At 59.3% G+C, this 114,149-nt stretch carries 107 protein-coding genes and 1 pseudogene (2 of these 108 cut by a window edge); 59 read left to right on the plus strand and 49 right to left on the minus strand.

All coding sequences use genetic code 11. The annotated features are described in order from the left end of the window. A protein-coding gene (locus AC13RE_RS19080; RefSeq protein ID WP_488564084.1) for an SDR family oxidoreductase crosses the window boundary here: on the plus strand, window positions 1-584 show its 3' portion. Its footprint begins 193 nt before the window's first position; 584 of the gene's 777 nt are visible here — the last part of the coding sequence; the start codon falls outside the window, past its left edge; its stop codon occupies window positions 582-584. A 48-nt stretch (window positions 585-632) separates the two neighbouring features. Here AC13RE_RS19080 and AC13RE_RS19085 read toward each other — a convergent pair whose 3' ends face one another. Together AC13RE_RS19085 and serA are read right to left on the minus strand one after the other, a co-directional pair. Then, entirely contained in the window at window positions 633-1,187 is a 555-nt protein-coding gene (locus tag AC13RE_RS19085; protein ID WP_488564085.1) for a hypothetical protein, read from the minus strand. 118 nt (window positions 1,188-1,305) lie between these two features. Further along, a complete protein-coding gene (serA, locus tag AC13RE_RS19090; protein ID WP_488483829.1) occupies window positions 1,306-2,544 on the minus strand; it encodes a phosphoglycerate dehydrogenase in 1,239 nt (412 codons plus the stop codon). A gap of 232 nt (window positions 2,545-2,776) precedes the next feature. Here serA and AC13RE_RS19095 point away from each other — a divergent pair, with 232 nt between their 5' ends. Further along, window positions 2,777-3,031, plus strand: coding sequence for a ribbon-helix-helix domain-containing protein (locus AC13RE_RS19095; RefSeq protein ID WP_488564086.1), 255 nt, complete (start codon window positions 2,777-2,779; stop codon window positions 3,029-3,031). Between the two features lie 459 nt (window positions 3,032-3,490). Here AC13RE_RS19095 and AC13RE_RS19100 read toward each other — a convergent pair whose 3' ends face one another. Next, complete coding sequence (locus AC13RE_RS19100; protein ID WP_488564087.1) at window positions 3,491-4,237, minus strand: glucose 1-dehydrogenase; 747 nt, start codon at window positions 4,235-4,237, stop codon at window positions 3,491-3,493. A 147-nt stretch (window positions 4,238-4,384) separates the two neighbouring features. On the opposite strand from AC13RE_RS19100, the gene AC13RE_RS19105 reads away from it, so the two are divergent. Further along, on the plus strand, window positions 4,385-5,881 hold the full coding sequence (locus AC13RE_RS19105; protein WP_488564088.1) for an aldehyde dehydrogenase family protein: 1,497 nt from the start codon (window positions 4,385-4,387) through the stop codon (window positions 5,879-5,881). Between the two features lie 3 nt (window positions 5,882-5,884). Here the strand turns inward: AC13RE_RS19105 and AC13RE_RS19110 are convergent, their stop codons facing one another. The 3 genes from AC13RE_RS19110 to AC13RE_RS19120 form a co-directional block, all read right to left on the minus strand. Next, window positions 5,885-6,781, minus strand: coding sequence for a LysR family transcriptional regulator (locus AC13RE_RS19110; protein ID WP_488564089.1), 897 nt, complete (start codon window positions 6,779-6,781; stop codon window positions 5,885-5,887). Between the two features lie 151 nt (window positions 6,782-6,932). Further along, window positions 6,933-7,283, minus strand: coding sequence for a hypothetical protein (locus tag AC13RE_RS19115; RefSeq protein ID WP_488564202.1), 351 nt, complete (start codon window positions 7,281-7,283; stop codon window positions 6,933-6,935). A 185-nt stretch (window positions 7,284-7,468) separates the two neighbouring features. After that, entirely contained in the window at window positions 7,469-7,942 is a 474-nt protein-coding gene (locus AC13RE_RS19120) for an Lrp/AsnC family transcriptional regulator (protein WP_488564199.1), read from the minus strand. A gap of 146 nt (window positions 7,943-8,088) precedes the next feature. Between AC13RE_RS19120 and AC13RE_RS19125 the strand changes: the two genes are divergently transcribed. From AC13RE_RS19125 to AC13RE_RS19145, 5 genes and pseudogenes are all read left to right on the plus strand, one after another. Beyond that, a complete protein-coding gene (locus tag AC13RE_RS19125) occupies window positions 8,089-8,385 on the plus strand; it encodes a hypothetical protein (RefSeq protein WP_488564090.1) in 297 nt (98 codons plus the stop codon). Continuing rightward, on the plus strand, window positions 8,370-9,506 hold the full coding sequence (locus tag AC13RE_RS19130) for an acyl-CoA dehydrogenase family protein (RefSeq protein WP_488564091.1): 1,137 nt from the start codon (window positions 8,370-8,372) through the stop codon (window positions 9,504-9,506). Before AC13RE_RS19125 ends, AC13RE_RS19130 begins: the two co-directional genes overlap by 16 nt. A 150-nt stretch (window positions 9,507-9,656) precedes the next feature. Then, window positions 9,657-9,806: pseudogene (locus AC13RE_RS19135) on the plus strand (dihydrolipoyl dehydrogenase); the annotation flags it as partial. A 359-nt stretch (window positions 9,807-10,165) separates the two neighbouring features. Continuing rightward, window positions 10,166-10,573, plus strand: a complete 408-nt coding sequence (locus AC13RE_RS19140; RefSeq protein ID WP_488564092.1) for a hypothetical protein — start codon at window positions 10,166-10,168, stop codon at window positions 10,571-10,573. Between the two features lie 623 nt (window positions 10,574-11,196). Beyond that, entirely contained in the window at window positions 11,197-13,056 is a 1,860-nt protein-coding gene (locus AC13RE_RS19145; RefSeq protein ID WP_488564093.1) for an ABC transporter ATP-binding protein, read from the plus strand. Between the two features lie 141 nt (window positions 13,057-13,197). Here the strand turns inward: AC13RE_RS19145 and AC13RE_RS19150 are convergent, their stop codons facing one another. Then, window positions 13,198-14,370 carry an ROK family transcriptional regulator gene (locus AC13RE_RS19150; RefSeq protein ID WP_488564094.1) on the minus strand — a complete coding sequence of 391 codons (1,173 nt, stop codon included), beginning with the start codon at window positions 14,368-14,370 and terminating at the stop codon, window positions 13,198-13,200. Window positions 14,371-14,483: 113 nt separating this feature from the next. Then, window positions 14,484-14,705 carry a hypothetical protein gene (locus AC13RE_RS19155; RefSeq protein WP_488564095.1) on the minus strand — a complete coding sequence of 74 codons (222 nt, stop codon included), beginning with the start codon at window positions 14,703-14,705 and terminating at the stop codon, window positions 14,484-14,486. Window positions 14,706-14,746: 41 nt separating this feature from the next. Here AC13RE_RS19155 and AC13RE_RS19160 point away from each other — a divergent pair, with 41 nt between their 5' ends. Next, window positions 14,747-16,504, plus strand: a complete 1,758-nt coding sequence (locus AC13RE_RS19160) for a glucosidase family protein (RefSeq protein ID WP_488564096.1) — start codon at window positions 14,747-14,749, stop codon at window positions 16,502-16,504. 26 nt (window positions 16,505-16,530) lie between these two features. Here AC13RE_RS19160 and AC13RE_RS19165 read toward each other — a convergent pair whose 3' ends face one another. Then, window positions 16,531-17,154, minus strand: coding sequence for a GNAT family N-acetyltransferase (locus AC13RE_RS19165; protein WP_488564097.1), 624 nt, complete (start codon window positions 17,152-17,154; stop codon window positions 16,531-16,533). A 236-nt stretch (window positions 17,155-17,390) separates the two neighbouring features. Between AC13RE_RS19165 and AC13RE_RS19170 the strand changes: the two genes are divergently transcribed. The 3 genes from AC13RE_RS19170 to AC13RE_RS19180 all read left to right on the plus strand — a co-directional run bounded on the left by AC13RE_RS19170 (window position 17,391) and on the right by AC13RE_RS19180 (window position 20,581). Continuing rightward, window positions 17,391-18,725, plus strand: a complete 1,335-nt coding sequence (locus tag AC13RE_RS19170; protein WP_488564098.1) for an ABC transporter substrate-binding protein — start codon at window positions 17,391-17,393, stop codon at window positions 18,723-18,725. Window positions 18,726-18,854: 129 nt separating this feature from the next. Then, a complete protein-coding gene (locus tag AC13RE_RS19175) occupies window positions 18,855-19,751 on the plus strand; it encodes a carbohydrate ABC transporter permease (RefSeq protein WP_488564099.1) in 897 nt (298 codons plus the stop codon). After that, window positions 19,748-20,581 carry a carbohydrate ABC transporter permease gene (locus AC13RE_RS19180; protein WP_488564100.1) on the plus strand — a complete coding sequence of 278 codons (834 nt, stop codon included), beginning with the start codon at window positions 19,748-19,750 and terminating at the stop codon, window positions 20,579-20,581. The genes AC13RE_RS19175 and AC13RE_RS19180 overlap by 4 nt, the downstream gene beginning before the upstream one ends. Window positions 20,582-20,673: 92 nt before the next feature. Here the strand turns inward: AC13RE_RS19180 and AC13RE_RS19185 are convergent, their stop codons facing one another. The 6 genes from AC13RE_RS19185 to AC13RE_RS19210 all read right to left on the minus strand — a co-directional run bounded on the left by AC13RE_RS19185 (window position 20,674) and on the right by AC13RE_RS19210 (window position 27,393). Further along, entirely contained in the window at window positions 20,674-21,570 is an 897-nt protein-coding gene (locus AC13RE_RS19185) for a TIM barrel protein (RefSeq protein WP_488564101.1), read from the minus strand. An 80-nt stretch (window positions 21,571-21,650) separates the two neighbouring features. Further along, window positions 21,651-22,589, minus strand: a complete 939-nt coding sequence (locus tag AC13RE_RS19190) for an ABC transporter substrate-binding protein (protein ID WP_132720227.1) — start codon at window positions 22,587-22,589, stop codon at window positions 21,651-21,653. A gap of 68 nt (window positions 22,590-22,657) precedes the next feature. After that, entirely contained in the window at window positions 22,658-23,632 is a 975-nt protein-coding gene (locus AC13RE_RS19195) for an ABC transporter permease subunit (protein WP_015343233.1), read from the minus strand. Between the two features lie 34 nt (window positions 23,633-23,666). Further along, on the minus strand, window positions 23,667-25,217 hold the full coding sequence (locus AC13RE_RS19200) for a sugar ABC transporter ATP-binding protein (protein ID WP_488564102.1): 1,551 nt from the start codon (window positions 25,215-25,217) through the stop codon (window positions 23,667-23,669). Next, a complete protein-coding gene (locus AC13RE_RS19205) occupies window positions 25,214-26,623 on the minus strand; it encodes an FGGY-family carbohydrate kinase (RefSeq protein WP_488564103.1) in 1,410 nt (469 codons plus the stop codon). Before AC13RE_RS19205 ends, AC13RE_RS19200 begins: the two co-directional genes overlap by 4 nt. Next, window positions 26,620-27,393 carry a DeoR/GlpR family DNA-binding transcription regulator gene (locus AC13RE_RS19210; protein ID WP_132720223.1) on the minus strand — a complete coding sequence of 258 codons (774 nt, stop codon included), beginning with the start codon at window positions 27,391-27,393 and terminating at the stop codon, window positions 26,620-26,622. The genes AC13RE_RS19205 and AC13RE_RS19210 overlap by 4 nt, the downstream gene beginning before the upstream one ends. A gap of 170 nt (window positions 27,394-27,563) precedes the next feature. On the opposite strand from AC13RE_RS19210, the gene AC13RE_RS19215 reads away from it, so the two are divergent. Genes AC13RE_RS19215 through AC13RE_RS19225 form a run of 3 tightly spaced genes read left to right on the plus strand, consistent with a single transcriptional unit; the run spans window position 27,564 to window position 30,765 of the window. Continuing rightward, window positions 27,564-28,643 carry a class II aldolase/adducin family protein gene (locus AC13RE_RS19215; RefSeq protein ID WP_488564104.1) on the plus strand — a complete coding sequence of 360 codons (1,080 nt, stop codon included), beginning with the start codon at window positions 27,564-27,566 and terminating at the stop codon, window positions 28,641-28,643. Beyond that, window positions 28,640-29,923 carry an FGGY-family carbohydrate kinase gene (locus AC13RE_RS19220; protein WP_488564105.1) on the plus strand — a complete coding sequence of 428 codons (1,284 nt, stop codon included), beginning with the start codon at window positions 28,640-28,642 and terminating at the stop codon, window positions 29,921-29,923. Before AC13RE_RS19215 ends, AC13RE_RS19220 begins: the two co-directional genes overlap by 4 nt. Further along, window positions 29,920-30,765, plus strand: coding sequence for a TIGR01459 family HAD-type hydrolase (locus AC13RE_RS19225; protein ID WP_488564106.1), 846 nt, complete (start codon window positions 29,920-29,922; stop codon window positions 30,763-30,765). The genes AC13RE_RS19220 and AC13RE_RS19225 overlap by 4 nt, the downstream gene beginning before the upstream one ends. 23 nt (window positions 30,766-30,788) lie before the next feature. On the opposite strand, the gene AC13RE_RS19230 is transcribed toward AC13RE_RS19225, so the two are convergent. The 9 genes from AC13RE_RS19230 to AC13RE_RS19270 form a co-directional block, all read right to left on the minus strand. Further along, window positions 30,789-31,718 (minus strand): GNAT family N-acetyltransferase, encoded by a 930-nt coding sequence (locus tag AC13RE_RS19230; RefSeq protein ID WP_132720219.1) that lies wholly within the window; start codon window positions 31,716-31,718, stop codon window positions 30,789-30,791. 390 nt (window positions 31,719-32,108) lie between these two features. Then, complete coding sequence (locus AC13RE_RS19235) at window positions 32,109-33,434, minus strand: alpha-amylase family protein (RefSeq protein ID WP_488564107.1); 1,326 nt, start codon at window positions 33,432-33,434, stop codon at window positions 32,109-32,111. After that, window positions 33,415-33,840: a MarR family winged helix-turn-helix transcriptional regulator gene (locus AC13RE_RS19240; RefSeq protein ID WP_488564108.1), complete on the minus strand. Its 426-nt coding sequence runs from the start codon at window positions 33,838-33,840 to the stop codon at window positions 33,415-33,417. Before AC13RE_RS19240 ends, AC13RE_RS19235 begins: the two co-directional genes overlap by 20 nt. Before the next feature lie 297 nt (window positions 33,841-34,137). After that, entirely contained in the window at window positions 34,138-34,548 is a 411-nt protein-coding gene (locus AC13RE_RS19245; RefSeq protein WP_488564109.1) for a VOC family protein, read from the minus strand. 151 nt (window positions 34,549-34,699) lie between these two features. Then, on the minus strand, window positions 34,700-35,386 hold the full coding sequence (locus AC13RE_RS19250) for a Crp/Fnr family transcriptional regulator (protein WP_488564110.1): 687 nt from the start codon (window positions 35,384-35,386) through the stop codon (window positions 34,700-34,702). Between the two features lie 57 nt (window positions 35,387-35,443). Further along, complete coding sequence (locus tag AC13RE_RS19255) at window positions 35,444-36,235, minus strand: SDR family NAD(P)-dependent oxidoreductase (RefSeq protein WP_488564111.1); 792 nt, start codon at window positions 36,233-36,235, stop codon at window positions 35,444-35,446. Window positions 36,236-36,331: 96 nt separating this feature from the next. Continuing rightward, entirely contained in the window at window positions 36,332-36,628 is a 297-nt protein-coding gene (locus AC13RE_RS19260; RefSeq protein ID WP_488483797.1) for a hypothetical protein, read from the minus strand. 164 nt (window positions 36,629-36,792) lie between these two features. Beyond that, complete coding sequence (locus AC13RE_RS19265) at window positions 36,793-37,593, minus strand: bestrophin-like domain (RefSeq protein WP_488564112.1); 801 nt, start codon at window positions 37,591-37,593, stop codon at window positions 36,793-36,795. A 149-nt stretch (window positions 37,594-37,742) separates the two neighbouring features. Further along, window positions 37,743-39,749, minus strand: a complete 2,007-nt coding sequence (locus AC13RE_RS19270) for an ABC transporter ATP-binding protein/permease (RefSeq protein ID WP_488564113.1) — start codon at window positions 39,747-39,749, stop codon at window positions 37,743-37,745. A gap of 602 nt (window positions 39,750-40,351) precedes the next feature. Between AC13RE_RS19270 and AC13RE_RS19275 the strand changes: the two genes are divergently transcribed. Further along, a complete protein-coding gene (locus AC13RE_RS19275; RefSeq protein ID WP_112609014.1) occupies window positions 40,352-40,726 on the plus strand; it encodes a hypothetical protein in 375 nt (124 codons plus the stop codon). 195 nt (window positions 40,727-40,921) lie between these two features. Here AC13RE_RS19275 and AC13RE_RS19280 read toward each other — a convergent pair whose 3' ends face one another. After that, entirely contained in the window at window positions 40,922-41,083 is a 162-nt protein-coding gene (locus AC13RE_RS19280) for a DUF1328 domain-containing protein (protein WP_015343210.1), read from the minus strand. Window positions 41,084-41,153: 70 nt separating this feature from the next. Then, window positions 41,154-41,711: a hypothetical protein gene (locus AC13RE_RS19285; RefSeq protein ID WP_488564114.1), complete on the minus strand. Its 558-nt coding sequence runs from the start codon at window positions 41,709-41,711 to the stop codon at window positions 41,154-41,156. Window positions 41,712-42,545: 834 nt separating this feature from the next. On the opposite strand from AC13RE_RS19285, the gene AC13RE_RS19290 reads away from it, so the two are divergent. Genes AC13RE_RS19290 through AC13RE_RS19305 form a run of 4 tightly spaced genes read left to right on the plus strand, consistent with a single transcriptional unit; the run spans window position 42,546 to window position 43,796 of the window. After that, window positions 42,546-42,698, plus strand: a complete 153-nt coding sequence (locus AC13RE_RS19290; RefSeq protein WP_183711731.1) for a hypothetical protein — start codon at window positions 42,546-42,548, stop codon at window positions 42,696-42,698. Window positions 42,699-42,731: 33 nt separating this feature from the next. Next, a complete protein-coding gene (gene rpsU, locus AC13RE_RS19295) occupies window positions 42,732-42,968 on the plus strand; it encodes a 30S ribosomal protein S21 (RefSeq protein ID WP_488564115.1) in 237 nt (78 codons plus the stop codon). 42 nt (window positions 42,969-43,010) lie between these two features. After that, complete coding sequence (locus AC13RE_RS19300; RefSeq protein WP_015343205.1) at window positions 43,011-43,205, plus strand: hypothetical protein; 195 nt, start codon at window positions 43,011-43,013, stop codon at window positions 43,203-43,205. Between the two features lie 15 nt (window positions 43,206-43,220). Then, window positions 43,221-43,796 (plus strand): alpha-ketoglutarate-dependent dioxygenase AlkB, encoded by a 576-nt coding sequence (locus AC13RE_RS19305; protein WP_488564116.1) that lies wholly within the window; start codon window positions 43,221-43,223, stop codon window positions 43,794-43,796. A gap of 80 nt (window positions 43,797-43,876) precedes the next feature. On the opposite strand, the gene AC13RE_RS19310 is transcribed toward AC13RE_RS19305, so the two are convergent. Beyond that, on the minus strand, window positions 43,877-45,922 hold the full coding sequence (locus AC13RE_RS19310; RefSeq protein ID WP_112399968.1) for a flotillin family protein: 2,046 nt from the start codon (window positions 45,920-45,922) through the stop codon (window positions 43,877-43,879). A 435-nt stretch (window positions 45,923-46,357) separates the two neighbouring features. Here AC13RE_RS19310 and AC13RE_RS19315 point away from each other — a divergent pair, with 435 nt between their 5' ends. Then, window positions 46,358-47,254 (plus strand): GGDEF domain-containing protein, encoded by an 897-nt coding sequence (locus tag AC13RE_RS19315; protein ID WP_132720205.1) that lies wholly within the window; start codon window positions 46,358-46,360, stop codon window positions 47,252-47,254. 152 nt (window positions 47,255-47,406) lie between these two features. After that, complete coding sequence (locus AC13RE_RS19320; RefSeq protein WP_488564117.1) at window positions 47,407-48,348, plus strand: MYG1 family protein; 942 nt, start codon at window positions 47,407-47,409, stop codon at window positions 48,346-48,348. 93 nt (window positions 48,349-48,441) lie between these two features. On the opposite strand, the gene AC13RE_RS19325 is transcribed toward AC13RE_RS19320, so the two are convergent. The 9 genes from AC13RE_RS19325 to AC13RE_RS19365 all read right to left on the minus strand — a co-directional run bounded on the left by AC13RE_RS19325 (window position 48,442) and on the right by AC13RE_RS19365 (window position 57,619). After that, the gene (locus tag AC13RE_RS19325; RefSeq protein WP_488564118.1) at window positions 48,442-48,993 is read right to left on the minus strand and encodes a MarR family winged helix-turn-helix transcriptional regulator; all 552 of its coding nucleotides are present in this window, start codon (window positions 48,991-48,993) and stop codon (window positions 48,442-48,444) included. A 55-nt stretch (window positions 48,994-49,048) separates the two neighbouring features. Continuing rightward, on the minus strand, window positions 49,049-49,846 hold the full coding sequence (locus tag AC13RE_RS19330; RefSeq protein ID WP_488564200.1) for an ABC transporter ATP-binding protein: 798 nt from the start codon (window positions 49,844-49,846) through the stop codon (window positions 49,049-49,051). Beyond that, window positions 49,846-50,778, minus strand: a complete 933-nt coding sequence (locus AC13RE_RS19335) for an ABC transporter permease (protein WP_488564119.1) — start codon at window positions 50,776-50,778, stop codon at window positions 49,846-49,848. Before AC13RE_RS19335 ends, AC13RE_RS19330 begins: the two co-directional genes overlap by 1 nt. Further along, on the minus strand, window positions 50,775-51,755 hold the full coding sequence (locus AC13RE_RS19340; RefSeq protein WP_488564120.1) for an ABC transporter substrate-binding protein: 981 nt from the start codon (window positions 51,753-51,755) through the stop codon (window positions 50,775-50,777). The genes AC13RE_RS19335 and AC13RE_RS19340 overlap by 4 nt, the downstream gene beginning before the upstream one ends. Window positions 51,756-51,793: 38 nt before the next feature. Next, window positions 51,794-53,017, minus strand: a complete 1,224-nt coding sequence (locus tag AC13RE_RS19345) for an alpha-hydroxy acid oxidase (RefSeq protein WP_488564121.1) — start codon at window positions 53,015-53,017, stop codon at window positions 51,794-51,796. A gap of 36 nt (window positions 53,018-53,053) precedes the next feature. Further along, window positions 53,054-54,481, minus strand: a complete 1,428-nt coding sequence (locus AC13RE_RS19350; RefSeq protein ID WP_488564122.1) for an FAD-binding oxidoreductase — start codon at window positions 54,479-54,481, stop codon at window positions 53,054-53,056. Continuing rightward, window positions 54,478-55,509, minus strand: a complete 1,032-nt coding sequence (locus AC13RE_RS19355) for a prephenate dehydratase domain-containing protein (RefSeq protein WP_488564123.1) — start codon at window positions 55,507-55,509, stop codon at window positions 54,478-54,480. The genes AC13RE_RS19350 and AC13RE_RS19355 overlap by 4 nt, the downstream gene beginning before the upstream one ends. Before the next feature lie 94 nt (window positions 55,510-55,603). Beyond that, window positions 55,604-56,410: a class I SAM-dependent methyltransferase gene (locus tag AC13RE_RS19360; RefSeq protein WP_488564124.1), complete on the minus strand. Its 807-nt coding sequence runs from the start codon at window positions 56,408-56,410 to the stop codon at window positions 55,604-55,606. Between the two features lie 345 nt (window positions 56,411-56,755). Next, entirely contained in the window at window positions 56,756-57,619 is an 864-nt protein-coding gene (locus AC13RE_RS19365; RefSeq protein WP_132720195.1) for a DMT family transporter, read from the minus strand. A gap of 329 nt (window positions 57,620-57,948) precedes the next feature. Between AC13RE_RS19365 and AC13RE_RS19370 the strand changes: the two genes are divergently transcribed. From AC13RE_RS19370 to AC13RE_RS19380, 3 genes are all read left to right on the plus strand, one after another. Continuing rightward, a complete protein-coding gene (locus AC13RE_RS19370) occupies window positions 57,949-58,464 on the plus strand; it encodes an NUDIX hydrolase (RefSeq protein WP_132720194.1) in 516 nt (171 codons plus the stop codon). Window positions 58,465-58,859: 395 nt separating this feature from the next. Next, window positions 58,860-59,123, plus strand: coding sequence for a hypothetical protein (locus AC13RE_RS19375; RefSeq protein ID WP_132720193.1), 264 nt, complete (start codon window positions 58,860-58,862; stop codon window positions 59,121-59,123). A gap of 353 nt (window positions 59,124-59,476) precedes the next feature. After that, on the plus strand, window positions 59,477-60,880 hold the full coding sequence (locus AC13RE_RS19380; RefSeq protein ID WP_488564125.1) for an aminotransferase-like domain-containing protein: 1,404 nt from the start codon (window positions 59,477-59,479) through the stop codon (window positions 60,878-60,880). 70 nt (window positions 60,881-60,950) lie between these two features. Here the strand turns inward: AC13RE_RS19380 and AC13RE_RS19385 are convergent, their stop codons facing one another. Further along, window positions 60,951-61,973, minus strand: coding sequence for a LacI family DNA-binding transcriptional regulator (locus tag AC13RE_RS19385; protein ID WP_132720268.1), 1,023 nt, complete (start codon window positions 61,971-61,973; stop codon window positions 60,951-60,953). A gap of 251 nt (window positions 61,974-62,224) precedes the next feature. On the opposite strand from AC13RE_RS19385, the gene AC13RE_RS19390 reads away from it, so the two are divergent. From AC13RE_RS19390 to AC13RE_RS19420, 7 genes are all read left to right on the plus strand, one after another. After that, window positions 62,225-63,559, plus strand: coding sequence for an ABC transporter substrate-binding protein (locus AC13RE_RS19390; RefSeq protein ID WP_488564126.1), 1,335 nt, complete (start codon window positions 62,225-62,227; stop codon window positions 63,557-63,559). Between the two features lie 101 nt (window positions 63,560-63,660). Next, window positions 63,661-64,608, plus strand: coding sequence for a carbohydrate ABC transporter permease (locus AC13RE_RS19395; protein WP_132720190.1), 948 nt, complete (start codon window positions 63,661-63,663; stop codon window positions 64,606-64,608). Beyond that, a complete protein-coding gene (locus tag AC13RE_RS19400; RefSeq protein ID WP_112337709.1) occupies window positions 64,605-65,546 on the plus strand; it encodes a carbohydrate ABC transporter permease in 942 nt (313 codons plus the stop codon). Before AC13RE_RS19395 ends, AC13RE_RS19400 begins: the two co-directional genes overlap by 4 nt. Beyond that, window positions 65,543-65,731, plus strand: a complete 189-nt coding sequence (locus AC13RE_RS19405) for a hypothetical protein (RefSeq protein WP_132720189.1) — start codon at window positions 65,543-65,545, stop codon at window positions 65,729-65,731. Before AC13RE_RS19400 ends, AC13RE_RS19405 begins: the two co-directional genes overlap by 4 nt. Before the next feature lie 3 nt (window positions 65,732-65,734). Continuing rightward, a complete protein-coding gene (locus AC13RE_RS19410; RefSeq protein WP_488564127.1) occupies window positions 65,735-66,832 on the plus strand; it encodes an ABC transporter ATP-binding protein in 1,098 nt (365 codons plus the stop codon). Beyond that, window positions 66,825-67,820 carry an ABC transporter ATP-binding protein gene (locus AC13RE_RS19415; RefSeq protein ID WP_488564128.1) on the plus strand — a complete coding sequence of 332 codons (996 nt, stop codon included), beginning with the start codon at window positions 66,825-66,827 and terminating at the stop codon, window positions 67,818-67,820. Before AC13RE_RS19410 ends, AC13RE_RS19415 begins: the two co-directional genes overlap by 8 nt. Window positions 67,821-67,831: 11 nt before the next feature. Beyond that, window positions 67,832-69,523, plus strand: a complete 1,692-nt coding sequence (locus tag AC13RE_RS19420; RefSeq protein WP_488564129.1) for a dihydroxyacetone kinase subunit DhaK — start codon at window positions 67,832-67,834, stop codon at window positions 69,521-69,523. Window positions 69,524-69,664: 141 nt separating this feature from the next. On the opposite strand, the gene AC13RE_RS19425 is transcribed toward AC13RE_RS19420, so the two are convergent. Continuing rightward, a complete protein-coding gene (locus AC13RE_RS19425; protein ID WP_488564130.1) occupies window positions 69,665-71,272 on the minus strand; it encodes a XylR N-terminal domain-containing protein in 1,608 nt (535 codons plus the stop codon). A 328-nt stretch (window positions 71,273-71,600) separates the two neighbouring features. On the opposite strand from AC13RE_RS19425, the gene AC13RE_RS19430 reads away from it, so the two are divergent. The 10 genes from AC13RE_RS19430 to AC13RE_RS19475 all read left to right on the plus strand — a co-directional run bounded on the left by AC13RE_RS19430 (window position 71,601) and on the right by AC13RE_RS19475 (window position 80,939). After that, window positions 71,601-72,419, plus strand: a complete 819-nt coding sequence (locus AC13RE_RS19430; RefSeq protein ID WP_488564131.1) for an SDR family NAD(P)-dependent oxidoreductase — start codon at window positions 71,601-71,603, stop codon at window positions 72,417-72,419. Window positions 72,420-72,488: 69 nt separating this feature from the next. Next, complete coding sequence (locus AC13RE_RS19435) at window positions 72,489-73,790, plus strand: ABC transporter substrate-binding protein (protein WP_488564132.1); 1,302 nt, start codon at window positions 72,489-72,491, stop codon at window positions 73,788-73,790. 133 nt (window positions 73,791-73,923) lie between these two features. After that, window positions 73,924-74,652, plus strand: coding sequence for an ABC transporter ATP-binding protein (locus AC13RE_RS19440; protein WP_183874197.1), 729 nt, complete (start codon window positions 73,924-73,926; stop codon window positions 74,650-74,652). Beyond that, the gene (locus tag AC13RE_RS19445; RefSeq protein WP_488564133.1) at window positions 74,649-75,377 is read left to right on the plus strand and encodes an ABC transporter ATP-binding protein; all 729 of its coding nucleotides are present in this window, start codon (window positions 74,649-74,651) and stop codon (window positions 75,375-75,377) included. The genes AC13RE_RS19440 and AC13RE_RS19445 overlap by 4 nt, the downstream gene beginning before the upstream one ends. Next, window positions 75,364-76,221, plus strand: a complete 858-nt coding sequence (locus AC13RE_RS19450; RefSeq protein ID WP_112413316.1) for a branched-chain amino acid ABC transporter permease — start codon at window positions 75,364-75,366, stop codon at window positions 76,219-76,221. Before AC13RE_RS19445 ends, AC13RE_RS19450 begins: the two co-directional genes overlap by 14 nt. A gap of 4 nt (window positions 76,222-76,225) precedes the next feature. Beyond that, complete coding sequence (locus tag AC13RE_RS19455) at window positions 76,226-77,263, plus strand: branched-chain amino acid ABC transporter permease (RefSeq protein WP_488564134.1); 1,038 nt, start codon at window positions 76,226-76,228, stop codon at window positions 77,261-77,263. Beyond that, complete coding sequence (locus AC13RE_RS19460) at window positions 77,260-78,273, plus strand: zinc-dependent alcohol dehydrogenase (protein ID WP_488564135.1); 1,014 nt, start codon at window positions 77,260-77,262, stop codon at window positions 78,271-78,273. Before AC13RE_RS19455 ends, AC13RE_RS19460 begins: the two co-directional genes overlap by 4 nt. Before the next feature lie 23 nt (window positions 78,274-78,296). Further along, window positions 78,297-79,076, plus strand: coding sequence for an alpha/beta fold hydrolase (locus tag AC13RE_RS19465; RefSeq protein ID WP_488564136.1), 780 nt, complete (start codon window positions 78,297-78,299; stop codon window positions 79,074-79,076). Between the two features lie 43 nt (window positions 79,077-79,119). Further along, window positions 79,120-80,346, plus strand: coding sequence for an acyl-CoA dehydrogenase family protein (locus AC13RE_RS19470; RefSeq protein WP_488564137.1), 1,227 nt, complete (start codon window positions 79,120-79,122; stop codon window positions 80,344-80,346). Then, window positions 80,343-80,939, plus strand: coding sequence for a flavin reductase family protein (locus AC13RE_RS19475; protein WP_488564138.1), 597 nt, complete (start codon window positions 80,343-80,345; stop codon window positions 80,937-80,939). Before AC13RE_RS19470 ends, AC13RE_RS19475 begins: the two co-directional genes overlap by 4 nt. A gap of 16 nt (window positions 80,940-80,955) precedes the next feature. Here AC13RE_RS19475 and AC13RE_RS19480 read toward each other — a convergent pair whose 3' ends face one another. Further along, on the minus strand, window positions 80,956-81,906 hold the full coding sequence (locus AC13RE_RS19480) for a LysR family transcriptional regulator (protein WP_488564139.1): 951 nt from the start codon (window positions 81,904-81,906) through the stop codon (window positions 80,956-80,958). A gap of 79 nt (window positions 81,907-81,985) precedes the next feature. Between AC13RE_RS19480 and AC13RE_RS19485 the strand changes: the two genes are divergently transcribed. From AC13RE_RS19485 to AC13RE_RS19525, 9 genes are all read left to right on the plus strand, one after another. Continuing rightward, the gene (locus tag AC13RE_RS19485; protein WP_488564140.1) at window positions 81,986-82,867 is read left to right on the plus strand and encodes a dioxygenase family protein; all 882 of its coding nucleotides are present in this window, start codon (window positions 81,986-81,988) and stop codon (window positions 82,865-82,867) included. Then, window positions 82,864-83,925: a maleylacetate reductase gene (locus AC13RE_RS19490; protein ID WP_488564141.1), complete on the plus strand. Its 1,062-nt coding sequence runs from the start codon at window positions 82,864-82,866 to the stop codon at window positions 83,923-83,925. The genes AC13RE_RS19485 and AC13RE_RS19490 overlap by 4 nt, the downstream gene beginning before the upstream one ends. 35 nt (window positions 83,926-83,960) lie before the next feature. Next, entirely contained in the window at window positions 83,961-85,244 is a 1,284-nt protein-coding gene (locus AC13RE_RS19495) for an ABC transporter substrate-binding protein (RefSeq protein ID WP_488564142.1), read from the plus strand. A gap of 63 nt (window positions 85,245-85,307) precedes the next feature. Next, window positions 85,308-86,027 (plus strand): ABC transporter ATP-binding protein, encoded by a 720-nt coding sequence (locus AC13RE_RS19500; protein WP_488564143.1) that lies wholly within the window; start codon window positions 85,308-85,310, stop codon window positions 86,025-86,027. After that, window positions 86,027-86,737 carry an ABC transporter ATP-binding protein gene (locus AC13RE_RS19505; RefSeq protein WP_488564144.1) on the plus strand — a complete coding sequence of 237 codons (711 nt, stop codon included), beginning with the start codon at window positions 86,027-86,029 and terminating at the stop codon, window positions 86,735-86,737. Before AC13RE_RS19500 ends, AC13RE_RS19505 begins: the two co-directional genes overlap by 1 nt. After that, window positions 86,734-87,597, plus strand: coding sequence for a branched-chain amino acid ABC transporter permease (locus tag AC13RE_RS19510; protein WP_488564145.1), 864 nt, complete (start codon window positions 86,734-86,736; stop codon window positions 87,595-87,597). Before AC13RE_RS19505 ends, AC13RE_RS19510 begins: the two co-directional genes overlap by 4 nt. A 1-nt stretch (window position 87,598) precedes the next feature. Continuing rightward, a complete protein-coding gene (locus AC13RE_RS19515; protein ID WP_488564146.1) occupies window positions 87,599-88,711 on the plus strand; it encodes a branched-chain amino acid ABC transporter permease in 1,113 nt (370 codons plus the stop codon). After that, a complete protein-coding gene (locus AC13RE_RS19520) occupies window positions 88,704-90,458 on the plus strand; it encodes an FAD-dependent oxidoreductase (RefSeq protein WP_488564147.1) in 1,755 nt (584 codons plus the stop codon). The genes AC13RE_RS19515 and AC13RE_RS19520 overlap by 8 nt, the downstream gene beginning before the upstream one ends. A 9-nt stretch (window positions 90,459-90,467) precedes the next feature. Further along, entirely contained in the window at window positions 90,468-91,355 is an 888-nt protein-coding gene (locus AC13RE_RS19525; protein ID WP_488564148.1) for an intradiol ring-cleavage dioxygenase, read from the plus strand. 87 nt (window positions 91,356-91,442) lie between these two features. Here AC13RE_RS19525 and AC13RE_RS19530 read toward each other — a convergent pair whose 3' ends face one another. Beyond that, on the minus strand, window positions 91,443-92,432 hold the full coding sequence (locus AC13RE_RS19530; RefSeq protein ID WP_488564149.1) for a LysR family transcriptional regulator: 990 nt from the start codon (window positions 92,430-92,432) through the stop codon (window positions 91,443-91,445). A 170-nt stretch (window positions 92,433-92,602) separates the two neighbouring features. On the opposite strand from AC13RE_RS19530, the gene AC13RE_RS19535 reads away from it, so the two are divergent. From AC13RE_RS19535 to AC13RE_RS19545, 3 genes are all read left to right on the plus strand, one after another. After that, complete coding sequence (locus tag AC13RE_RS19535) at window positions 92,603-93,559, plus strand: VOC family protein (RefSeq protein ID WP_132720164.1); 957 nt, start codon at window positions 92,603-92,605, stop codon at window positions 93,557-93,559. A 14-nt stretch (window positions 93,560-93,573) separates the two neighbouring features. Then, entirely contained in the window at window positions 93,574-94,215 is a 642-nt protein-coding gene (locus AC13RE_RS19540; protein ID WP_488564150.1) for an alpha/beta hydrolase, read from the plus strand. 246 nt (window positions 94,216-94,461) lie between these two features. Next, complete coding sequence (locus AC13RE_RS19545; RefSeq protein WP_488564151.1) at window positions 94,462-95,457, plus strand: GntR family transcriptional regulator; 996 nt, start codon at window positions 94,462-94,464, stop codon at window positions 95,455-95,457. A 12-nt stretch (window positions 95,458-95,469) separates the two neighbouring features. Here AC13RE_RS19545 and AC13RE_RS19550 read toward each other — a convergent pair whose 3' ends face one another. The 3 genes from AC13RE_RS19550 to AC13RE_RS19560 form a co-directional block, all read right to left on the minus strand. Continuing rightward, complete coding sequence (locus tag AC13RE_RS19550; RefSeq protein WP_132720161.1) at window positions 95,470-96,999, minus strand: altronate dehydratase family protein; 1,530 nt, start codon at window positions 96,997-96,999, stop codon at window positions 95,470-95,472. Between the two features lie 100 nt (window positions 97,000-97,099). Next, on the minus strand, window positions 97,100-97,831 hold the full coding sequence (locus AC13RE_RS19555) for a response regulator transcription factor (RefSeq protein ID WP_112413301.1): 732 nt from the start codon (window positions 97,829-97,831) through the stop codon (window positions 97,100-97,102). Then, window positions 97,828-99,066, minus strand: coding sequence for a GAF domain-containing sensor histidine kinase (locus AC13RE_RS19560; RefSeq protein WP_488564152.1), 1,239 nt, complete (start codon window positions 99,064-99,066; stop codon window positions 97,828-97,830). Before AC13RE_RS19560 ends, AC13RE_RS19555 begins: the two co-directional genes overlap by 4 nt. Window positions 99,067-99,364: 298 nt before the next feature. On the opposite strand from AC13RE_RS19560, the gene AC13RE_RS19565 reads away from it, so the two are divergent. The 5 genes from AC13RE_RS19565 (at window position 99,365) to AC13RE_RS19585 (ending at window position 104,793) form a co-directional block, all read left to right on the plus strand. Then, window positions 99,365-100,381, plus strand: a complete 1,017-nt coding sequence (locus AC13RE_RS19565) for a substrate-binding domain-containing protein (protein WP_488564153.1) — start codon at window positions 99,365-99,367, stop codon at window positions 100,379-100,381. 81 nt (window positions 100,382-100,462) lie between these two features. Continuing rightward, complete coding sequence (locus AC13RE_RS19570; RefSeq protein ID WP_488564154.1) at window positions 100,463-101,953, plus strand: ATP-binding cassette domain-containing protein; 1,491 nt, start codon at window positions 100,463-100,465, stop codon at window positions 101,951-101,953. Continuing rightward, window positions 101,950-102,894, plus strand: a complete 945-nt coding sequence (locus tag AC13RE_RS19575) for an ABC transporter permease (RefSeq protein WP_488564155.1) — start codon at window positions 101,950-101,952, stop codon at window positions 102,892-102,894. Before AC13RE_RS19570 ends, AC13RE_RS19575 begins: the two co-directional genes overlap by 4 nt. Further along, complete coding sequence (locus AC13RE_RS19580) at window positions 102,891-103,841, plus strand: ABC transporter permease (RefSeq protein WP_488564156.1); 951 nt, start codon at window positions 102,891-102,893, stop codon at window positions 103,839-103,841. Before AC13RE_RS19575 ends, AC13RE_RS19580 begins: the two co-directional genes overlap by 4 nt. Before the next feature lie 34 nt (window positions 103,842-103,875). After that, a complete protein-coding gene (locus AC13RE_RS19585; RefSeq protein ID WP_488564157.1) occupies window positions 103,876-104,793 on the plus strand; it encodes an SMP-30/gluconolactonase/LRE family protein in 918 nt (305 codons plus the stop codon). A 46-nt stretch (window positions 104,794-104,839) separates the two neighbouring features. Here AC13RE_RS19585 and AC13RE_RS19590 read toward each other — a convergent pair whose 3' ends face one another. The 6 genes in view from AC13RE_RS19590 to AC13RE_RS19615 are tightly spaced (at most 59 nt apart) and all read right to left on the minus strand, a layout consistent with a single transcriptional unit that may run on beyond the window. Further along, window positions 104,840-107,245, minus strand: coding sequence for a cellulose synthase (locus tag AC13RE_RS19590; RefSeq protein WP_488564158.1), 2,406 nt, complete (start codon window positions 107,243-107,245; stop codon window positions 104,840-104,842). Next, window positions 107,236-108,285, minus strand: coding sequence for a family 8 glycosyl hydrolase (locus tag AC13RE_RS19595; RefSeq protein ID WP_488564159.1), 1,050 nt, complete (start codon window positions 108,283-108,285; stop codon window positions 107,236-107,238). Before AC13RE_RS19595 ends, AC13RE_RS19590 begins: the two co-directional genes overlap by 10 nt. Next, window positions 108,282-110,777, minus strand: coding sequence for a cellulose biosynthesis cyclic di-GMP-binding regulatory protein BcsB (locus AC13RE_RS19600; RefSeq protein ID WP_488564160.1), 2,496 nt, complete (start codon window positions 110,775-110,777; stop codon window positions 108,282-108,284). Before AC13RE_RS19600 ends, AC13RE_RS19595 begins: the two co-directional genes overlap by 4 nt. After that, window positions 110,777-112,966 (minus strand): UDP-forming cellulose synthase catalytic subunit, encoded by a 2,190-nt coding sequence (gene bcsA, locus AC13RE_RS19605; RefSeq protein ID WP_488564161.1) that lies wholly within the window; start codon window positions 112,964-112,966, stop codon window positions 110,777-110,779. The genes AC13RE_RS19600 and bcsA overlap by 1 nt, the downstream gene beginning before the upstream one ends. A 59-nt stretch (window positions 112,967-113,025) precedes the next feature. After that, window positions 113,026-114,009, minus strand: a complete 984-nt coding sequence (gene bcsN / locus AC13RE_RS19610; protein WP_488564162.1) for a cellulose biosynthesis protein BcsN — start codon at window positions 114,007-114,009, stop codon at window positions 113,026-113,028. Next, window positions 113,900-114,149 carry the 3' portion of a hypothetical protein gene (locus tag AC13RE_RS19615; protein ID WP_488564203.1) on the minus strand. It continues 53 nt past the right edge of the window, so 250 of the gene's 303 nt are visible here — the last part of the coding sequence; the start codon falls outside the window, past its right edge; its stop codon occupies window positions 113,900-113,902. The genes bcsN and AC13RE_RS19615 overlap by 110 nt, the downstream gene beginning before the upstream one ends.

Below are 114,149 nucleotides of genomic sequence, written 5' to 3' on the forward strand. Positions count from 1 at the left end.
ATCAGCTATCGGCAGCCGTGAAAGAGCTTGTCGCGCGCTTCGGCCGGCTGGATGTCGTAGTTGCCAATGCCGGCATCAACGGAGTATGGGCACCGATCGACGATCTGAGTCTTTCGGAATGGAATGACACCATTTCGATCAATCTGACCGGGACTTTCCTGACCATCCGAGCAACGGTGCCGGAGCTGAAACGCTGGGGCGGCGGCTCGATCATCGTCGTCTCCTCCATCAACGGAACCAGGACGTTCACGACCCCAGGCGCGACGGCCTATACCGCCACCAAAGCGGGGCAGGTCGCCATGGTGCAGCAGCTGGCTCTTGAACTGGCCCGGCATCACATACGCATCAATGCGGTCTGTCCCGGTGAAATCGAAACCAATATCGATGCGAATACCAGCCTGCGCAAACGCGACGAAACATCGATCCCCGTCATCTGGCCCGAGGGCCAGGTGCCGATTACCGGTGGTCGGCCGGGCCGAAGCGAAGATGTGGCCGAGGTGATCGCTTTCCTGGCGTCCGATAAGGCCCGTCATATAACCGGGTCGCCCATCTGGGTGGATGGGGGGCAGGGTCTGCTGCGCTAGATGGCAGAGGCCAGGACTGCCGATGTTGCGGCAGCCCTGCAAATGCTCTCAAGACCGGCAGACGAGAGTGTAAAGGTCATGCATGCCGCTGCCTGGGCCAAATCCGATTCGAGCTTCCTCATTATCTGCTTGCGGATTGGCGAGCTCGCTCTTCAGCTCAGACGCATTTTGCGGGAAGATCGGCACATCAGCCATCACACCGCATTTAAGATAATATCCCGCGTAGAAGGGCTGCCCCTGCTTTTCGGTGCTGGGCTGGCGTACAAGCAACATCAGCATGCCGTCTTTGCGTTTTGCGACGGTGAGATAGAATTCGCCATCATGCGTCAGCGCAAAACTATCTTCGTTCGGGACCGGTTTCCAAACCTTTGCTTTCAAATTGAAAACCTGCTCCGGCGCGACCAGCATCTCGAAAGATCGCTTACCGGAAGGTTCGCCTGCATGTGAGGCAGCGCCTGTGATGAGGGCACCGATGAATGCGGTGGCGAACAAAGCTGCACTTTTCATTAAAATTCCTCGCTTGCGTTGTATAGCTTGTACGGATGAACGCAAGGGAAGTATTTCAAAGTGCAGCTTTGTCAAGACGAGCTGTTCAAGTCCCATGGCGTCGCCTGCCTATGCTCGCACAGCGTGTGGGCTGGGGCAGTTAGCGGCGCCATCTGGCGATCAAGCGAGGGATAGCTGGAGAATGCAAATCGCCCATAGGTGTCAATAAAAGGCGTCAGTAAACCAATCGCGCTCTTATCGTTCCGGGGATCTGGCGGAGTATGTCGAGTATTTCATTCGCCGTTTGGCCGACGCCTTCCACTTCGATAACCACGTAGCCCGTGTCGCCGTGGGTCTGCAGGAACTCGCCGACGATATTCAACCCACGCGATGAAAAGATCGTATTCAGGCTGTTCAGAATCCCCGGGCGATTTTCGTGAACATGGATGAAACGCGTGCCGTTTGGACGTGGCGGCAATTGAACCTGGGGGAAATTGACCGCGCCCAGCGTCGAGCCAATATCGGAATATTCCACAAGCTTCCTGGAAACTTCCCTTCCGATCCGCTCCTGGGCTTCTTCAGTCGATCCGCCGATATGCGGCGTCAGGATCACATTATCCAGCCCTTGCAACGGTGTTTCGAAGCGCTCCTTGTTCGATGCCGGCTCCTTGGGGAACACGTCGACTGCTGCGCCTGCGAGATGCCCCTCTTTCAGGACCTTTGCAAGAGCCTCAAGATCGACCACCGTGCCGCGGGAGTTGTTGATGAAGAAGGCGCCCTTTTTCATCCTGCGCAGCTCGGCCTCAGTGATCATGTTTTGGGTCGAGCTGGTTTCGGGCACATGCATCGTTACGAAATCCGAGATTTCGAGCAGCTCGCCGAGCGAAGCCATGGATTCCGAATTGCCGTGACGAAGCTTGTCCGACGGATCGAAGTAGCGAACGTTCATACCCATGCTTTCGGCAAGGACGCTCAGCTGTGAGCCGATATTGCCGTAGCCGACGATGCCAAGCGTTTTCCCACGCGTCTCGCGACTGCCTTCGGCGGATTTGTCCCATCCGCCCGCATGAGCGGAAGTCGAACGCGGGAAGATCCGCCTGGTCAGCATGATGATTTCACCGATGACGAGTTCGGCGACCGAGCGCGTATTCGAATAAGGAGCGTTGAACACCGGGATCCCGCGCCGACGAGCCGCATCCAGATCGACCTGATTCGTCCCCACGGAAAAGCAGCCGACCGCCATGAGCTTCTTGGCGGAGCTGAAAATCTCTTCTGTCAGCTGTGTACGTGAACGAATGCCGATGATGTGTGCTTCGGCGATATGGTTCTTGAGATCCTTGTCGTCGAGGGCCTTCGGCAAATGCGTGAGATTGACGTAGCCCGACGAGGCAAAATAGTCCACCGCGCTCTGACTGATCCCTTCCAGCAGAAGGACTGAAATCCGATCACGAGGAAGAGAAAGTTGTCCGCTCATTGAATTACCTTCGATAGTCGAATTCGATTAGGCCGACGCCGCTCGCCGCCACGACCACATGACTTAGACCATCCAAGGGACAGCGCAAGAACAAACTCAATTTGCTCGGCGGGAGGAGCTTTGTTTCCAGCAAGTCACCATGGTGATGGGTTTACTTTCGTCCTCTCGGGTTTGATTGACGGTTGCGCTGCTACTGAGTTGTATATTGCCCAGCAATAAGGAGTGAAATGAGGTGTCGGTAAAAGCATCGGTCTCAATTTCCGACCAGCAGGATGCCTTTGCGAGAAAGCTGGTCGAAGAGGGGCGCTTTTCAAGCCTGAGAGCCGTCGTGCAGCATGGACTTGAACTCGTTCGCGAAGAAGCCGAGCTTGCGGCCTTGAAAGCTCTGATGTCCGAGCGTCAGGCAGGTGATTTTCTGACGTTGGAGGAAAGTCGCCGGCGGACCCAGGAGCTGGTCTCCTCCAAGAAGGCATCTCATGGTCTTTAAGGTCGGGCGTTCCGCCGACAGCGACCGGGACATTAGCTTGATCCTCGACCATCTGATCGAATCCCAATGTTGCACTTGGCGATCCGCTGACTGACGCCTTCGATCGTGCGGCAAGGCGCCTTCACGCGATCGAAGTCGACATGGAAGCACTTGCCCAAGCGCCATACCAGGGAACGCTTCTGTCCTCCGTGGCCCCAGGCTTGCAGCAGGTTACCAAGAACCGAGCCATCTTTTATTGCGACCTCGACGAAGAGAGGCAAGTTCTCCGAGTGCTTGCCATCTTTTTCGGCGGGCAAGACCACCTGCGGCGGTACCTGACGCGGCTTGGCAGGGCGGAATAAGCACCGAATGCGAGCACGGTTCGTTCTCGCACCACGAAAACGCCAGATGGATTTCATCGACCGCCGATAGTGGTTCAATGCAATCGGGCGAGCCGCTCGCATAGAATCGCCCGCCTCTTCAGATGCACTTGCCGCCATCGACATTGAGATCGACGCCGGTAATCATGCTCGCTTCGTCCGAGCAGAGGAAAGCAGCGGCGTTGCCCATGTCCGCGGGTGTCGAAAGCCGTCCGATCGGAATGGTGGCGACGATCCGTGCCCGGCTTTCGTCGCTGTCGGAGCCGATGAAGGTCGAGAGCAGTGGCGTATCGCCGGCGACGGGATTGATGGCGTTGACGCGAATTCCGAAGGGAGCAAGCTCCACGGCCATCGCGCGGGTAGCGGCGATGCCCCATCCTTTCGAGGCATTGTACCAGGTGAGATTGGGGCGAGGGGAGACGCCACCGGTCGAGGCAATGTTCAAAATGGCGCCGTGCCGCTCGGCCTTGAAATGCGGCAGCACCGCGCGCGCACCATTGTAGATCGAGCGGATGTTGACATTGAAGATGCGCTCGAACAGGCCTTCATCCATATCCTCCATCGGCATCGGCGGCTGTCCGACACCGGCATTGTTGACGAGGATGTGCAGACCGCCGAACCGCTCCAGCGCAAGATCCCTTGCGGCGGCGAGGCTGTCGAGCGTGGCGACATCGCCGGCAATCGGCGCGACCGACCCTTCGTGCTGCGCCGCCACCCGCTCTGCTGCCGCAAAGTCACGATCGACGAGCACGACCCGCGCGCCTTCCTCGACGAATTTCCGAACGATCCCTTCGCCGAAACCCGACCCGCCACCCGTGACGATCGCCACTTTTCCCACAAGACGCATATCAAGCTCCTCCATTTGCTCCAGCATCGGATAACTCGGAGCGATTTCACAGTCCGATTATCTGAACGCCTTTTTAGCTTTCTTTATTTGTATTGTAGCCGTCTGATAGTGAATATCGACGACAGAATGAAGCTGGGAGGCCGCGCCATGACATTGACTTTCGACGCCAAGCAAATGGCGGCCGAGCTCTACGACGGCGGCTTTCGGCCAATGTTCATCGGCGGCCAATGGGTTGCCGCCCAATCCGGCGAAGTCAGCGAGACCTACAATCCGGCTACCGGCGCGGTCCTTGCGGCAGTTCCGCTGGCCGCGCCCGCCGATGTCGATCGCGCCGTTGCCGCGGCGCGTCAGGCTCTGGAAGGGCCGTGGTCGAAGTTCTCGCCCTATGAGCGCCAGACACTGCTCCTGAAAATCGCCGATCTGTTCGAGGAAAACTGGGAGCGCCTTTCGGTTTCCGACACGCTGAACATGGGCATGCCGATCACCCGCACGCTCGCCAACAAGCGGCGGGTCATTGGCATGCTGCGGTTTTATGCCGGCATGGCGACAGCCCTTCATGGCGAGGTGATCGACAATTCGATACCCGGCGAGATCGTCACCTTCACCCGTCGGGAGCCGATCGGGGTCGTTGGCGCGATCATCCCCTGGAATGCACCCACCGCCGCATCGATCTGGAAGATCGCTCCGGCGCTGGCGACGGGCTGCACGGTGGTGCTGAAACCCTCGGAGGATGCGCCGCTCACTCCGTTGCTGATCGCCAAACTCATGCAAGAGGCCGGCGTGCCGGACGGCGTGGTCAATATTGTGACCGGCAAGGGATCGGTTGCCGGCGCCCGGCTGGCCGAACATCCCGACGTCAACAAGATCGTCTTCACCGGGTCCACCGCCACCGGGCAATCGATCGCTCGTGCCGCGGTCGGTAATCTGAAACGGGTTTCGCTCGAGCTCGGCGGTAAGTCGCCGGTGATTGTCTGCCGTGATGCGGACATAGACCGGGCCGTGCCCCTCGCCGCCATGGCAGTCTTTGCGCATTCGGGGCAGATCTGCATCGCCGGCTCGCGCTTGTTCGTGGCGCGCGAGATCCACGAAGAATTCGTCGCCAAGGTCGGCGAATTTGCCCGTTCGCTGCGGATCGGCGACGGGATCGAAGCCGATACCGATATCGGACCGCTGATTTCGGCTCGCCAGGCGCAGGTCGTCGAGAGCTTCATCGCATCCGGGCAGAGCGAAGGCGCCGCGTTGGTCGCGGGTGGCACGCGCCTCTCGGGCGCGCTCTACGACAAGGGAAACTTCATCGCCCCGACTGTATTCGGTAACGTCAAGGACGAGATGAGGATCGCCCGCGAGGAGATCTTCGGGCCAGTCATTTCGGCGATGCCCTTCGATACGATCGAGGAAGCCGTCGAACGCGCCAATGCATCGCCCTATGGGCTTGCTGCTGGTATCTTCACCCAAAATCTCGGAATGGCGCACAAGCTGGTGCGCCGCATCAAGGCGGGATCGGTCTGGGTGAACATGTATCATGCGCTCGACCCGGCCGTGCCGTTCGGCGGCATGAAGATGTCCGGCTACGGTCGCGAAGGCGGCATTGAGCACCTTCATGAATATCTCGAAACCAAGGCCGTTTGGATACAGACGAACTAGTGCTCAGCATTCACCGCGCAAATCGGTGCGGATGAGCGCGATAAGTTGCTCGGCGTAGCGCTGCTGCACATAGCCACGGCTCGTAATGATGCCGACAGCTCGGCGGGCATTGGGATTGTCGAGCGGCACGACGCGGACGCGGCTATCGACATTCCGCCCGAGTGCGATGCCCGGCACGATCGATACGCCAAGCCCGGACGAGGCAAGCGCCAACGCGGTCTGGGCGCTCTCGACCTCGTATTGGACATTGAGTTCGATGCCTTCCTCGCGCGTCAGCCGATCGACGAGGCCGCGAACCGCGGTCTTGCGATTGAGCATGATCAACGGGAACTGGGCGATGGCGTCCAGCCGGATTGTCTTTTCACCGGTGTATAGCTCTTCGGGAATGCAGGCGACCAGCGGATCGTCGATGATCGATTCGAAATGGAAGTCGTTGAGATTGGGCACTTCCGGGCCGACGTAAAACTCGACCTCCTGCTGCTGCAGCATAACGAGCGCTGCCTGTGGCGGCGTTTCCTGCACCTCGACTATGCTGCGCGGATAGCGCAGCTTGAAGGTCGACAAGATGTCGCCGAGCCGGCTGGTGGCAAGCGTCGGAGCGCAAGCGATCTGTATCTTTCCTTTGCGGCGGGCGGCCAGTTCCGTCAGCTTGTCGAGGCTTGCCTGCACATCGGCCATGGCCCGCCCGATCTCCTCGAACAGCGCCTGGCCCTCGTTGGTGAGGTTGACCCGCTGCGGCGTGCGCGTGAACAGGCTGATGCCGATCTGCTCCTCAAGGTCCTTGATTTGCATGCTCACTGCGGAGGGCGACCGGTTGCTTTCTTCCGCGGCCTTACGAAAACTTCCGGATTCCGCTGCAAGAAGAAAGGTTTGCAGCAATTTCAGATTGATATTTGGCATGATTGTTATGGTCTCATTTGCGCCGATCGATGCCGATCGATCCCTCCGAGCCCGAGCATATTCTGCCATCTGATCATGACAAGGCCGCCCGCAGAAAAAAAGCCGCTTGCAATGACGGTGCAAGCGGCCTGAAGGTCAATTTGGGAGGGGATCAATGAACGGCGGCAAACATGATTTTCTCTTCGGACGCATCCGATGCCATCATCTCTTCGGCAACACGGCCGCGCTTGACCACGAGTATGCGATCGGAAACGGCCATGATTTCCGGCAGGTAGGAGGAAATGACGACGAAGCCCATGCCCACCGCCAAAGTGCCGAGGATGGACACATTTTTCAGGAGGGCAATGATGTTGCCTTCCGACAGAAAATTGTTGAGGCTGATGGAGAAGATCAAAAACAATAGGGCTGAAATGCCGACGACAACGGCCTCCTGGCTCAGCTTGATAGGCCTCTTGAGCGTACTGCCGTTCGTCGTGCCGGCGCTCTTGCTGCCGCTCACCATATGCCACCCCTCGACCGCGAGATCGTTCCTCGTCTGGTCCTAGATCCTCCGCTCTCAGCCGGTTGCCGGCGGAGCCTCCGGCAACAACCATCTTCCTTGAATGTTGCTTGAGCAATTTCGTTTTTCTGAAACGCTGTTCAGTTCCGAGCGTCGGACAGGCTTTCGACTGCGCTCGCGCGCAAGGATCAATCCGAAAGCGGGGAGACGGAAAGCGAGCGCTTCAGGCAGCCGAGCGTGAAGCTCGAGCGTGAATGGCGCACACCGGGGATCTTGTGGAGCTTCTTTCCGAGAAAGTCCGCATAGCCCTGGGTGCCCTCCACAGCGACCTTGATGAAGTAGTCATATTCGCCCGTGGTCAGGTAGACCTCCATCACTTCGGGAAGGGCAGCCATCGCTTTGCCGAAATTGGCCACGGCTTCGTCGTCATGGCGATCGAGTGTCACTTCCAAGAGGACGGTTTCTTTGACCCCCAACATGCTTTGGTCCAGAACAGCAGTGTAGCCGGCAATGTATCCGTCGCTTTCGAGACGGCGAACTCGCTGCCAGCACGGCGCGGGCGACAGGCCGACGATTTCGGCAAGCTGGGTATTGGTGAGGCGACCATCCTCGATGAGCGCACGCATGATTTTGCGATCGATACGGTCCAACGGCTTGCTCATGCGATCCTCAAACGAATATTTCGCAAAATAATTATTGAGCAAAATCTTGTTTTTAACAATGGCGCGTTTCCCGCCATATTCGATAAGCAATTTGGGCAGTTCGGTAATAGCGTTCTTGCACGCAGGCAGGATGGCTGGGAGGCATCATGCATACGATAAAATTTTCGACATTCGACCCCTATCATCCGCTTCTGCGTGCGCTCGATCTCTTGCGGAAGATGGGTTTTCGGTTGCTGGCCCTGAATGTCACGCAATCCGCCCCGCTCTATACGATGGAGCTTCAGTTCGAGGTTTGCGGAAACATGCCGGCACACACTTTCGTTGAACGCCTTCGTCTGAACGACATCGTCGATCTCACCGTTGTCGGAACCGAAGAAGCGATGCATGCTCGGCACGATTTCATTCCTGCTGAATTGCGGAGCGTATCGTGGACTTCTCTCTAACTGCCGAACAACAAGCTATCTTCGACTTGGCGGCGTCCTTCGCCGCAGAACGCATCGCGCCGTACGCCGCGGCCTGGGAACATGAGGGCACCATTCCAAGGGATATGCTGGAAGAGATCGGCGCCTTGGGATTCGGCGGAATTTACGTTTCGGAGGAGTTCGGCGGCTCAGGCCTGTCCCGGCAGGATGCGGTGCTGATCTTCGAAGCGCTGTCGCATGCGTGCCCGTCAGTGGCGGCATTCGTTTCGATCCACAACATGTGCGCCTGGATGATCGATACGTTCGGATCGGACGCGATGAGATCGGCATGGCTTCCCGATCTCTGCGCTTTCCGCAAGGTGGCATCCTACTGCCTCACGGAGCCCGGTTCGGGTTCCGATGCCGCAGCGTTGCGCACGACCGCGCGCCTCATCGACGATCACTATGTCCTTGACGGCACGAAGGCCTTCATCTCCGGCGGCAATTATTCCGATCTTTATATCGTCATGTGCAGGACAGGCGGCGAGGGGGCCAAGGGTATCTCAACACTCGTCGTGCCGAGCGGCAGCGAGGGCATGAGCTTCGGCGCCTTCGAGCGCAAGATGGGCTGGCGCGCCCAACCGACGGCGCAGGTTCATTTCGATGCTTGCGAAGTTCCGCTCGAAAATCGGCTGGGCGAGATCGGAGCCGGGTTCCGCTATGCGATGAAAGCCCTGGACGGGGGACGGTTGAACATTGCCGCCTGCGCGCTCGGCGGAGCTCAGTTCGCCCTCGATAAAGCGGTCACCCATATGCGCGAGCGCCGGGCGTTCGGTGCGGCATTGAGCAGTTTTCAAGCGCTTCAGTTCAAGGTGGCGGACATGGAAACTGAGCTCCAGGCGGCAAGGACGCTGTTGTATCAGGCGGCCTGGAAGCTCGACGGCAATTCCCCCGACGCATCCAAATTCTGTGCCATGGCCAAACGGTTCGTGACGGATACCAGCTTCGATGTGGCCAATGCGGCGCTGCAATTGCACGGGGGCTACGGCTACCTGGAAGACTACGGCATCGAGAAGATCGTCCGCGACCTGCGTGTGCACCAGATCCTGGAAGGCACCAACGAGATTATGAGGCTGATCATTGCCCGTCATATTTTCGATTGATGCGGATACGGGATGCCGGCCTCATCGGGACCGAAATTCTCTATCAGGAAGATAGCTTTCTGGAAAAACGGCGCGGGAATTTTGTCGGACGTTGAGGAGAACCGATGACCGGGAACAAGCTCTCACTGACCATTCCGGAGCCGGAGTTCCGTCCCGGAGCTCGCGGCTTCCTTCGGGCTTGCCGTCGAGATGGGGGCTCTGCTTGAGGATGTTGCCGGCACGATCCATGCCCATCCGAGCCTCGGCGAAGCCCTGCAGGAGGCAAGCTTCGCTGCCCTCGGCCAGGCCATACATGTTTGACGGTTGCCGTCCCCCTACATTGAATTGATGTTTTCTCAGGAGGAACGGCGCGCAAAATAAACACTTATTCCGTCAAGCCAACCTATTGCCACAAGCTGTGGTTCGTCTATCTATGCTTGCAGCCAGAAGGGCCAGGGTTGCATTTATGGCGCAGACATCATCCGAATTCATCTACAATTCCTCGACACGTAATTTTCCCGAGAAAGACCGGTTTCATATTTGGATGAAAGACATGCCTTTCCAACGCTATCCGGAATCGACTGACGGATCACTGCGCAGTCGCAAAACTCAGTCGTTGCCGCGGCTTGAGTCATCATCGAAGTATCTATCAGTATATTCGTCAAAAGAGGAAACTCACCTTGCGTAAGGTCATCTGTGCTTCTGCCTTCGTCGCCCTTTCATTCACACCCGCAGCTGCCAGCGTATGTTCGCAGCATTATCAAAGCAGCGGCGTTCCTCTCGTCACCGGTGTGACCTACAAGACCTGGATGGAGTTTCCCTCCGTCAGCCCTGCCGCGGCCTTCGACAAGGTATCGAGAGCCGTTCTTGCGGAAGGCTTTGTGGATGTGAATGTCGAGAAGCAACTCGGCACGCTGACGGCACAGCAGGAGACGTCCGGCTCAGGTCGCCCGCAGACATTGCGCGTCGTCGTCCGCAAAACCGGCAAGGGCAGTCGCGTCGATGCGGTTTTCATGGTGCCGCAGGGGCAGGTTGCCCCCAACATGAGCGACAATCTCTGCCGCGTCGTCAACGCCGCGGCTGACTAGGCCGGAAGCGAATGGGTGATGGGAGCGGTTCTGCCTGCATGCTAAGTCGCAAGCTGGCTGATGCCTGCTCCGCACCCGTTCGGTTGTTTGCCGACGTCTTTGCGCTGAATTAGCGCCATTTAGAAGCCTGTTCTATTCGCTGTCGGCTGCACGCGCGTCCCTGCGTGTACAATGTAAGCGCGAGCTTGATGCGGCTTCGGCCGTTACTGCTCGGCTATGGGATTTGTAACTTGCTTCTGGCCGATCGTCCGGCTAGGTCTTTATCACAAGTGAAGCGCGAATCGCGGTACGGCAATCAGCGTATAAATAGCCCTAATCGCCTTTCGCTCTGTTGTCGTTTTGCCTGAATTATCAAATATCGTAGAGAGTTCTGACCGGCGGTTTGCGCCTGTTGGCAGAAATTTCCCGGTGCCTGCGAATGCTATAGGCACGCGGCGTCTTATCGTCGACTTTAAGAAAACGTCACCGAATGAGATGATCGATGCCTACATGCGGACGCCCAGCGCGGAGAACGAACGGGATGTTCCTGTCGGTTGGCGTGCCATGAACCGGCCCGTGCCAGACCTTCTCCCCAAATTCGCCGGCTTTCAGCCGATGATGTCTTCAGCCAAGGTCTTATTTTGATGTTTGCTCGCCTGTTTCACTTCCTGGAAAGCCGCATCGATATTTTCGCCCCGTTCAACGAGGACGAGACGCCGCCGACGGGCGTATGGCGCTTCATGTGGCATCATCTCAAGGTGGTCAAAGGATGGCTCGTCGCCATCATGCTGATCGAGCTCGCCTTCAGCGGTATAGAAGCGGCTATTTATTTGATGGTCGGCTGGTTTGTCGACCTGCTCAACAAGCACTCGCCACAGACCGTGTTTCAGGATTATGGCTGGCCGCTTGCGGGCGCTGCCTTCGTCATTCTGGTGCTGCGGCCGATCCTGTTTTTCGTGACGCAGGTGGTTACCAACCAGATCGTGGTGCCGCCGCTTACCAATCAGATCCGCTGGCGCAATCACATCTATACGCTCGGCCATTCGCTGAGCTATTTCCAGAATGATTTCGCCGGCAGGCTCTCGGCACGCGTCATCCAGGCGGGACAATCCATCCGTTCGGCTGTCATCGCCGTGATCGGCGACCTCTGGTACGCTCTGATCTTCGCCTCGGTCACGATCGGCTTCTTCGGCTCCGTCAATGTCTGGTTGATGCTGCCGGTTATCATCTGGCTGGTAGCCTATGCGGTGCTTCTCAGATATTTCGTGCCGCGGGCTCTGAAACGTTCGGAGGCCAATTCCCTTGGCCGCTCGTCGACCACCGGCCGTATCGTCGATTCCTATACGAATATTCTCACCGTGAAGCTCTTTGCCCGCGGCGATCTCGAGCGTACCGCCGTTCGGGACTCTCTGAAACGCTGGAACGATAGTTTCCTCGACCTGATGCGGTTGATCCTCGGTGCCAGCCTGGTGCTTCAGATCCTCAATAGCGTTCTGATCGTCATCACCGCCGGTTTGACACTTTATTTGTGGAGCCACGGGGCCATGACCGCCGGCGCTGGGGCGGCAGCCATCACCTTGGTGTTGCGGCTTGTCCAGATGTCGGGCTGGCTGATGTACCTGATACGCGATGTTTTCGACAATATCGGTACCGTGCAGGAGAGTATGCTGACCATTGCAAAGCCGCATGATCTCCTTGATGCGCCCGACGCCGGCACATTGGCGGTTCCCAGAGGCGAGATCGTTTTCGATCACGTCCATTTCCGCTATGGCGGCGCCAGGCCCGTCTTTGCCGATCTGTCGCTCGTCATTCGTCCCGGTGAAAAGATCGGTATTGTCGGTCCGTCCGGCGCCGGCAAATCGACGTTGGTCAATCTGTTGCTGCGTCTCTATCCGATCCAGTCAGGCCGAATCCTCATCGATGGTCAGGACATCGCAGGCGTCACCCAGGACAGCCTGCGGCGGCATATCGGCGTGGTAACGCAGGATAGTTCGCTGCTTCATCGCTCAATCCATGAAAACATCGCCTATGGCCGCACGGGGGTCGGACGGGAAGAAATCGAGACCGCGGCTCAGCAAGCGGCCGCCCATGATTTCATCATAGGACTTTCCGACCAAGAGGGTCGCGCCGGCTATGACTCGCGCGTAGGCGAGCGCGGCGTCAAGCTCTCCGGCGGCCAGCGCCAGCGCATCACCATTGCTCGCGTGTTGCTCAAGGATGCTCCCATCCTCGTGCTTGACGAAGCCACCTCAGCCCTCGATTCAGAGGTGGAAGCGGTGATCCAGGGCCAACTTCATCGCCTGATGCGCGACAAGACAGTGCTTGCCATCGCGCATCGTCTTTCAACGATCGCCGAACTCGACCGGCTCATCGTGCTCGACGAGGGCCGGATCGTCGAGGAGGGGAGGCATGAGGAGCTGATCGCCAAAAATGGCCTTTATGCAAGGTTGTGGCGACGGCAATCGGGAGGCTTTCTGGCTTTGGAAGATAGCCCGGCGGCATAGGGAAATCGAGATTGCAAAGCGGCAAACCGGCGATCATCTCCGGAGGTGTCTCGTCTGCGAGGTTTGAGCGGTTGTCAGCGATCCGTAGACACGGTTGCTATCGACAGCTTTTCCGCGTCATCTGAGCGATAGATGTCTATTTCACGGATCTTGCAAATCGACACCGAACAGCTCGTGGTGCATGTGCTCCACGGCAATGCTGATGCCACCGATGAGTGCCGCCCGATTGCCAAATTGACTGATTTCGATGCGCGGCGGATAGGGCGTGCAACGCGGCAGATATCTGCTGATAGCTTCGACAAGTTCGGGCCGCGCGCCGATACTGCCGCCCATGATCACCAATTCGGGGTCGAGCGTTGCGCCGATTGCGGCAATAGCAAGCGCAATCAATCGCGACGTTTCTTCGATCACTGCAACAGCGGCGGGCTCGCCGGCCACCAGCGCCGAAAAAAGATCCGCTACCGTTGCCTTGCCTTGTCCACCATATCCGCAATAGCGCCGCACCATTGCCGCACTGCCCACGGCGCTTTCCAGTGTGCCAAGTGTAAAGCCGTCTGGATCATATGGCTCCCCGCCGAGGGGCAGATAGGCTATCTCGCCGGCGCCGCCGCGCGCGCCGCGCATGAGGCGACCATTTGCAATGATGCCCATGCCGATACCGGTTCCGAGTGCCACGAAGGCAAAATTATCCGACGTGGAGCCGTGCCCTCGCCATCGTTCTCCTTGCGCAGCAAGATTGACGTCATTTTCGATGATGACCGGGGTTGCCATCCTGTCGCTCAGGAGCCGGCGCAAGTCGATCGTTTCCACACCCGGGATGTTCGGTGCAACGTTGATATGTCCGGTGGCCGGGTCAAGTATGCCCGGAGTCGCCAGCACGATGAGGCGCAATTTGGAAAGATCAATACCGGCGCTGTGGGCAAGATCCTCAATAATGGCCTGGAATTGATCGACCAGATGGAGCCCGCCGAGCGCGTTCGTCGGCACCGTGGTTTCGGCGACGACATTTCCGACGAGATCGCAGATGATGGCGGCAATTTTAGTCCCGCCAAGATCGATGGAGGCGGCAAAGCCCGCGCTCGCATCGAGCTCATAGGTTATCGCCGTTCGCCCCAAGCGCCCATCGGTATATCCGGTCGGCTTCAGCCAGCCGTTGCTCTCCAAACTGCGAACGACGTCGGAAATGGTTTGCTTGGATAATCCGGTTTGCTTGGCAATATCCGCGCGGGAAATGGGGCCCTTGGCAAGGATGGTCCGAATGACAGAGTTCGTCGAGATTTTTCGCGCAATCGGTGTCTGTGGCGCGTTAGGCATGATGGGGGTCTCGCATTCTACCTCTAATTAGTTCGGGACCTTTTCCTAATTCATCATGTCGTGCTGCGGGCAATGTCAATTTCCTGGGAAAATGAACAAAAAGCAAGTAGATCTCAGTTGGTAGGCTGGGCGAAATCATTTAATTTGTCCATGTCATTGACAAATTCGGCGCGTGATTTGTAGACTTCCCCAGTGCCAGTGACTAAGCAAATTGCGGAGGGGTCATGAAAGCGAGGCCAACGGATGAGGGAGCTCGTTTCGCCTATGCCGAGGACTTTATAGCGCTCCATTTCGGCAAGATTGCTTGGTATTGCCGCCTGATTTTCATACATCATCCCATGTCCGACACCGCGCGGTGAAAGGTGCTTGATTTGCCATGATGACTCCCACGTCCCACGGCGAAATCACAACCAGCCACCCGGTCATTCTGCCGATCATGGCGCCTCGGCTGCAGGCGGATGCGCATCCCGACGGCTATCTTGATCTCGCTCTTTGGGGAAGTGGTCGTCTGGGGCGCATACGTTTTTCCAGGCTTGCCGGACCTTACATTTATGGGCCAAACAGGATTATTGCCGAAGCGGGTGGCATCTTTGTCGCCCAATCAAGCCCCATCCTTCTGATCCGCAATGCCCGCCTGGAGGGGGTTTATCCGGCGCGTCGCTGCGCTTGGTGGCATGAGATTGACAAGGATAGTCCGAAGCCCAAACTCACCAAACGCAATAATCGCCGTATCGTCATGACCGGTTGGGGTGCGATGATCATCGAGATCGATGATGGCGATATCCGTATCGCTGCCGGAGCCTCGAAAGAGGAAGCAGAAGCTGCATTCGGTCTTGCAAACGACGCTATCGTCGCAGAAGCCGCGAGTTATATAGCCCGCTGCGACCTCACGCCAAAGGCCGATCCCGTAATGCGCAGCATGGTGATGCAGGGAGCACACGCCGCACTTTCCAGCATCCGCCTGGATGAGAATGGCAGGTTTGCCGGTCTGGCTGCGGGCCAGGCCTACAGTGCGCCTGCTCGCACCTATTATCGCGATGGCTACTGGACGATGCAAATGCTGTTGAAGCTTGCCCCGGAAGCGGTACGCGATGAAATTCGACTTTTGGCCAAGGGAGTCCAGCCCGACGGAGAGGCGCCGAGCGGTGTGATTTTGACCGGACCGGCGCAATCGCGCGCCTGGCAGAACTTCGTTCTCGATGCCACACGAAATCCCGAGAAATATCGCGGGAAGGCTGCTCCGGAGCATCACAATCGTCCCGATGATTGGTGGAGCGATCATTTCGACAGCCCACTTTTCTTCATCCTCTTTCTTGCCGACTATGTGGCAACGACGGGGGATGTGGCGGAGGCAGTGCGGCACTGGCCGCTTGTGACCGCCATCGTTGAACGATATCTGGCCCTTGCAGGTCCCGGCAGCGTATTGCCGCTGAAGCCGCGAAACGACAGGGATTGGGCGGACAATGTCTATCGGGAAGGTCTCGTCTCCTACAATCTCGGCCTTTTCGTCGGAGCATTGGATGGCGTGGCCAAGCTGGGAGCCGGACATGACCCCGCATTGGCGCAGAAGGCACGCGAGGTAGCGGCCACCGCTCGTGCCGAAATCGAGGGCAGGCTTTTCGTCCCGAGCAGAAACGGTTACGCCGATTTCGTCACTCCTGATGGATTTATCGAGGATCATCTTGTCCTCGATAGTCTGACGCTCTCCCGTTATGGGGTGATTTCGCAGACACGAGCCTCTGGCCTGCTCAAGGCCATGGAAGAGGTCTTAGAAGCTCGAAACAATACCAGACAGCCCTATGGCGATTGGGGTATGTTGTGCGCCTATCCGCCGTTCAAGCGGGCAAGTGACGTGAGATCGAAAACCGCTTTCCCCTTTCGCTATCACAATGGATCCGATTGGCCCTATTGGGACGGCATCTATGCGGAAGAGCGAATACGCCGCGGTCTCGGTGGCGCACGCTATGCCCTCATACGCTGGTGGGAAACCTGCCTGGCAAATGGTTGGGCCGGCGCTGTTGAATATTTCTCGCCACCCTATGGACGCGGTTCCCTGCTGCAGGGGTGGAGCGCGATGCCGGCGGCTGTCGTCCTCAAATATGGCCTGGAAGCGGCCAATGCGGAGAATAGATAATGAAGGGAGGCCGGCAAGATCTCTGTTCAGATTGCCGGCTTGTCCAATTTCATAACGAAGGCAAGGTGCCCGTCATGGCTGAGTTCTTCGAAGCCGAGATGCCTGTAAAATCCCTTGGCACGTTCGTTTGCGGGACTGACGCCAAGATGGACCGCAGGCACGCCGTGGCTCGAAAGCTTGTTGAGCATGGTCTTGATCATCAGGCGTCCCCATCCGCCCGATTGCGCTTCGGGCAGAATATTGATGTGGAGATGCGCGGGGTAGGTTTCTTCAAGGCCCGGCGTGCCGCTGTGAGGATTGGCTATTCGCTCCAGAACATCGACGTCTTTTTCCGTGCTGGGTACCAGACCAGCGATCTCGCGGCGAACAACCGGCCACCAATCTCTGCCGAGCGCTTTGTCAAAGCTGGCGGTATCCGGCGTACCGACAACATAACCGACGACCCGCTCATGGCTGGCAAGAACGAACGCGAATTCAGGAACGAATTTGAGATAGGGCACCGCCCATACGTAACCGGGAAGGCGCGGATTGCTGTAAAGCGCACTCGCATCGGCTCCCGCGTCAGCCGTCACCAGACAAATATGGAAGAGGGCGTCAACGTCGTTCTCGGTCGCCGGACGGATGAAATAATTGTCGATCTTGGGAGGCATCGCACCATCGATTTGCTGGCCGCTGCACGGCGCGAGCTGACATCAGGCAGCGGTAAAACTGGGAAGGTTGAGGCACTGCATCTGCGGGATGAAGGCCCGCTGATCTTTTGAAAAGGATAAGGAAATTCATCAGGTCAGTAAAGGCCTGACGATGCAAGACATTCGGCTCGTCTCAGCAGGACAGGCCGGTTGGAAACGATAGGAACTGCCAAAACGCAGCTAGAGGGAACCAATCAATGTTTAGCAATTTCATCTCCATCAACATGGCATCCATTCTGAAGAAGACAGGAATTTTGGCGGGCGTCACGTTCGTCGGGCTCGGCATGTCGACGGCCGTCTTTGCCGAGACGCTTACCGTCTGGGACGACCATGACTCGGAGTCGCGGGCTGCCGTGATGACCGAGCTCAACGCCAATTTCCAGAAGGCGCATCCTGAGGTTAAGCTCGACCATACCGTGCGCGACTTCCAGGATCTCAATCTTACGCTAAAGCTTGCGGTTTCATCCGGCGATGGTCCAGTAGTGACCAAAGTTAACCAGGGCGCCGGCGACATGGGCGCGATGGTGAAGGAAAACCTTCTCGTTCCTGTCGATACCTATCTCAAGAAATATGGATGGGATAAAAACCAGTCCGATAGCCTGCTTGCGCGTGACCGCTGGTCGAGCAAGGGCGAGTTCGGTGTCGGGGAGACCTACGGTATCTCGTCGCTCGCCGAAATCGTCGGTCTTTATTACAACGAAAAGGTCTTGAAAGCCGCCGGAGTCGAGCTGCCGATCAAGAACTTCGACGATTTCCTTGCAGCCCTCGATAAGGTCAAGGCGGCAGGCACCCCACCGCTGACGATCGGCACGGCCAAGGGCCATCTGGCGCTCCATATGCTGGCCGGGATCAGTCAGGCGCATATCGATGCATCCGATCGAAAGGCGCTTGATGACCTGGTCTACGGTCGCGGCGGAACCTGGAATACGCCCGGCAATCTGGAATCGGTGAGACTTGCTCAGAAATGGGCAACAAACGGCTATTTCTCCGATGGTTACCAGGGCATCTCGGGTGATGATGCCGTTCAGCTTTTTGTTGCTGGCCAAGGGGCCTTTCTGATTTCTGGAACCTGGTACTTCGGCGATATGCAGAACAATCCGGATATCCATTTCATGCCGATCCCGGCGCCCGCCGGTATCAAGCATCCGCTTTCGGTTGGCGGCGTCGACCTTGCCTGGGCGATCACCAGCCTGGCCAAGAGCGACAAAATGAAGGATCTCGCGGGCGAATACATCAATTACATGGTCTCCAAGGACGCATCCGTGACCTGGGCCCGAGCCGGCTATCTGCCAGCAACTCCAGTTCCGGAAAATGCCGGGATTAACGCTTCCCCGCTTCTGAAGGAGGGCATCGCGATCTGGAAATCGTTGAACGATGATAACGCACTGGGGCATTATCCCGATTGGGCGAGCCCCACCATGCTCAAGACGTTTGATGAAAATACGCCCCTGCTGTTTGCGAACAAACAAACGCCTGAAGAGCTGATCGGCAAGCTCGATGCCGATTATGCCGCCTATATGAAGAGCAAGTGATTGCCAGACACAGCAAATCCCGCTGCTGCTCCATTTGGTGAGAAGCAGCGGCGGGAAACTTCGCTACGTCAATCCTAATCACAGCCAGAGCGGCGCCAGTCGACCCCTGGCATATTCATGAGATGGTGCATGAAACGTTCACCACTTGATGCCAACGCCAGCAGAAATCTCCTTTATATTCTGCCTGGTTTGCTGGTCTATTTTGCTCTCGTACTCGGCCCCATTATCGCAGCAATCGGTATCAGCTTCACCGAATGGAATGGGATCGGTTCGCCCAATTGGATTGGCTTCGGCAATTATGCGAAATTGCTCTCGGATGAGACTTTCTATGTCGCATTGAAAAACAATGCGCTCTTTATGGTGTTCTACTGTGTCATCCCGATCGTCGTCGGCCTGTTGCTTGCCGCATTGGTCTGGTCGCTCAGGCAGCGAGAGCAGTTCGCGCTGCGCACATTGCTGTTTTTGCCCTACATCATGCCGACCGCCGTCCTTGGCATCATCTGGCACTGGCTCTACAATCCCGCTTTTGGCCCCATCAATCAGGCGTTAAAGCTAGCTGGCTTGGGTTCGATCGCTTTACCCTGGCTTGGCGATTTCACCTTTGTCCTACCAGCCGTGGGCATCGTCGCCAGCTGGTATTTCTTCGGTTTCTGCATGGTGCTGTTTCTTTCCGGTATTCAGCGGATTGACCCCTCGCTGTTTGAAGCGGCGAGGGTGGACGGTGCTTCAGGAAACAGGATTTTCTTCTTCATAACGCTGCCGCTTCTGCTGCCGGAAATACGCATCGCGTTGCTTCTCACCATCATTGCTTCCATCAAGAGCTTTGACCTGATCTTTACGATGACCAGAGGCGGTCCGGCCAATGCGACCCTCGTTCCCAATATCTATATGTATGAACTGGGCTTCCAATTGAACCGTTATGGCTATGCCTCGGCCGTCGCCATCATCGGTGCGATTTTGGTCTTTGCAATCAATTATGCCGTTCATCGGCTGGTGCGGCCAGTGAATGAGGGGAGTGCATCGTGAGCCGAAATTTTCATGGGGCAGGTGCCGTATTGCCGTCGCGTATCATTCTTTGGCTCTTTGCGGTCCTAACGGTTATTCCCTTCGCTCTTCTGATACTGACGTCTCTGAAGAGCCGTGCCGATCTTATCCAGGGCGCATTCGTATTGCCCGCCTATCCGCATTTCGAGAATTATGCGAATGCTTGGATCGAAGGCCATTTCAACGTCTATTTCCTGAATTCTGTTCTGATCGTTTTCCCTGTAGTCATCGTCAGCATCATACTCGGGACATTGACGGGATTTAGTTTCGCATTCCTGAGCTTCCCCTTCAGGCGCACAATTTTCGTTCTTTTGACCATCGGCATGATGGTGCCGACCGAGGCCTTCATCATTCCGCTCTACTATGAAATGCGCTATGTCGGCCTCATCAACACTTATGCAGCGTTGATCCTGCCGCAAATTGCCATGTCGCTGCCTTTTGCGACGATGTTCATGGCAAGTGCGATGCAGCAGTTGCCATCGGAGATCATAGAGGCAGCCGTCCTCGATGGGGGATCCAGACGATACATTCTGTCGAAAGTTATCGTGCCTTTGATGCTGCCGTCGATGTCGACGCTGGCATTGTTCCTGTTTATCTGGACATGGAACGAATTTCTTATTCCACTTGTTCTGGTCAATGACGACAACTATCGCACCCTGCCGATCGGCATGCTGTTTTTCCAGGGACGTTATACGGTCAATACGCCCGTGCTGACAGCGGGCGCTGTCATCGTTATCGGCCCGCTCATTCTCGCTTACATGCTATTCCAGCGCAAACTCATCACAGGCCTCACGGCTGGAGCGACAAAGTAGATCTGTATGTGCTTTGCCCTGCGAGATGAGCAATTCTACGCCGGTGTTTGCTGACCGTCGGGTGACCTTTGATCCACTATTGCGGAAATGGCTCAGCGGGAAAGGTGGGCCAGCTTCACCAGATCCGCCTTGCGGCTGGCGGTTTCCAGTCCCAGCTCGATGAATTGCCGTGCATGTCTGGCAAGGGCAACATTGTCGTCCCAGAGATTGCGCCAGATCGCAGTCTTCAGCGATAGGTCCTTGTCGACGATGGCGGTCGAGAAGGATTCGAAGGTCACGTAGTCGTTCCAGCCGATGGCGACCAATGCATCGAAAATGGCGGCGAAATCGATATTGCCGGTTCCGAGATAGCCACGATGGCTTTCGCCGATATGGACGTAGCCGATCTTGTCGCTAGTATGGCGGATGGCGAGCCCGACATCGGCCTCCTCGATGTTCATATGGAACGTGTCGAGATGCAGGAAAACGTTGGATGCGCCGGTATCGCGAATATAGGCCATGCCCTGGGCGGCAGTGTTCAGCATATTGCTCTCGAACCGGTTGACGATCTCGAGGTTGAGGGTGACGCCGGAAGCCTTTGCCTGGTCGGCGACCTTGGACAGGGTCGAAACACTGGTATCCCACCCCCTTTTCGTCGGCGCAAACTCCTGCTTGCCGTGCGCCGAGCTCAGGATTCCCGCAAGCTTTGTGCCGCCGAGATCGCGCACCAGCGCTACAGCGCGGTCAAGAATGTCCTTGCCCTTGGCAACGATCGTCGGATCCTCGCTGGAAATATCGCCTTCTGCCGGCAATCCCATGCTGATTGCGACATCGAGGCCGAGTTCTTCGATGCGGGACGCGAGCCATTTCACATCTACCAGCTTCGGATCCAGATAGGAGAATTCGATCAGCTGGAAGCCGAGCTCGTGCGATCTTGCGAGAGCCTTTTCAAGGTCTTCCTTGGAGGAGCCGGCACTCCAGACGAAGGAGTGAACACCGATTTTGGACATGGGACGCCGCTTTCCGATTGGTGGCAAAGATCGCGGCCCGCCCCCGCAGAAAAAAGGGACGGGCCGCTCGGGAGGAGATTTTAGCGAGCTGCCGTCCAGCCCTTGTAGTCCTTGAGATTGTCAGCCGTGATCAGCTTGGGATCGAGGAGGACAGTGGGCTGGGCGGGCTTCTTGCCGTTGAGGACATCGACCGCCATCTTCAGGGAGTCTCCGGCCATCGTATAGGGATCCTGCGAAGCCGATGCCTTGATCATCGATTTTCCGCTTGCGAGCGACTTTTCGATGTCGGGAGCACCATCGACCGATGTGATGAAGAACTCATGGCGATTGAGCTGCTTGGCCGCCAGTTCCGCGCCAATGCCCGTCGGATCGTTGATCGCGAAGACGGCATCGATCTTGTCGAAGCGCGTCAGAAGTCCCTGCATGACGGCGAGGCCACCGTCGCGGGACCCCTGGCCGTTCTGGTCGTCGGACAGGATCTTGATATCCGGGCTCTTCGCCAGGACGTTCTTGCAACCCTGAACGCGGTCGAGGATCGACGAGGAGGCCGGGCCGTTGATGATGACGACGTTGCCCTTGCCCTTCAGCTGGTCGGCGATGTACTGGCAAGCCTCTTCGCCGGCCTTGATGTTGTTGGTCATGACGGTGACGTCGGCGCCCGGAGCCGATACGTCAAACGCAGCAACGATGACGCCTGCAGCCTGCGCTTTCTTGACGGCGGGAGCGATCGCCTTGGCGTCGACGGCATTCAGCATGATGATATCGACGCCGGCGGCGATGAAGCTGTCGATCTGCGAGACCTGCTTGTTGAGATCATAGTCGGCCGATACGGACGTGACTTGAACGTTCGGATTGATCTTCTTGGCGCTGTCTTCGATACCCTTGATGGTGGCGACGAAGAACGGATTGCCGAGTAGGCCGACAGAAATGCCGATCTTCTGAAGATCTTTGGCGGCAGCCGGCATTGCTATGGCAGCCGCAAGCGCAGTGGCGGCGAGCAGTTTCGTGATCATACGCATTCTTTCCTCCTTATGGCGCTTCCTGCGCCCCGTTGTCCGGTAATCCCGGTTCCTCCAGCCGCACATCCTCAGGTGCGGCTAAGCCCTTTCAGCCGGTAGCGGTCGAGCGCCACGGCCACGATGATGACAAGCCCCTTGATGATGTACTGCCAGATGTCGGATACCCCGACGAGGATCAGACCGTTCGAAAGGACGGCGATAATGAGCGCGCCGATCAATGTGCCCCAGATCGAGCCGACACCGCCGACGAAGCTGGTGCCGCCGAGAATGACGGCAGCGATCGCGTCAAGCTCATATGCCTGGCCGAGCTGCAGGCCATTGGCCGCATAAAGGCGGGCTGCCGACATCACGCCGCCCAAGCCGGAAAGCAGGCCTGACATCGAATAGACGAAGAGCAACACTAAGGGCACCTTGATGCCGGTCAGGCGCGCTGCCTCCATATTGCCGCCGACCGCATAGATCCAGGTGCCAAGAACCGTGCGCTTCAGGATCACCCAGGAAATCAGGATCGTCAGCAGCGCAATGATCGCAAGCCACGGCACGCCGAGGAAGTTGCCGTTGCCGATGAAGTCGAACGGCAGGTCGGGGTTGAAGACCGTCGTGTCATTGCCGAGCAGGCGGGCGATCCCGCGCATGGCGGTGAGCGAGCCGAGGGTGACGATAAACGGGGGCAGCTTCAGGAAGGCGATAATTGTGCCGTTGATGACGCCGCAGGCAAGACCGACGGCGATTGCCGCGGGTATGCCGAGCATGCCGATATCCGGAACGAGGGAGACGATGACGCCGATCATGGCCGATGCCGCAAGAATAGAGCCGACGGAAAGGTCGATGCCACCAGTCAGGATCACGAAGGTCATCCCGGCCGCCAGCACCGTATTGATGGAGGCCTGCTGCATGACGATCGACAGGTTGTTGACGCTGAGAAAGCGGCCACTGATAAGATGAAAGCCGATCGCCAGAAGAATGAGGACCGGAAGCATGCCGAGGGCGGTCAGTGTGGACCGCAGCTTCATCTTGTCGGTTGCTGTCTGTTCGCTCTGCATTGCCCTTATTTCCCGTTCTCTTTCTTGTCGCGCTCTATGCGTCTCGCTTGGCGGCGCCGGTCGACAGGGCCATGATGGCCTCCTGGCTGATCGGCCGTTCTTCCGAGCCGGCGATCTCGCCGGCAATGCGGCCTTCGCGCATGACCAGCACCCGGTCGGCGATGCCGATGATTTCGGGCAGATCGCTGGAGATGACGACGATCGCGATGCCGCTCTGGGCCAGTTCGTCTATGATCCGATAGATCTCCGACTTGGCGCCGACATCGACGCCGCGTGTCGGCTCGTCGAGGATGATGACCCGCGGCTTGGTTTCGAGCAGGCGGGCAAGAAGCACTTTCTGCTGATTGCCGCCCGAGAGCGCACCGACATTGATCGCCGTGCTCCTGGTGCGGATCGACAACGACGAGACAGCGCTGTCGGCGCGCTTCTTCGCCTTGGCGAAATCGAGAAAGCCGCCAGATCGCGAATCCTCGGAAATCACGCCGATATTGATGTTTTCGTTGATCGACATATCCAGAAACAGGCCGAGACCCTTGCGGTCTTCGGTGAGATAGGCAATCCCGGCATCAAGCGCGGCACGTGGCCCGTTCAAGGAGAGGTCGCGGCCATTAAGTGAAACGCTTCCAGAGTTCTTGTGGTCCGCGCCATAGATGAGCCGCGCAAGTTCCGTGCGTCCGGAGCCGACAAGACCCGCTATGCCAAGCACTTCGCCGGCGCAGGCATCGAAGGAGCAGTCATGCACGCGGCGTCCGTCACCGATGTTGTTGACCGAGAGCACCACCTGGCGATCCCTGCCGCCGGCGCGGTGTTCCTTCTTGTAGAAGGAGGAAAGGTCGCGGCCGACCATCATGGACACCAGCCGTTCGGCCGAAAGCTCGTCGTGCTCCAGCGTGCCGACATAGGCGCTGTCACGCAACACGCTCACCCGGTCGGCCAGGGCGTAGATCTCTTCCATGCGATGGCTGATATAGATGATCGCAATGCCATGGGCCTTCAGGCCGGCAATGACCTCGAAGAGCTTTTCGGTTTCGCGGCTTGTCAGCGATGTCGTGGGCTCATCCATGACGATGATGCGCGCATTCGTCGTCAGCGCCCGGGCGATTTCCACCATCTGCCGTTCGCCGAGAGACAGGCTGGCAACCAGTTGGTTCGGCGAAAAGGCGATGCCGAGACGTTTCAGGATCGGCTCGGCGCGCTTTCTGATATCGCCGCGATCGACGAAACCCACATGCGATGGCTCGGCGCCCAGGAACATGTTCTGGGCGACCGTCAGGTTGGGTGCGAGCGACAGTTCCTGGTAAATGACGGCAATGCCATTGGCTCTTGCCTTGATCGGGTCGCCGGCGATGACAGGGCGGCCGCTGACGAGGATGCTGCCGCCGGGATCGGCCACATAGGCGCCGGAGAGAACCTTCATCAGCGTCGATTTGCCGGCGCCATTCTCGCCCATCAGCGCGTGGACCTCGCCCGGATAGACGGTCAACCACACATTGGTCAGCGCCTGCGCATTGCCGAAGGTCTTGCTGATGTTCTGCATTTCGAGAACAGGGGTGGCGACCTGATCGCTTGCCGCAGCTAGGCTCATCGCATCATCTCCTTCGACCCCGCCCCGTCCGACACTTGTGAGCGCATCCCCTCAACACGGCGTCGCCATTCCCGCCTGTAGGCGTCGAGACCGTTGATGAGGGCCGGGCGAACCTCTTCGGTCTCGTTGCGGAACGGTTGCAGGCCGGCCTGGCGCAACACGAGGGCGGCAGCCCCGAAGGCGCTGCCCTCCGGATTGGAGCTGGTGAAAACGGTTTGGTTGCGCAGCGCTGCCAGCATCGGTGCATAGAGCTCCGCTTTGACAAGGCCGCCATCGATGACGATGGCGTTTTCCGAGTGGATCAAATCGAGTGACAGATCCGTCATCAACGTCACGTAGAGCAGCGCAACCGCAGCCCGTTCTTCGCCCGAGACGGCAGGGCCGGCAAAATGGCCTTCGGAATGCGGGAAGGGACCACCGGGGGCAAAGGAGGGCAGGGCGAAGCTGCCTTTGGAGATCACGGCTTCGATTGCGGCAGCCGAAATCGGTTTCGTCCAGCCATCGCTCGCGACATCATATTCCCGGCCGCCCATGAAGCGGATGGTTGCCGCCGGTGCACGATCGACCGTGACGTTGGCAAGCATGTCGCGGCGCTGATCCAGCGCTCCGAGCGGGCAGGCCTGATTGAAGATAATCACCCAGGTGCCGGTGGAGACCAGCGTGAAATCCTCGAAGCCGAGGGAGCGATAGTAGAAGAGCGAGGAGTTGCTGTCGTGCACGCCGTTATGTACGGCAACATCGACGTGTTCGCCGGTGCCGAGCGTCACCGGATAGGTGCCGAGATGCGCGCCGGCCGCTGCGAAGCTCGGCATCTTCGCCCGCCAGCCCTTGGCGTCGACGAGGCTGCTGAAATCATCGGCAAGCGGTGCCCAGAGGTGCGAATGGCAGCCGAGATAGGAGACCTCAGAAACCGCCTTGCCCGAGAAACGCCAGGACCAGAACTGCGGATAGGCCAGGATGGCGTCGGTCTCTTCCAGCATTTCCGGATCACGATCGGCAAGCCAGAGTACATGCCGGCCATAATTGAAGCCGAGCGGCAGGCGAGGGGAAAAGGTCTCCGAAAAACTCGGGATGAACAGGTCGATCCGCGCGGCAATGTCCGCCGGCGGCTCCTGCTCGTAATCGAGTATCGGATGGCGCAGCGCATTGTCGCCGATCAAAGCAAAAGTGCACCCGTGGGCAGAAAAGGTGACGTGGCGGACCCCATGTGTCTCGACAGCGCGGGCAAGCTCGCTTTCCATCCAGGCAAACAGCGTGCCGTCGTCGAGAACACGAAGATCGCCATTATCCAGCCAGATCGGCTTCGTTCGCCGTTCGGCAAGGACTAGGCCATTTCCGTCGATGACAAACAGCTTCGAATTCGTCTTGCCGAGGTCGAAAACGGCGATGGGCCGATGCGTGCTCACGCGACACCCCCGACATTGGCAATCAGAATTGTCACGCCGGCATTTTCCAGCATGTTGGCATTGGCATCGGACAGACCGTCGTCGGTGACGATCGTGCCGACGCGCGAGAGCGGCAGGACGAGGTTGCGCGGCTGGATGGAGAATTTCCGGCTGTCGGCGAGAAGCACGATCTCGTCGGCGCAGGTACTGAGTTCGCCGATCGCCTTGATGAGCAGCGGATGGGATTCAAAAAGACCCTGCGTGCCGATGCCTTGGGTGCCGATGAAAAAACGCGAGGCGAAAAAGTTCGGCGCGCCGGCGGCGGGATCGTGAATGATGCCCGGTTCACGATAGAGCTCACCGCCGGCAAGGCTCAGATGGCAGCTGCCATGTTCGCCGAGATAGGCGGCAAGCGGCATGGAGTTGGTGTAGACGCGCAGGTTGCGCCGCGCCAGACGCATTCCGAGCTCAAAGCAGGTCGACCCGGCATGCACAATGATGGAATCGCCGTCCCGGACCAGCGATGCAGCCTTTTCGGCGATCGCGCGCTTGGCCTCGACGGCGATATCGCGGTTTTCGTCGAAGGGGCGGGCTGCGAGGCGTCCGCCGACTTCGAAAGCCGATATTCCGCCATAGACCTTCTTGGCTCGACCGGTTTCGTGGAGCTTGTCGATATCGCGCCTAATGGTCGCCGGTGAAACGCCCAGCCGGTCTTGTAGGTCTCGAACCGAGGCGAATGGCGTCTCGCGAAGCAGGTCCGTGATGATTTTGTGCCGGTCGGCGTCGTTCACGCAATTTCCTCCCGGCTTCTCCCTGCCGATGATTGAATGTAATCACAATGATTGGCGTTACGCAAGCATCTGTGACGTAGAAACTTCATCGTTGACGATATTCAATCTAATGCATACCATGAAGATAAAGTTTGCTCACCACTGGGTGAGGGGCATCATGAGGATGGAGGATGATCTTGACGGTGGCACCACGCGGCTCGGATGGTGAGTTCGAACGGTTTTTGACTCTGTCCAAAGAGATTGGCGCCGACATTCTCAAGACGCAGGGTGCCGGCGGGAATACATCGCTGAAGGATGGCGACATGATGTGGGTGAAGGCCTCGGGTACCTGGCTTGCCCAGGCCGGAGATCGTGACATCATGGTTCCCGTACGTGTCGCGCCATTGGTGGAGGCGCTGCGGCAAGGGGATGCGCGCGCCGAAAAGGCGACCGATTTTGTCATCGGCGCCTTGAATACGAGTGGCTTGCGGCCTTCCATCGAAACGAGTTTTCATGCGGCTCTGACAAATCGGGTCGTTGCCCATTACCACTGCGTCAACGCGATCGCGCTTTCGGTGCTGGCGCAACGTGACGAGATCCTGAAGACGAAGCTCGACGCAACCGGAATGAAATGGGCAACGACGTTCTATCGGCGTCCCGGAACGCCGCTGGCGCGGGAGGTCGATCATGCCGCTGCCGACAAGCCTGATGTACTCATCCTCTACAACCACGGCATCATCGTCACCGGCGAGACCGTTGAAGAGGTATCAGGCCGGATCAAACAGGTGACCGCGGCGCTGGCGATGCCCGTTAGGCAGGTTTCCCAGCCGGAGATCAGGGCATTGCAGCGCATCGCGGAGGGGAGCAGCTATGCTCCGGCCTCCGATGAAGCCAGCCATCAGTTGGCGCTCTCGCCTGAAAACATCGGGATTGCCACGGGCGGGTCGATGTATCCGGACCATGTGATCTTCCTCGGCACGAAGATCGGGCTGCTGGAAGCCGGCCAATCGCTACAGGCCTATCTCGAAAGCTTTGACGGCACTGAGGGCGGTACGCCGAAGATGATTATCGTTCCCGGTTCCGGCGTTCTGGTATCGAATACGCTGACCCCCGGTGGCCAGGTGATGGTCCGCTGCCTGGCGGAGGTCGTATCCCGCATCCCTGATGGCGCCGACGTCGTTTACCTCTCGCAAGCAGACGAGTACGAACTCACCAATTGGGAGGCCGAGCAATATCGTCAGGCGCTCGATCGTGGAGCGGCAAAGTCGTGACATCCAGGCAAACGTCTGCCGTTGCGACCATCATCGGCATCGATATCGGAACGTCTGGCGTTCGCGCCGCCGCTCTTGCTGACAATGGCGATCTGGTTGAGATCGCGAGCGCACCTTTCTTGGACGCGCATGAAGGTCGAACGCCGTCGAGCTGGTGGGCTCGGACATCGGCCGCTTTGACGGAGCTTGCTGCAAAAACCAGTCTCTCCTGCGTCCGTGCGATCGGTGTCGATGGAACGTCCGGAACGGTTCTTGCGATCGACAGCGCGGGCGAGCCGGTCGGTGCGCCCCTGATGTACAATGATGCCTGCCCGGATCCATCGATCGTCGAGAGCGTTTCGCGTCATGCGCCAGCCGATAGTCCCGCCCGCGGTTCCAGTTCCGCTCTCGCAAGGGCGATCCATCTGTCGCGCCAGCCTCAGGTCTCGCGAGTGGTTCATCAGGCTGACTGGATTCTGATGAAGCTCGGTCATGACGGCTGTGCGAGCGATGAGAACAACGCGCTCAAAACCGGGTACGATCTTGTCGCCGAAGAGTGGCCCGACTGGATCGAATGGGCGGGACTGGACCGCCGGCTGCTGCCGGCCGTTGAGCGGGCGGGAGCCCCTTTATCGGTGGCGACGGGTTTTATTCGCAATCTTGGCGTCGACAGAGCCTGCCGCTTTCACGCGGGAACGACTGACGGCTGTGCTTCCTTTCTCGCAACGGGGGCCTCGCAGATCGGCGATGGCGTCACCGCGCTCGGCTCCACACTCGTTCTCAAGCTCGCGTCGGAGCGGCCGATCAATGCGCCGCAATATGGCATCTATTCGCACAGGGTGCTGGATTTCTGGCTGCCAGGCGGCGCCTCCAACAGCGGCGGCGGCGTCATTCGATCGCTGTTTGGTGATAACAGGCTCGCCGAATTGACAAAGCGCATTGACCCCGATCAGCCGACAGGGCTCGATTTCTATCCGCTGCCGAAGGCCGGTGAACGCTTTCCAATCAGCGACCCGAATTATGCGCCCCGGCTAGAGCCGCGCCCTGCCGATGAGGCGATCTTCTTTCAGGCCGTGCTTGAAGGCATTACCGAGATCGAGCGCCTCGGCTATGAACGACTGACTGAACTTGGTGCTGCACGGCTGCGATCGGTCAGAACTGTCGGCGGCGGCGCGAAAAACCCGGCATGGACCCGGATGCGGCAGGCGGCCCTTGCCGTGCCTTTTGCAACGTCGAACTCGACGGAAGCGGCCGTCGGTACTGCCTCCCTCATCCTTCAATGGCAGGATAAACAGCGGTGACAATTGCGCCATATACCACCCTTGCAGCACTGATCGACAATTACGACTACTTCCTGATCGATCAGTTCGGGGTGCTGCGCGATGATGAAGGCGCCTATGATGGGGCAATTGCGGCGCTGCGCGTGCTGAAGGATCATGGCAAACACGTCATCGTGCTTTCAAATTCGGGCAGAAGCGGCGAATACAATACAGAACGCTTCGTCCGTCTTGGCTTCGAGCGTTCGCTTTTCGAGCATTTCGTGACCTCGGGCGACGTCGCCTTCGAGATTCTATCGGCCTCGCCTGAAATTGGACAGGGCATGAAGGCCTTCACGATTTCTAGTGGCGGCGATCACGACCTTGCTGATCGTCTCGGGCTTATCAACGTGTCGCGGTCGAATGAAGCCGATCTCATTATCATTTCCGGCAGCGAGGCGGAAAAGATTGAGCTCGACGATTATCGTCGGCAACTGGCGCCGGCGGCAACCCGTCGCGCGCCCTGTTTCTGCACCAATCCCGATATTCATAAGCTTGCCGGCGGAAGGACCGCGCCCGGCGCCGGTGCGATCGCCAGAATCTATGAGGAGCTTGGCGGTAAGGTGCACTGGATCGGCAAGCCATATCGCGAGATCTACATGCTGGCTATATCCCGTTGGACGAATGCCGAACCCGGCAGGATCGTCTGCATCGGGGACAGTATCGAGCACGACATCAAGGGTGCGGGCGATATGGGTCTAGCCTCCGTGCTGGTGCGCACCGGCATCCTGGCAGCCGCCTCACAGCAGGAACTGGCCCAGCTGACGCGACGACACCATGCAGTTCCCACCTACCTGTTGCCGTGCTTTTCGGTCGACGCAGCGTGAACGGTGCGTGCTTGTCCCTGTCCTCAAAGAAAATGGTTCGAAACTCTTGGGTTGATGCGGCGGATCTTGCGCAAAGTCTGGTAGAGGGTGTTCGACTTCATCACAATGTAGCGCGGAGAAACGGTGCCGCCGAAGCCGGAATAGAGCAGGATGGAACCGGCATTCGCCACACCGTCAAAGTCGAAGACCAGCCCCATCGAAGCGGCATTTTTGATGGCGCTCCAGATCAACAGAGGGATCGCGCCGTTGCCGCTGTCGGCCGTGCGGGTCGATAACATGTAATAATAGGATCTGGCATCCCAGACACAAAATATAGCCGCCCTGACATCCCCTTTGTCGTCCACTGCGACGTAGAAATGACCACGTCCGCGGTCAAGTGCCCTGGTGACGACATCTATGCAGGTGATGAAGTCGATATTGGGTTCCTCACCTTTGGCTCTAAGATTGGCGATGGAAAAGCGGAAGAATGCCTGCGGGTCCATGATGTTCGAGACACCGTAACGCTCCTCTGCCCGACGAATGACATTTCGTGTCTTGTCCCGCATGGCTTTCCACATGACTTCCAGAGGGGCCGGGCCGACTTCGAAGGTGAACTGAGCCGTCACCTCGAAATCCTCGGCCTGAAAAGCAAGCACGTCTCTGACGTTGTGGTGCAGCTTCTGACGGAATGAGGAGAACTGCGGCAGTTTGCGGATGAGCTCACGTGTGATCGCCTGACGCTTCACGAAGCGGTTCGGCTCGCTGCCGGAACCGTCGTTGATGCCCGGGCCGAGAAAGTGGGTGAGGGTCGGCATATTGATGCTGTGCAGACCAAGTCTCGTTTCCTTGAGATAGGGCAGCCGGCCCACTGTCCGCCCGCCTTCGGTCACTTCGGATATCTCGGCTCGTCCCTTCGTCGCAGCATCGAGCCACCAGTGCTCGTGAAATATTGTCGGTATCAAAGGATCCAACACTCCGGGCCTCCTCCAAAAGAAATGTGCAAACTTGCTTCTTTAATTGGTCAAGTTGCTGCAACATCCCCAAAGTACCTCTCTTAGCATACTCAAGCGCCCTCAGAAATGGAGTAATAATTTTTCCGATTTGAGAGAAATTCTTCAAATTGATAGCTGATTATATTAATGGGGCGAGCAGTATATTAAGATAGTTTGCGCTCAAACGCGGCAATGATTGATGCCGCAACATCTCGAAAGCGTCCTTAGGCTCTCTCGACCATATTGCCTCGCTCGACGCATTGCCTCTGTCGTTACAGCGACCACGGAAGCGCTCGGCGCACAGAGCCGACGCGACTTTCTCCACCAAGCTTGGCTTGTTCCGAAAATGTGCCCGATGCACTCAGGATATGATTATTGTTTCTCCGTCGAAAGCACGGCCCAGCCATATCCGGGCAACCGGATCGAAGTCGATCGATCCAGCTCAGCCGTTATTGCTGCAGCGGTTCCCGCAAGCACGTTTTGGGCCCCCGGCGCAGGGAGAATAGCGTCGCCATCACGGAGATTAAGGGCGACGAGGATCGTCTGGTTGTTTGCTTCCATGGCCCAGACGGCCTGCCGGGCGGTGAGGTGAATTTTTCGGCTTTTGGCTCTGACGAGCCAGGGATGACGGCGGCGAACCCCAATCAGCTGCTGATGAAGTCGATAAATCGGCCAGCCGAATGGAGCGAGCTCCTCGGGCCTTGCGGGAAAGGCAGGCCGGATTGCATCATCGCCGCCGGCCCGGTTTTCCTTGACGCCTCGGAAAGCTTGCTCGTCACCGGCATAGATGGCCGGCGTGCCGCCGACTGTCATAAGAATGGCAAGAGCGTGAGCGACGTGCCGTTCATCAGTCAACCGGCTTGCCAGCCGCGTGACATCATGATTGCCGACAAAGGTGAGTGGTACGAAACGCTCCAGGAACCCATTGTGCCGCTCCAGCGCCCACTGAAGTTCGAACAGGTTGCAGTCATTGATCGCGCTCCAGATCGCCTTCCACAATTCGTACTGCGTCACTGCGTCGACGCCGGTCGCCGTTACGAAGCCATTGTAGTCGCCGTGGATGACCTCGCCGAATATGTAAGCGTCGGGATGGCGCCGTCGGACATCCGCCAGCACCGTTTTCCAGAATGGGCGAGAGACCGCGTAGGCCGCGTCGAGCCGCCACCCTGACGCGCCGCAGTCCAGCCAGTGGTTCATGATGCTCGTCACATAGGCGGCAACTTCCGAGGAATCGTGGTTCAGCGCCACCAGTGCATGATGTCCCTCGAAGGTCGCATAGGCGGGGCCGCCCGTGTCGTCCCTGCCGAGCCAGCGGAACCAGCCCGCCTCCTGAGAAGCCGTTCCATTCTCAAGGGCGGCACGGAAAAGCGGAAAATCCCTTCCGACATGGTTGAAGACACCATCAAGGATGACCTTCAATCCACGTCGTCGTGCCTCCATGATGAGCTGATCGAAATCGCTGTCGTCACCAAGACGAGCGTCGATGCGAAAATGGTCGATCGTATCGTAGCCGTGTGTCGATGAGGCAAAGATCGGCCCCAAAAGGAGCCCCGAGGCCCCCAGCGCGACGGCATAGTCGAGCCAATTCACGATATGGCCCAGGCGATGGTGAATGCTCGCATGGGCCTGTTGCTCGGCGCCGACGAAACCGAGGGGATAAATATGCCAGAAGATGGCGCTATCGATCCAATGCGTCATGAGCATCGATCTCCAATCTGCCTTGATCATCAAAGGCGAGCTTGAGCATAATGTCGGTGGCCGCGATCAAAGCCGTGCGCTCGCTTTCTGAAAGCACGCGCAACATCGCCTCGCGCAACCACGCCTGTCGCGCGCGCAGATCATTTGCGAGCACCGTCTTGCCCTTCTCTGTCAGAGCGATGATCAACGCTCGCTGGTCAGCCGGATCTCTCCTGCGTTCGATCAGTCCATCGCCTTCAAGACCGGCTACGATCCGCGTCAGAGATTGAGGCTGAAGGCGTTCCTCGATCGCCAGTTGCACAGCGGGCATCGGTCCAATGCGACCGAGCGTTCCCAGAAGACTGATAGCAGCAAGCGTCGGCGCGCCTTGCGGGCGCTCGCCGCGCAGCCTCCGTCCGAGCGCCAAGACAGCGCGCAGGAGAAAGAGGGCTTCTTGATCGACTTCATTTATCATATGCTACGCATAGCGTATTAATTGAAGGAAGGCGAGCATTCATCACCATTTCCCCACCGCGGATATAAGTGGTACGCCGGTATCTGAACCGCGTGGTCGGCTTCGACGGCACATCCTTTCCAGGTCTCGCCCGGTTTTTCAGATATTTGGGACGCAATCGCTGAAGGACAGCTTTGCGCCCCAATTTGGCTCTCGTCATTCAAATGGTACGCTCGGAGCCGCCCGCTTTACCGCGCGACCTGCCGAGCTTCAGTCACCGGCGGACATTGCGCTCGGATCCATCCATACTGCTTCCCAGACGTGACCGTCCGGATCGGCGAGATTGCGATTGTAAAGGAAGCCGAGATCCTGCCTTGGATTGATGTCGGCTTGCCCGCCATGGGCCGCAGCGGCATCATTCATCTGGTCGACGGCCTTACGGCTCTCGCAGGATATAGCCAGCATCACTTCGCTTGAGGTTGCCGGCGGGATCGGGCGGCTGGTGAAACCGCGCCACTTTTCGTGAGTGAGGAGCATGACGTTGATCGTCTCGCTCACCACCATGCAGGCCGAGCTATCGTCACTGAACTGGGCGTTATTGGCAAATCCCAGAGCCTCGTAGAAGGCCTTGGACCGAGCCAGGTCGGCCACCGGCAGGTTCACGAAAATCATCTTGGTCATTTTTGGTTTCCTTTGTTCACGGCAGGACAGGGTCGCATCCGCGGTCGATATCCGCTGGTCGACGCCCGCCGTGACCGTTGCGGTGGTTGCTTGCCCGGCAGAAATGCCGCAATCCGGCCGTGAAAGAATTGATGTTTGGTAAGAAATCGCGTCAGCCTCTGTCTGGCCTTGTGATAGCGATTGTCTTTCGCAGCCGGCTGAGGCTTTCCGGAGTGATGCCCAACCAGGCGGCGATGTGATGCTGCTTCAAACGCTTATGCAGTTCCGGCTCCTTACGGATAAAATCGATATAGCGCTGCATTGCGTCGTCATGCCTGAATGCAATCTCGCCCGGTTCTTTGTCGATGATCCAGTGGCGCTCCATGTATCTGATATAAAAGGCGGCAATGTCGGGGAAGTCGCTGACGAGCAATCTAAAAGCCGCAAACTCATATTCGAGGACGGTGGTGTTCTCGATCGCCGTAATCGCGAAAGGGCTGGGCTCGCCGAGCAGGGTCGCGCTGACCGAAGAGGCAATGCGGTTCTCAGGAAAGAAGCATTTAATAATCATGTCGCCGTCGCGGCCGACATACCGCTGACACAGCAGGCCTTTGACGACGAAGGCATAGGTCGTCGGTACGTCGCCCGCCCGAATGAAGGGCTCCTCCTTACGGTACTGTCTCGGCCGCAGGAGTGATGACCAGGCGAGCTCGGCTTTTTCTGACAGAGGGGTGTAGGTCCGGATTTTGGTGAAGAATGCTTGTGTGTTCATGAGCTCAATCCGCGAGTCGGCGATGACCTTAATCTGACCCATCTCATCGCTGTGGGAAAAGAGCAATCTGGCGGCGTCCGGCGACATTTATAGGTTGCGCTTGGCGCATCTTGCCGCCGGAGTTTGTTCGTCTGCTTGCGACGGTCAGAACGCGCTCTTCACCACCCCGCCATCGACCCGAAGCGCCGCGCCATTGGTGGCGGAAGACAGTGGGCTTGCGACGTAGGCGACCATGTTTGCGATTTCCTCAGGCTGCGCGAAGCGCTTGATCAGCGAAGTCGGCCGGATTTTCTCGAAGAATTCGGTCTCGAATTGCGCGAAACTCTTTCCTTCCGAGCCGGGCAGCGCGGCGACGAAATCGACGACGCCGCGCGATTTCGTTGGACCTGGCAAGACGCTGTTGACCGTGATTCCGGTGCCCGCAACGGATTCCGCAATACCGCGCGCCACTGCAATCTGGGCCGTCTTGGTCACGCCGTAATGCACCATCTCGGCCGGAATATGCACGCCGCTTTCGCTCGAAATGAAAATGATACGACCCCAGTTACGCTGGCGCATCGAGGGCAGATAAAGGCGGGCGAGACGAACGCCAGAAATCACGTTGACATCGAAGAACCGACGCCAGTCAGCGTCCGGGATCTCTTCGAACGGCTTGGGTTCGAATATCCCAAGATTGTTGACGAGGATCTCGACATTCGGAAAGCGCCTTACGATTTCATCAGCGGCCTGCTCGGTTGCGAGATCGCCGGCAAATCCCTCCACGTGGCCGCTTCCAATCACAGCAAGTTCGGCAACCGCACGATCGACCGCTTCTTTGGTCCGCCCATTGACAATAACGTGGGCACCCTCACGCAAGAGAGCTGCCGCGATTGCGTGACCGATGCCGGCGGTGCTGCCGGTGACCAGAGCTAATTTGCCGTCGAGTTCGAGATTCATGATGCTTCTCCAATGAAAACGTCAGAGGGTGGAATGTGTGGAACGTCTGAGCGCGCCGGGCGTTCAACCGTGGCTGCCACCAGGCATTTAGAGCTTTCAGGCAAATACTGCGATACAGACCGACAGCCAGAGCAAGGCAGTTCCAAGCGCCAGCGCTCGCCGTGCGCCGACCACCTTTTCTTCATCCTCGCGCGCCACCGGAGTCGTTACGATCCAAGGAACGGAACCCAGCGCCGCAAAGCCGCTGAGTGCCAGGGCTACCACAAAATAATCCGAGACATGCCAGCGCCCTTGCTCATAAACGCCCCAGTAGCCAAGGAACGCCATCCCAACTGCGAACATGGTTGCCGATGCCGAGCAAAGCCCGGTAACCGAGCCTGCCGGCGCGCGCATCCCACTTCCTTCCGGTGTTGATCCGTTCATGATAAACCCACGACAGCAAACAGCTCCTTCCATCATGTCAGCAATTGAGCAGAAGGTGAAGCGACTGAGGGTGTTGCTCCAGGGGAGGTCATCGCAGGAGCGCTACGATCCACATATATGCTAGACTGCGATTTTTAGTTGCGCTGCATGTCGGTCAGCGCGTGTCGCATCGATGTGCTCGAAATACCGAAAAAGCCGCCATAGGGAAGGTCGAGATCCAGGATAACGAACATGACGCTTGCGACCGAGATGATGGCCACAAGGACAATCGCGCCGGCGAGCGGGTTTTTGGGAGCCTGAAGCCCGAAACTCAAAAATACCAACATAAGCCAGAAGATGAGAACGCCAAGAAATGGCGCGGAAAGCGAGCCATGTGCATCTTCGATGACGGTCCATCGCGCGGCCATGACATTGCTGAAAAGCTGACTGCAGCGGGTTGCAAGGGCCTGATGCAAGGGGTCGGTGGGCTGCAGGCGGTCAATGTTAAGCCCGACATTATTCAACATCGATCCTAGGGCGGGCGCCTCGCCGGTCAAAGGCAAGTCCGAGATATCGGGATATTTCTCGCCCTGCGGAGGCGCTTCATCGGGCCAGGTGCTGGCAATGACGGCAGCGGTATAGCTGCGCAATAGCTGCCTCTCATTGTCGAGGGCCGAGCCGTAATTTTTCAGGCAACCGTCCATCTCGGCGAGACCCGCAGCATAACGATTGCGATCGTGGGAGGCGGCAGTGAAGGCATTGAGTTCCGATGCCAGCAACAAACTCATGACAAGGGCTGCAAAAGTCACGAGCAGTGCGGTTACCACCCGAAGAAAGTCCATTGTCTCGTTGCCGCGATGCGGCTCAGGCAATTTGGCGCGCAGTATCGAGCCGACGAAAGCGCCCAGGACAAGAAGGATAAGCAAGACCAGCGACCAGATCGCTTCTCGTTGCATCGAACATGCTCCAACTGCATCTAATCGTTGAGTATGTCACGTTCCAGCATAAGGGAATACATCTCAATGTCGAATGGCGCAGACGTGGTGCATTTGCTTTTGCTTCACTTTGCGTGTGTTCGAAGCGTGCGCGGCAATTGCACTAACCGCTATCGGCGCGGGGATCGTGCGCCCTGATCCGAGGTCGAATTATCTTTGAATATAGGTCTTCGGTCGTCCAAGAGGCGCAAAATCAGATTCCCTTTTCTGTGGCGGTGAGTGAGTTCGATGTCGCTGACCAGCCGTGCGCCACCTTGGCGCCGCTCCAGGGTAATCTTGCGGCTGTGGAAGGCTTCCAGCTCGGCTCTGTGCGCGACGCTGATAATGGTGACCTTCGGCAATTCGCGAATGATCATCTCCATCATCTTGTCCTGGCTCTTCTCATCAAGGGCTGAGGTTGCCTCATCCAGCACGATGATATCGGGATCGTGCAGCAGAAGACGCGCGAAGGCGAGCCTCTGCTTTTCGCCGCCCGACAACGTCTGGTCCCAGGGGGCTTCCTCCTCGATCTTTTCGTTGAGATAGCCGAGACCGACCTTTTCAAGGGCGGCCTTGATCTCGTCCGGCGTCCAGTCGTCGGCCGCGCGGGGATAGGCGACGGCGCGGCGAAGCGTGCCCGACGGTATGTAAGGCCGCTGCGGCAACATGAACAATCGGCTATCGGGGTGGACGTTGACGCCGCCATGACCCCAAGGCCACAGACCGGAAATTGCCCGTATCAGCGTGCTTTTGCCCGAACCGGATTCGCCGGCGACCAAGACGCGTTCCCCCGGATCGATTTCCACCTCCGTTTCCTTGACTACGGACGTGCCGTCGTCGAGTGTCACGGAGAGGTCGTTGAGCGACAACATCGTCTCGTCTTCGGTTTCTCCATGCTTGATTCGTCCGAGCGTATCGTTCTTTTCGGCCCGCTCGAGCCCATCAAGCGAGGTCATGAGCGAGGCGACACGATGCGCCGAGGCGTTCCAGTCGGCAAGGCGCGGATAGTTGTCGACCAGCCATCCGAATGCGCTTTGAACGATGGCGAAGGCAGAGGCAGCCTGCATGACCTGACCGAGCGTCATGCTGCCTTCCAGAAATTTCGGCGCACAAAGCAGGACCGGCACGACAGGCGCAATCAACATGGAGACCTGTGACACGAGGGTCGTGCGCATATATTGATGGGCAAGCAACGCCCACTGTTTCAGCACGTTTCCGAACGTCCGCTCGAGGTCGTTGCGCTCTTCCTCTTCACCGCCCAGCAATGCGATGCTCTCACCGTTTTCGCGGACATGCGTCAGCGTGTAGCGAAACTCCGCTTCCACCTGGTTTTTGACCTCGGAAACCCTCACGAAATGGCGGCCGATGACCGCCATCGAGGTAGACGTGATCACGGCGTAAAGGACCGCCGTGACGACGAGAAAGCCGGGAATCGTAATGATTGAACCGGCGATCTCGAAAGTCAGGGCGCCGCCGATCGTCCAGAGGACCACGATGAAGGTCGAGGCCGAGAGAAATGCTGAAATGACGCCAGCGATGAAATCGACCGGGGATTCCGTGGCGATCCGCAAATCCTCCGAGAGACGGGCCTCGGGGTTTTTGTGGTCGTCGCCGCCGATCAGATTTAGTTGATAATAGCGGCCGTTGGCGAGCCACCGGGCGATCAAAGCGGTTGTGAGCCAGAAGCGCCAGCGTCTTTGGATCATCATACGAACATAGACTTGTATGGTGACGAGGGCGACGCTGCCGAGCACGAGCGGGGGAAACACCGCGGTCAGGACGTAGACGGCATGAGCGTTGCGTTGCTCGATCGCGTCAAAAATCGACCGGTTCCAGATATTGATCCCATACTGGAAACAGACATTCAGGCCAATCAGGGCAAGGAGGCCAATCGAGCATGGCCAGGCAAAACGGTCTCCGCGACGGCTCCAATAACCGCGGGCGCTGATCCAGAAACGGCTAAGTAGATAACGCTTTCGTGCCTGCTCTGTTTGCTCGGGGGTCAAATCCGGGTCAGGTTCTACTAAATCAGGCGGCTGCTCGGCCTCGACAGTCGAACTCTTCCCTTGATGCAATTTTTCGGCGTCAGCCGGCCCGGCATCATCGACCGATTTCGGACTGGATTTTGCGTCGGTCATAAGCGGGACAACGGCCGAAAATTCAAAAAGTTTCACCCTTGATCATGAGCATGCATGCAGCCGCCTGGAGGACATGCTCCACGCAAGCAGCACGAGGGTTCAAAGGCTTGAGGGAACCGTCGATCGCAAAGGACGTTTCAATGAGAGGAGGAATTCACTATGTGCCCGCAAACGCCAATTACGGCCTCAGTCTTCGCACCTGCGCTTGGACTCCCGAACCCCATACAATATTTCCCCGAGCCATCGCCTCGCCTTCCGGCTTCGGAGAGCGAAAAGGAGGCTTACGAGAAGGGGGTGAAGGATGGAAAATGCGATGCCGAAAATAAAAAGAACCCCTATTCCGAGGATAGCGAACAGGCGAAAGCTTACGAGCATGGCTATCTTGATGGGCAGAAGATCAGGTTCGCAGAGTAGATATATAGCGACGGAAAACAGCGCACTCGCGATCGTCCGTGCTATTGAAGCGAAAGGCTTTCCCGAACTTAGTAGCGTTGGTGCCAGTCGTGGAAACTGCTTGGCATAGCTTCATGGAACTCTATGTTTCCACCGACGTTTGCTGATCGCGATCTCTTCGATCTGGGAGATCTTTACAGGAGGCTATCGTGTTTAAATTTCCTGTTTTATTCAGCATTATCCTCTTTCCAACCGCCGTTCTTGCCCAGTCCCCCGATCTGGAAGCAACATGCAAGACCGTCGCCAAGAATTTCTTTTTATCGGACGGGCTTGCGATTGGAACGGTGCAGTCCTTTCCGGAGCTCAAGCCGCCTGGCGTTCGTATGACCTACTCCACCCGGCCCGGCACTGCGGCAGCCGAGATGAGCGACACTTTCGAATGCGAGTTCGAAAAGGCGGACAAGCCTCACAACCTCGTCAAGTTTTGCGTCTCCAGCACATGCTATGTGCCCAATGACGGAGATGCAGATCGCAAGCGACATTTCGAGGAGATGCGAATTCTTCTGCAGCGATCTGAGAAATAGGGGTGCTAAAGGGTTGAGGCCGCTCCTGCCAATGAACCTCTTCCGAGTTCTCGCCGCAGCTACGAACTCTAACGGGAAGAGACCGTCACGGAAAGTATTTGTCGTAATTGATTAAGGAAGAGCGCCGGCCCGACCCACCGTCATGGTTGATCGGGTGGGCCGGCATCCGGATCGCGGTCTCATTCATCTTCGCCTTCAGCGTCTCATCACATTCATGACGAGCGAAACGACGAAGAAGATAAGAAAGATAAAGAACAGGACCTGTGCGATAGACGCAGAGGCGCCTGCTATGCCGCCGAAGCCGAGGGCTCCTGCAATCAAGGCTACGACGAGAAATACCAGTGCATAATAAAGCATTTCGCTCTCCATTGGTTGCTGGATGAAGAACGGAGCAAAGTGCACTTTGTTCCTTGAATGAGGGCTGGCGTTACTCCGTTGTCACGGCTTGTTTCAACCAAACCTGCTTACCGCCGGCGTCCGGCGGCGGCGGTTCGGCGGCATCCAGATACCTCTTTACCGGAGCCGTGAGCACAAACCACAGGCTGGCGCCAAGCAGGAAGATGCCCGCTGCCTCGTCGCCGGCGTAGACACAGAAGGGGAAAATGACGCCGGTAAGCAAAACGGTCAGTCGGGTCGCCCATTCGCTCTCACGCTTGCGCGTGGCTATAGCCGCCAGCGCCTGATAGGATCGTATATCGTAATTGCGCCCCATTCGACGAGGCATCAAAAATCGCAGCGACGGAACAGAAAGCATGAAGAGCGTGCCGATGGAGAAAGCGTAAATCGGGCCATTCAGCAACAGGCCGCTTGCCGCCATAAGGGCGAGAACAACGATAAGGCTCCATGACGGGCTTAGCGTCTGCGGAGAAAGACCGGTTTGTTTGTGCCACAGCCGCATGGCTGCCGATCCGCCGCGAAGCAACGGAAGATCGATGTAGCGATTGAGCAATTCCATGGTGAGCCCTTCTAATGTCGGCGCAGCCAAACATCAGAAGAATCCGGCACCAGCATGGCAAGACTGAAAATCCGCCGATACAGTTGAGGTTACTCGGCGTTTTCCCATGCGCGGATGGAGGAACGGCCGTTATCGTCGTAGCGGAACGCGACTAGCCTTTAGTTCCCATGCGATGTGGAATCGAATAATGTCTCTTCTTATCGCGAATGGTCAGAGAGTATTGAGAATGTCTATGCAGCCGATCTACTACAGGCTCAAAAGGGCAATAGCCCTAGGCATTCTGATTATTTTTCCGGCTGTTTTCTGTGCGTCCTGCTCGACGGGAGATAGAAGTGGCGGTCAATCGGGTTCCGTAACCGCAAGCAAATCGACAGATCCTGCCGCCGCCAAAAAAAGCGGCTGAGCGTCGGCGATGGGCAGAGAGAGTCCAACGAGATAATGAGCTTGCTCCAGGCGGCTCGACACCGGGCTACTACGGCTCCTTCGGTCCTCGTTTCACTTGGTGAGCGATAGAAGGGCGGTCTTCAGAACTTGGTCATGCCTTCTTGCTTTTTCGGCTACCAAGCTAGGTTTGCGTCCTCGTTGCCGAGCCGGCGAAATTCAGGCGTCTCACACCGGGCTCGGTCAAACACATCAATAGCTGATTAATCCACCCTTCTACCCGGAGTGCGATGTTCCGGCTCCAATGGTGTTGGATCCACGCCTTTCACAGCCTGGATATCGCCTTGTAATGCGATATGCCACTCCTTATATTTCCGACATCACTCACATAATTGGCCACAGCGGACGGCTGAAGTCGTCGGCGCTCCCGTGCGCAACAGCGCCGGACCGTCATCTCGCCGAATGGCCGGTAAGGAATTTCAATTGAACAAAGCAAATATCCCCGCCGCTCCGGCGGCGATGGAGCCGCGCGACCGCGGTGAACGCATCGAACGGCCGGACAAAAACCAGAAGCCATATCCCTGCCTGCTCACGCGCGCCGAATTGAAGGCGATCATAGCCGAGCAGCTCGGTTGAGCGGAATTATCAACGAAAACAAGGAGAACGAGAATGCAAGTCATCGTCAGAGACAACAATGTCGAACAGGCCATTCGGGTACTGAAAAAGAAGATGCAGCGTGAAGGTCTGTTCCGGGAAATGAAGGAACATCGGGCCTACGAAAAGCCGTCCGAGCGGCGTGTGCGCGAAAGGGCGCAAGCGATTGCCCGCCAGCGCAAGGCCGTACGCAAGAGGATGCAGCGCGAAGGGCTTCTTCCTTCCATCAGGCGTCGGGCGGCGGCTCGGTAAATCATCGGCAGCAACCGCAAGCATCTAGGAAAGGATCACATGATGGAAGAACTGCACAGTATTACGGTTTCGGAGCAGCGGCTGGAAGACTGCCGCGATGCTATCGAGTTCGATCTGCAGGAGCTGATCCGGAGCACGATTGTCTCCGGTTTTTCGGCCGAAGAGGTCCTGATTGCGATCAGCGAACTGGTCGCGGAGGATTTCGCCGCGGTCGCGAAAGTTCCAAGTGTCCATTAAACAGAAGGAGCGGCCATGGGCATTTCAGCGCAAGGAAACCTGTTTGCGGCAGTAGAACCGCCGTTGCCGGAGGGTTTCCGCTACCAAGCCGATATCGTTCCGGAGTCCATCCAGTTGGATCTACTTCGCGAGATACCGCAATTGCCGCTGAAGCCGTTCGACTTTCATGGCTTCGAAGGTAGACGACGCGTCGTCTCCTATGGCTGGAAATACGATTACGAGGCGCAGCGTGCGAGGCGCACCGGCGAAATTCCGTCGTTCCTTCTGCCCGTGCGCAGCATCGCGGCTGAGTTTGCGGGAATAGCGCCCGATGATCTGCAGCAAGCCCTTGTCACCGAATACGCCCCGGGTGCGCCGATCGGCTGGCATAGGGACAAGAAGGTGTTCGGGCGGGTTGTCGGCATTTCCCTGCTATCGCCTTGTACGTTCAGGCTGAGGCGCCGTGCCGGGGATAAATGGCAGCGCGCCACGCTAATCTGCGAACCCGGTTCCGCTTACGTGCTGTCAGGTCCTGCGCGAAGCGAATGGGAGCATTCCATCCCGCCGGTTGATCGGCTTCGCTATTCGATTACCTTCCGGGAAATCGGCTAACGCGAGGTCGAGCCGCAGTGAGTTGCGGCTGGGAGCAAGCCACTGGACAAGATGGGCCGGCATAGCCGGCCCATCTGCAATCAATCATGGGCGATCGCTGTGGGGGCAGCAGCCGGCGCTTCCTGCCGCCCAAGCCGGTCGGCGACCAGCATCGACAACATCATCTCGACAAGACCGTTGGCGGCACCCTTTTCCCCGGCGCCACCGCCGACCTGGATCTGCGGCACGAGAGGCAGCCTGCCGTTCTCTATCGCTTCAGCGAAGCGCATCAGAACCTGCGAATTCAGCTGATAATCCGGCCCGCCGAAGGCTGCGACCTTCTTTTCGGTGGCTTCTGCTTCCGCCAGACCGACGGCGCGCACCTTTTCGGCATCGGCAAGGCCCGTAGCCTTAATGCGCTCGGCATCGGCAAGCGCAATCGCCTTGATGCGGTCGGCCTCGCCGAGGCCCGCAAGGCGTACCTTCTCGGCTTCAGCCTTGGCAGTGACCTGGATGGTTTCCGCCTGCTGGCGAGTGCGGGCGAGCTGCGCCTTACCTTCGTTTTCACTGATCTCGATGGTCAGTGCAGAAGTGGTGATCTTGGCCTGTTGTTCGGCAAGCGCTTCCTTCTCGCGCAATGTGCGCTCCTGGACGGCCGCGACTTCTTGCAGCTTATAGGTCTCGACCTTTTCAACGGCGATCTGGCGTTCGCGCAGCTGGATCAGGATTTGCTCTATGCTGTTCTGGCCGTTGCTGGCGCGCGGGGTGCCGATCAGAACTTCCTGCAGCTCGAGACTGTAGGAGGCGAACTTCTCGCGCATTTCCTCCCCGGATTTGCGCTGGATTTCGCTGCGTTCCTGCAGGAGCTCGATCAGGGTCTTGGTCTGGGCAATATTCTTGAAATAGGCCGAGACCATCGGATCGAGCGTCTGCTCCACCAGGCGCTTGATATCGCCGAAGCGCTGCACGACGAGCGGTGCCTTCATATAGTCGATATGTACGACGACCGAGAGCGGCAGCACGGGTTCGAACGCGTCCTTGGTGATCAGCGATACTTCGGACAGATTCTCATCCAGCCTGTGCTCGCCGAACTGTTCCTTCGTCCATTTGAGTACGAAGTTGGTGGTCGGTACGATGACGATACTACCGGCATAGGTGTTGAAGGCATATTTGCCGGGCAGAAGTGGTGCCGACCAGACGCCCCGCGCGCCGGTCTCCACCAGTTCGCCGTGGCGATAGGACTGGCCGGAAATGTCCGCGCCGCGGCGGCCGGTATAAGAGACAACAACACCGACCGTGCCGACATCTATAATTGTCTTGTCGACCAGTTCGACGGTCGCGAAAATGCGGTTTAGGAAGTAGCTGCCGTCGGCAAGCACCTGCAATTGACGGCCGCGATAGCCGCCGGCATTGAGAAATTTCTCCGGATCCTGGAAATTATTATGGAAGTTCGCATCCGTCGGATCGTTGGCAACCGTCGGTGCGATGATCTCGCCGTCGGGCAGGGCCGGACCGTCATGGATGGTCACGATGCCGATCATGTCCTCTGCGTCATGAATGACGACGGGCTCGAAGCCCTCTCGCTCGGTGATCTGTGTCGACATGTCGGCAAACAGTTTCTGTTCCGACGAACTGAGGTTGACGGCATAGATCGATTGTGCGGTCAGCACGATGAACTGCGCAAGATTGATGGCATAGGTGCCTTCGCGCAGGATTTTACGCTGCGGGCCTTTCTGTCCACCTTTGAGGAGAAAGTCGCGCACGTCCTGGAAGTCATCGGCTTCCATGTTTGAGGCAAGCGTCTGGGTGGGCGGCAGCGGCTTGCCGTCACGGGCAAAGACGTAACCGATCTGACCCTGTGGAATGGTCACGAGATTGGCGCGATGCAGGGAATACTGAAACGGCATGAAAAAATGCAGGCCGCCGCGCACGACATCAGGCTGGAAACCAGCCTCGCCGTTCAGTGCAATGAAACCGTTCTTCACGGAACCGCGAAAACTCCACAGCTTTTCGAGGATGCCGAGCCTGTCGTTGGGAATATAGCGGATCACGCCGCTCCATCGGAAAACTATCGCGAGCACGATTGCGGCACCGGCGATCTCGATCGCCAGCCATTCCATCGGACTGAGATTGGTGAGGGCTTCCATCTCTTCTCTCCTATGGGCGCACGGGTTCATCCACCCGACAGCCGCCCGGTTGGTATTGGTTGATAAGACGGGGAGATTGCGCGCCTAAGCATTCGACGCACCAAGGGCGTGTCGAAGGTTTGGGCTGCTTATTGTCTGGAAAAATGACCACGCATCGCCAGTCCCCACTGGGGAACTGCGTGGTCGTGAGTAATCTCACATCGGTGTTGCCTTGATAGACATAACGGTAGACCACGTAGGGATTGCGCCTATAGGTTTAAAGATGCTTGGTGCGGAAATCGCATAAGTACTTCCAATGATTCGGCGATTTCGAGCAACCAATCGATCGGCGCGCTAAGGCAATGGAAGGGCAAGCCAATTCCGTCCAGCTGTCTCCCCCTTTTCTCGTGGCAATTCTGCGGTAAGTATTGTGCTACTGAATTAGCGGGAACCGATATGGATGAAATGATCGAACAGCTTCTGCACCTTTGTGCGACCAGTTCGACGCTTATGGCGGTTTATGACGCCGAGGATCGGTTGCGATATGCGAACCCTGCCTTTCGATCAGCCTATTTTATCGATCCCGATGAAGCACCGCTATGGCCGGATCTGATGCGGCGCAACTTCACACTTGGGCGCGGTACGGTCATTCGCACAGTCGACTTCGACGGATGGCTGCGGTCGACGCAGTCACGTCGCGGCAAGATCGGCTATCGAGCCTTCGAGACGGATTTGGTGGACGGTCGCTGGCTTTGGATGACCGAAACCATGCAGAAGAATGGCTGGATGCTGTGTATTGCGAGCGATATAACAACATTGCGTGCCGAAGGCCGAAGCGTCCGGCAAGATCGCGACCAGGCCATCAAAGCTTCTCAAACAGACGAGCTCACAGGGATCGCCAATCGCCGTTTCGTCATGGCGCGAATAGACGATATGCTGGCCGGCGCCAGGGGTGGCGATATCGGATGCCTTGCCGTATTCGATATCGACAATTTCAAACTGATCAACGATAAGCACGGTCACGACGCCGGCGATCTCGTCCTGCGGGATTTTGCGCATCGGCTTCATCAATATGTGCGGCGGACCGACTGTTTCGGGCGCGTCGGCGGCGAGGAGTTCGTGCTCGTGATGCCGGGGACGGCGCAGCAAGATGCAATCGAACTCATTGAACGGATGTTGACGACGATCCGGTTTTCCCGACCGCTCACAGCCTCGCCGGATTTCGGTTACACCTGCTCGGCCGGCATTGCTGCCTGCCTGGAAACCGACAGTGCGCCAGATTTGTATCGGCGCGCCGATCAGGCTCTCTACGCTGCCAAGCTCAGCGGCCGCGACCGGGTTCGCGCTGCCTGAAGTGTCGATCCACGCTTGCACATCGTTTTCTGCGGTTCAACATGGCAGCACCTGCCAGTATCCCTTCACTTTCGCGATAAGCAGTTGAGATAATGGCCGGAACTGGTTATCTGCCGGGCTGTCCAATTCGCGAACAGTAAGGCTATGGCCGTATGGCTCCAAATTTCCTCGTCACGCATTCCGGCGGCTTTCATGCCGACGAAGTGTTGTCCAGCGTCATTCTCACGCAGATTTTCCCTGAAGCACGGCTTGTTCGCAGCAGGGCGCCGGAATGGATCACCCCCGGCGCCGATCGCATCGTCTATGATGTCGGCGGCGCCTATGATGCCGCTGTCGGGATTTTCGATCATCACCAGCGCGGCGCCCCGCAGCGCAACGATGGTCAGCCCTTCAGCTCGTTCGGCTTGATCTGGAAACATTTCGGTCGTGACTATCTGGCCGCTCTCTCTGTTCCGGGCGCCTTCGTCGAGACGATGCATGCCGCTTTCGATGCCAGCTTCGTCTTGCCGATCGACCTGGTCGACAATGGCGCCCTCAGTCCGGACAGCGCCGGTCTGCTGGCGGGATTGACCCTGCCGTCCCTGCTCGAGACATTGAAGCCCGTCTTCGACGATCCGGATCCGGAGGCGACCGATCGGGCCTTTCATGCTGCGGTTGCGATCGCCCGCAGTTTTGTCGAAGCAAAGATTGCCGGGATCCATGCGAAACTGCGCGCTGAAACCCTGGTTCTGAAGGCGATTGTGTCCGCGGGGGAGGGCCGTGTTCTCGAGCTGCCGATGGGCATGCCGTTTCGTCCGGCCATCATGAAGGCAGGTGCCGATCACCTCCTGTTCGTGGTCCATCCGCGCGACGCCGATTGGTGCCTGACGGGAATTCGCCGCGCGGAGGAAGGGTTCGAGCTGCGCGCCGACCTGCCGGCGGCTTGGGCGGGGTTGAGCGGGCGCGATTTGGAAGTGGCGACGGGGGTCCAGGGAGCCAGCTTCTGCCATAACGGCCGTTTTATTGCCGCCGCCAAAACGCGAGAAGCTATACTTGCTCTCGCCAGGTTAGCGGTAGAGGACGTGGAAAAAGGAGCCGATCGAGTCTCGAACTAAGGCTGAACTCGCCATCGGCACATGCCGCAAACGTCGGGAAGAACAAGCGGCTGGTTTCAGCCATGTGCCGGGCCGCTTGCATGCCGAATTGGATCAGCCTCCAGATCTGACGTCGCCAACCACGGCCTGCCACCCACGAGCGACAGCTCCGGCGCAAGCATCCTCGATGCGATCGAGCATGGCATGGAGCATCTCGCGCTCGTGTTCAGACAGGCTTTCGAGGATGCGTGCCTCCATCGCCTGACCGATCGACACGATCTCGTCGAGCACCTTGTAGCCCTCGGATGTGAGTTCGACGGCCGAAAACCGCCGGTCGCCTGCGCCGGCGTTGCGTCGGGCAAAGCCCAGCGAAACCAGTTGCGCGATACCGCGGCTGACGGCAAATTGATCGAGCGCGCCTGCGTGGCAGATTTCCTTGCTCGAAAGCCCGGGGCGGCCACCGGCGATGGCGAGAATTCGCCACGAGGCTTGCGACAGACCGTATCTTGGTCCGTAATAGGACGCGAGCAGCTCAGCGGTGCTGCTTGCGACCAGAAACATTCGATAGGGTATCCAGCGATCGAGCCGGAAGGCCGGCTTTAATGCCGTCCCATCCTCGCGTTCCTCCGCCAGCCCATTTTCAGGTTGATCATTTTTAAATTGCATATTGCAGATATATTCCAGCGCAACTGTGAAAACAAGCGGCCACTCCGGGCAGCGATCAAGCAAGCAGAAGCCTGTCCTCGGCGATCTCGCCGCCGCTCACTGCCCCGAACAGGGCGATCAGGTCGGGAACGTCGTAACCTGCCCGTTCATCGCCTGCAACATCAAGCACGATGCGTCCGCCACTCATCATGATGGTGCGCTGGCCATAATCGAGAGCATGTCGCATGCTATGCGTCACCATCAGCGTGGTGAGATGCTGGCGCTCGCTGATCTCCGCCGAAAGTGCCAGGATGCGCGATGCTGCCTTGGGATCAAGCGCGGCTGTATGTTCGTCGAGAAGAAGTATCTTCATTGGCAGCAACGTTGCCATCAGCAGGCTTACCGCCTGTCGCTGACCGCCGGAAAGTGTGCCAATTCGCGCTCTAAGCTTCGTTTCAAGTCCGAGCCCAAGGCTGGCGAGCTGTTCCTCAAATCGCGAGCGGCCACGTCTCCCGCCAAGCGCAAGGGAAAATCCACGTCGCCCGGCGCGTGCGGAGGCGAGCGCAAGATTTTCCTCGACGGTCAGAGCCTCACAGGTTCCGATCCGTGGGTCCTGAAATACGCGGCCGATGAATCGCGCCCGTGCCTGTGCAGACAGTCGTGTGACGTCTACGCCATCAATCACGATCCGGCCTTTGTCGGGCGAAATTGCGCCGGCAATGGCCGAAAGCAGCGTGGATTTTCCTGCACCATTGCTGCCGATCACGGTTACGAACTGGCCATGGGGAATAGCCAGCGAAGCGCCACGCAGGGCGGCTACTTCGAGAGCGGTGCCAGGATTGAACGTGACCGAGATCGTATCGAGTTTCAGCATCATGAGGCTGCTCCTTCTGCTTTCGACGGCTCCGACAGCCGGGTACGCCTGATGGCGGGCAGCTTCTTCAGCCGCGTTTTTGAAATCATCACGGCAACGGCGACCACCAGTGCGGTTACCAGATTGAGATCCTGCGCCTGGATCCCAATCACGCCGCCATCGAGTGCCAGGGCGATGACCAGCCGGTAGATCAATGCGCCGAGGATGCAGCCCAGAGTGGCGCGTGCAACCGACCCGGTGCCGACGATTGTCTCGCCGATGATGACGGCGGCAAGACCGGTGACGATGGTGCCGATACCCATGGAGACATCGGCAACACCCTGGCTTTCGGCATACAGCGCTCCGGCAAGGCCAACGAGGCCGTTGGCGAGAGCCATGCCAAGCATGACCATGCGGCCGTTGTCGACGGCCTGCGCCTCGGCCATCTTCGGATTGGCACCGGTTGCACGCAAGGCAAGTCCCATGTGTGTCGCGAGGAACCAGTCAACCAGAACCTTTGCGGCCACCACGATGCAGAGGAGCAATATTGTATTGCCCCACACACCGAGTGCGGCCACCGTACCGATCCAGGAAAATATGGTGTCGGTGCCGTAGAGCGATATATTCGGTTTGCCCATGATGCGCAGGTTGATAGAAAACAGCGCAACCATAGTCAGGATACCCGCCAGCAGGTTCATGATCTTCAATCGAACCGACAGAAATGCCGTTACGAAGCCGGCGACCGCACCCGCCGCAAATCCGAGGAGCGTTGCGGCGATGGGGGGCACGCCGGCCATAATCGCGGATGCTGCGACTGCAGCGCCCAGCGGAAAGCTGCCATCGACAGTCAGATCCGGAAAATCGAGCACCCGAAACGAAAGATAGACGCCAAGGGCAACGAGGGCAAACAGCAGGCCTGCCTCGCAGGCGCCGGAAAGGGCAATCAGGCTCATTGTGCGATCACCTTTGCTGCGCTTTGCGTCGTGGCCTCGGACAGAGTGACGCCCATCTTCTTGGCCGAAACGAGATTGAGATAGAGATCCTCGCTGTCCAGAGTTCCAACCGGGATGTCGGCGGGCTTTGCGCCGTTCAACACTTTGGCGGCAATCTCGCCCGTCAGCCGTCCGAGCTTATAGTAATTGAAGCCAAGCGCAGCCATTGCGCCGCGTTCGACGGAGTTGGTGTCACTGGCATAGACCGGGATCTTTGCATCGACGCCGACCTTGACCACGCTTTCAACCGCCGAAACCACCGTGCTATCGGTCGGCAGCAGGATGACGTCGACCTTGCCGACCAGGCTGCGGGCAGCATCCGGCACGGCGGCCGACTGCGCGGCCGTCGCCTCGACGATACTTATGCCGAATTTCGCCGCTGCCGCCTTCATGTCCGCCACCTGTGCGACGGAGTTGGCTTCGCCGGCATTATAGAGAACGCCGACCTTCGTTGCCGTTGGCGTCAGTTTGTGGATCAGTTCAAAGGTCAGGTTCAAAGGCTGCCTGTCGCTGGTTCCGGTCAGCGTGCCGTCGGGCTGCGTGAAGCTTTTGACCAATTTTGCCGCAACGGGATCTGTTACCGCAGAAAACACGATCGGGATCGCTCCTTTGGCCGCGGCCTGGCAAGCCTGGGCGGAGGGAGTGGAAATGGCGACGATCAGGTCGGGCGATTTACCGGCGAATGTTTTTGCGATCTGCGTTTGCGTCGGCATGCTCCCTTGAGCGCTGGCGACATCGAGCGTGATGGTTTTGCCGTCAACGAAGCCGGCATCCGCCAGCGCATCGACGATCCCTTTGCGGGCCGCATCGATGGCCGGGTGTTCGACGATATAGGTCAGGGCAACCGTCTTGTCGGCCGCAAATGCGGTCGCTGAGGGTAATGGCATCAGCAATGCTGAGAGGGCGAGGGCGTGAAACAAAGCAGTTCTACGGCGCATGGGAATGATCTCCTCGGAAGGGTTTTCGGAAAATTCGTTCAAGCGGCTGCGAAGGTTTGCGGGCGGGATGAGGTAGGCTCAATAGGTGTTGCCACCCTTTCGGCTCGGATCAGAGGTGGCGGCAGTCGGAGCTTTGCAGGGCCGATATCGGCGATGGTCGGTGAACCCGTCATCGCCTGGGCGACATCGAGTTCTGCAGCGAGGATGCTCAAAGCGCGGGAGACCGCTTCCTCTCCGCCGCTCGCAAGCGCATAGAGCGTTGCGCGGCCGAGCTGCACAGCCGTGGCGCCGAGGGCAAGGGCCTTGATGATATCGGTGCCGCTGCGAAATCCGCTGTCGACGAGAATGGCCAGCCGACCGGCCACCGCGGCGGCGAATTCCGGCAGCATATCGATACTTGCAACGGCTCCATCGAGCTGCCGGCCGCCATGATTGCTGACCACGATACCGTCCAGTCCCAATTCGGCTGCCCTTGCTCCCTGCGCTGGATCGAGTAGCCCTTTAAGGATCAAAGGGCCTTTCCAGCGGTCGCGTATGAAGGCGATATCGTCCCAGGATACGGTCGGATCGAGCTGCTGTTCCATCACCTCGGCGATGGTGGCGGCGGACCTGAGGTCGAACTCGGCCGCCATGACCTCCAGCCTCGGTGTACCGGCACGCGCCATCCGCAATGCCCAGGCGGGATGGGTGGCAAGGCTCAGGAGCTTCTTTGGCGTCCAGCGGAACGGCAGTGAAAAGCCATTGCGGGCATCGCGCAACCGTCTGCCGGGAATGGCGTTGTCGACGGTGATCTCGATTGCTTCGAAGCCCAAGGCCTGGGCGTGCTGCAATAGTCTGAGGCTCACCTCGCGGTCCCGGAACAGGTAGAGCTGAAACCACTTCCTGCCTTCACCGGCAGCCGCAACAGCTTCCATGGACGCGCTGGCCGCCGAACTCATGACAAAGGGGATTCCTGCTTGTGCGGCTGCCCGGGCCAATGCCTGGTCGCCCGCGGGCCATGCAGCACCCGCCAGCCCCGTCGGTCCGATGATGATCGGCATTGAGAGCGGCTTGCCGAAGAGCGAGATGGCCGCCGAGCGGTGGCCGACATCGACCGGCGCAGAGCCGACGAGACGGATCCGATCCAGTGCAGCCCTGTTTTCGCGCAATGTGAGCTCCGAGCCGGCGCCGCCGTCGAAAAAATCAAAGACCATCTTCGGCAATGCGCGTTGCGCGGCGATTCTAAAGTCGGCGATGGAGGCCGGACCATGCTGGCTGGACATGAATATTCTATTCCCTCCCTGGTTTATGGATCTTGCTCAATTGAACGGCGGTGCCTCGGCGAGATTGAAAATCTTGCCTGGATTCATGATGTTGTGAGGATCGACGGCGCGTTTGATCGCGGCCATCACCCGAATGGCGGGACCATGCTCTGCGACGAGTGCGGCCATCTTGCCGTGGCCGATCCCATGCTCGCCAGTCGATGTCCCCTGCAGCGCGATTGCGCGGGCCGCAAGGCGTTTGGTCAGGGTTTCGACGCGCTGACGCTCATCGGGATCGGCGGGATCGAAAAGGACGCAAAGATGGAAATTGCCGTCACCCACATGGCCGCAGATCGGTGCGAGGAGACCGAGATCCCGCACGTCATCTTTGGCGGCAAGTATGGCCTCGACAAGCCGGGATACCGGCACGCAACTATCTGTAGGCAGGGCGCTTGCGCCCGGGCGCAGCGCAAGGTTGGCCCACCAGATATCATGGCGTGCCTGCCAGAGCCTGCCTCGAGCCTCCGCCGATACGGCCGTGTCAAATCGACTGGCGCCAGCAGCATTTGCCTCCGTCTCTATGAGCGGCAAGGCGGCCTCGACTGCCGCGCGACCGCCGTGCAGTTCGATAAAAAGCGTCGGCTCGACCGGCAAGGAGAGTTTTGAATAGTTGTTGACGGCCTCGACCTGCAGTTCGTCGAGCAGTTCGATACGTGCCAAAGTGTCGGTGAGCTTGGTCGCAACAAGCACGAAGCCGACCGCTTGTTCCAGCGTCGAGAAACTCGCCGAAATCGCAACGACGTGGTCCGGAATTGGATGCAATTTGACAGTCACGTCGGTCACGATGCCGAGCGTGCCTTCCGATCCCACCCAGAGACGTGTCAGATCATAGCCGGCGGCCGATTTGCGGGCATGGCTTGCGGTGCGGATCCGATCGCCATTGGGCAGAACGACACCGAGTGAAACGACATTGTCTTTCATCGTGCCATACCGCATGGCGTTCGTACCGGAGGCACGCGTCGAGGCCATTCCGCCAAGTGAGGCATCCGCGCCGGGATCGACGGGAAAGAACAGTCCGGTATCGCGCAGTTCGGCGTTCAGGCGCTTGCGGGTTACGCCTGCCTCGACCGTCGCCGTCATATCGTCCGGTTGAATCGTCAAAATTCGATCCAGCCGCGAGAGATCGATGCATATTCCGCCCATAAGGGCGGCAACATGACCCTCACAGGAGGTGCCGGTTCCAAACGGGATTACCGGCACATCGAAGGCGTGGCAGGTCGCGACGATGCGTGATACCTCATCCGCCGTATCCGGGAAGACGACTGCGTCCGGCGGATAGGAGGGATGCCAGCTCACGTCATGGCCATGCTGATCACGCACGGCCGTCGCCGTTGTTAGCCGATCGCCGAAATGCAGCTTCAATTTTGCGATCGCCGCATCGACAAGATCGCTATGGCCTCCGTAGTGGTTTACCGCCGTCGTCATCGCTCGGGCTCCTGCTGGCCATCGGACCATCGAAAGGCGGCTGGAGGCTTGGTCCCCCATGACGAGAGATTTTCCTCACTGCGGTTGCGCAGGTGACGGCTTGCCATCGGGAATGTCCCGAGCACGACCAGCTCGCGAGCATGATGGGCGAGAATATCGAGCGCATCGGCCACCTCCGGTGTAGCTGGATCGCCCTCGAACTCGCAAAGGAAGCGGGATGGCACGAACTGCCCGCCGACAAGGTAGCTTTCGATCTTGGTCATATTGATGCCGTTTTCGGCAAATCCGGCAATGGCATGGTAGAGGCAGCCCGGCCGGTTCTGGGTGCGGAAGACGATCGTCGTCAGAAGCTGTGTTTTTTGCTCGACCGCTTGAGGTTCGGCAGACAGCACGTAGAACCGTGTCGTGTTATGCGGATCGTCTTCGACATTGCGTTTGAGGATATTCAATCCATAAAGGTCGGCTGCGACATCCGAGGCAATCGCGGCCTCGCGCGGATCCTTGCAAGATGCCACCAGCTCGGCGGCGTGCGATGTCGTAGGAGCGGCAATGGCCTCCAGGTCGAGCGCCGCAATTAGCCGGCTGACCTGACCAAGTGCGACGGGGTGCGAACGCACGCGCCTGATGCTTGCAAGCGATGCGCCCGGCGGCGCCATGAGGCAATGTTCGACGCGCTGAAAATGCTCGCCGACGATATGCAGACCGCTGTCGGGCACGATCCTGTGCACATCCGGCACCCGCCCGACGAGGCTGTTTTCGCATGGCAGGAGAATCCGGTCGACTTCACCGCGGACGGTGCTGGCAATCGTGGTCTCCAAGCTCGGTAGGGCGATGCGGTCGGCGGATGGGAACGCCATCCTGCAGGCAACATCCGCAAATGCACCGGGCCGACCATTGTAGCCGACCTTCTGGACCGCAAGCTCCGAGCCAGGTTTCGTGGCAACCGGAGGCAGTGTGCTTGTATTCGGGTCGAAAGGGATCGCGGGGCGAGGGGCCGTGGATCCACGGTTTGCGGCGGTCGATGTCATAGGCGAACTCCGAAGGAAATTTGCGCATGCCAGGTCACGCCGCGGGCAGGATTGTCCCGTCCCGCGTCGAGCGCCTGTGATCGCTCATCCAAGATTAATTTGCGGTCGGCAGCCTTGTCGTTTCCATCACTGTCATCGGCCACAGCAGAGCGATGCCGTTGCCGTCGGAAACGATGTCAAGATGGCGTTCCGCTGCAACAAGGCAGTCGTCGTCGGTGAAGATCTCGGTTGCCGAGAACAGCAATCGCAGAAAATGTCCGAGATCTGCCTTGGTGTCGAAGCGCCAGCGGGTGGTGACATCGGTAAATTGGGGCTTGTCCCATCCGGTCAGAGTGCACAGGCTAGTGGCAAATTCCCGCGAGAGGAAAGAGACCTCGTGGCCGGTACAGCAACTCAGGGCGATAAAATCGTCGAAATAGGCGGCAAGCCGCGTTCCGGCGAAGATGTCGGCAACTACCAGCTTGCCGCCGGGGCGCATATGGGCTGCGATAGCCGTCCAAGCCGCTGTCTTGTCGGAAATATGGTGGACGGCGCCGCGCGACCAGGCCATGTCAAAATCGCGGATCGGCAGGTCGAGCATGTGCGCTGCCTGACCGAAGACCCTGATCCGGCCGCCACTTTCGATTTCGAGATCCTCAAGTTGTTCGGTGGACGGATCGGTTGCGACCAGTAAGCCTGTAGGGCCTACATCTTCGGCGATCGCTCGGCTGAAATGACCGTTGCCGGCGCCGATTTCCAAGACGCGTCGGCCGTCGACCGGCTGCAGGAAGCGGCGCATGGCGGCAATATCGTCAAGCCAGGCATGGGGAAAGAGGTGGAGTGCATCGCGGTAGGTCGCCGAGCGGCGGCCTGAAAAGACGACCTCAGATTCAATCGGTGTCGAGGACATATACATGAACATATGCCTTCCAAAATTGTTGCGGTTCGGACATCTCCCTAGATTCTAGTTATGCGGGTAATCGCAATGCGATTTACCTCTTATGATTAAAACTACAACATAGATTTTATAGGAAATCAATTGCTATTTGCAAGTAATTTAGACATGCATAAGCTTTGTGCAATCGATCTTTTTGGAGGCAGTTTTACCCGAGACAATTGCTGTCTGAAGAGGATATTCTCCCTGATTGGAATAGCCCTATCCCGGATTTCGCGGGGGCCGCTAAGCTATAGCCGGTCATGATCCCAATGCTTGCTAACGCACAGCCGGGTACGATCCTGATCTCAAATGATTGTTAACGGTCCGGTTTCAGGCATTAAGGATCAGGATATTGCCCAGAATGATCGTTGCGCCACCGAGGGCGAGACGTGTATCGACGTGCAGCCCTTCGAATATGACGGAAATTGTCATAGCAACGATGGGAACAACGGTTAGCGCATAAGCGGCGCGGGCTGGGCCGACCTTTTCAATCAGCGTGAAATACATGAGAAAGGTGACGCACGAGGCGACAATTGCGAGATAGGCAAGCTGTGCCAGATAGCCGGTTGTTACAGGTATTGTCAGGGACGTGCCGACAACCACAGCCCAGGCGAACCCAAAGCCGCATCCGCACAATGCGCCCCAACCCATGAGGACTGGGATGGGCAGTCCGCGCCGCTGGTTGCGCGCAGCGATCGCCGTCCCTGCGCCGGTCGCTATCGCGGCAATGGCGGCCCATATGAAGCCTTTCATGGTTTGCGGGTTGAGATGCAAGGCAAAGATCTGTGGGGCGGCCACGATGCCGAGGCCCAGTAGACCAAAGATTATGCCGATCGCGGCGCGGCGGCTTATTCGTAGATCCAGCAGAAACCGGCTGGCTACCGCGGCGAAAAGCGAGGAACTCGACAGCACCAGAGCTGCGATCCCGCTCGGTATACCTTGCGTTGCCTTGTAAAAGGCGATGAAAGCAAGCCCGAAAAACAATATGCCCTGCATTGCCACCCAAGAACGGTCGCCGCGCATAATTGTGATCGGTTTGCCGGTTGCGATCGAAAAGCCGAGCATGCCTGACCCAACGAGAAACATGCGAATGGCGACCGATAGCTCAGGTGCGGAAACGCTTGCCTGCAGGGACGTCACAATGGCGCCCGAGCCCCAAAAAAGTACAGTCGCGAGAAACAGGGCTGCGGTCATCTCACATCCTTCGTGGCCAGACGGTAATCCAGGCAAGCGGCGAGTTCAGCACAAGGTGCACAGAGCTGAGAGCGTAATGTCAACTATTTACTTGCAAAACGCAATTATTATTAAATTGCGTCTGCGATGCCGCTACTGCGCCGGTTTCCGCGATGGCGATTGCCGACGTTTGGGGATCTTGGTTGATGGATCGCGCAATGTTTGAGCGGGCCAGATGGAACGACTTGCGCCGCCTGCCCGTCATATCAGGTAGGCGCCAGCAGTTCTTCGGGTTCAAAACGCCGCTAGCGTAATTGAGGCACGGGTGAAAATCTGACAAGCTGGACGGCATGAAGTCGAAAAAGCAAGGCGGAAAGCCTGCATCACCCAAACCGAAACACTTATTGCAGCAGCTTGCTCGGACGCCGGAGAAGCTGTTTTCAAGTGCTTTCCGCAACCAGTATGGCGCACTTTGTTTCCGCTACAAGGGTGATGAAGGCGAAATCGAGATATTGGTGATTACGTCGCGCGAGAGCGGCCGTTGGATTGTACCGAAAGGTTGGCCAATGAAAGGCAAGGAGCCTCACGAGGCGGCTGCGATCGAAGCCTGGGAGGAGGCGGGCGTTCGTGGCAAGGTGAGGAAGGCGCCGTTTGGCCGGTACACCTATCTTAAAGAACTCCCTGACGGAAAAGTCGCTCCCTGCGTCGTCGACATGTTCCAAATCGAGGTGAAGGAAGTCGGGGCGGAGTTCAAGGAGCGAGGACAGCGCCGGATTGATTGGGTCAGCCCCGACGAGGCGGCGCGCCGCGTGCGCGAAATAGAGCTTAAATCATTGCTCGTCAACTTTAAGCCGCAGCGCAAATAATCACCCGTGCGATCTTGTCTGCTCAGCTGGAAGAGTAATGGTCACGGGTTTTTCGCCTCCCGAAACGGTCGAAGTCGATCGGACGCGGGGCCGGTGATCGGCATCTGGCCGTTGCGATGGTCCGATACCCACCGAATTCCGGCTCATCTCGGCAAGAGTGTCGCTGGTCATCAGACTAAGGTCCGTGTTCAACGCAGGTCTATTCGGATAGTGGATGACCGCCCCCGGTCGCCGACACTATTATCACCCGTCGGCGGTCTGCCCTGTCATTGGAGGAACCTCCGGTGGCAGGGCGAACATTCGGGCTTGATGCTCTTCGCTGATCTATAATCCACTTGGTGGAACCTCCATGCCGACATTTGGTTTGGTATATCGAAGCAAGATTGGAGCAGGCGATGAAAAGAATAGTCGCGACGGGAATTCTGGCGGGAATGCTTGCGGCCTGCCAAGCCAGCCAAGAAGGGTTGAAGCCTATTCCCGGAAGCATCACCTACGGCGGGCAGCCGAGCCAACGGTTACAAAAGTCACCGGTCGGCAGCATTGTTCCTCACACATTCACAGATCAGTGGGGCGAACGAGTGCGCGAGACCTACATCCTGCAGCCCGACCGCAGTCTGAAGCTCGTAGATCGGGTATATCTCGATAACCCGTTCGATTGACCCCTATCACCGGCTAGTCCGTCCTGGCGAGCGTGGCTTCGGCGATGGCCACTGCCATCAGGTGAGAGCGCATCGGATTATGACGCCCCCAAGAAGAGCTCGTGTGGCGGTGTGCCATGAAATAACAAGCGCCGCGCCAAATTGATGCTGCATAATTTGCATCCAATTTCTTCAAAGAGACATTCAATTAAGAGATCAATTTGGAGGCAATTTGCCATTGTGATGATGACCACCAACAGCTGTTCGTGAAGCATCGCACTTATGCGCAGGCGTTTTCCCGTGACAGGGAATTTTGCAACAATATATGGTCAATGGTGACTCGCCCACGCGCCTCACACATTGCGGATCACGACATGAAAGACTGGCATCCTGACCTTAGTCGCTCCTCCAGCCCTCGCTATATGGCTATCGCCGACCTGATCGAAATGGATCTGAGAAGTGGCGTGCTGGCGGTGGGAGACCGTTTGCCGCCGCAAAGAGAGATGGCCAAGCGGCTGAACATCGATTTCACCACGGTGGCTCGCGGTTATGTCGAGGCGCAGAAGCGCGGCCTGGTGGATTCGCACGTCGGCAGGGGCACCTTCGTCACAGGCGGGCAAGATCGCGAAAGGCGTGGTTTCGCGTCCGATGCCATGACCGATCCACGTCGCGCTTCGTTGGTGGACTTGTCGATGAACCTTCCACCGGAGCCTGACGATGCGGATTTGGTTGCCAGCATGCGCGAAGGCCTATCAGCCGTGGCAAGCAATCTGGTTCCGCTGCTGCGATACCAGGCCTTCGGCGGATCAGGCATGGATAAGGATGCCGCTGCCGCCTGGCTCAGCCGTCGCGGCCTGGAGCCTTCGCAGGAGCGTATCTTCGTAACGCCAGGCGCGCATCCGGCGCTGCTGGCGATCTTCGGTCTTCTGGCAAAGCCTGGCGAGACAGTCCTGTCGGAAATCATTACCTATCCGGGTATGCGCTCGATCGCTGCCCAACTGCGCCTCAATCTCTCAGGCTTGCAGATGGATGATGAGGGTATATTGCCGGATGCTTTTGCCGAGGCTTGCGAGCGGCTGCAGCCGAAAGCGCTCTATCTCAATCCGACGCTGCAGAACCCGTTGACGCTGACCATTCCCGAGAAGCGTCGCGGGGAGATCGCCGCCGTGGCCCGTAAATATCATGTGCCCATCATTGAGGATGATGCTTACGGCTTCATTCCTTTGCACGGGCCGCCGCCGCTTGGCGCCATCGCGCCAGACTTGACATGGCATATTGGCGGTCTTGCAAAATGCATCGGCGCCGGGCTGCGCCTTGCCTATGTGGTTGCTCCGGACACCAAGGCGATCTGGCCCTTCGTCAGCGTCATGCGTACAAACAATGTCATGGCCTCGCCGATGACGGTTGCGCTCGCCACACGCTGGATCGAGGACGGCACGGCGGATTCGATCCTGCGCTTCATCCGCGCCGAGGCGGCTGCCCGCCAGCGGATGGTGGCCGATATTCTGCCCAAAGGCAGCTATAAGGCCGATCCGATCAGCTTCAACATCTGGATGCCGCTAACCAACGGCTGGACCCGGTCGACCTTCAGCAGTCACATGCGCTCCTCCGGCATCGGCGTCGTGGCGAGCGACGCCTTTACAGTCGATGGTGCGGTCAGTGAGGCCGTGCGCATCTGCCTTGGCGGACCGATCGGCCGCGACCAACTGAAAGGCGCGCTCGGCTTCATGGCGCATGCGCTCGAAGGCCCACCGGAAATGTCCGCCTCATTCTTCTAGCCATCGTAGAACCATATGAGCTACGCACATCAGGAACTCGGGGCGCGGGCGTTCTAAGGAAGAGGAGCGTCTAGAGATTTTCTTTCAGGAGGATCTCAATGCGTAACCGCTCTTGTTCGGCCAATAGCTCGCGTGCGTCGGCACGAGCGCGCATGATGCGAACCGCGCTGCGCACAGCATGACCCGGATCCAGCGCGATGACCGCATTGATGCTGCCGTCGCGCAATCCTTCTTCAGTAAAGGGGGTGCGCTCGTGGACCACGACCGAAAGATTGCGCAGATCGCTTGTCGCTGCGGCTGCCAAGAGGGGGATGCGCGCCTCTGAGCTCAGTATGTAGGCGGCAACAACATCTTTGTTGCTCTCTAGTACGCGGCCGATAATCTGGCTTGCTCGCTTCTCGTCAGCGTGCGTCTCGATCGATGGAAGGCAGGTGAGGTTCGCAAACTGCTCATTGATTATGGTATCGAAGCCGTGACGCCGCTGAATACTGTCCAGTGATTGCATGGTCTCTGCGACGATCATCACCTTCCCCCGTGTCTGACGGACAAACGTGCCGATCAATCGTCCTGCCGTTGCACCTGCCGCGAAGTTGTCAACGCCCACGAAATCCGCGGCGGGAAGCTTTTCCTGACCGGACAGAAATTGGACGACCTTGATGTCCCTTTCCAGAAGCCGCATCAAGGCATCGCGTACTTGGGGCGATTCCGGCGCCATCACGGCTATGCCGTCGACGGTGTCCTCGCTGATGCCGGTGAGATATTTCGCAATACCGTGGGCGTCTTCGGTGGGGATCTGAACGCAGTCTATATCGGTCAGGTCGCTTTTGAGTGCCGCTCCCAGATTCTCCACCCGACGCAACAGCTCGCCAAGATAGAGATCCCCCGACTTTGGCAGGATGAACCGAAACTTATAGCTCTTGTTGCGTGCGAGGCTGACGGCGGCAGGGTTTCGAATAAAACCAATGCGTTCAATGGCTTCTTGAACGCTGCGGGCGGCTTTTTTGCTCACATTGGGGCGATTGTTCAAAACCCGGTCGACTGTGGCAAGGCTTACGCCGGCGGCTTCCGCAAGGTCCTTTGCTGTTGGCCGCATGATAGCTCCACTTGAATTACAGACAGCAGACATTTCCCTCAAAAACGAGAAAAAGGCAAGAATTGATGTGCGGACCTCAAAAATTGCTTGCATTGAGGTGCGCACCTCAGTTATTTCTTTATTGTCCGGCCGTCGGGTCGGATCGAAGGGAGATAGGCCGGGTTTGGAGTGCGTTTCGCAACATGCCGGCTGTCACGCTTTCACTTATCTTCTCGATGGAGGTCGAGAGGTTCAACGGGAGGATTGAAGCCATGAGGTCTCTTTTGCTGAGCCCGGCGGTTGCTGCCGGGATATATGTTGCCGTATCCGCGGCCGCGATGTCGCACGCTCAAGCCGCCGATCTGACGCTGTGCTGGGCGGCGTGGGATCCCGCCAACGCTTTGGTGGAGCTGAGCAAGGATTTCGAGAAGAAGAGCGGCAATAAGATGCACTATGAATTTGTGCCTTGGCCGAATTTCGCAGACCGTATGCTCAATGAACTGAATTCCAGCGGCAAGCTTTGCGACCTGATGATCGGCGACAGCCAGTGGATCGGCGGCGCGGCGGAAAACGGTCAATACGTCAAGCTCAACGATTTCTTCGATAAGGAAGGAATCAAGATGGACGATTTCATCCCCGCGACCGTGGTCGGATACGCCGAGTGGCCAAAGAATACACCGAATTACTGGGCGCTGCCGGCATTCGCCGATGTCGTCGGGTGGACCTATCGCGCGGACTGGTTCTCCCGTCCAGAGCTTCAGGCGGAGTTCAAGAAGAAGTACGGCCGCGACCTTGCTGTTCCGAAGACCTGGGACGAGCTGACGGACATCGCTGCCTTCTTCCAGGGGCGCGAAATCGACGGCAAGAAAGTCTATGGCGCGGCAATCTACACCGAGCGCGGCTCTGAAGGCATCACCATGGGGGCGATGAATGCCCTTTATAGCTACGGCTTCCAATATCAGAATCCGAACAAACCTTATGATCTGGAAGGCTTCGTAAACTCGGCGGAAGCAGTCGCGGGCCTGGAGAAATACAAGAAACTCTATGAGTGCTGCACGCCTCCCGGTCATTCCGATTCCTATATGACCGAAGACGTCGATGCCTATAAGTCAGGGCAGGTCGCCTTGCAGATGAACTTCACCTTCACCTGGCCGGGCATCAATGCCGATGCCAATGTCGGTGGCAAAAAGACCGGCTATTTCCCAAACCCCGCCGGGCCGAAGGGTGCGCAGTTCGCCCAGCTCGGAGGGCAGGGCATCTCCGTGGTTGCCAACTCCGATAAAAAGACCGAGGCGCTCGACTACATCAAATGGTTCGCGCAACCTGAGATCCAGCGGAAATGGTGGGCGCTTGGCGGCTATTCGGCACTGAAGGCTGTCGTGGACGATCCGGGCTTTGCGTCAAGCCAGCCCTATGCAAAGCCGTTCCTCGATTCGATGGCAATCGTCGAGGATTTCTGGGCCGAGCCTTCCTACGCCTCCCTCCTGCAGGCATCGCAGAAGCGGTTTCATGATTATGTGGTCGCAAACCAAGGTACCGCAAAGGACGCGCTCGACGGGCTTGTCAAGGACTGGAAGGGTGTCTTCCAGGACGACGGAAAATATTGACGCCGGCATAGGGGTATTCCCCGATAGTGGCGTCACGCAGGGTCAGCCGTGCCGACCAGGCTGGCTCTGCCCACCACCAATTTCATGCCAAGGAGACGGACATGCTCCACTCACCGATCGATCGGATTGCCGGTGCGACGCCGCCTGCGATCGCAGCGCGCGTCAAAGGTCTCTCTGATCGCGCCATAGCCTGGCTTTTCGTCGCGCCCTCGATCGTGTTGCTGCTTGCCATCAACATCTTTCCATTGATTTGGACGATCCGCCTCAGCTTCACGAACTTCCGGGTGAACCGACCCAACGAGCCGATACGGTTTGTCGGCCTGAGGAATTACATCAATATCCTGACGGATGGCGATGTATGGCGGAGCATGCAGGCAACCGCCCATTTCTTGATCTGGACCATCATCCTGCAGGTTCTGATCGGCTTCTTGCTTGCCTATCTGATCAACAAGAAGTTTCGCGGCAACGATCTGTGGACGACGATCATCGTGCTTCCGATGATGCTTAGTCCGGCTGTTGTCGGCAACTTCTGGACCTTCCTGTACCAGCCGCAAATCGGCCTCTTCAACTATGTGATCGCTTTCCTGACCGGGAACGATCCTTCCAGCTTCTCGATGATTGCGAGCACCACGTTGGCACCATGGGCCATCGTCATCGTGGATACCTGGATGTGGACGCCCTTCGTGATGCTGATCTGCTTGGCGGGATTACGTTCCATTCCCAGCAGCATTTATGAGGCTGCCGAATGCGACCGTGCCAGCAAATGGCGTCAGTTCTGGACCATTACCATCCCGATGGTACTGCCGTTCCTGATGCTGGCGGTCCTCTTTCGTGGCATCGAGAACTTCAAGATGTTCGATCTCGTCGTACAGTTGACCGGCGGCGGCCCGGGATCGATCACAGAGCTGACATCCATCAACTTGAAGCGCGCGGCTTTCGAACAATGGCGAACCGGTTACGCATCCGCCTACGCCGTCATTCTTTTCGTCACCGTATTCGGTTTGGCATCGATCTACGTCAAAGCTCTAAATAGGGTCAAACAACGATGAGCAGCTATTCCGTAACCGAGCCCTCCGCGCGTCAGAAATGGTTTGCCGGTATTCTGGTCGTCCTCTATTCCGTCATAACCCTCCTCCCGCTGCTGTGGATCATCGCGACCGGCTTCAAATCACCAGCCGATGCGATTTCCTATCCGCCGAAACTGGTCTTCCAGCCGACGATGGAGGGATATGTCAATCTTTTTACCACCCGGACTCGTGTGCCTGAGGATCAACTCAGAGCGCTGGGTGAACCTACGACGTGGTACGACAAGCTGGTGCGCAAGGACGGGCTGATCATCACCGGTGCCTCGCGCTTCGCCGAGCGCTTCTATAATTCCGTCATCATCGGATTTGGTTCGACGGTCCTTTGCATCGTGCTTGGCACGACGGCGGCGTATGCCTTTTCCCGCTTCAAGGTTCCGTTGAAGGATGATCTGCTGTTCTTCATTCTTTCGACCCGCATGATGCCGCCGATCGCCGTTGCAATCCCGATCTTCCTGATGTTCCGATCGCTTGGCCTCAGCGACACGCATGCGGGCATGATCCTGCTCTACACCGCCGTCAACCTGTCGCTCTCGGTGTGGCTTCTCAAGGGCTTTATCGACGAAATCCCGATTGAATACGAGGAGGCCGCGTTGATCGACGGCTATACGCGGTTCCAGGCCTTCTACAAGGTGGTGCTGCCGCAGGCCGTTACCGGCATCGCATCAACGGCAATCTTCTGCCTGATCTTTGCCTGGAATGAATATGCGTTTGCCGTATTGCTCACATCGGGAAATGCCCAGACGGCGCCGCCCTTCATCCCGACCATCATCGGCGTCAGCGGCCAGGACTGGCCAGCGGTTGCCGCCGGCGCAACGATCTTCCTGGTTCCCGTCATGGTCTTCACGATCCTGCTTCGCAAACATCTGCTGCGCGGCATCACCTTCGGAGCGGTACGCAAATGACGACGTTTCTCAATCGCTTGGTACGCCTGCGCCGCGATGCGTGGGAAATTCTCGCTTCGGTCCTGATCGCACTCGGCGTCGTCATGCTGATGCAGCCATTGTGGCTGTCGCTTTACTCCTATTCCTTCCTCGTGACGCTGACAGGAACAGTCATGTTCATCATCGTCAGCCATTTCCCGGAGTGAATCATGGCGCAAATCAGAATTCACAATGTGCGCAAGGACTTTGGAGCGTTCAACGCGGTGAAGTCTTCCACCTTCACCGTGGAAGATGGGGAGTTCTTTATGCTGCTTGGGCCTTCCGGCTGCGGAAAGACGACCACCTTGAGGATGATGGCCGGTCTCGAGCTCCCAACCAGCGGTGAAATCTATATCGGTGGCGAAGAGGTTGGGATGAAGAGGGCAAGCGAGCGCGATATTGCATTCGTTTTCCAGATGTTTGCTCTTTATCCGCATATGAATGTCCGAAGAAATATTTCCTATCCGTTGGTTAGCCAGGGCATGAGAAAGGCTGAGGTCGCAAAGCGGGTCGCGGAAGTAGCCAAGATTCTGCGGATCGAAAATATTCTCGATAAGCCGATCGGCGGACTTTCCGGCGGCGACCGGCAGCGTGTGGCGGTAGGTCGCGCCATTGTCCGCAACCCGAAAGCCTTCTTCATGGATGAACCGCTAGGCGCCCTTGACGCCGAATTCCGCGAACACATGGCGCAAGAGCTGCGGGCACTGCACGACCGCATGGGCGCCACCACCGTCTATGTCACCCATGATCAGTTGGAAGCCATGCAGATGGGCGACAAGATCGTGGTGATGAACCACGGGGTCGTCGAGCAGTTCGGCAAGCCGCAGGAGATCTATGACTGGCCGGCGACGAAATTCGTGGCAAAGTTCATCGGCTCGCCGCCCATGAATTTCCTGGAGTTCGATGGTTCGGTCGGAACCGGCGGAACTCATGTCAGCCTTGCCGGACACATGGTGAGGGTGCCGATGTCTCGCGAAGAGCATGCCGGCAAGTTGGCGCTGGGCGTCAGGCCCGAACACATCCGCTTCAACGACGATTCTGCTTACAGAGGGAGGGTCATAGCCGTGGAATATCTGGGTACGACGCAGATTGTCACGATCGAAACGCCGCATGGCGAGATCAAGGTTCGTACACCATCCCACCAGGCCGCACGTGTCGAAGAACTGATCGGACTAGACTTTGATTCCAGAAGCCTGACGGTCTTCAACTCTGCGACCGGAGCGGCGCTTGTTTCCGAGGCCAACGAGGGAGTGTCGCGCCGTGGCTGAGGTCATCTTGAAGAATATTACGAAATCTTTCGCCGGTCACCGGGCGCTCGATGAGCTGTCCATGATCGTTCCCGACGGTTCGTTCGTCGTTCTTCTGGGGCCGACGGGTGCGGGCAAGACGACGACTTTGCGGATGGTGTCGGGCCTCGATAACCCTGATGTCGGCGAGATCATGATCGGTGGACGATCTATGCGCGGGCTGACACCGGCGCAGCGCAACGTCGCGATGGTGTTTCAGCAATATTCGCTCTACCCGCACCTTTCGGTACGCCAGAACCTTGAATTTCCGCTGAAGTCGCCCTTGCTGAAGACGCCGCAACGCACGATTGACGAGAAGGTGAATGCAGTCGCCGAAATTCTCCAGATTTCCCACAAGCTCGACAATAAGGCGACGGCTCTTTCCGGCGGTGAAATGCAACGCGTGTCCATCGGGCGCGCACTGGTGAGAAACCCGCAGATCTATCTCATGGATGAACCGCTGAGCTCGCTTGACGCCAAGCTGCGCGCCGATCTGCGTATCGAGCTCAAGAGCATTCAGGCCAAATCCGGTGCAACCTTGCTTTACGTCACCCACGATCAGGTCGAGGCGATGACGATGGCAACACATGTCGGCGTCCTTCACGAGGGTAGGCTTGCCCAGTTCGGTTCTCCGCGCGAAATTTATGAACAGCCGGTGAGCGTCTACGCCGCCACTCGCCTCGGACAGCCGCGCATCAACGTGCTGCCTGCCGAGCTTTTCCCCGGTGCCCCGCCAAACGCCAAATCGATAGGTCTGCGTCCGGAGCATATCGCTCAAGGCGATGGCCAGGAGGCGACTGTTACCCGTGTCGAGCATCTGGGCGATCAGACGCGCCTGCATCTTTCGTTCAAGAAACACAATTTGATCACCGTCACCGAGGCTCATACCGCCCTCAGAGGTGGCGAGATTATTAAGATCCAGCCGAACAAGCCGCTCTATTTTGACGCGGCCGGCATGCGCTTGGTTTAAGGGAGGCGAGAATGTCACAATTCCTCAATAGCAGGGAAAAGGCGGTCACCGAAGCAATCGAGGGCCTTCTCGTTGCATCGGGAGGCACCCTGAGCCGCCTCGATGGTTTTCCGCATATCCGTGTCGTCGTGCGTTCGGATTGGGATAAGAGCAAGGTCGCGATCGTCTCTGGAGGCGGATCGGGCCATGAGCCGGCTCATGCGGGCTTCGTCGGCAGGGGGATGCTCACCGCAGCTGTCTGCGGAGATATTTTTGCGTCTCCCAGCGTGGATGCAATCCTTGCCGGTATCCTGTCCGTCACAGGGCCGGCCGGCTGCCTCCTGATCGTCAAGAACTATACGGGCGACCGCCTCAACTTCGGTTTGGCGGCGGAACGGGCTCGCGCCTTTGGCTTGAATGTCAGCATGGTCATTGTGGATGATGACATCGCGTTGCCGCATCTCCCGCAATCTCGCGGGGTGGCGGGCACGCTCTTTGTGCACAAGATCGCGGGAGCCTTGTCGGAGAACGATGCTGATCTGGAGACTATCACTGAAGCCGCGCGCCATGTCATTGCGGGCACGCGGTCGATCGGAATGTCGCTCGACACATGCACCGTGCCAGGTTCGCCGAAGGAACATAGGATTCCGGAAGGCCGCGCCGAACTCGGGCTCGGCATCCACGGCGAGGCCGGCGTCGAGCTGGTAGAGTATACCGGCGTCCGAGCTGCGGTTGCCGCCATGGTCGAGCGTCTCGCGGCAACCATGGATGATAGGCCCCATGTCGTGCTCGTGAATAATCTGGGCGGTGCATCGATGCTGGAAATGTCGGTCATTGTCCACGAAATTGCCCGATCGGCTATTTCAGGAAAGATCTCGCACGTGATCGGACCTGCTGCGATGATGACGTCGCTTGACATGCACGGTTTCTCTATCTCGGTCTTTCCTGCCGATAAGAAAGAACTGGCGCTGTTGGCCAAGCCGGTCGCGCTACCGGCTTGGCCAGGCTTGGCAGCGATCAAACCGGTCGCGGCGCTTGCACTCCCAGATGGGCTGACGCCGATTGCTCCTCTCGCATCGAGGCACGAACCTACCCGTCAGTTTTTGACGGATTGCTGCAATCTTCTCATCCTCTCAGAGATGGATCTGAACGCGCTTGACGCGAAGTCGGGAGACGGTGATACGGGGTCGACCTTAGCCGGCGCGGCACGCGCGCTTATCGACGCGCTCGACCGCCTGCCTCTTTCAGACTATACGCAACTCTTCCGGGCTATGGGGCAGGAACTCAGTCAGACCATGGGCGGATCGTCGGGGGTGCTTCTAGCGATCTTCTTTGCAGCTGCCGGCGACGGAGCGTCGAGTGGGCTCGCCATTCGCGAGGCGCTGCAGGCCGGGCTTTACCGCATGCAGGAGATCGGCGGCGCTCGTCTGGGAGACCGAACCATGGTCGATGCTCTCTCGCCGGCCCTGGATGCGCTCAACGGCGGTTTGGCAGCAGCGGCGCATGCAGCTCGCGCCGGCGCAGACATGACTGCCACGCTCGTCCATGCCAAGGCCGGACGCGCCGCCTACATCAATGCCAAGCAACTTGAGGGCCACATCGATCCCGGCGCGGAAGCGGTCGCTCGGTTGTTTGAATATCTGGCAGGTCGCAGCGATCTATCTGGACAGCACGCACTGGACAAGCGACCGGCTGGCGCATCGCCGGCTGGCTATCGACAATGACGCGCCTACCATGGGTGAGTTTGACGCGGGACTTCTCGATGGAAAAGTTGATTGTGGACTTGCTGGCTTGATCGAAAGTGCCGCGACGTTGCCCGAGTCATCGTGGGCTGCGGCATAGCTAACTCTCGATCTAGAATGCCGTTACTTGCTGCGCCGCGCGTTGTCGATACGATAGGCGAGCTGCGCTCGTGTCAGGCCAAGCATGCGAGCGGCTGCCGAAAGGTTTCCTTGTGCCTGCTCCATGGCGATCTCATACAAGGAGTGCTCGAGAGCGTTGAGCGAAAATCCGTCGGATCCCAATAGCTGGTTCGGATCGATTACGCTTTTTCCGGATCCGGTGACGCTGTTGCGTGGATTGGGAGCAAGATGCGCCAATGCGATTTCGATCTGAGCGGCGGAAATCGTCGCGCCGGTGATCAGCGAATTGAGCACGGCGATAAGGACGCCACGCATCTGGCGCAGGTTCCCCGGCCAAAGTTGCGTCTCGATCAGCTTTTTGGCGCCTGCCTCAAAGCTTGGAGGCTCTAGCCCCATGCGAACTGCAAGTTCCTGTAACATGGTGTGGGCGAGTGCCAGCCGCTCGCCTTCCCGCTCAGCCAACGGTGGCATACGAACGCGCAGCGGCGATAAGACCGAGTGAAGCTCGGTTGAAAAGGCCGGCATCTCCGATTCCTGGCATTCGTCCGCAATCGCAAGAATGCGCGGGCCTCCTTCCGACATGCCTTCCTCGACGGCCCGGGCAAAATGCGGTTGAATGTCGGCAGGTATGGTTTCGACAGCGTCGATCACGATTGTCTCGCGCTGAGGCGCCCGGCGGGCCGCCTTAACCGGTCGTGCGACCTCGGCGCAAAGCGCAAGATCGACTTGCATCCCAACTACCCGCCGTAGATTGGTCGCAGTGGCAGCAGATCCGCGATGCAGATAGCGCGCGGCAATGCCGCGTCCCGTCCCCGGCGCACCGGTTATCAGCACGGGCAGGGTTGTGGCCGCGAGGCGGTCGAGTCGGTCGCGCACCGGCATAAGTATCAGGCTGTCGAGCCTGGAGAGAGGCGTGCTGGCAGCGCGCGCGGCGCTGCTGCGCGAAGCAGATGCGGTGCTGATGTCGTCGGCAACATCGATGCGCTCGCGGAAAAGCATCACCTCTGGATCGTTGAGGCCCCAGCTATCGGCTGGTTTTCCGACCACCCGGCAATGGCTGTGGCCCTGCGCCGCGCATTCGATCTCCTTGTAAACGATCAGGGTGTCGAAAAACTCACTGGCATAACCTGACGCGTAGCCAAGCTGAGTCCAGCAAACGGGTTCAGATGCCAGTCGCGTCTTACTGAATTCGGCGGCTTCGACGCTATCGCGCCAAAGGAATTCGGCAGAAAATCGCTTCTTGCGGAAGTCGTATGAGTTGAAGACCGTCTCGACACGCACAACGCCGCTGAAAGTGTGCAGCCGCGTTCCGGCCGTGAAGGCATCGCCTATGTCGAGATTTGGCCAGCCGGCGCGCACGAAGCGTGCATCCGAGCGGCCGGACATGAAGCCCAGGCGCAAAAGGAAGACGCGGGCCTCCTTCTCTCCGAGCAAGCGCACGAGTTCCCGCCTCAGATCGGAAAGGGCGGACGCGCGCTGCATAACGATGCGCGCGCCATTCAGCTGGATCGTTCCGTCATTCGGATTAAAGACCAGGCTGGAGAGAAGCTGCCGGACGGTCGGATTGCCGCCTCGATCCAGCATTCTCGAAGATTCGACCAATCCCTGCATCGATACCTCTTCTGCGCAGCGAGCGGTTCGGCGATCCTTTTTAGGATTGCCGCTTTATGAAATGATGAAGTCACTTCATCATTTCAGCAAGTGGTCGCCTTGACAAGTCCACCTAGCGAGGTGAGTTCTTTTAAAGAATATCGTTCTGTTTCAAGTCATTGGAGTTTATCCGGAGAACTTCTCCGCATTCGCTGTCAGCTTTATTTGACAGGCCGCACGGATTTCTCGTCCTAATGAACCAATTCTGCTGCGTCGGGGAGGGCAAGGCAGAATGGAGGAGTTCGAGCCAAGGCTCGGGCATGCCGCCCCTGGCGGCACGGGAGGAAAAATGACGAGCTTGCAGGATATGTTCGACGTTCGCGGCAAATCGGTCATTGTGACCGGCGGTGCGAGTGGCATAGGGCGGGCCTATGCGGAGGTAATGGCGGACAATGGAGCGCGTGTCTGCATTTTCGATATGGATGCGGACAATCTCGACCGTGTGGTGGCGGAAATCGCCCGAGATGGCGCTGAAGTCTGCGGTCTGGAGATCGATGTCTCGAATCGGGCGACCATGGCGGCTGCTTTCGATGCCGTGGCCGAGCGTCATGGACGGATCGACGTCGTCTTTGCAAATGCAGGAATCGATGCCGGGCCTGGCTTTCTGTCTACGACAGGCGAGCGGCTCAAGGACGGAGCCATCGATGTTCTCGACGATCATCACTGGGATCGAGTGATCGAGGTCAATCTCTCCTCGGTCTATACAACCGTCAAGCATGCGGCCCGCCATATGAAGGCGACGGGAGGCGGCCGTATCATCGTCACCTCGTCCATCGCTGCCCAGATCAATGAGGCAATCGTCGGTACGCCCTATATGCCAGCCAAGGCAGGCGTCGACCATTTCGTACGCCAGATGGCGATGGAATTGGGGCAGTTCGGTATTCTCGTCAACTGTATCTCGCCTGGTCCCTTCATGACCAACATTGCCGGCGGCAGGTTGCGAATACCGGCGGACCGCAGGGCGTTCGAACAGCAGTCGCTGATCGGGCGGATCGGCGATCCCGAGGACATCAAGGGGCTTGCTCTCTATCTAGCGTCGCCCTGCTCGTCCTACGTCACAGGCAGCCAGATTGTCATCGACGGAGGTTCGATGCATCGCATCAAATAAATGAACTTTGCCGGATGCGGGAGGAGGAAATCGCAGCCGGCGAATGAGATTCAGAGGGAGGATAAAATAATGGAATCGAAAAGCAGTTTGTCGATGCCTTCGCGCCGCACGGTGCTGAAGGGAATAGGCGCTGGCCTCGCCGCCTCAGCGCTCGCTGCGCCGATGATTGCCCGCGCGCAATCGGCCGGCACCATCAAGGTCGGCTTCATCACGCCAGCGACCGGGCCTCTCGCCCTTTTCGGTGAGACCGATGGCTGGGCGCTGGAAAAGATCAAGGAGCAACTCAAGGGCGGGCTGGATACGGCGGCCGGCCACTTCAATGTCGAATTCCTGATCCGCGACAGCCAGTCGGATCCCAACAAGTCTGCGGAAGTTGCCGGCGATCTCATTCTCAATGAGGGCGTTCACCTGCTGCTGCCGGCCTCGACGACCGATACGGTAAGTCCTGCTGCCGATCAGGCTGAGCTCAATGAATGCCCCTGCATCTCGACGGGCGCGCCCTGGCAGGCGATCATCTTCCCGCGTGGAGGCAAGGACAAGCCGTTCAAGTGGACCTATCACTTCTTCTGGGGCCTGGACGAAGCACTGAACACCTATGTCGGCCTCTGGAACACGCTGGAAAGCAACCGCAAGGTCGGCATGCTGTTTCCGCAGAACGCGGATGGTGAAACATGGGGCAACATGGATTACGGCCTGCCTGCCCCTACCAAGAAAGCCGGCTTCGAAATCGTCGTTCCCGGCTTCTTCCAGCCACGCACCAACGATTTTTCGGCGCAGATATCGGCTTTCAAGCAAGCGAACTGCGATATCATCGGCGGTATCGCCTATCCGGCTGATCTCAAGACCTTCGTCAACCAGTGTGCCCAGCAGGGGTATAAGCCGAAGGCGATTACGGTCGCGGCCGCGTTGCTCTTCGCCTCGGGTGTGGAAGCCATGGGCTCGCTCGGTGAGGGCATGTCCTCGGAAGTCTGGTGGACACCGGCCTTTCCTTTCAAGTCGACGCTGACCGGTCAGGTGAGCCGCGATCTCGCGGACCAGTGGGAAGTGGAAAAGAAGAAGCAGTGGACGCAGCCGCTCGGCTACAGCCACGCTATCCTCGAAGTGGCGATCGACGTTCTCAAGCGTTCCAAGAACCCGCTCGACCGCGCCGCCAACCTCGAGGCGGTTGTTGCCACCAACATGCAGACACTGATCGGCCCGGTCAATTTTGCCAAGGGACCGCACCAAAATGTGGCGACCTCACCGATTTTCGGCGGGCAATGGGTCAAGGGCGACAAGTGGCCCTACGACCTGAAGATCGTCGACAATACCGTCAACAAGCTCTTCCAACCGGAACGCAAGATCGTGCCGCTGCCCTGGCGGACTGCCTAAGCAAGGCGTGAAGCCAAGGCAAAGCGAGATGCCGCTCCTGCCCGATGCGATCGGGCCGGGGCGGATTGGATGGAGGATCGGAAGGGCGCGCCCAAACGCGCCGCCGGCGGCAAAAAAGCCGGGGTGGAGGAGCATGGAAAACGGCGTACTACTCGAGGCACGCAACCTCAGCAAATCGTTCGGGGCCCTCAAGGTCTTGCACGAGGTGAGTTTTACGGTCAGCTCTGGCGAGGTTCTGGGCATCGTCGGGCCGAATGGAGCCGGCAAGACAACCCTATTCAACCTGATCAGCGGCGACATGCGTGTCGATGGCGGCGAGTTGATCTTTGACGGGCAGAAACTCGTTGGCCAGCCGCCCTATCGCCGTTGCAAAATCGGCATCGGCCGGACCTACCAGATCCCGCGTCCCTATGTCGGTATGACGACCTTTGAGAATCTGCTTGTCGCCGCCTTCTTCGGCAGCGGCGCCAAGGATGCCGAGAGCTATCGGCGTTGCGCCGAGATCCTCAGGGCCTGCGAGCTGTCCGACAAGGCGAACCGTTCAGCCGGCTCGCTGACGCTGCTCGACCGTAAGCGGCTGGAACTCGCGCGTGCGCTCGCCTCGTCGCCGAAGCTCCTGTTGCTCGACGAGATTGCCGGTGGGCTTACCGACGAGGAGGGTAGGGCGCTTGTCTCGCTTATTCGCCGCATCCGCGACAGTGGCGTCACCATCGTCTGGATCGAACATGTGCTGCATGCGCTGCTCGCCGTTGCCGACCGCATGCTGGTGCTGAATTTCGGGGAAAAGATCGCGGAAGGTGTGCCGGCCGAAGTCATCCAAAGTCCGGAGGTTCGAAGGGTCTATATGGGGGTCGAGGCATGAGTGCAGCACTGCTTTCCACACACGGACTGGTCGCCCGCTACGGCGATTTTCAGGCTCTTTACGGTATCGACTTCGAGATTGCCGCGGGCGAGGTCGTCGCCCTGATCGGGGCCAATGGTGCCGGCAAGTCGACGCTTCTGAAATCGATCATGGGCCTTCTCAGCGTTGCGCCAGACATGGTCCAGCTCGATGGCCGTCCGGTCGGAGGCGCCAAGCCGCATCGGATGGTAGCCGACGGCGTAGCGATCGTGCCCGAGGGCCGTCGCCTCTTTGTCGGCATGTCGGTGATCGACAATCTGCGCGTCGCCATCGACCACGCCGGCAAATCCGCTGCCAATGGCTGGACGTTGGAGCGCTTGTTCGCGCTCTTTCCGCTTCTCAAGGAAAAGCAGGCCGTGCCTGTGGAATCCCTGTCCGGCGGGCAGCAGCAGATGGTGGCGATCGGCAGGGCGTTGCTCAGCCAGCCGCGCGTACTTCTGTGTGACGAAATCAGCCTCGGCCTGGCACCGAAGGTGGTGAAGGAAATCTACCAGGCGCTGCCGTCGATCTGTGAAACCGGTACGGCGATCGTGTTGGTCGAGCAGGACGTCGGGCTCGCCCGCTCCTCGTCGAACCGGCTCTACTGCATGCTTGAGGGACACGTCAGCCTCACCGGCCGATCGGCTGACGTCTCGCGCGAAGCGATTGGCGAAGCTTATTTCGGAGGGGCTCATGCAGTGGCTTGACGGGCTCATCCAGGGCATTCTTCTCGGCGGTCTCTACGCCCAATACGCGCTCGGCATGGCGCTGATGTTCGGCGTCATGCGTGTCGTCAACATCACCCATGGCGACCTGGTGATCCTCCTGGCCCTGATCGGCATCAGCCTGGCCACGACCTTCTCGCTCGGCCCGTGGTCGGTACTGGTGATCCTCGTGGTGCTTGGGGCCGTCATCGGCGTCATCCTGCAGCGGCTCATCCTCAACCGCGTCGTCGGTGCCGATCCGCTTCCCTCGCTGATTGCCACTTTCGGGCTCTCCATCGCCCTGCAGAACGCCATGCTGCAGATATGGTCAGCCGACACCCGCTCGCTAGGCGGCGGCGACATCGTGCATGCCTCCTTCCAACTCGGGCCGCTCTTCGTTGGCGTCCTGCCAGTGATCGTGCTTCTGACGGCGACGGTGCTGACGGGCGGCCTCGACGTGGCGTTACGCTCGACACGTTTTGGCCGGGCCCTGCGCGCAGCGTCGGCCGATGTAGAAGCCGCGGCGCTGACCGGTGTCAACCCGAAGACCGTCTACACCGGGGCAACGGCAATTGCTGTCGCGATCCTCGGCTTTGCCGCGGTCTTCCAGTCGTTGCGTTCGACCGTGGCGCCTGCCGACGGGGCGTTCCAGCTGATCTATGCCTTCGAGGCTGTCATCATCGGCGGCATGGGCTCGATCTGGGGCGCTTTTTTCGGAGCGATGGCGCTCGGGGTCAGTCAGTCCGTCGGTTTCCGCATCGACCCCGGCTTCGGCATCCTCGCCGGCCACCTCGTTTTTTTGATCATCCTCGCCCTGCGTCCCCAGGGCTTCCTAGGAAGGGGTTGAAGCCGTGACCAATGCGTTCGCCGCCCGTTTGACCGATGCTATCCCGCGGCCCGCTGTGCGCGTACAGCGCCAAACGCGCTCGAGCCTGATTGCGCTCGTTATCAGCGTCGCGCTGCTCGCGGCCGTTGCTTCGATGCCGCTCTGGGCGAGCCAAGGCCTCATCCGCGACGTCGTCGAACTGTGCTGCTACATCACCGTCGCGCAGATGTGGAACCTGCTCGCCGGTTATGGTGGCCTCGTCTCCGTGGGTCAGCAGGCCTTCGTCGGTGCGGCCGCCTATGCGATGTTCGTCATGGCGCAGCTTTGGGGCTTGAGCCCCTTCCTCGCCGTGCCTTTGTCGGTCATTGCACCGGCGATACTGGCGGCACTCACCTATGGCCTGCTGCATCGACTCGACGGTCCATATTTCGCCATCGGCACCTGGGTGGTGGCGGAAGTCATGCGCCTTGCCACGTCTGTCTTCAGTTATGTCAATGCCGGCGCCGGCATGAGCTTGCGTGTCATGTCGAACTACACGCCTGGCGAACGCGCAATCGGCATTTCGGTACTGGCGGCACTCATGCTGCTTGTCGCCGTTGGTGGCAGCTATGTGCTGTTGCGTTCGCGCTATGGCTTGGCGCTGGTCGCCGTCCGCGACAATCCGATTGCCGCGGCAAGCCAGGGCGTCAACGTCGGCCTCCTGAAATTCCTGATCTGGGTGGCCGCCGCCGCCGGTACCGGCCTTGCCGGCGCCATCTACTTCATGGCGCAGCTACGCATCACGCCGCCGGCTGCCTACAGCCCGACCTGGGCGAACGTGTCGATCTTCATCGTCATGGTCGGCGGGCTTGGCTCGCTCGAAGGGGTGCTGATCGGCGCGCTTGTCTATTTTGTCGCCGACCGTCTATTCGGACAGTACGGCGCCACCTATCTCGTCGTCCTCGGGCTGCTCACCCTCATCATGGCCCTTTTCGCCCGCGGTGGCCTCTGGGGATTGATCCAGAAGGCCACAAACGCCTCCTGGTTCCCCACGAGGCGCACGCTTCTGGAGGACCCGCGATGAGGGCCGCATTATTCGAGGCAGTCGGACAACCGCTCGATGTCAAAACGATCGAAAAGCCGGAGCCCGACGCCGACGAGATATTGCTCCGCGTTGCCGCCTGCGGCATTTGCGGCTCCGACCTGCACATGACGGAAGATCCCGAAACCTTTGCGCTCAAAAGAGGTGGCATCCTCGGCCATGAAATTTCCGGCGAAGTGGTCGCCTGTGGCGCTAAGGTCGCGAATTTCAAATCCGGCGACCGGGTTGCCGTCGCGCCGATGCGTGGCTGCGGTCATTGCGATAGCTGCTCGCGCGGCGAACCCGCGTGGTGTGCCGAGATGCGGCTGATCGGCGGCGGCTATGCCGAATTCGTCACCGTCGCTGCCCGTCAGTGCCGTCGGCTGCCGGACGATTTGCCGACCGAGGAGGGGGCTCTGGCCGAGCCGGTTGCAGTCGGTCTGCATGCGGTCACGCGGTCTGGGCTGAAGCCGGGCAACCGTGTGCTGGTCCTCGGTGCAGGCCCGATCGGCCTGCTCGCTGCCTTCTGGACCAGACGGCTCGGCGCCGCTCATGTCGTCGTTGCCGATCTGAACCGCCACCAAGCAGAACGTGCAGCCGAAATCGGTGCCACCGGCTTCGCACTCTCCGGGGAGGGGCTGGCGGAGGAGTTTCGCGCATTGACCGGAGGCGTACCGGACATCGTCTTTGAATGCGTCGGCAAACGCGGATTGATCGATGCTGCCTGCCGGCTGGCGCGCGTACATGGCACGGTGGTCGCGGTCGGCCTCTGCGTCGGCGGCGACACATGGGATCCATTTGCCGCGATTTCCAAGGAAATACAGGTGATCTTCGCCGTGTTCTTCACCATGGCGGAGTTCGACATGGCGCTGCAGGCGCTCGGCCCGGGCCGCCATCGGCCGCAGGCACTCGTGACCGGCCGGATCGGTCTTGCCGCTGTGCCAGGCGCATTCGAGGCGCTCAGGCGGCGCACAACGCAATGCAAGGTGCTGATTACGCCGACAGTCGGCTGAAGCGGCATTGGAGGAGGATTGGAATGAATTTCGAAACGATACATTACGACATCGAGGGGGTTGCGACCGCTGTACGAGTCATCGGCAAAGGCCGGGCCGTGCTCGCGCTGCATGGCGCCGCCACCATCGAAGGCACGGAATGGGCGCGGGGCCTCGCCGATCGCTTCCGCGTCTACCTACCCTACCATCCCGGCTTTGGCGACAGCGCTGAGGCGCCGCATGTTACCGGCATGCAGGACATCATTGTCCATAACCTGCATTTGGTCGCCGCCCTCGGTCTCGATCGGCCGCATCTCGTCGGCCACTCCATGGGCGGCTGGATGGCTGCCGAAATGGCCGCCGTCGCCGGCGAGCGTTTCGGCAAGCTGGTGCTGAATGCGCCCGCTGGCCTCAACGATCCAGATCACCCCGGCGCCGACCTGTCGGCGATAGGGCCTGAGGCGCTACCCGGCTATCTCTCGCATAATGTCGACGTTGCCCTGCGCTATTTTCCGGGCGGTGCCGAATGCCCGCCGCTCGACACCTTCCTTGCCGCCCGCGAGAAAGAGGCGCGGGCGCTCGGCAATATCGTCAAGGCCCACGGCATGGGTCATCCCAACCTCGGCCGCTGGCTTTCCCGCATCCCGAACGAGACGCTGATCGTCTGGGGCGAGAAGGACCGAATGCTGCCCGCTTCGCAGGCGCCGCTCTGGGAGAAACGCATCCCGAACGCCCGCACCCTCATGGTGCCGGAGGTCGGCCATTTCGCCATGCAGGAGGACCCGCGCGTGGTGACCGCCATCGGCGATTTCCTCGCCGGCTGATGCAGCTTGCCGCGAGAACACACCAGATTGTCAGGAGGAACAGATGAACGCACCTTTGAAACATAGTGCCGGATATTGGGGCACCAAGACAAACTTCGCCAGCCTTCTCGAGCATATCCGCAAGATCGGGCCGGTTCTTGAAGAAAACGCCGTGGCCACCGAAAAGCTCGGTAAGCTGAACGAGCCCACGTTCGAGGCGCTGAAGCCGCTGCGTATGTCGCATATCTTCGCGACCGAAGAGCTCGGGGGCGCACAGCTTTCGCCGACACAAGGCCTGCAGTTGATCGAAGCCATCACCTATCACAGCGGCGCTGCCGGCTGGGTGTCGATGGTGCATGCCTGCATCGGGGCGATGTCGGCCGCCTTCCTGCCCGACACCGCGATCTCGCGGCTCTTCGGCGGCGGCGCCGACAACCGTTTTTCGGGGCAGGGCACGCCGACCGGCATGCTGAAAAAGGTCGATGGCGGCTATCTGTTGAACGGCAAATGGTCCTATGCAAGCGGCATTCACCACGCGACATTCACCCATACCGCCGCCCTGCTCGACGACGGCAATGGTCATCCGGCCAAGGATGAGAATGGTAACGTGGTGGTGCTTTGCGCCCACGCACCGGTCGGCGAGCATGGACTGCTCGGCAATTGGAATGTGCTCGGCCTGCAGGGAACCGGCAGCATCGACTACGACGCCAAGGACGTCTTCATCGCCGACGACATGGTTTTCCCGATCATGACCGCCGAGCCGCAGCGTCAGAAGGAATTCTTCAGCCTTGGTGTCGTGGGCCTTGCCGCAATCGGCCATTCGGGTTGGGCGATCGGCGCCTCCCGTCGTATTCTGGACGAGATGGCCAAGTTCGCCGTGACCAAGACCGGCCGCGCCGGCTTGTTGGGCGAAAGCGACAAGTTCTGGTTCGACTATGGCCGGGCAGAAGCCCGTGTTCGCGCCGCCCGCGCCTTTTTGTTCGAGGTCTGGCGCGATGTGGAATCCTCCATCGAGGCCGGGAACGGGGTGTCCACGCGCCAGATCAGTCTCGTGCATCTCGCCAAGTCGGAAGTGCACGAAGCCGGCGTCGATGCCTGCCACTTCGTCTACCGCGCTGCTGGTGGTGCGTCGCTGCGCGATGGCGTCATGCAACGCACCTACCGCGAGATGCTGGTGGCGGCCAACCATTTTACGGTCAACACCAACATTGTCGGTGCCGCCGGCCGCGAGATCGGCGGGCTATGGAGCGATCGCGTCTGGCAGTTCTACGATCTGGTCGAGAAGAAATGACGGCGCGGTCCGGAAAGCAGGAGCGGGCAGCTCAGCCGACGGCCGGCGTCGGCGTGACGGAGGCGTTCATGGTGGCCTTCCGCCACCATCCGGCGGGTGTCGCCATCATTACCGCCGATCCGGGAGACGGGCCAGTGGCTCTGACGGTAAGCTCGCTAATCTCGATCAGCGCCTCGCCGCCGACGGTTGCCTTCTCCCTGTCGGATAATTCCTCCAGTGCGCACGCCGTGCGCCGGGCTGAGACGGTGGTCGTGCATTTCGTGCGCCGTAGCGACATGGAACTTGCCCGGCTCTGCGCCACCCGTGGCAAGGACCGTTTCGGGCCTGACATCCGTTGGGCAAGGCTCGAAAGCGGCGAGCCGTATTATCCGGATGTCGGCCTCTGGTTCCGGGCGGCGGTTCGCGGACTGTTTCCGGTTCCCGGAGCCTGCCTTGTCTCGGCCGAACTCCTTGAGGCTTCACCCGGGGCAGAAGAGGGGCTGGCAGATGACGCGCTGGTCTATGCCAATCGCGCCTGGCATGGACTGCGCTCGATCGCCGACGCCGGCTTGGCACCGTTGTTCCTGTGGCCTGACGATTCGGCGACCTTCTGAGGGGCGCCGTAAGCTGTCAGAGGCTCCAGATCACCGCCTGCTCATGGCGCTTGATCAGGTGTCTGAGGTCTTCGAAGCTCTTGCGAATATGGGCGCAGAAGGCCTCGACTGCCGGCACGCGGATTTCCTCGGTGCGCCGCAGGAGACCGAGCGCGCGCTCGGGATGAGGAATGTTGACCGGCAGCGCCGTGATCGACTTGTCGTTGCGATAGGCGAAGACGACGCTGTGCGGCAGGATGGTGAGAGCATCGCTCGCCTTCAGATAGTTGATTGCGCTCACCAGCGAGCCGCCGGAATAGCGGATTTTCGCCTCGGTGGCACCGAGCGAGAGGACGAGACTGTGCAGATCGGCAAACAGCGGGCTACCGGCAGGCGGAGCGATCCAAGGATACTCGAGGAGTTCCCCGGGCGCCAGCTTGCGTCTCAGGAGCAGAGGGTGCGTTACACGGCAGGCGACGACGTTGCGGCCGGGAAGCAACTCCTGGAAGCGCATGCCCGAGCCCTCGTCCAGCACGTCGATCGGGCAAATGGCAAGGTCGATGCGATCGGCGTCGATCGCCGCCCGCAGATCCGGAAGGTAACCGTAGCTCTGCTCGATGCGCACGTCCGGTGTGGCATTCTGGAACTCGGCGATCATGCCGGAGATCAGCGCATCCATGAAGAAGGGCGTGCCGCCGACGCGAACCACGCCAGTCCGGCCGTGTCGGAAGCCATCGACAAGCGACGAGGCCTTGCGCGCAGCCACCAGCATGGCTTGACCGTGGTCGGCAAGCGCCCTGCCAAGCGGGGTCGGCTGCAACGGCCGACGCCCCTTGACGAACAGCGGTTCGCCGAGCCGCTTTTCCAGCATGGCAAGGGTACGCGACACCGCCGGCTGGGTGAGCCCGAGCAGGGCCGCGCCCTCCGTCACACCACCGGCCTGTACGACGGCGGCAAGCTGAATCAGGTGTCGTTCATCGAGCTTCATAGCAATCAGGTATATTAAATAGGAGAAAAATCATCAACTGCTACGTTTGGAACTGATAACGTGCAGTTGAGGAGGAAGCATGGGGATCACGTCTTTTACAGAAGCGGATTCGGCTGCCCTTGTGGCAGAGCGACTGGCGCAGTGCGCCGGACCGCTGCCGGCCTTCCTTACCGCGCTGGTCGGACATATCCACCAGGCCGTCAAGGAAACACGGCCGACCCATGCGGACTGGCGACATGCCATCGAATTTCTGACCGAAGTTGGTCACGCAAGTGATCATAAGCGGCAGGAATGGGTGCTGCTCTCCGATCTTCTGGGTCTGACGGCGCTGGTGGAGGAGATCAACACCCGCCGTCCGAAGGGCGCAACGCCCAACACCGTGCGCGGCCCGTTCTATCGCGCGGATGCACCGCGGCTTATGTCGGGTGCGGACATATCGCTCGACGGCATCGGCGAGCCGCTGGCTGTCAATGCTCGCGTTACCGATCTCGACGGAAATCCCGTCGCCGGCGCGAAGGTCGAGACATGGCAGGCGAATGCGCAGGGATTTTACGAGAACCAGCAGCCGGATCTCCAGCCGGAGTTCAATCTGCGTGGCGTTTTCAGCACCGACGCGGATGGCGGCTTTTCCTACAGGACGGTTCGACCGGGCGGTTATGCCGTGCCCTGCGACGGACCGGTCGGACGGATGCTGCATGCGATCGGCTATCCGTTGCGCCGCCCTGCGCATCTCCATTTCACTATCACTGCGCCCGGCTTCCAGACGATCAGCACTCACGTCTATGACGGGCACGATCCGCATCTGTCGCAGGACGCACTGTTTGGCGTCAAGCAGGAGCTGGTTGGCACCTTCCTGCCCATTGGCAGCCTCGATGGGCCGGCGCCGGCCAGGGACAATGGTTGGTCGCTCGATTTCACCTTCGTAATGGTGCGGGCGCGAGAGGAGCGCAGGTCAGCATGACACTCGATTTTTCCTATCAGCCGCATTCGACACGCGTCGTCTTTGCTTCCGGAGCGAGCGCTGGCGTTGCCCAATGGATCGAGACGCTGGGCTGCCGCCGCGCGCTGGTGCTGACGACGCCGCAGCAAGCCGCTGACGGCGAGGCGCTGGCCGCTCGTCTTGGCGCGCTTGCCGTGGGCACATTCGCGGGTGCGACGATGCACACCCCGGTCGATGTCACTGAGCAGGCCCTGGCGCGCGCGGCCGCGCTTCAGGCCGATTGCGTCGTGTCGCTCGGCGGCGGCTCGACCACCGGTCTTGGCAAGGCAATGGCCTACCGTACCGACATTCACCAGATCGTCGTGCCGACCACCTATGCCGGTTCGGAAGTAACGCCGATCCTCGGTCAGACGGAAGGCGGCATCAAGACGACGGTTCGCAGCCCGAAGATCGTGCCGGAGGTGGTTATCTATGACCCCGAACTGACGCTTGGCCTGCCGGTCGCCATGAGCGTCACGAGCGGGCTAAATGCCATCGCGCACGCCGCCGAAGGTCTCTATGCCGACGACCGCAACCCCATCACCACCATGATGGCGATCGAGGGTATGCGCGCATTTGCCGAGGCGCTACAGGTGATCGTCAAGACGCCGCGGGATGCCGAGGCGCGGGAAAAGGCACTCTACGGCGCCTGGCTCTGCGGCACCGTGCTTGGGCAAATTTCCATGTCGCTGCATCACAAGATCTGCCACACGCTGGGCGGTAGTTTCGATACGCCGCATGCTGAGACGCATGCGATCATGCTGCCGCACACGATCGGCTTCAATGCTGCGGCGGTGCCGGAGCTGCTTGCACCGATCGGGGACATTTTCGGTGGCACGCCGGGCCAGGGGCTCTACGATTTCGCCAGATTCGTTGGCTCGCCGCTGGCGCTGAAGGATTTCGGCCTCACCGAGAGCGATCTCGACCACGCCGCCGAAATCGCCACTCACAACCCTTATGCCAATCCGCGGCCGATCGACCGGGCCTCGATCCGCGCGCTGCTTCAAGACGCATGGGCGGGAGAACGCCCACCGCTCTAAAACGCTTTAGGTTACTTTGGGAGGAGGAAACCAAAATGTTTACGAGACGTGACCTGCTGAAAACCGCAGCAGCGACCAGCGCGCTTGCCGCGACATCCAGCCTTGCCATGCCCGCGATCGCCAAGGGAGCGGCGATCAAGCTCGGCTATGTCAGCCCGCAGACCGGGCCGCTTGCCGCCTTCGCCGAGGCCGACAAGTTCATCCTCGATGGCTTCCTGGCCAAGACCAAGGCCGCCGGGTTTGACTACGAAATCATCGTCAAGGATAGCCAGTCCAACCCGAACCGCGCCGCCGAAGTGGCCAAGGAGCTGATCGTCAAGGACGAGGTCAATCTCGTGCTCGTCGCATCGACGCCGGAAACCACCAATCCGGTCGCCACCACCTGCGAGGCGGAAGAGATGCCCTGCATCTCGACGGCCGCGCCCTGGCAGCCCTGGTTCATCGGTCAGCAAGCCAATCCAGGCGACCCATCATCATGGAAGCCCTTCAACAGCACTTTTCATTTCTTCTGGGGCCTGGAGGATGTGATCGCTGTCTACACAAACATGTGGCAACAGCTGGAAACTAACAAGAAGGTGGGCGGCCTCTTCCCGAACGACGGGGATGGCAATGCCTGGGGCGATAAAGTGGTCGGTTTCCCGCCGGTTCTCGAAAAAGGCGGCTACACCCTTGCCGATCCCGGCCGCTACCAGAACCTGACCGATGATTTTTCCGCACAGATCAATGCCTTCAAGTCGGGCAACTGCGAGGTCATCACTGGCGTCATGATCCCGCCGGACTTCACCACCTTCTGGAACCAGGCCAAACAGCAGGGCTTCCATCCGAAAATCGCCTCCATCGGCAAGGCCATCCTGTTCCCCCAAGCGGTCGAGGCTCTTGGCAAAAGCGGTCACAATCTGTCCTGCGAGGTCTGGTGGTCGGCCAGCCATCCGTTCAAATCTTCGCTGACGGGAGAGAGCGCCGCCGAACTCGCAGCAGGCTTTACGAAAGCCACCAGCCGGCCCTGGACGCAGCCGATCGGCTTCGTTCATGCGCTCTTCGAGGTGGCTGCGGATGTCATGAAGCGGGCGGACCCGACGGATAGTGCGGCCGTGATCAAGGCGATCGCGGCGACCAAGCTGGACACGATCGTCGGTCCGGTCGCCTGGGACGGTGCCAATGTTCCGCCTTTTGCCGCGAAGAACGTGGCCAAGACACCGCTCGTTGGCGGTCAGTGGAGATTGAAGGACGGCGGTGGCTACGATCTCGTCATCACCGACAACAGGACCGCTCCCAATATTCCCACAGGCGGCAAGATGGAGCCGATCGCCTCGGCGTGATGCGCTGCCGGAGGGTGCGCCGGATTCGGCGAATGGACGAAACAGACACCGATCAGGAAGAAGATGGTCATACTTGCCCTTGAAAACGTTTCGAAGAGCTTCGGCGCCCTAAAGGTCGCGGATGAGGTGTCGTTTGCGCTGGAGAGCGGAGAGGCGCTCGGCATCATCGGGCCGAACGGTGCCGGAAAATCTTCCCTGTTCAATCTCATCAGCGGCAATCTGCGCGTCGATGAGGGGCGGATTATCTATCGCAACGAAGACGTGACGCGCCAGCCGCCGATGGCGCGATGCCTGGCGGGGATAGGTCGCACATTCCAGATCCCGCAGCCCTTCCAGCAGCTGACCGTTTTCGAAAACCTTCTGGTCGCCGCAGCCTACGGTTCGCGAAAGACCGAGTGGGAGGTGTCGGAGCGCTGCGCGAATATTCTGGTGAACACCGGCCTGATCCCACGCGCCAATCAGGCCGCCGGTAGTCTCGGCCTGCTTCAACGCAAACGCCTCGAACTTGCGCGGGCGCTGGCGACCGAGCCCAAGGTGTTGCTGCTGGACGAGATCGCTGGCGGCCTCACGGAGGGCGAGTGTGGCGAGCTGGTGGAGACAATCCGGACGATCCACGCAGCCGGTGTCGCCATCATCTGGGTCGAACATGTGCTTCATGCCCTCAACTCCGTGGTGAGCCGTCTTCTCGTGCTGAATTTCGGCAAGGTGGTCGGCCTCGGCAGGCCGACCGAGATCATGGAATCGAAGGCGGTCCGCCAGATCTATCTTGGGATTGACGTCTGATGGCTCTTCTTGAAACACAGGGCTTAACGGCTTTCTACGGCGACTTCCAGGCGCTCTTCGGGGTCGACATCACGCTTGATGCCGGTGAGACTTTGGCGATCATCGGCGCGAACGGCGCCGGCAAATCCACGCTGATGCGCTCGATTTCGGGCATGCTCGCCAATGAGTCCGACCAGATCAGCTTCGATGGAAGGCCCATCGGCGCGCTGCCAGCCCCCGAGGTCATGGCGCTCGGCATTGCCATGGTTCCGGAAGGCCGCAAGCTCTTCCCGTCTCTGACGGTGGAGGAAAATCTGCTGATTGGCAAATATGGGCGTAGCGTCAAAGGGACATGGACGCTTGAGACAATATACGAGCTCTTTCCGGTCTTGAGGGAGAGGCGCAACAATCCCGGCACGGTGCTATCGGGCGGCCAACAGCAGATGGTCGCGATCGGCCGGGCGCTGATGTCCAATCCAAGGGTGTTGCTCTGCGACGAAATCAGCCTCGGCCTGGCACCGGTGGTGATCCGCGATATTTACGCGGCCTTTCCCAAAATCCGCGCCGCGGGCGCTGCCATCGTAATTGTCGAGCAGGATATCGGCCAGGCGCTCAAGGTAGCAGACCGCCTCTACTGCATGATGGAGGGACGCGTGACGCTGACCGGAACGCCGGACTCAATTAGCCGCGCCGACATCCATTCTGCCTATTTCGGAGTGCATGCGGGATGAACTGGCTCGACACGATCATACAAGGCGTTCTGCTTGGCGGTCTTTATGCGCTGTTCGCGGCCGGCCTGAGCCTCGTTTTCGGCATCATGCGGCTGGTCAATCTCGCGCATGGCGATCTTATCGTCCTGGCGGCCTTCTTGCTTCTGGTGCTGGTCAGCGCGCTCGGGCTCAATCCCTTCGTCGCGGCACTCGTCGCCGTTCCGGTGATGTATGCGGTCGGCTGGGGCCTGCAGTTCCTCGTGCTCAATCGCACCATCGGAGACGACATCCTGCCGCCGCTGCTTGTCACCTTCGGCCTTTCGGTCGTTATCCAGAACGCGCTGTTGGAAGGCTTTTCTGCCGATAGCCGCCGCATTTTGGTCGGCGCGCTTGAAACCGCGTCTCTCAAGATCGGGCCGATCAGTGTCGGCACTATGCCGCTGCTGACTTTCTTGGCGGCGATTGCCGTAATCGTCGGCCTCAACCTCGTCTTCTACAAGACAAGCCTCGGCCGCGCCTTCCGCGCCACCTCGGACGATCGCGCCACGGCGGGTCTGATGGGCATCCGCTCCGACCGCATCTTCGCGACCGCGACGGGCCTTGCGATGGTTGTGGTAACGGTCGCCGCCCTCTTTCTCGGCACGCGCGCCAATTTCGACCCAACGATGGGGCCGGCGCGGCTGATCTACGCCTTCGAGGCGGTCATCATCGGTGGGCTCGGCTCCTTCTGGGGTACGCTCGCCGGCGGCGTGATCATCGGCGTCGCACAAACGATGGGCGCAGCCGTCAACCCCGAGTGGCAGATCCTCGCGGGGCATGTGGCGTTTCTTCTCGTGCTGCTGCTCCGGCCGCGCGGGCTTTTTCCAAGGGCGGTGGATTGACATGGTGCACGATACGCTTTCCTCCGCTTCGCCCGCGCCGCCGCCCGGCTGGACCGTATCGACGCGCGACCGCGCCTCGTCGTTTGCAGTGCTTCTCGTCGTTGCGATGATTGCAGCAGGCGTTGCCGCTCCCTTTTTCGTGCCACGCGCGGCGCTTCAGACCCTCTTTTTCATCCTGACGATGCTGACGCTCGCGCAATGCTGGAACCTGCTCGCGGGCTATGCCGGGCTCGTTTCGGTTGGTCAGCAGACCTTCGTCGGCTTCGGGGGCTACGCTATGTCCGCCGCCGTCATCCTCAGCGGGCTCAATCCTGTTATCGCGATCATGCTCGGCGGGCTTGCCGCCATGATGCTTTCCGTGCCGACGGCCTTTTTCGTCTTCCGGTTACACGGTGCCTATTTCGCGATCGGGACCTGGGTGATCGCCGAGGTAGTGCGGCTGTCTCTGGCGCAATGGAAGGCGCTCGGCGGCGGCACGGGAACGTCGTTGCCTTCCGGCATCACGCGCGATCTGCCGGGCGCCCGCCTCGTCGCCGAATGGTTCGGCGTGCGGCCTGCCCAGGCCGCGGATATGGTGTGCTATTGGCTGGCGCTTTTGTTAGCGTTTGCCGCCATTGGCTTTGCCTATCGGCTGTTGCGTTCCAAGCAGGGACTGGGGCTTGCCGCCGTGCGTGACAACCGCGAGGCGGCAAGATCGGTCGGCATCGATCCAAACCGCATTAAATTTGCCGTCTATCTCGCCGCCGCCTTCGTCACGGGCCTGACCGGCGCGCTCATTTACCTGCAAAAAGCGCGCATCTCGCCCGACGCCGCCTTCTCGGTCACCGACTGGACCGCCTATGTGATCTTCATCGTCGTCATCGGCGGCATCGGCACGATCGAGGGACCGATCGTTGGCGTCATCGTCTTCTTCATTCTACAGAAGCTTTTTGCCGATTGCGGCTCTTGGTATCTGCTCGTTCTCGGCCTTCTCGGCATTGCCGTCATGCTGTTTGCCCCGCGCGGACTGTGGGGCCTCTTTACCGAGCGGACCGGACTTCAACTTTTCCCCGTTCGCCGCATCCTTGCTGGCGGACCATTGACCAAGACTATCAAGGGAGGGCCGCATGGCTGACATCAACACCGACGTTTTGATCATAGGGACTGGCCCTGCCGGCTCGGCCTCAGCGGCGCTTCTTGCCAGCTACGGCGTCGAAACCATGGTCATCAACCGCTACCGTTGGTTGGCCAACACGCCGCGCGCGCACATCACCAACCAGCGCACGATGGAGGTTTTGCGCGATCTTGGAAGGGATGTCGAGGACGAGGCCTATCTCTTTGCCACCGGGCAAGATTTGATGGGGCAGAACGTCTTTTGCACCTCGCTTGCCGGCGAAGAGATCGGCCGGATGCGCAGCTGGGGCACGCATCCAGTGAGCCGGGCCGAGCATCAGCTGTCGTCGCCCTCGCACATGAACGACCTGCCCCAGACCTTCATGGAGCCGTTGCTCTTCAAGACGGCATGCTCGCGCGGCGCGCAGGCGCGCATGTCGACCGAATATATTCGCCACGAGCAGGACGCGGACGGCGTAACGACGACCTGCCGCGACAGGCTCACCGGCGCGGAACTCACGGTCCGGTCCAAGTACCTGATTGGCGCCGATGGCGGCAATTCCAAGGTGGCTGAAGATGCGGGGCTCACATTCGAGGGCCGTATGGGCGTCGGCGGATCAATGAACATCCTCTTCAAGGCCGACCTTTCGAAATACGTCGCCCATCGCCCCTCGGTGCTCTACTGGGTCGTCCAGCCAGGCGCAGACGTCGGCGGCATAGGCATGGGTCTGGTGCGCATGGTTCGGCCGTGGAATGAATGGCTGATCGTCTGGGGATACGACATCAATCAGCCAGCGCCGGACGTAGACACGGCCTTCGCCACTAAAGTGGTGCGTGACCTCGTCGGTGACCACGAGCTGGCGGTGGAAATCCAGTCGGTTTCGACGTGGACTGTCAATAACCTCTACGCAACGACGATGCAGAACGGCCGTGTCTTTTGCATGGGGGATGCTACCCATCGGCATCCGCCGTCGAACGGACTGGGCTCCAATACGTCGATCCAGGATGCTTTCAATCTCGCGTGGAAACTCAGTTACGTGTTGAAAGGCAAGGCTGGTCCCGCCTTGCTCGACAGCTACCAGCGCGAGCGCGCGCCGATCGCCAAGCAGATCGTGACCCGAGCCAATAAGTCGATCGAGGAGTTCGGGCCGATCTTCAAGGCGCTTGGCCTGCTCGATTCCATCGACCCCGTGAAAATGCAGCAGAACATGGATGCGCGCTGCGACGATACGCCGGCGGCCGAAACGCAGCGCGCTGCCATCCGTCGGGCTGTCGCAGCCAAGGTCTATGAATTCGATGCCCACGGCGTCGAGATGAACCAGCGCTATCGGTCGGAGGCCGTTCTCGCCGACGGTCAGCAGGAGCCAGCCTTCGAGAAGGATGCGGAGCTGCATTATCAGCCGACCACCTGGCCGGGTGCGCGGCTGCCGCATGCCTGGATCTTTGCCGACGACGGAACCAAGACATCGACGCTCGATCTTTGCGGCAAGGGCCGCTTTACGGTGCTCACCGGCATTGGCGGCCGCGGCTGGGTCGAGGCAGCAAAGCAGCTCGGCCGTGAACTTGGTCTCGACATCGAAGCTCATGTCATCGGGCCGCGCCAGCATTGGCAAGATCTGACCGGCGACTGGGCCAATCTGCGTGAGGTCCGCGATAGCGGCGTCGTTCTGGTGCGACCCGACCACCATGTTTGCTGGCGTCGCGAAACCATCGCGGAAGCCCCCGCGGCGGAGCTTCGTCGCGCGCTGTCCTTTATTCTAGCTCTGTGAGATTTCGCTATGGAAACGCATGAAAAGGGATTTTTCACGGAGGAGAACTCCGTCGAGGTCGTTACCGGGCGCAACGCGAATGCGCGCGATCCGCGTTTGAAACAGGTGATCGACGTCATCACGCGCAAGCTGCATGAGGCGGTCAAAGAAATCGAACCGACGCAGGATGAATGGTTCAAAGCGATCATGTACCTGACCCAGACCGGTCATCTCTGCAACGAGTGGCGACAGGAGTTCATCCTGCTTTCGGACGTGCTCGGTGTGTCGATGCTTGTCGATGCGATCAACAACCGCAAGCCGTCGGGTGCGTCGGAATCGACCGTGCTCGGACCGTTCCATGTCGCGGACGCGCCCGAACTGCCGATGGGGGCAAACATCTGCCTCGATCAGAAAGGCGAGGACATGGTGATTCATGGCCGCATTCTCGATATCGACGGCCGGCCGGTTGCCAATGCCGTGCTCGACGTCTGGCAGGCTAATGACGAAGGATTCTATGACGTCCAGCAAAAGGGCATTCAGCCCGACTTCAACCTGCGCGGCGTGTTCCGCACCGGCGAGGACGGTCGCTACTGGTTCCGAGCGGTCAAGCCGAAGTTCTATCCGATCCCCGACGACGGTACGGTCGGCAAGCTCCTGGCGGGGCTCGGCCGCCATCCGTACCGCCCGGCCCACCTGCATTTCATCCTCAAGGCCGACGGGTTCGAGACGCTGACAACACACATCTTCGACCCTCACGATCCCTATATCAACTCGGATGCCGTCTTTGGCGTCAAGGAGAGCCTGCTGGCCGAGTTCAAACGAGTCGACGATGCGGTGCGGGCACGCGAGCTGGAGTTTCCGGGCTGGTTCTGGGAGGTCGAATACGATTTCGTGCTGGCACCTTGGAAGAAGAGCTGAGCTCTGCGGACGATCCAAGGAGCGGGACGCGACAACTTGCGTTTGACTCTCTTGCATTTTGAGCCGTCTGTTGTGCTCATGCCCGGCTCAGCCAGGGCCCTTTCGTTCGCGCTCGGCCATGAATGGCCCGTGAGCCCAATGGATTTCGCGCTCGTGCTTTTCGACTGATCGACGCAGCTCGGAGAATTCGCGCCGCAGATGTCCAACAAGCTTGCGTCCGGCCGGATTTGAATACGGCTTCATTCTCGTCATGATCCCCAGTGCCCGTTCCGGCTGCGGGATATCAAGCGGAATGACGCTGATCCTGTTTTCCCGGCGCAACGAGTAAGCGACGGAAAGCGGCAGGATTGCCAGAGCGTCCGTTCCGATCAGATAATTCAAGACGCTCATCAGAGAGCCTCCGGCATAACGGATCGAAACCTCCTCTATGCCGAGCGTGAGCAGAATATTGTGCAAGTCCAGTACCAGCGGCGAGCCGGGCAGGGGAGCGACCCAAGGGTAGTTGAGGATGTCCTCGGTTGCCAGACTGCGCTTGCGCATCAGCGGATGGCCAGCGCCACAGGCCAGCACGTTTCGGGCAGGCAGCAGTGGTTCGAACTGCTGGTCGGCCCGAAGATCGGCGGAGCCCGTCGGTGTGACCGCGACATCGATTTGACCGGATTCGAGCTCACTTACCAGGTCGGAATAGTTGCCGTAGGACTGGTGCACCATGATCCCCGGCTCGTCGCGTTGGAACGAGGCGATCATCGGCGAGACAACCGCATCCATGAAGAAAGGCACGCCGCCAATCCGCACGCGGCCGAACGAACCCGACTTGAAACTGCGGATGATTTCCATCGCCTTGCGCGATGACGCGAGGATCGCTTTGCCCTGCAGGCCGAGCTGTTCGCCGAGCGGTGTCGGCTGCATTGGCCGTCGCCCTGAGACGAATAGCGGTTCACCCACCCGCTTCTCCAGGATGGAGATGGTTCGCGATACGGCCGACTGCGTCATGCCGAGCATGGCAGCGGCTTCCGTTACGCCTCCAGTCTCGATGACGGCGGCGAGCTGAACAAGGTGATGTTCCACGATCTTCATAGCAAAATGCTATAGTATTTATGAACAAACTCATCAACGGCCGTTTTAGATAGGCTATATTTGCAGTGGTTGGCGAGTGGCTAAGAGCTGATTGCGAACCGATGGGGAGGAATGCGGAGGAGGAGCCGCTCCCCGGGGACGATCGATTGTTCTACAGGAGGAGGAGAACGATGGCACTTGTCAGCGGCTATCATCACTTGACCCTTTGCACCGACGGTGTGCAAGAGGACTATGATTTTTACACCAAAGCGTTGGGCCTTTATTCGGTCAAACGTACCGTGCTGTTCGATGGCACCATCCCTGTCTATCATCTCTACTACGGGTCTCGCAGCGGCGAGGCTTCGACGATCATCACCACCTTTCCGTTCCGCAAACCTGCCGTTTTCGGCAGGCGTGGTACGAACCAGTCAAAGATTATTCAGCAGGCGATCCCTGCCGGTGCGTGCGGCTACTGGGTCGAGCGGCTCAATGCCAAAGGTATCGAGGCTGTGAAGATATCGCGCTTCGGCATCGCGCGCGTAGCCTTCAAACATCCTTGCGGCATTCCGCATGAACTGGTGGAAAGCCCCTCCGACAACCGGCCGCCCATCGTCAACGAAGCGCAAGGGGTGACGGCCGAGCATGGTATCAAGGGTATCTACGGCGCGGCGATTGCCGTGTTTGACCGCACCGCCATGGATGACTTCCTGACTGTCGGCCTGTCGATGACGAAGGAAGCCGACAGCAACGAGGGACTGATGTTCTCCGTCCCAAACGCAAACGGTCCCAACAGCATGGTAGAAATCCTGCATGAAGCAAATAGCCCGCAGGGCACGTGGACGCTTGCTGGCGGCACTATTCATCATCTTGCGCTCAACACTGGCGACGAGCAGAACCAGCTGCAGCTGAAGGCGCATCTGGAGGGGCTGGGATTCACCGACGTTTCCGACCAGAAGGACCGCAACTATTTCAAGTCCTGCTACGTCCGTTCGCCGGGCGGCGCGCTGTTCGAGATCGCCTGGTCCGTCGAGGGCGGCTGGGCGCTTGACGAACCGGCCGACCAGATCGGCACCACCCTAGTCTTCCCGCCGTGGTTCGAGAACCGTCGCGAAGAGCTGATCGCTGGCCTGGAACCGGCGAACTTCTAAGCTGGGAGATGGCGATGCATCATGAACCTCTCCTGCTCGGCGCTGCACCCGAGGAGGCCAAAGTCCACTGCGTCTTCATCCATGGGCGTACCCAGTCGCCTGAAGACATGCACGAGCAGGTGATCGGTCGGCTTAAGACGTTGGGCGTGGCTTTTGTACTGCCGCGCGCTGCCGGTAGAAGCTGGTACGGCGCGCGAGCTACGGAACGGTTGACGTCGGCAACGCGAGAGGAACTGGAATCCTCGCTGGCTTATATTCGCGGTATTGCCGACGAATTGACCCGTCGCCGTCACGCCATGCCTCTGTTGATCGGCGGCTTCAGCCAGGGCGCGTGCCTGGCTCTGGAATATGCAATGAAATACGGGCCATGGCGGGGTGCCATGGTCAATCTTACTGGCTGCCGCGTTGGCACTTCGGAGTGCGATAGGCCCTTTGCGGACCTCGATCGCATGCCGGTTTATCTGACCGGATCCGATAAGGATCCTTGGATTCCTGTCGATGCTTTTGCCGACGCTGCTGAAAGTCTTGCACGGGCACGGGCCAGTTTGCGTTGCGACGTTCTGCCTGACCGTGCGCACGAGGTCTCGCCCCAAGAGATTGCGGGGCTTGAAACTATGCTCTCGACCCTTGCCCGTGGTGACGGTGTGGTTCTGTAACCGGCAAGCTGCGTAGACAACACGTCGACAATTTTGAAATGAACAGCGACAGCAATTGTCTTGCCCAAAGCGGCGCGGAAGTGGGACGATTGCTTGTCTTGATCAACGATTTCGATGGTGCGAATTGTCGGCTCACGTCGATTTCTTGCGAAAAAGGCCTTGCGGTAGGACATGAGGGAGGTTTTGAACTGGATGTGGTAATGAGGACGGCGAAGATGCTGACCCTTTGATGAAATATGGAACCAGATGAGCCCATCCCAAGTCGAAAGCAGCGGCCTGCGAAAAATTAGGCTCTATGAGCAGCTTCACGAGCGATTGAGGGCAGAGATTCTCGCTGGAGCGGTGCCTGAAGGTGTTGTCTTGACCGAGGGCGCCCTTGCCGATCTGGTCGGCAGCAGCCGGGCGCCGGTTCGTCAGGCGTTGCAGATGTTGTTCGATGGCGGCCTGATCGCGCGTCTCGAAGGGCGGGGCTTTATCGTTGGCAGGGCGGGGACACCACCGAAGCGGATCAAGCTCGGCGATTATCTCGGTAAATTGTTCGATGAAGATGGCGATAGGCCGGTATTCGCATGGCAGGCGCTTTACGAGGATGTCGAACGCATCGTCGTCCATCGCTCCTTTTTCGGCCGTTATCGCATCAATGAAAACGAGTTGGCACGGCATTTCGGCGTCGGGCGCGCCGTGGCGCGCGATGTGCTGCTGAGGCTCGAGACGCTTGGCATCACCGAAAAGGACGACAATTTTCGCTGGTCGATCGTCCCGCTCGACAGCCAGCGTATCCGTGACCTCTATGAGGTGCGCGAACAGATCGAGCCTGTGGCGCTCGCAAGCGCCTTGGACGGACTTTCCAGAGACCACGTGGACACAATGCTCGCGCGCCTGTCACAGGCGCTTGCGGATTATCCCGATGTGTCGGCTTCGACCATGTACGAACTGGAGCTCGATCTTCATCTGCGCAGCCTTCAGGCTTGCCCGAACAAGGAGTTCCTGAGCATCCTGAAGCGGACGCACTGCATCCTTACGCTCAGCAAGCATATCGTCGGCAGTCGCATCAAGAGGCCGGAATACGAGCCCTTCCTGTCGGAGCACATCGGTGTCTTTAAAATGGTGCAAAACCGAGACGAGGAAGGGCTGCGCAAAGCCATGCGAGATCATATTCACAACTCGCAACCGAGCGTACAGGCACGCGCCGCCTATATCCGCGAGCAATACCAGCCGGACGAATACCCATTCATCGTCTGATGCGCGGCACCATCAGGTGATGGCGCCGACCTGCCAGGGAACGAATTCATTGTCGCCGTAGTCGAAGGTCTCGCTCAGGGTCTTCTTCCCGGAGGCGACAGCGATGATCTCCTCGAAAATCCGTTCACCCGCCGCCTCAATCGTATCGTCGCCGCTGACGATGTCACCGCAATTGATATCCATATCCTCGCGCATATGGTTGTACATCTCGGTGTTGGTGGCGATCTTGACGCAAGGCGCCGGCTTAAAACCGGAGACGGACCCTCGGCCCGTGGTGAAGCAGATCACATTGCAGCCGCCAGCAACCTGGCCGGTGACGGCGACGGGATCGTAGCCGGGCGTGTCCATGAAGACAAAACCGGGTTCGTCGACGATCTCAGAATATTCATAGACGGCCTTGAGCGGCATGGAACCGCCCTTGGCGACGGCCCCGAGCGACTTTTCAAGGATGGTCGTCAATCCGCCGAGCTTGTTGCCATAGGACGGATTGTTGTTGAGTTCCGCTCCGTTGCGGCGGGTATAATCGCGCCACCAGTCGATTCTGGAGAGCAGCTTTTCGGCGACCGCGGGCGTGACCGCCCTGCGCGTCAGCAGGTGTTCCGCACCATAGATCTCCGGCGTTTCCGCCAGAACTGACGTACCGCCATTGCGCACGAGGAGATCGGAGGCATAGCCGAGCGCCGGATTGGCCGAAATGCCCGAATAGCCATCGGAGCCGCCGCATTCCAGGGCGAGCTTGATGCCGGAAAGCGGCTGGACAGTGCGGGTGGCGGAATTGACCTCCGGCAGCATGTCCTTGATCATTTCGGATGCGGCGGCGATCGTCTTGCGGGTACCGCCGAGATCCTGGATCGTCATGGTGCGCAGCCGGTTTCCTTCCTCCAGCTTGTAATGCTCCAGGATGGGCGCGATCTGATTGGTTTCGCAGCCAAGCCCGATCATGAGGATACCGCCGAAATTTGGATGCCGCGCATAGCCCTGAAGGGTACGGGCCAGATAGCGGTAGCCCTCCGACTGCGTGCTGACGGCACAGCCGCCGCCATGGGTCAGCGCCACGACGCCATCGACATTGTCGAAGCCCTCAAGCCCGCCGGTGCGATTGAAATGTTCGGCGATGTATTTCGAGACGGTTGCCGAGCAATTGACCGTCGTGATGATGCCGATGAAATTACGCGTGCCGACGCCGCCGGCGCCGCGGTCAAAGCCCATGAAAGTCCGACAGTCCTCGCGCGGCAGCATGCCGGTCTCTTCGATATCGACGCTAAACTGATAGGGATGATCGGATTCGATCACGGCCAGGTTCTGCAGATGGACATGGCCTCCGGCCGGAATGAACTGTGTTGCGACGCCGATTGGCTGGCCGAACTTGCGGATCTCCTGACCTGCCTGGATGTCGCGAACCGCGACCTTGTGGCCCCGCGGGATCTGGTCTGCAGTAATCAAGCCGTCGATGCCGGTCGGGCTGCCGGCGCGGATCATCACGCGAGCGACCGCAACATCGTCAATGGGGTTGAGCAGGATGACAGGCGAAACGGCGGACATAGGAAGTTCCGGATGGTTGGATTAATGTCTATTGCTAGCAATAGACAATTATTCGAGGGAAGACGTCAAGCAAGATCGACGTAGCGGGCAGGGCTTGCTTTCAGTCGCGGGGTTGGCGCGCCAGCCAAGCGGAAAGATCGGCTTCCGCACGTTCGAGCGCGCTATGGTTGAGGAGTTTTCTTAAGAAGGCCACGGCCACCGCGCGCGCCCTCAGATTGAAACGACCATCATCATCCTGACCGCCGAGCGGCTGATAGACGCCGAGTTTCACGTATAGCTGCTGCAATCGGTTCTGGACGCTGCGGACCGAGAGATTGCGCCTCTGGGCGATCGCGCGATCGGTCAATCCAAGGGCGATATCGATCAGGATCTCATATTCGGCCTCGGTGAATCCGTTGACATTGCCGAGGCTCTTTTGCTGCATGCCGCGCACTTCGCGGTCGATCACGCACTGGCTTTCGATGAAGATGCTGCGAAGCGCGAGCTTCAGGCGGTCGTCCGAGGCCGATTTCAGGACATAGCCATAGACGGCGCCGGCGGGCACGATGCGCGAAACGCCGCGAACATAGGCCTCGTCCGAATAGTTCGACCAGAAAAGAATGCGCGTCTCTGGTCGCTCCTTCCAGATCGTGCGGGCCGCCTCGATGCCATTGCGCTGGCTCATCTGCAGATCCATGACAATATGAGAGGACCTCAAATCCCGCGCCAGCCGTTCGCCCGTATTGCCATTTTCCGCTTCCAGCACGCCATCGCATTCGGGAAGTGCAGCGCGGATCGCTTCATTGAGATAGGAGCGGTGGAGCGGATCGTCCTCGATGATCAGAACCTTCATGCGGCGGCTCCTCCAGCCGTTTGCGCGATGGCAGGCAGGCTGACACTGACAATCGTTCCACCGGACGCCGCAGCGGCCTTGATCGCGAAACGCGCTGAAATCAGCCGCGCTCGCGTGCGCATGTTTTCGATGCCGCCGCCAGATAATCTGCGGGTGTTTCCCAGTCCGACACCGTCATCGACGACATCAATGGTGACCGCACCCTCGGCCGCTTTCAGATGAACCGCGATGCTCTCAGCCTGGGCATGGCGAATGGCGTTGTTGATGGCCTCCTGCGCGATGCGGAACAGGGCAATCGACACCGATTGTTCAAGGCAGTCGATCGCGCCGCCGGTCTCGTCATTCAGTGTCCAGGACAAAGTCGCGCCGCTTTCCTGGATCGATCGTTCGAGATGGTTCTCGATCGCCTGCGCAAAACCGAACAGTTGAAGGACAGAGGGCTTGGCCTCCTCGATGATCTGGCGAAGATCGTGCATGCTGTGTTGCAAGCCGCGAAAGAGCGGCTCAAGCGCTTCACCGGTGACATCGGGCTGGCGGGCAAGCCGTTCCAGCCGTCGGGAGAGGCGGGTCAGATCGGCGAGAATCTGGTCGTGCAGGTCCATGCCGATGCGCTGGCGTTCCGCTTCCAGCGCCTCGGTCAGCTTCAGGGCACCGAGACGCAGACCCTCTTCGCGGGCCCGAGCCTCGGCCTCCACGATCGCCGACCGTTTGGCCTGGTCGGCGGCGCGGATTGCAAAGAAGTGGGGTGCGAGGAGATCGGCAATCACGCGGGCACTTTCGATATCTCGCATGGTGTAGAGGCCGCTCTGGTGACTGGAGCAGGACAGGGCGCCGATGATATGACCCTGAACTTTAAGGGGCACGTGCAGACGGCTATGCAGTGATTGGTGAAAGATCGGGTGCGAGAAAGAACCCTGAAAATGGAATTGGGGATCGCTCCAGGCATCGTCGGTTAAGAGGTAATCGGTCTCGCCCCAGAGAAGCGTGCGGATGGGGCTGTTGCTCACGGGTGCGGGAAAGCGGCGACCCCAATCCGTTTCCAGGCCGCTCTCGTAGGCAGTATGAAATTGTTCGTCCATCAGGATGATGCAGACGTCGAGATGGTCATGCGGGATAACATGGCTGATTTCGGCAGCGACGGCCTGGATGACCGAATGAAAATCGAGCTGGCCGGCAAGAAGCCTCGATATGTTGAGATAATGGTCAAAGACCGATTGCGGCGCCAGATCGCGCAAGGACAAGCCCTCCCAGGCAATGCGCCGACCTCTGCTCCTCCGGCCGCGCAGCATGCAAATTTCCGGCGCTATTAAGCGCCGATCCGAGCGATCCGTCTTGCGGACTTGCGCATCTTTTCTGCGGGATCCCGCAAGGTCCCGCCCTTTAAGCGCCTGTACAAGCGTCACAATCTCGGACATCCTGTTTCTACTGACAGGGCAACCTTCAGTGCAAATATTATTTTCGATCGTTCGTTGAGGAGCGCGCTCGGAAATCTTGGCCTGGAAGATGAAGTACAGGCACTTTGGGAGGAAAAAAATGAATATTGCCAAGATGCTTATGGCATCCGCCGTCATCGCTTGCGTTGTCGCGCCGGGTGCTGCCCTTGCAGATACGTCATCCAAGAAAATTGCCTTGTCGAACAATTATGCCGGCAACTCCTGGCGCCAGGCCATGTTGACGAGCTGGCAAAAGGTAACCGGCGAAGCGGTCAAGACCGGTGTCGTTGCCGCCGCCGATCCGTTCACGACGGCTGAAAACCAGGCAACCGAGCAAGCCGCCCAGATCCAGAACATGATCCTGCAGGGCTATGATGCGATCGTCATCGATGCTGCCTCGCCGACGGCGCTGAACGGCGCGATCAAGGAAGCCTGCGATGCCAAGATCGTCGTCGTTTCCTTCGACGGCATCGTGACCGAACCCTGCGCCTGGCGCATTGCCGTCGACTTCAAGGGCATGGGTGCCAGCCAGATCGAATATCTCGCCAAGAAGATGCCGAAGGGTGGCAATGTGCTCGAAATCCGCGGGCTTGCCGGCGTCTCCGTCGATGACGAGATCTCAGCCGGCATCCATGCGGCTGCCGCCAAATATCCGCAGTTCAAGATTGTCGGTTCGGTTCACGGCGACTGGGCTCAGGATGTCGCCCAGCGCGCCGTCGCCGGCATTCTGCCGAGCCTTCCCGATATTGCCGCGGTCGTAACCCAGGGCGGTGACGGCTATGGTGCGGCACAGGCTTTTGCCGCCGCCAAGCGCCCCATGCCGACCATCGTCATGGGCAACCGCCAGGATGAACTTGCCTGGTGGAAGAAGGAGAAGGATGCCAGCGGCTACGAGACCATGTCGGTCTCGATCGCGCCCGGCGTGTCCACGCTCGCCTTCTGGGTCGCCCAACAAATCTTGGATGGCCAACAGGTGAAGAAGGACCTGGTCGTTCCGTTCCTGCGCATCGATCAGGACAATCTCGAAACCAATCTTGCCAACACGCAGGCCGGCGGTGTGGCGAATGTCGAATATACGCTCGACGACGCCAAGAAGGTGATCGCCGCGGCGAAGTAACCGATATCTGCGAGCCGTTAAGACGGGCGCCGCCGCTAAAGAGGCGGCGCCTGCCGATGCAACGCCCGACCCGGACGATCCATGATTGCAGCCAAAGACAATGCTTTGAAGAGACAGGATGCCGGCCCGCAGGCCGTCGTCTCCGCCCGTGGCATCAAGGTGCATTTCGGCGCGGTAAAAGCGCTCGATGGCGCCGATCTGACGGTTCTTGCCGGCGAGTGCATCGGGCTTGTTGGCCATAATGGTGCCGGAAAATCGACGATCGTCAACGTCATCAACGGCGGCCTCAGCCCGCACGAGGGCAGCGTTGCCTATGAGGGAGACGACAGCGTGCACGGCATCAATGCGGCGCGCGCCCACGGCATACGCTGCGTCTTTCAGGAATTGTCACTGGCGCCCAATCTCACCGTCGTCGAGAACATGCGGGTGGTCCATCGCGGCCTTGCCGGCTGGAGCTGGCGGCGGCAGGCGGCCACAATCGTTCGCGCCAAGCTCGACGAGATTTTCCCCGGCCACAGGATCGACGTCATGCGGACCGTCGGCGAACTCTCGATCGCCGAGCGGCAGATGGTGGAGATCGCGATCACCTTTTGTGCCGTCGGCGAGACGCCGAAGCTGGTCATCCTCGATGAGCCGACCTCATCCCTCGATGCCGGACTGGCCGCCCAGTTGATGGCCTATGTGCGCAGCTTCGTGCAAACAGGCGGCGCGGTCATGTTGATCTCGCATATTCTCGGTGAGATCCTTTCGACCGCAAGCCGAATTCTTGTCATGAAGGACGGCCGCGTCGTCGCCGATCGCATCGCTCAGGACTTCACCGTCCACAGCCTGGTCCAGGCGATGGGTAGTGTCGTCAAGGAGCAGGACCGCTCGCGCAGGGGCGGGGAGGGCGCCGCATCGTCTCCTCTGCTTGCACTGCCGGCGCGAGGAGGCAGAGGCCTTGGCTTCAATGCCCGCGAGGGCGAGGTGATAGGGCTTGCCGGGCTCGCCGGCCATGGCCAGACCGACATGCTGCTCGATCTTCATCGCTCGCTTTCGCACAACTGGCTGCCGGGAAGACAAGGCAATATCGCCTTCGTCGCCGGCGACCGCGGCTTGAACGGCACCTTTCCGCTTTGGAGCATCCTGAAAAACCTCAGCATTGCCTCGCTGAGCGATTTTTCGCGTCTCTCGGTCGTCGATCGCGGGCGCGAGGATCGCCTCGGAGCGGACTGGAAAGGCCGCATCGAAATCCGTACGCCGACGATGGCGAACGGCATCTTGTCCCTTTCCGGCGGCAATCAGCAGAAGGTGCTGTTCGCCCGCGCCTTGGCGACGACCGCGCCGATCGTGCTGATGGATGATCCGATGCGCGGTGTCGACATCGGTACCAAGCAGGAGGTTTACAGGATCTTGAGTGACGAGGCTTCGTCCGGCCGGACATTTATCTGGTATTCGACGGAAATGGACGAGATCCGGCTCTGCGACCGCGCCTATGTCTTTCGCGATGGTTCCATCGTCGCCGAGCTGGTCGGAGAAGACATCACGGAGGAAAATGTGCTGGCGGCTTCCTTTGCCGGGGAGGGTGCATGAGCCGTCCGTCCTCCGCTACCCTGCGCCTGCTCATTCCGGCGCTATCGCTCGCCGTCCTGCTCGCCGCGGTCTTTTATCTGCAGCCGCGCGCCATGAGCTATATCGGCCTCAATCTGCTCTTCAATCTCGCCGTACCGATTGCTTTGGCGACGATTGCGCAAATGATGATCATGTCGGTCAACGATCTCGATCTCTCGATGGGGACCTTCGTCAGCTTCACGGCCTGTGTGGCGGCGACCTATCTGCAATCTGCTCCGCTCGTCGGTATCCTCATTCTGGCGGTCGCAATTGCAGTCTATGCCGCAATCGGCATCGTCATCTATATCAGAGATCTGCCATCGATCGTGGTGACGCTCGGCATGAGCTTCGTCTGGGGTGGCCTGGCTGTCCTGCTGCTGCCGGCGCCGGGCGGCATTGCGCCCGATTGGGCGCGCTGGCTGATGACTTCGAAGCCGCCGCTCGTCCCCATTGCGATCATAGCCAGCCTCCTTATCGCGCTGTTCGCCCATCTGATCGTCATGCGCTCTTCCTTCGGGGTATTGATCCGGGGTGTGGGCGGCAATCAGCGGTCGTTGCAGCGTGCCGGCTGGTCCGTCGTCAGCCTGCGTGCCGCGGCCTATGCGCTGGCGGGCTTCTTTGCCGTATTGGCCGGCATTGCGCTGGTCGGGCTGACCACCTCGGCGGATGCGAATATCGCGCTGCGTTACACATTGCTGTCGATCGCCGGCGTCATCCTCGGCGGCGGAGAGTTTACCGGTGGCCGCGTCTCACCGGTAGGTGCCGTCATCGGCGCGCTGACATTGACCCTGGCGGGCTCCTTCCTGTCGTTTCTGCGGATATCGCCCGACTGGCAGATCGGCGCGCAGGGCGCAATCCTGATTATTGTACTCGCCCTCAGGCTCTTGCTCAATCGCGTCGAAAAGCGGGAGAAACAATTATGATCGCGCTTGCCGTGCTCGGCCGTAAACCCTGGATATGGTCCTTTGTCGCCGCAATCGCGGTGTGGATCATCACCGTTCTCTTTACCGGCGGCGCCAGTTCCATCGGCCTGTCGCAGGCGGCACTCACCTTTGCGGCGTTCTCTGTTATCGTCGGCATCGGGCAGATGTTCGTCATCACGCTCGGGCCGGGCAATATCGATCTTTCCGTGCCGGCAACGATGACGCTTGCCGGTACGATCGCGCTGAAACTCATGAATGTCGAAGACGGCATGATCGTGCCCGGTCTGCTGGTGTCGGTCGTCATCGGCCTTGGCATCGGGATCGGCAATTATGCCCTGATCAAGCTGCTGCGCATTCCGCCGATCATTGCCACACTCTCCATGAGCTTCATCATTCAGTCGACCGCCATCTGGAGCAACCGCGGCCTTCGCATCAAGCCGCCCGAATATCTGGCCGAATTCACGACGTCGGGGGTATTCGGCATTCCGAATGTCGCCATCGTCGCCCTGCTGCTATCGGCGCTTGCGTGGGTTCTCCTGGAAAAGACCATCTATGGGCGCTGGATCTCGGCGATCGGCCAGAGCATGTTCGCGGCGCGCATGGCCGGCATTCCCGTCGACGGAACGCGTCTTGCGACCTATGTGCTCTGCGCCATCCTCGCCTCGATCTGCGGCTATCTGCTGGCGAGCTTCTCCGGCGGTGCGGCCCTCAACATGGGCGCGGAATATTTGCTGATGTCGATTGCCGTCGTAATCATCGGTGGGACGGCTGTTGCCGGCGGCGACTCGAACGTACCGGGCATCTGGGGCGCCTCGCTGTTCATGTTTCTCGTCGTCTCGATGCTCAACACCTATGGCTTCGGCGCAGGCCCAAGGCTTGTTCTGACCGGCCTGATCATTATTGCCGTCATTCTCGTTGCCGGCGGTCGCCCCACTGGCGGGCGCTGACACCTTTCTCCCAAGCCCCTACAGGAAAACTGCGATGCCGACCGAAGCCTCCATTTACGAAATCTACGACACGCGCTTCCGCAATCTGATCGTCCCGAGCGCCGGCCTGGAGGAACTTTACTCGGATTGCCGTTGGGCCGAGGGGCCGGTCTGGTTTGCCGATGCCGGATGCCTGATCTGGAGCGACATTCCCAATGAGCGCATGCTGCGCTGGGTGCCGGGCGGGAATATCTCGATCTTCCGCTCACCCTCGAACTTCGCCAATGGCAATACGCGCGATCGCCAAGGGCGATTGATATCCTGCGAACATGGCGGCCGCCGTGTGACGCGCACGGAGATCGACGGCTCCATCACTGTTCTTGCCGACAGTTATAAGGGCAAGCGCCTGAATTCACCCAACGACGTGATTGTCCGCTCGGACGGAACGATCTGGTTTACCGACCCGACCTACGGCATTCTCTCCAACTACGAGGGTTACAAGGCGGAGCCGGAGCAGCCGACCCGCAACGTCTATCGCCTCGATCCGGCCACCGGCGAACTGGATGTCATGGCGGACGACTTCCGCCAGCCGAATGGCTTGGCCTTTTCCCCGGACGAGACGAAACTCTATGTCGCCGACTCCGCCGCAAGCCACGACGTCAGCGCCCCCCGCCACATTCGTGTCTTCGATGTCGTAGACGGCAAGAAACTCGCAAACGATCAAGTCTTTTGCAACATCGACACCGGCATTCCGGACGGCTTCCGTGCCGACATAGACGGCAACATATGGACAAGCGCCGGCGACGGCGTTCATTGTTTTGCGGCTGATGGAGCTTTGATCGGCAAGATCAAGATACCCCAGACGGTCGCCAATCTCACGTTCGGCGGCCCGAAGCGGAACCAGCTTTTTGTTGCTGCAACGCGATCGCTTTATCGTGTCTTTACGACGGCAACTGGCGTCCAAGCACCCTAAATACTTGTATGGAGTTATTGCGGTTGGCGCCTGCGGATTAGGCTTTTCAATACTCCTCCCGCGGCGGATGTAGCGTAAGCTGGAGGTCGCGCAAGCCACGGCTGCCGTCGCGGCTGCCGGTTGCGGCAACCGCGGTGAAGATGCGTTCGGCATCGTCGTACATTTTCAGATTGAGGTAGCAGTATCCACGCAGCACCATCAGGTCGACGCGTTCCTGCTGCAGTTGCGCTCGCTGATCGAGATAGAGCAAAGCCTCGTGATAGCGCTTGCCCTCGAAGGCCGACAGTGCGCGGTCGGCCAGTATGGCAACCTGCAATTCAGCGGCGCGCTGGTGGTTCATCGGCGCCTTGGTCGCAGCGACGGCGGCATTATTTGCAAGGCCGGCCCGCAGATAGGCCAGGCTCTGTCCGTAGGCTGCTTCTTCGCGCGATTTTGGATCCGTGTTGCTCAAGGCGACATCAAAGGCTTCCACCGCTTCCATCGGTCGATTGAGGTTCATCAGGCACCAGCCGCGCGAAAGAGCATTGGCAGGCGTCAGCAGCTGCGCATTGACGGTGGTATTGCATCCCGCCGCCTGCCGTGTTGAGCGGGTAGCCACCCGGGCACGCGTATCCGGCTCGGTATAATTCGGGGAAGGAGCACGGCGGGCAGGGGTCATCTGTTGCATCGGGATCTGCCCGTTGACGTAAGGCTGCGTTACAGGAGACTGGGGTGCGACCTGAGAGGCCATCGGCTGCACATTCTGCGGCCCGCCTTGCTGCATCGTCGTTTGCGGTAAGGTTTGGGCGGCAGGTTGCAGTGCCTGATTGGGAGACGGCAGCGGTTCTGACCTCGGCGTGCGCGGCGCCGGCTCGCCGAGCACGGCGATCCGTTGGGAGCGACCGGCCCACAGTCTCTGGACTTCGGCGACGCCCACACGATCGTTCAACTGGTTGCGCGTAATGGCAAGGCCGTAGGCGGAAGGCTCGTCGTCGGGTTTCCAGCGCAAAGCCGTCTCAAACCAGCGAGCGGCGGCCTGTGGCTGGTTCATCGAGCGCGCAAACCACCCGAACTGCTGGGCCGTCGGGACATACTTCTGCTTCACGACCTCCGCGGCGATACGGCCGAGAACATCTTCGCTGAGATTGGCCGGCGGTTGCAGCGCCATCAGATTGGCGGTGGCCGCAAGGTAGGTCGCCATCGCGTCTTTGGATTCGTTGCGCCATTTATACATGGCGTCTTCGGCTTCCTGCGGTTTGCGGTCGGCAATCAGCACCAGGGCTAGCCCCTGCGAGATCGTGGCCGAATCTTCCTTCTCATGCGCGGCTTTGAACCATTGCTCGGCGTCGGGATAATCGCTGCGGCGTAAATAATACCAGCCGAGGAGCGCATCATCGGATGCGAGACCCTGGCTGCGGGCGACACGCTCGACCTGAGATAGATAATCCTGCGATACCACCAGCTTCGGATCGTCATTGCCCTGGGCGATGAAACGACGAGCCAGATCGGTCCTGATGCTATCGAATTCACGCCCGGCATTGCCGTCGGGCCTTTCGAGAGCCAAAAGGTCCTGCATCGGCTGATAGGGCAGCAGAGCCGCCGCTTTCTGGATGGTTGCAAGCCTTTCCTGCGGATTGGTGCAGGTCTTCAGGATATATTTATAGGCATCCTGGCCGCGGGCGGCGCGATCGGTGCGGATGAAGGCTTCGGCGACGCGCCAGAGGACGTCGATATCGCTGCAGGTCAGCAGGCTCGGCGTTCTCGCGCCGATGTCGATCACGGTCTGATATTGCTTCAGATCGGAGGCGTTGACGAGCCGGGTGCGGGCTTCCGCAATATCGAGCCGCTCCAGCAGATCGGCAGGCGGCTGCCAGCCGGGTTCGCTAGTCTGGCGGTCGGCGACGGCTTTGCGCACTTCGGCGTAGCGGCCTTCCGAATAGAGCTGCCACATGGCTTCGAGCTGCTTGTCGCTATTTTGCGGGATGGCCAGCGGATCGGCAGGTGGCCTCCAATTGGGGTGGAGCGCCTGCAGCCGGGAGATTTCGGCCTGCAGTCGCGCCTTGTCGCCCCGGCTTGCAAAATAGCGCAATGCACTTTCGTCGACCTTCGGCTGATTATCGCCAGCTTGTGCCGGGTTGGACTGCTGAGGTGATGTTGGCTGCGTAGTTTGCGGCTGTGCCTGCTCCGGCGAGGCTTGCGCGACGGAATCCGCGGCGGTCGTATTTGCCGGCTTCGCGGGAGTGTCGGAGAGAACCGCCGACGGCGCAGCCGCCTGTATATGGTCGGAGAGCGTTTGCAAATCGACCGGTTGTCCCGAGCTGTTGTCGGCGACAAGCATCGCCTGCGGTTCGAGGCGTGCCGACTTTGCCAGCTTGATCTTGTCTTCCGGCGAATCGTGATCCTTCGTCGCGAGCGTGAACCCCGCCACGGCGACGGCCATGAAAGCCATGATCAAGGTGGACTTTATAAACACTCCGGATGCTTCTCCGTGACGAAAGCCAGGCTCAACAGCTGCAAGGTGGCTGGATAGTAAAGCGATGGGGTGAACTGCCGAGCCGAAGCAGGCAGTTTCGTACCGCTCACCACACACGCCACAACATCGTTAACAATTCTATAACCCACGTCTGGAAGCAGGTCCTTCGGCTTGCCCGTTGTCAGATCGATCGTGGCAGGCTGATCCTCCGCGACGGTCATTCCCTGCTGGAGGCGTGAAAGCAGCGCCTTGTCGTCGATCCCGGCGCGCGCCAGGTAAAGCGGGATCCTGACGCTATTATAGCCGAATTCCGCTTCGAAGCCGTCCGCGGGTTCCGGTTTCGCCTTGAGGCTGACCCAGTCGGCAGGAAGCTTACGCGGGCCAAATTGCAGGGAGCGCAGCAGGGCAAGGCCGTCTGTGCTGAGCTTCTGCCAGCGATCGGAAGGCACCAGCAGCGCCATGACGGGGATCGCTTCGAAGACCCAATAGGATGGATTGATGACCGGCCCATCCTTGCGCCCAGGTGGCCGGTAACCTTCGGCGCCTGGAATAAGCAGCGTCGTCCCTACGGACGTGATGACAAGATGAGCAAGGATGGATCTCGCCATGCTTGCGGCCGTCTGTAGATAATCTCTATTGTTCCAGGCCGATCCCGCCAGGGCTAGTGCGTAAGCAATCAGCAGATCGCCATCCGAAGCATTGTTCGTGTCCGCTACATGCGGGATGACGGCCGGATCCCATTTCCAGACGGCAAGACCGTCGTCGCGCAGCAACAGCTCCGTGCGGGTAAAATACCAGATCTGTTCGAAATCGGCCGGATTGTTGGCCAGGTAGGCAAGCAGCATACCGTAGCCTTGCCCCTCGCTATGGCTAATGCCGCCATTGCCGTTGTCGATGATGCGACCATTCACATCCAGGAATTTCGCCTTGTAGGCAGCCCAGGCCTGCGGATCGATTGCCGCTCGCTGAGCGGCAGCCGGTTGCGCTGCCGTCAAAATGGCCGCGCTGCAGATAGCAACAATAAGGCGCCAGAGCTTCATTCGCGCCTGCCGATCTTGGAAAGAACGCTTGCCGTGCTCACGCCGAGCAGGAAGGAGCCGATCACGAACAGAAGGGCGTAGGACAATATGTTGCTGGAAAGCCAGTTTGCAGCGATCAGCCGATAGTTTGTCAGCGACCAGGGCTGGGAAACGACAAAGCTGAATCGGCTCACAGGCACCGTATCGATTTTCCCCGTCTTGCCGGAATAGACCGTGATGCGGCCACCGATCTGCGACCAGGTATGTTGCGCACTCATTGCCTCGGCACCCGCCCGCAGGTCTCCGGCGCTGGGCGCAGTGACGACGGTCCAGGTTGCGTCATTGGTCGGATTTGCCTCTTGGGCGATCAGGAAGCTGTTTGCATTCGATGGTGTGAACATCTGTTCGGAGCTGGGAATGAAGCGCAGCGAGCTCAGAGTAATGTCGAAATTGCGATGCATCCATTGCTGGAAGTTCTGCATCTGCCCCTGCAATATCCCGCCATTGATGCGCGTGCGCCAATCGGCAATCGTCACGGAAGCTTCCGGTATATTGCCCTGGCCAGGGGCGGGCGGACGCCAGGCGACCTGGCTCGCAGCGGAGATGTTCATTTGCGCAAGGATTGTCGACGGCAGTTGCGAAACCGATCCTATGAACAGAGCACTACGGGCGCCGACGGTATTCGGCGAGGCGGTCGGTTCGAAAGGGATAGGGTGACCGGCGGTGAGCGCCATCTGGCCCAGGAGCGTTGCGGTCGCAGACAAGGTGTCAGCATCTGGGCGGTCGATGAAGAGCGCGGCGGGCTCGGTCTCGCGGCTGTAGGGGTAGCCTGTGCCGGCGAGCGCCGCCAGATTCGGGCGCTGTGCGATCCTCGCGAAATCCGGTACCGTGAACTGGCTCGTGTCGAAGAGTGCAAATCGCGGCGTCGTACTCGATGTTGCGGCAGGCGCGCAGGCAGTATCCTCATCGGCCAGTAACATGGCTTCAAGTGTGATGGTGTTTAATCCCGGCTTGAAATGGCGCATGGTGATGCGGATGGGCAATTGCCGGAAAATGCCGCCCCCGGTCGCCGTGATCGGCTTGGTCGTGGCGATGCTGCCATTGACGTAGACGTCGATATGGCTGCCCGGCCGCACATCCTTGGCATAGGCCGCATCCAGCAGGATGGTCGCCTCGCCGTACCCATTGGCGTAGAAATCGGAGGGGATCGCCACGTTGAAGCTGGTATGAAAACGTCGACCGGAGAATTCCGTTGTCCTGACTCCCAGCTGTTCGAAGGAAAGGCTGGTGCCCGAATAGATCAGCGGCGCGTCGGGTGCAGACCATCGCTGCGTTACCAACAGATCACGGCGAGTGCCCGGCGCGCGTTCGGTCGGCGACACCACCATGTCGACCGCAGACGCGATAGCCTGCCATGAAGGGCCACTGACAAGGAGAAGCTGCTGACCGCTGCGCGGGTCCGTTGCAAAGGTCGCGAGCGCGCCACTTTGTGCTGCGGCCGGAACAGCAAAGATAGGCTGCAGCTCTGTCGGCGTGCCGACGACGACGGTCATTTTGCCCGGGCCGGGCGCGGGGAGGCCATCTGTGTCGAACGAAAAGGCCTGGTTCGGCATTCCGCTCAGAAGCGCCAGTCCCTGTGCCAGATGCAGGATCGGCTTGGTCGTCTCTGGTTGAGCCAGCGCCGGTACGACGAGATTGAATTGCGTCTTGCCGCTGCCGTCGACGCCAATTGCGCGGATCGCATCGGTCGTCGTCAGTTTCTCCGCGTCGCGGCCGGCAAAGCTGAGATAGGTTCTGGCGGGGTCGATGTCGGACCAGAGCTCGTAGGTCGACGCAATATCACAGTCGACGCGGTGGCGCTGCGTCGCCTCGAAGGTCAGGAGATTGGCGCCGGGCTGCAGGAGCCCGCGCGGAATGTCGAAGCTGATATCGGACTCGTTGTCCGAGGAGCCGATCTGCTGCTGATGAACGGCGCGGTCGTTCACCAGAACAGTGATCTGGGATGCCTCCGGGGCGACGACAACTGCATTCTGATAGGCAAATGTGAGTTTCGCCGGGGCTGCCGCCTGCTCAGGCGTCAGATAGATCGACCAGGACTTGCGATCGGCCTCCCCCTCCAATCGCAGCTTTGCGAAGGGAACGACATAGCGCCGGAATGCCGACGCATCGTTGCCAGCGGTTGCCTGCTTCGTCTTCCCTGCCGCTTGTGGCGTTGTCTGCGCGGGAGCAACAGGCGGGACGGTCTGTGGCGCCGGAGTTTGCGGCGTAACGGAGGGCGGAGTCATGACCAGAGGCGGAACGACTTGAGGTGCAACGGTTTGAGGAGCGGTGGCCGGCGGCGCTGCTGTTTTGGGCGACGCTGTCTGCGGCGCGGCAGTTTGCGGGATAATGACCTGAGGCACTGTCGGCGCTTCGCTCTTCGGCCGCTCGCCGGACATGTCAAACGGCGCCGTCTGCGCCTGTGCTGTAACGGCGCCAAGAAGAAGCAGGAGGATGGGGAAGGTGCGATTCATCAGCTTCTCGCCTTCGCGTCCTGCCGCTGCTGCGTGCGATCGGAGCCCACACCTTTGAACAGATAGAGCAGGCCGCGGCTGGTCTGATAAAGCGACATGCTTAAGAACCAGAAGGTCCCGCGGATGATACCGGGATTGCGCCGCCGTGCCTGCTGGAATTTCGTCCATTGATCGGAATTGGCAAAGACGAGATCGGCAATCAGGCGGTGGTCGGCAGCACCCTTCGGAATATATTGGCAGCCGATGGCCGTGATATCTCCCATCTGTTCGATATTGCGAACGACGATTGACAAGGTCACCATTTCGGCGCCGCTATAGGGCTGAAAGCGTATGGTCGCTTCCGAGCCGACCTTGACCGGTTCCAGGTCCTTATTGAAGACGTTCAGCCGGGCGCCGTGGACGGAGACGTTCTCGATGGAAGCGGAGTTCCACCGTCCGTCGATCCCGAATTCGCTGCGGCGATCGACCCGCACGCGCCGTGAAGAGGCGCGCTCCCCGCGTTCGGAGACGACGCCGAGCGCACAGCCGGAAAGGATGAGGTTGATGATGTTCCAGCCGCCGACGACAAGCGTGACGTCCGCTTTATAGGGCTCAGCATAGATGCGGTATATGGTGACAGCCAGCGCGATGATCTGAACGGCGAAGATGACAAAGAACGGGCGGCTGATTTCCGAAAGCCGGCTGACGGCGATGGACTCATCCTTGGCGGTGACCTTGAAGGTCGGTTTGCGGGGATTGAGCATAACCGAGACGACGGCCGGCAACAGATGTACCGTCTGAACATATTCATAGAGCTCGGAAATCCAGGGCCAGCGGAACGACCCATAGAGGTAGTTCTGCATCATCAGGTTTACGAGCATATAGGCAAGCGTATAAGCGAGAAACTCGCTGCCCGATGCCGTGAAGATCTCGAGATCGAAGAAGAGATAGCAGAGTGGTGCAAACAGGAAGATGGCGCGCGGAAACGGAAAGAGCCAGAACAGCGTCGAGGACATGTAGCAGAGCCGCTGCGGCAGCGTCAGACCGCGCTTCAAGAGCGGGAAGCGGAAGCGCAGGATCTGCATCATGCCTTGCGCCCAGCGACTGCGCTGGCCGATGAAGCTTGCGAAAGTCGCCGGCTGCAGGCCGGCAATCAGCGGCTTGTCGACATAGATGCTGTTCCAGCCGGCGCCATGCAGCGCAAGGGCGGTTTCGCAGTCTTCTGTGATGCTGACGCCGCTAAAGCCATTTTGCGATTGCAGCGCCTTGCGGCTGAGCACGGCGGCCGAACCGCAGAAGAAGGCGGCATTCCACTTGTCGAGACCGCGCTGGATGATGCCGTAGAACATTTCGTTCTCGCTCGGCATGCTGTCGAACGTACGCAGATTGCGCTCCAGCGGATCCGGATTGATGAAGAAATGCGGGGTCTGAACCAGAAAAAGCTTCGGATCATCCTCAAAGTAGCCGACGGTCTCGCGCAGGAAATCACGCGCGGGCGCATGGTCCGCATCGAAAACGGCGATCAGTTCGCCGTTCGAATGCTCCAACCCGTTATTGAGGTTGCCCGCCTTGGCGTGTTCGTTGCGGTCGCGCGTCAGATATTCGACATCGAGATCGACGCAGAGCCGCTTGAGTTCGTCATGGCGGGCGATTGCCGCTTGCGATTCCAAAATCTTCGTCGAATTGCGCTTCTGCAAGGTGCCGCCATCGTCAAGCAGCCAGACCCTCAGCTTGTCGGCCGGATAGTCCATAGCCTTGGCGGAGGCAAGCGTGTTGGCCAGAAGATTGGTGTCTTCATTGTAGGACGGCACGAAGACATCGACGCTCGGGAAGTTCTTGGTTTCGGAAGCGCGGTTGGTGCGCGGTGGTAGCGGCGTGGCGACGATGAAGAGGCTGAGCATCAGCATTGCCACGTTGTACATTTCGGCGAGGTAGAGCAGCAGGCCGGGAATGAAGTTTTCCAGCTGATTGACGGGCGGCAACGTATAGGATGTACGCCAATAGACATAGCGCAGCACGATGGCGGTGCCGAAGGCGAGGGCCACCAGCCGCCAGGTTCCCTGACGCTTGAGGATCTTGATGATCGCCATCAGAGTGACCACGACGGTGCTGGCAATCAGCTGCGTTTGAAGGTTGACCGGTAACGTGATCAGAATGATCCCGCAGAGCGCTATCACGGCCCATATCAAGATGCTGCGTGCAGTCTGCATTGGTGTCCCTTCAAAGGTATTGCCAGACGCCATCCTGGCGTCCCCCAGCGGAACCGCTGCTAGCGGCACCCCTGAGATATGCCAGTTGCCCTGTTACAGTCCGGTAAAGGCACGATCATATTGCTTGCAGTATTTGCCGGCAGTGGTGCGGCCGACGAACTCGCGCCGCTTCCGCCATTGATTTGGGAGGGCTCGTTTCCACCATCCGGCAGCGGTACGCGCGGTCCGATCATCGGCGGCAGCGCTGGTGCCGCCTGCGGCTGAGGTTGGATCACGACCGACCGGCGCCTGATTGTCGGGCGCATTGTGACGGGGGCGGGCTGGTAGCCGATGCTGATCGGCGCAGTGCGGTAGGGTGCCGCGTCGGGATAGACCGGTTCGCCGGGCTTGCCGAGAGCAGCATCAGCACCGCGCGGTGCACCGAAAGGATTGAGCGCGGCGCCGGCAAAATGGCCGGCGATCGTATAGCCATAGACGGCGCTCAATAGCTGGCGTTCGCTCGCATGGGCGTCGCAGAGTCGGAGGCGCACCTGCACCATGCCGAAATTGCGCTGCTCTTGCTGTGGCGCAAAACCGGCCTTCACCTGCTGCCAGGCATAAAGACATGTATCGCCCGCCCGGCTCTGGCCGGAAGCATAGCCGAACGGCCCGTAGCTGTTCTGGACGAAGGTTGCCGAGCGCGCGAGCCGAACAGCGGGTATTGCAGCCGCCATTTCGCGAGCAATCACCCGGTCGCTGATCGTATCGAACGGCCGGCTCCCAAGTCCCGGATTGGGGCCTGCTATGCCCTGAAATTGGATCTTGAGGAAGTTCTGGCCTGAGACGGAAGATGACGTGGAAAGCGCGATCGTCTGCTCGACATCCTTGCCATGCCTGCGCTCGACCACGTTTATGATCGCCGGTCCACCGGGTGGCGGAAATGCCAGCGCCTTGTCACTTGTGACCGTTTCCACGCCGATCGATTGGTGAACCTGACCGGTTGTGGTGCAACCAGCCCCGATATAGGCCAACATTATCAAAACTATCGTCTTTGAAAAATGCATCTTTTAGATCGCGGCAATCCTGGTCACATTCATCGGCAAATTGCGCGACGGTCTTTAGAATCAAGCCCTTGTATTCACTATAGCAAATAAAGGTGGTTATGGTTAACCGATGGTTAATTTTGCCCATTGGAGTGCCGGAA

Source organism: Martinezella sp. CNPSo 3959 (assembly GCF_057784355.1).

What these genes read in the sequence shown, in the direction of transcription:
- AC13RE_RS19420 (WP_488564129.1), top strand. Translation starts at nt 67,832, where the DNA reads ATGTCACAATTCCTCAATAGCAGGGAAAAGGCGGTCACCGAAGCAATC.
- AC13RE_RS19545 (WP_488564151.1), top strand. Translation starts at nt 94,462, where the DNA reads ATGAGCCCATCCCAAGTCGAAAGCAGCGGCCTGCGAAAAATTAGGCTC.
- AC13RE_RS19105 (WP_488564088.1), top strand. Translation starts at nt 4,385, where the DNA reads ATGACATTGACTTTCGACGCCAAGCAAATGGCGGCCGAGCTCTACGAC.
- AC13RE_RS19465 (WP_488564136.1), top strand. Translation starts at nt 78,297, where the DNA reads ATGAATTTCGAAACGATACATTACGACATCGAGGGGGTTGCGACCGCT.
- bcsA (WP_488564161.1), bottom strand. Translation starts at nt 112,966, where the DNA reads ATGCAGACTGCACGCAGCATCTTGATATGGGCCGTGATAGCGCTCTGC.
- AC13RE_RS19390 (WP_488564126.1), top strand. Translation starts at nt 62,225, where the DNA reads ATGAGGTCTCTTTTGCTGAGCCCGGCGGTTGCTGCCGGGATATATGTT.
- AC13RE_RS19585 (WP_488564157.1), top strand. Translation starts at nt 103,876, where the DNA reads ATGCCGACCGAAGCCTCCATTTACGAAATCTACGACACGCGCTTCCGC.
- AC13RE_RS19485 (WP_488564140.1), top strand. Translation starts at nt 81,986, where the DNA reads ATGGGGATCACGTCTTTTACAGAAGCGGATTCGGCTGCCCTTGTGGCA.
- AC13RE_RS19430 (WP_488564131.1), top strand. Translation starts at nt 71,601, where the DNA reads ATGACGAGCTTGCAGGATATGTTCGACGTTCGCGGCAAATCGGTCATT.
- AC13RE_RS19245 (WP_488564109.1), bottom strand. Translation starts at nt 34,548, where the DNA reads ATGACCAAGATGATTTTCGTGAACCTGCCGGTGGCCGACCTGGCTCGG.
- AC13RE_RS19540 (WP_488564150.1), top strand. Translation starts at nt 93,574, where the DNA reads ATGCATCATGAACCTCTCCTGCTCGGCGCTGCACCCGAGGAGGCCAAA.
- AC13RE_RS19490 (WP_488564141.1), top strand. Translation starts at nt 82,864, where the DNA reads ATGACACTCGATTTTTCCTATCAGCCGCATTCGACACGCGTCGTCTTT.
- AC13RE_RS19565 (WP_488564153.1), top strand. Translation starts at nt 99,365, where the DNA reads ATGAATATTGCCAAGATGCTTATGGCATCCGCCGTCATCGCTTGCGTT.
- AC13RE_RS19395 (WP_132720190.1), top strand. Translation starts at nt 63,661, where the DNA reads ATGCTCCACTCACCGATCGATCGGATTGCCGGTGCGACGCCGCCTGCG.
- AC13RE_RS19460 (WP_488564135.1), top strand. Translation starts at nt 77,260, where the DNA reads ATGAGGGCCGCATTATTCGAGGCAGTCGGACAACCGCTCGATGTCAAA.
- AC13RE_RS19265 (WP_488564112.1), bottom strand. Translation starts at nt 37,593, where the DNA reads ATGCAACGAGAAGCGATCTGGTCGCTGGTCTTGCTTATCCTTCTTGTC.
- AC13RE_RS19125 (WP_488564090.1), top strand. Translation starts at nt 8,089, where the DNA reads ATGCATACGATAAAATTTTCGACATTCGACCCCTATCATCCGCTTCTG.
- AC13RE_RS19165 (WP_488564097.1), bottom strand. Translation starts at nt 17,154, where the DNA reads ATGCCTCCCAAGATCGACAATTATTTCATCCGTCCGGCGACCGAGAAC.
- AC13RE_RS19360 (WP_488564124.1), bottom strand. Translation starts at nt 56,410, where the DNA reads ATGTTCATGTATATGTCCTCGACACCGATTGAATCTGAGGTCGTCTTT.
- AC13RE_RS19400 (WP_112337709.1), top strand. Translation starts at nt 64,605, where the DNA reads ATGAGCAGCTATTCCGTAACCGAGCCCTCCGCGCGTCAGAAATGGTTT.
- AC13RE_RS19195 (WP_015343233.1), bottom strand. Translation starts at nt 23,632, where the DNA reads ATGCAGAGCGAACAGACAGCAACCGACAAGATGAAGCTGCGGTCCACA.
- AC13RE_RS19345 (WP_488564121.1), bottom strand. Translation starts at nt 53,017, where the DNA reads ATGTCCAGCCAGCATGGTCCGGCCTCCATCGCCGACTTTAGAATCGCC.
- AC13RE_RS19370 (WP_132720194.1), top strand. Translation starts at nt 57,949, where the DNA reads ATGAAGTCGAAAAAGCAAGGCGGAAAGCCTGCATCACCCAAACCGAAA.
- AC13RE_RS19385 (WP_132720268.1), bottom strand. Translation starts at nt 61,973, where the DNA reads ATGCGGCCAACAGCAAAGGACCTTGCGGAAGCCGCCGGCGTAAGCCTT.
- AC13RE_RS19555 (WP_112413301.1), bottom strand. Translation starts at nt 97,831, where the DNA reads ATGAAGGTTCTGATCATCGAGGACGATCCGCTCCACCGCTCCTATCTC.
- AC13RE_RS19150 (WP_488564094.1), bottom strand. Translation starts at nt 14,370, where the DNA reads ATGCCTAACGCGCCACAGACACCGATTGCGCGAAAAATCTCGACGAAC.
- AC13RE_RS19530 (WP_488564149.1), bottom strand. Translation starts at nt 92,432, where the DNA reads ATGAAGATCGTGGAACATCACCTTGTTCAGCTCGCCGCCGTCATCGAG.
- AC13RE_RS19440 (WP_183874197.1), top strand. Translation starts at nt 73,924, where the DNA reads ATGGAAAACGGCGTACTACTCGAGGCACGCAACCTCAGCAAATCGTTC.
- AC13RE_RS19255 (WP_488564111.1), bottom strand. Translation starts at nt 36,235, where the DNA reads ATGAATCTCGAACTCGACGGCAAATTAGCTCTGGTCACCGGCAGCACC.
- AC13RE_RS19235 (WP_488564107.1), bottom strand. Translation starts at nt 33,434, where the DNA reads ATGACGCATTGGATCGATAGCGCCATCTTCTGGCATATTTATCCCCTC.
- AC13RE_RS19495 (WP_488564142.1), top strand. Translation starts at nt 83,961, where the DNA reads ATGTTTACGAGACGTGACCTGCTGAAAACCGCAGCAGCGACCAGCGCG.
- AC13RE_RS19435 (WP_488564132.1), top strand. Translation starts at nt 72,489, where the DNA reads ATGGAATCGAAAAGCAGTTTGTCGATGCCTTCGCGCCGCACGGTGCTG.
- AC13RE_RS19410 (WP_488564127.1), top strand. Translation starts at nt 65,735, where the DNA reads ATGGCGCAAATCAGAATTCACAATGTGCGCAAGGACTTTGGAGCGTTC.
- AC13RE_RS19575 (WP_488564155.1), top strand. Translation starts at nt 101,950, where the DNA reads ATGAGCCGTCCGTCCTCCGCTACCCTGCGCCTGCTCATTCCGGCGCTA.
- AC13RE_RS19375 (WP_132720193.1), top strand. Translation starts at nt 58,860, where the DNA reads ATGAAAAGAATAGTCGCGACGGGAATTCTGGCGGGAATGCTTGCGGCC.
- AC13RE_RS19330 (WP_488564200.1), bottom strand. Translation starts at nt 49,846, where the DNA reads ATGCTGAAACTCGATACGATCTCGGTCACGTTCAATCCTGGCACCGCT.
- AC13RE_RS19510 (WP_488564145.1), top strand. Translation starts at nt 86,734, where the DNA reads ATGAACTGGCTCGACACGATCATACAAGGCGTTCTGCTTGGCGGTCTT.
- AC13RE_RS19175 (WP_488564099.1), top strand. Translation starts at nt 18,855, where the DNA reads ATGAAACGTTCACCACTTGATGCCAACGCCAGCAGAAATCTCCTTTAT.
- AC13RE_RS19310 (WP_112399968.1), bottom strand. Translation starts at nt 45,922, where the DNA reads ATGGAAGCCCTCACCAATCTCAGTCCGATGGAATGGCTGGCGATCGAG.
- AC13RE_RS19325 (WP_488564118.1), bottom strand. Translation starts at nt 48,993, where the DNA reads ATGCAATTTAAAAATGATCAACCTGAAAATGGGCTGGCGGAGGAACGC.
- AC13RE_RS19215 (WP_488564104.1), top strand. Translation starts at nt 27,564, where the DNA reads ATGATCTTGACGGTGGCACCACGCGGCTCGGATGGTGAGTTCGAACGG.
- AC13RE_RS19190 (WP_132720227.1), bottom strand. Translation starts at nt 22,589, where the DNA reads ATGCGTATGATCACGAAACTGCTCGCCGCCACTGCGCTTGCGGCTGCC.
- AC13RE_RS19340 (WP_488564120.1), bottom strand. Translation starts at nt 51,755, where the DNA reads ATGCGCCGTAGAACTGCTTTGTTTCACGCCCTCGCCCTCTCAGCATTG.
- AC13RE_RS19570 (WP_488564154.1), top strand. Translation starts at nt 100,463, where the DNA reads ATGATTGCAGCCAAAGACAATGCTTTGAAGAGACAGGATGCCGGCCCG.
- AC13RE_RS19520 (WP_488564147.1), top strand. Translation starts at nt 88,704, where the DNA reads ATGGCTGACATCAACACCGACGTTTTGATCATAGGGACTGGCCCTGCC.
- rpsU (WP_488564115.1), top strand. Translation starts at nt 42,732, where the DNA reads ATGCAAGTCATCGTCAGAGACAACAATGTCGAACAGGCCATTCGGGTA.
- AC13RE_RS19515 (WP_488564146.1), top strand. Translation starts at nt 87,599, where the DNA reads ATGGTGCACGATACGCTTTCCTCCGCTTCGCCCGCGCCGCCGCCCGGC.
- AC13RE_RS19550 (WP_132720161.1), bottom strand. Translation starts at nt 96,999, where the DNA reads ATGTCCGCCGTTTCGCCTGTCATCCTGCTCAACCCCATTGACGATGTT.
- AC13RE_RS19535 (WP_132720164.1), top strand. Translation starts at nt 92,603, where the DNA reads ATGGCACTTGTCAGCGGCTATCATCACTTGACCCTTTGCACCGACGGT.
- AC13RE_RS19115 (WP_488564202.1), bottom strand. Translation starts at nt 7,283, where the DNA reads ATGGTGAGCGGCAGCAAGAGCGCCGGCACGACGAACGGCAGTACGCTC.
- AC13RE_RS19450 (WP_112413316.1), top strand. Translation starts at nt 75,364, where the DNA reads ATGCAGTGGCTTGACGGGCTCATCCAGGGCATTCTTCTCGGCGGTCTC.
- AC13RE_RS19100 (WP_488564087.1), bottom strand. Translation starts at nt 4,237, where the DNA reads ATGCGTCTTGTGGGAAAAGTGGCGATCGTCACGGGTGGCGGGTCGGGT.
- AC13RE_RS19200 (WP_488564102.1), bottom strand. Translation starts at nt 25,217, where the DNA reads ATGAGCCTAGCTGCGGCAAGCGATCAGGTCGCCACCCCTGTTCTCGAA.
- AC13RE_RS19335 (WP_488564119.1), bottom strand. Translation starts at nt 50,778, where the DNA reads ATGAGCCTGATTGCCCTTTCCGGCGCCTGCGAGGCAGGCCTGCTGTTT.
- AC13RE_RS19355 (WP_488564123.1), bottom strand. Translation starts at nt 55,509, where the DNA reads ATGACATCGACCGCCGCAAACCGTGGATCCACGGCCCCTCGCCCCGCG.
- AC13RE_RS19405 (WP_132720189.1), top strand. Translation starts at nt 65,543, where the DNA reads ATGACGACGTTTCTCAATCGCTTGGTACGCCTGCGCCGCGATGCGTGG.
- AC13RE_RS19595 (WP_488564159.1), bottom strand. Translation starts at nt 108,285, where the DNA reads ATGAAGCTCTGGCGCCTTATTGTTGCTATCTGCAGCGCGGCCATTTTG.
- AC13RE_RS19500 (WP_488564143.1), top strand. Translation starts at nt 85,308, where the DNA reads ATGGTCATACTTGCCCTTGAAAACGTTTCGAAGAGCTTCGGCGCCCTA.
- AC13RE_RS19320 (WP_488564117.1), top strand. Translation starts at nt 47,407, where the DNA reads ATGGCTCCAAATTTCCTCGTCACGCATTCCGGCGGCTTTCATGCCGAC.
- AC13RE_RS19110 (WP_488564089.1), bottom strand. Translation starts at nt 6,781, where the DNA reads ATGCCAAATATCAATCTGAAATTGCTGCAAACCTTTCTTCTTGCAGCG.
- AC13RE_RS19315 (WP_132720205.1), top strand. Translation starts at nt 46,358, where the DNA reads ATGGATGAAATGATCGAACAGCTTCTGCACCTTTGTGCGACCAGTTCG.
- AC13RE_RS19300 (WP_015343205.1), top strand. Translation starts at nt 43,011, where the DNA reads ATGGAAGAACTGCACAGTATTACGGTTTCGGAGCAGCGGCTGGAAGAC.
- AC13RE_RS19525 (WP_488564148.1), top strand. Translation starts at nt 90,468, where the DNA reads ATGGAAACGCATGAAAAGGGATTTTTCACGGAGGAGAACTCCGTCGAG.
- AC13RE_RS19580 (WP_488564156.1), top strand. Translation starts at nt 102,891, where the DNA reads ATGATCGCGCTTGCCGTGCTCGGCCGTAAACCCTGGATATGGTCCTTT.
- AC13RE_RS19260 (WP_488483797.1), bottom strand. Translation starts at nt 36,628, where the DNA reads ATGCGCGCGCCGGCAGGCTCGGTTACCGGGCTTTGCTCGGCATCGGCA.
- AC13RE_RS19250 (WP_488564110.1), bottom strand. Translation starts at nt 35,386, where the DNA reads ATGTCGCCGGACGCCGCCAGATTGCTCTTTTCCCACAGCGATGAGATG.
- AC13RE_RS19365 (WP_132720195.1), bottom strand. Translation starts at nt 57,619, where the DNA reads ATGACCGCAGCCCTGTTTCTCGCGACTGTACTTTTTTGGGGCTCGGGC.
- AC13RE_RS19425 (WP_488564130.1), bottom strand. Translation starts at nt 71,272, where the DNA reads ATGCAGGGATTGGTCGAATCTTCGAGAATGCTGGATCGAGGCGGCAAT.
- bcsN (WP_488564162.1), bottom strand. Translation starts at nt 114,009, where the DNA reads ATGCATTTTTCAAAGACGATAGTTTTGATAATGTTGGCCTATATCGGG.
- AC13RE_RS19480 (WP_488564139.1), bottom strand. Translation starts at nt 81,906, where the DNA reads ATGAAGCTCGATGAACGACACCTGATTCAGCTTGCCGCCGTCGTACAG.
- AC13RE_RS19470 (WP_488564137.1), top strand. Translation starts at nt 79,120, where the DNA reads ATGAACGCACCTTTGAAACATAGTGCCGGATATTGGGGCACCAAGACA.
- AC13RE_RS19170 (WP_488564098.1), top strand. Translation starts at nt 17,391, where the DNA reads ATGTTTAGCAATTTCATCTCCATCAACATGGCATCCATTCTGAAGAAG.
- AC13RE_RS19350 (WP_488564122.1), bottom strand. Translation starts at nt 54,481, where the DNA reads ATGACGACGGCGGTAAACCACTACGGAGGCCATAGCGATCTTGTCGAT.
- AC13RE_RS19160 (WP_488564096.1), top strand. Translation starts at nt 14,747, where the DNA reads ATGATGACTCCCACGTCCCACGGCGAAATCACAACCAGCCACCCGGTC.
- AC13RE_RS19155 (WP_488564095.1), bottom strand. Translation starts at nt 14,705, where the DNA reads ATGATGTATGAAAATCAGGCGGCAATACCAAGCAATCTTGCCGAAATG.
- AC13RE_RS19085 (WP_488564085.1), bottom strand. Translation starts at nt 1,187, where the DNA reads ATGGGACTTGAACAGCTCGTCTTGACAAAGCTGCACTTTGAAATACTT.
- AC13RE_RS19185 (WP_488564101.1), bottom strand. Translation starts at nt 21,570, where the DNA reads ATGTCCAAAATCGGTGTTCACTCCTTCGTCTGGAGTGCCGGCTCCTCC.
- serA (WP_488483829.1), bottom strand. Translation starts at nt 2,544, where the DNA reads ATGAGCGGACAACTTTCTCTTCCTCGTGATCGGATTTCAGTCCTTCTG.
- AC13RE_RS19380 (WP_488564125.1), top strand. Translation starts at nt 59,477, where the DNA reads ATGAAAGACTGGCATCCTGACCTTAGTCGCTCCTCCAGCCCTCGCTAT.
- AC13RE_RS19505 (WP_488564144.1), top strand. Translation starts at nt 86,027, where the DNA reads ATGGCTCTTCTTGAAACACAGGGCTTAACGGCTTTCTACGGCGACTTC.
- AC13RE_RS19305 (WP_488564116.1), top strand. Translation starts at nt 43,221, where the DNA reads ATGGGCATTTCAGCGCAAGGAAACCTGTTTGCGGCAGTAGAACCGCCG.
- AC13RE_RS19120 (WP_488564199.1), bottom strand. Translation starts at nt 7,942, where the DNA reads ATGAGCAAGCCGTTGGACCGTATCGATCGCAAAATCATGCGTGCGCTC.
- AC13RE_RS19445 (WP_488564133.1), top strand. Translation starts at nt 74,649, where the DNA reads ATGAGTGCAGCACTGCTTTCCACACACGGACTGGTCGCCCGCTACGGC.
- AC13RE_RS19270 (WP_488564113.1), bottom strand. Translation starts at nt 39,749, where the DNA reads ATGACCGACGCAAAATCCAGTCCGAAATCGGTCGATGATGCCGGGCCG.
- AC13RE_RS19145 (WP_488564093.1), top strand. Translation starts at nt 11,197, where the DNA reads ATGTTTGCTCGCCTGTTTCACTTCCTGGAAAGCCGCATCGATATTTTC.
- AC13RE_RS19280 (WP_015343210.1), bottom strand. Translation starts at nt 41,083, where the DNA reads ATGCTTTATTATGCACTGGTATTTCTCGTCGTAGCCTTGATTGCAGGA.
- AC13RE_RS19600 (WP_488564160.1), bottom strand. Translation starts at nt 110,777, where the DNA reads ATGAATCGCACCTTCCCCATCCTCCTGCTTCTTCTTGGCGCCGTTACA.
- AC13RE_RS19475 (WP_488564138.1), top strand. Translation starts at nt 80,343, where the DNA reads ATGACGGCGCGGTCCGGAAAGCAGGAGCGGGCAGCTCAGCCGACGGCC.